Raw genomic sequence first — 115,343 nt, 5'->3', positions numbered from 1 at the left:
TCAATTGGTGTTACTGCTTCGGCTAATAACGAAGATATTACGGAAAAAGTTAGCGATTCAGTAACGCAATCAACTTATGGATTAGAACATTCTAAAAATGTTACAGTAAAAAATGATGCTGAGGTTAGCCAGGAAAAGATAAACAACTTTATTATTCAAGCCAAAAAAGTTGTTAGAGAAGAAAAAGCAAATAGTCAATCATTGAATGCATCTATTGAATCTTCTACATATGAAACTGTTGACTACTGTTATTTGGACGATACTAACCTCTTTTTTTATGAGGATTCTTCAATTAAAGATCCAGAGTTGATTATTTTACCAGTTGAAAATGGTAGAGAGGAAACACACGTTATTAAACCACAAGCAATACAAGGAGGATTTGGAGGAAGGGTATTGGTCAATAGTACGACAGGTAACTACATTGAGACTAGGGCCATTACTACATCAAGTAACTCTACTTTGCTGGCTACAAATGGAACCCCGTATATGTATACAGGGTTTACAGCAAGGGGATTGGAAGTTGATGCAGGATTGGCTTATAGTAAAGGAGATGCTCCGGGAGTTTGGCAGCCTTATCTTAAAATAGGTGGGGACGATCCACTGTCAACTTCATATCTACTTGATGGTTATAATCAGGTACAATATAAAAATGGGTATATTACTGGACAGCCAGTTCAGATGGACTTATGGAGGAACTATACTAGTGGTGTTGAACATAACGCTGTAAGATTAAAACTTGCGGGAACTGCTATATGTGCGGATCTTGGATGTTCAAGACATGGTGATACTAAGCTGACCACTATCTTTTCTAAATCAAATATTGGAGTGAACAGTGTAGTTAATTATAAGTTGTTAGCAACTATTGCTGGTTCCGGAGCAAGCGGGCAGATGAATTCTACTCTAAGTGAAATATCAATTGACGGGATAGCCAAAACACCAGTTAAAGATGAAGTAGCCAATACTCAAGTCACAATTAGTGGAAATAGTACATCTTTTAAGCTTTCAAAATAGTATATTAATATAGTTTATAGAACCGTTCTAAGGAGCGGTTTTATTTTTTTATTAAAAGCCATATTGTTTGCTTACACTCCACTACCGCTTCATTTTGACAATTCATTTCATGAATAGATATAATTTATGGGATAAAACTTGTAGGAATATTGGGAACTCCCCTAACTTTTGCTGAATAACATGAAAGTATATTTATTTTAATGAATCGAGGCTGACGAATGAGTAATCAATCGATGGACATGCTTCTCACGAAGGATATCGTGCGTGAAGGGGAGTCTATTTTGCGTACGAAGGTTGATCCGGTATGCTTGCCACTGTCTGAAGAGGATCTTCAACAGATGCAATGGATGCTGGATTATCTGAAAAATAGCCAAAATGAAGAGCTGGCTACCCGCTATGAACTGCGCCCGGGTGTGGGATTATCTGCGAACCAGGTAGGTTTGAACAAAAGAATGTGCGCTATTTATTATGAAGATGGGGACAAAACGGTAGAGTATGCGTTGTTTAATCCGAAGCTGGTCAGCCACTCCACGTCCATGATTTATTTGGAACAAGGTGAGGGGTGCTTGTCTGTAGATCGGTACGTAGCCGGATATGTACCTCGTTATGAAAAAATTCGTATTAAGGCCAATTTGCCAGACGGAACACAGGAGCTATTGACTTTCAAAGGTTATGCAGCGATTGTAGTACAGCATGAAATGGACCATTTGGACGGTATTATGTTCTATGACCGTATCAATCCGGAAGATCCGCACAAGCTGCCGCAGGGAGTGCATATCGAACCTTTTGTACGTAAATAGCTCATGATCCGTAAAGTGTGGTGACTCCGTTCGCCACATTTTTTTAATTTTGCAAAAAAATATGGATATAGAGGTTACGAAGCTTTAAACTGGAAACATGTAGCTCGTGATAGAGGATGTGAAAATACACAAAAATGTAAGCGCTTATCTTATGGGAGGGATGACATGAATCGTGGAGTACGGCTTCTGATGAATAATATGCGTATGCGGAATAAGCTGCTGTTCTCCTATGTACTGATTGTCATGATCCCGGTGCTGGTGGTAGGCGGCTGCGTTACTTTTTATTTGCGAGAGCAGGCATTGAATAGTGCAATTGCCCAGACAGTAAACAATGTGGAAAAGATCAAGAGCCAGACGGCAAATTTACTGCGTGTGCCAACGGATATTTCAAATGGGCTCATGTTCGATAAGAGGTTGAGGGAGATGGCGAACAGACGGTATCCGGGTATGGTGGAGCTGATGAATGCGTATCATCAATACAAGGATTTTAATGAGTATACTCAGCAATATAGAGAGATTGCTACCATCCGGTTCTATTCGTACAATCCGACGCTTGTCAATAATCTGGAGTTTATTCCAGTGGACTCTAACATTGAGCGGCAGCAGTGGTTCCAAACGGCTTTGAAGGGGACGGCGATTAACTGGTTTTACATTCATGATAAGGAAGATAACCCGGTTAATCGCCTGAGCCTGGTACGGCAAATTCCATTTCCCGAATACAATACCAAGGGAGTTCTGATGATATCGCTGAGTCAGACCGAGTTGAATCATATGCTGAGCAAGGAGCCCTTTGAAACATTGATTGCAGATCGTAATGGTATTGTGGTCGCAGCTACTCGTCCGCAGTCGGTGGGTCAGACGTTGGGAGATTTACATTTGGGCTTTGATGTTCAGCGTGCGGGTAAGGGAATATATGAAGCGAAAATCAACGGAAAGTCCTCCAACATCATCGTGGATGAGCTGCTGCCCGCCTCCAGTGTGAGCGGATTTACGATTATTTCAGTGTTTTCGACGGAGCATATTGTACAGGGAGCCAACCGAATTAGCTTGATTGGTGCTCTATGTGTTCTTGCGGTGCTGGTTATGGCACTGATTCTGATCACCATCATTTCCTGGCTGATTACCAAACGCCTACAGCGGTTGAGCTATGAACTGGGTAAGGTAGCCGCGGGCGATTTTCATGTGGTATCGAGTGTGGAGGGAAGGGACGAGATCGGGGATTTATCCCGCCGTTTCAACTATATGGTGAACAGTATTCGCCAACTCATGGCGCAGGTCTATGAGACGAGTGAGCATAACAACAGACTGGAATTGGCACAAAAGGATATCAAGCTAAAAATGATGGCTAGCCAAATTAATCCGCATTTTCTGTTTAATGCGTTAGAATCCATTCGAATGAAAGCACATCTGAATGGGGAAGCGGAAATTGCAACGACGGTGCGTTTGCTTGGCAGGCTGATGCGCCGGAATCTGGAGATTGGCAGTGGTAAAACGACGGTACTACAGGAGCTGGATATGGTGCGATCCTATTTACAAATTCAGCAGTTCAGATTTGGAAATCGTTTGATTTATGAAGTGAATTTGGAAGAAAGCGCGACGGACCTGTCGATTCCTCCCTTAATCATACAACCGCTGGTGGAAAATGCAGTCATTCATGGCCTGGAAAATAAGGAAGAGCCAGTTACCGTGAAGGTAGATATTGCAATAGAACGAAGAGAGCTAAAAATTAAAGTAGAAGATGATGGGATTGGCATGGAAGCTGGGCAACTGACCCGTCTGCTAGCTCGGATCAGGGGGACGGAAGAGCCGGAAGGAAGCAGTATTGGCCTGCGTAATGTACATCAACGTCTAACATTGATGTACGGCGAACGTTATGGACTGCATATTGAAAGCGCATTACAAGAAGGAACAACCGTATACTTTTCCATACCAAGGGGGGAAGAGTCGAATGTATAAAGCAATGATTGTAGATGATGAGCCTGCGATTCGTGAAGGATTGTCCTCCATTATTGACTGGGGGAATTGTGGCTTCCGTATTGTCGATACGGCAGGGAACGGACGCGAGGCTCTGGATAAGTTCGGAGAGCATCGACCGGAGCTGGTCATTGTAGATATTCGTATGCCCGGGATGAGTGGGCTGGAGGTCATACGAAGCATACGTGAAAAGAACGGAGAGCCGTTTCACTTTCTCATATTAAGCGGATATGCAGACTTTGATTATGCACGGCAAGCCATGGGCTTCGGGGTGGATGGCTACCTACTGAAGCCAGTTGATGAGGAAGAAATGACGACAGAGTTGAAACGGGTACGGCAAAACATTGAGGACGAGAAAGAAGATGGCAAATGGGGAAGTCCGCCTTCCCATGAGCGTAATTGGATCGAAGCACTATTGTTTCCGGTTCATCAAGAGCATGCTCGTAATGCTGTGGAAAGCAGCGATTCTCTTCACAGAGCATCCAAGCAAGCTGAACATCAAAGCGGTAACGGAAAACATGGACAACAGCCCGTGTTACCAGCGTTGGACTGGAGTAGCTATCAGGTTATTCTGCTCGATTTACGTATTCCTGACTGGGATCGGCAAGCTCGGCTGGCGGCAGCAAAGCAGCGGCTAACAGAATTGTGCCATGAGCAGGGCAGAGGTATCGTGTTTGAGGCTGGAATATATATGGGTCTTTTGCTTCCCGCCACGTTAAAAACGGAGAAAGATGCTGTTCAGTTACTGGCTGCTTGGCGACAGGAGCTAAAGCCGTGGGCAAAGGAAATTTATGTGGCTGCCGGTGATCCTGTAGCCATTCTTAACGACATTCCCAGGTCTTTTGAGCAGGCACTACGATTGTTAGAACGTACGTTTTTGTTCCGGGCAGAAAGAGCCATGCTTTCCGGAGACCTACACGAATTGGAGACAGTCGAGACTGAAAGGAGTGGAGCGTCTGATAGTGCCACAGATGATCCCCTACGTTATGCAGAAAAGCTGTATTATGCGCTAGATATGGCTAATAGTGAAGCTGCAACCCGTGTCATTAAGGAAATGGAAGGCCAATTTCCACGGATTTATCGCACAGAATCTGCAATCAAGGCGGCGTTCGCCCAAACATTCACACTGGCGTTGAACAAGTATGCAGCCGGACAGGATCACAGCCGAACCGTGCTAGAGGAGCACTCCAGCTTTATAATCGATGTATATGCTTATTCCACATTGGGCGAGCTGGTGGATCACTCGCTGGAGCATGTGTTGCAATGGATTGGCCAGACTGAATCTGGTGGCAAGGGCATCATCATGAAACAAATGATTGACTTTATACATAGTCATTATGATGAAAATTTGCGACTGGAGTTACTGGCAGATATGTTCAATTACAATAGTGGCTATTTGGGCAAACTGTTCAAAAGTCATACTGGCGAGGCCTTTAATGCCTACCTGGATAAGGTGAGGATTGAGCGAGCAAGAGAATTGCTTGCTCAAGGAATTAAGGTGCACCAGGTGGCGGAACGCGTAGGATATGCGAATGCAGATTATTTTCATAGTAAATTTAAAAAGTATGTTGGAATGTCACCTTCCTCCTACCGTAATCGGGTTCAAAAGAACGGAGGAACAGATGGCTGTTGATAGAATCCCTAGGTTTAACGCTATGAAGTCTCTCTTACAGATGTCGGAGGTACGACCTCCGAACGAAGAGAGGCTCTTTTTTATGGCGGATAAATGGATAGATCAATCGAAAATGTCACATTTATTATGTAGTTTAGGCCGTTTTCATCAAATCGCCATCGTTATGACACATATTTGACACGATGTTCACATTTTCGATTCTATTTCATTTAAATTTATTCTATATAATGGGGATAATCTGAAGCCGGATCATGACAACCATGGTGAAGGTAGTTGAGTGAGTCATTTTCTAAAAAGTGACCGCTGCATATGTAAGAATGTGAATACTATCACAAATGTAGAAGACTTCAGATTACAGACACTATAAATCAATGTTAAGAGAAGTGCAGGGGGAGGAGCAACATCATGGACGTATTGGATTTGGCACGGTTGCAGTTTGCAACCACAACGATTCTTCACTTTGTTTATGTGCCGATCTCCATTGGATTGTCGTTATTGGTGGCAATTATGGAGACTATGTATGTTATCAAAAAAAATGACTTGTACAAAAAAATGGCTCAATTCTGGGGAACGTTTCTGCTGATTAACTTTGCACTGGGCGTAGTCACCGGGATTTTGCAAGAATTCCAGTTCGGGATGAACTGGTCGGACTTTTCCCGTTTTGTGGGTGATGTATTCGGTACGCCGCTGGCGATTGAAGCGCTACTTGCATTTTTCCTGGAATCGACCTTTATCGGATTATGGGTATTCGGTTGGGAAAGATTGTCCAAAACGGTCCATTTAATCTGTATGTGGCTGGTATCTATCGGTACGATGTTATCGGCGTTGTGGATTCTAGCTGCTAATTCATTCATGCAGCGTCCAGTAGGATATGAGATTCAAAATGGACGTGCAGAAATGAAAGATTTTGCTGCTCTGTTAACGAATGAACAACTGTTATGGGAATTTCCGCATACGTTGTTTGCTGCTTTTGCAACGGGGGCATTTCTTATCGCGGGTATCAGTGCATGGAAGCTGATGCACAAAAAGAATATGGACTTTTTTAAACCTTCTTTTAAATTGAGCATTATTGTTGCCTTAATCAGTGCCATTGCTATTCCTTTGTTTGGTCATGGTCAGGCTCAATATTTAGTGAAAACACAACCGATGAAGATGGCTGCCAGTGAGGGCTTATGGGAGAACAGCGGTGACCCCGCTCCTTGGACAGTTATCGCGGGTATTGATCCTGAAAAGAAGGAAAATACCTTTGAAATTAAAGTTCCTTTTGCTCTGAGTTTTCTATCTTATAGTAAATTTTCCGGCTCTGTGCCTGGTATGAATGAGCTTCAAGCAGAATATGAAAAAACCTATGGTCCGGGCGATTATATCCCGCCAGTACGTACCACGTTCTGGAGCTTCCGTATTATGATTGCGGCGGGATGTGGCATGATTGCACTCGCTTTATACGGTACTTACCTGACGTTCCGTAAAAAGCTGGAAGGTTCACATCGCTGGTTCTTCCGTCTTATGATATGGGGGATATCCCTTCCATTCATTGGGAATACTGCTGGTTGGATCATGACCGAAATAGGTCGCCAACCGTGGACTGTATTTGGTTTGCTTCAAACAAAAGATTCTGTTTCGCCCACGGTTGTGGCAGGAGAAGTGCTGTTCTCGTTCATCTCATTTACCACATTGTATTTAATTTTAACAGGTGTGCTGGCATTTCTGTTTTACCGTACGGCTCGCAAAGGTCCAGATATCGAGCCACATCAGCAAACGGTAATTCATGATCCATTTGCCCAAGGGGGTGACAATAATGACGCTAAATGATTTATGGTTCTTATTGATCGCAGTGTTGTTTACCGGTTTCTTTTTTCTGGAGGGCTTTGATTTTGGCGTGGGGATGGCCACGGGATTGGTACCGCGCAATGACCAACAAAAACGTTTGATGATCAATACGATTGGTCCATTTTGGGATGCCAACGAAGTGTGGCTGATTACAGCAGCAGGTGCGATGTTTGCCGCTTTCCCGCATTTTTATGCAACTATGTTCAGCGGATATTATCTGGTATTTGTCTTTATTTTGCTAGGTTTGATTTTGCGTGGAGTTTCTTTTGAGTTCCGCGGCAAGGCTGAAGGGAAATGGTGGACAGGAACGTGGGATGCCTGCATTCTGATTGGTAGCTTTCTACCGCCGATGCTGTTCGGTATGGCTTTTGCGGCTTTGGTGAAAGGTGTACCTATTCAGCAAAACATGGATTTGAAAGCTGGATTTTCCGATGTGTTCAATGGATACACCGTATGGATTGGACTGACAGTGGTCGGAATGTGCCTAATGCATGGGCTGACGTTCATTTCTCTGCGGACGATTGGAGAAGTACGGGATCGTGCTCGCGTGATTGCGTCCAAATTTCTTCCGGTATTGGGCATTTTACTCGCTGGCATGGTGGTATGGACTTATTTTGCAACGGATTTATTTGCACGTCGCGGTCCCTTTATGTATGCTGCGGTAGCAGTGGGAATTGTCGCCTATGTGCTGACGTGGTACTTCCTGAAGCAGGGCCGCGAAGGATGGGCCTTCGGGATGACAGGTGCATTGATTTTGCTGACCTTCGTTTCGTTATTCGTTGGTTTGTTCCCAAGATTTATGGTGAGCTCGATTAACAGTGCTTTTGATTTGACGATTTATAATGCAAGCTCCAGTCATTACACACTGAAAGCCATGACGATTGTTGCAGCAACGCTTTTACCCTTTGTGCTGGCTTATCAGGCGTGGAGCTATTTTGTTTTCCATAAGCGTCTCAGTGAGAAGGATCATTTGGAATACTAATGGATAAGGCATGGTTAGAATTAAAGGGCATTCGGCCAGTAATGCTGCTACTGGCTGCCCTTTCCCTGCTCCAGGGGGCTGCTGTGATTGCACAAGCAGTCTTCTTGGCAAAGGCTGTTACGATTTTATTTGATAAAAATCCGCTGGTGATGGCTTGGCCGTCACTGGCGTTGTTTTTCGCTGCTTTTGCAATGAGGCATACGATGATCTGGCTGCAACGACGGACAGCCGGCCGTTTTGCCGAAGCTTCAGGCGCTTCCTTACGGGAGCGTCTGCTTGCACGTTTGTTCGAACGGGGGCCGGGTTTTGCAGCGCAGGAAGGCAGCGGCAAGTTGGTGACGCTAGCGCTGGACGGCATGGATCGTTTTCGCACGTATTTGGAACTGTCCATTCCTCGAATGATTGACATGATGGCTGTAACTATACTTGTGCTTGTGTATGTTTTCACATTGGATGTCATTTCAGGTGTAATTTTGACGACTACGATGCCGATTCTGGTGGGCTTCTTTATTTTGCTCGGCTTGGCAGCGCGGAAGCAGGCAGACAAGCAATGGCGTTCCTATCGTCTGTTATCTCACCATTTCACGGATTCGCTGCGTGGACTTCAGACACTAAGGTTTTTGGGGCGTAGCCAAGAGCATGGGGAATCGGTTGGGAAGGTCAGCGACCAATACCGCACGGCAACGATGCGCACGCTGCGGGTAGCGTTTCTTTCCTCATTTGCCCTCGATTTTTTTAGTATGCTATCGGTCGCTTTTGTCGCGGTAGGCTTGGGTTTGCGCCTGATTAGTGGCTCGGTAGGTTTGGAGGCAGCGCTTGCGGTGCTTATTCTGGCACCAGAATATTTTATGCCCATACGCCAGTTGGGATCAGACTATCATGCTTCACTGGATGGTAAGGAGGCTTGGGGAGCAATACGCTCCATTCTCAGTACAGAAGATAATGCGACCGAGCCGAATAAACAGGCAGCTAGCGATAAAGGATTGGACATCACGGGACAGGATAGTCTCGAGCTATCTGATGTGTGCCTCCTTAATGAAGACGGTTCGGCTCGGCTTGAACATGTGTCTGCAAATGTTGAACCGCACATGAACATGATCGGTATCGTTGGAGCTAGCGGTGCAGGTAAAACGACGCTGCTCAGTCTGCTTGGCGGCTTTGCTGATCCCACTTCGGGTGAGCTGCTCCTGAATGGATGCGGATTGGCTGGGGTTGCCAAAGCTGAATGGCAACGGCATATTGCCTATATTCCACAGCATCCATACCTGTTTAGCGCTTCTCTGGCAGATAATATCCGCTTTTATGAACCGGAGGCATCCAACCAGCAGGTAGAGTGGGCGATTGACGCGGTTGGACTGCGTGAACTGGTAGACGGTCTTCCGGGTGGATTGAATGAGCCCATTGGTGAAGCAGGTCGGACACTGAGCGGAGGGCAGGCGCAACGGATTGCATTGGCGCGGGCATTGCTCAGTAATCGTCCGGTCGTTTTATTGGATGAGCCTACGGCCCATCTGGATATTGAGACAGAATGGGAGCTAAAACAGACGATTTTATCGGTTTTGAAACATAAGAGAATGTTTCTTGCCACCCACCGGCTTCATTGGATGCCAGAAATGGACTGTGTCTGGATGATGGATCAAGGTCGCCTGGAAGAAGTAGGCTCCCATCAGCAATTGATTGCCCGTAAGGGAGCATATTACCGATTGCTGACGGGGATATCGGAAGGAGGGAACGGACGATATGAGAGTAACGGACAATAGCAGACAAGGCTGGTTTGTGACGTATCTGAGACAATATTTTTGGGCCTTTCTGGTAGCTGCTCTTTTGGGCGCGCTGGCCATTGGATGTGCGGGCGCGTTGCTCTTTACGTCCGGTCATCTGATTACCCGTTCGGCCTTAAAACCGGAAAATATATTAATGGTGTACGTTCCAATTGTGCTTGTGCGAACATTTGGCTTTAGTAAAGCGGTTATTCAGTACCTGGAGCGCTTGGTAGGGCATGATGCCGCACTGCGTCTGGTGTCCCGTATGCGGGTACGCTTATATCGGGCAGTAGAACCGCAGGCGCTGATGATTCGCAGCAAATTCCGTACAGGGGATCTATTAGGATTGCTGGCAGAGGATATTGAGCAGCTTCAAAACATCTATCTGAAGCTAGTTCTGCCTGCGCTATCGGCTTTGCTGATTTATGCAGCAGGCATCTTGGAGCTCGGACGGATGGACGGAACCTTTGCCTTGCTCATGGCGCTATATGGCGGATTTTTGCTTTTTATTGCCCCAGCTATCTCACTATGGACCTCACTCGCCAAACGGCGAATGTTCAAGCAGGAACGGAGTAAAGCCTATCAGGAGCTGACGGATGCTCTGTTCGGCATGAGTGACCTGGTGCTGAGCGGACGGACTGGGCATTTCCTGAGTACCTTTACACAACGGCACAATAGGGCTGCCGTGATGGAGAATTCACTTCGCCGGAGCGAGTGGCGTTCTCATTGGATCGCACAATGCGTTGTAGGCGGCGGGATTGTGATTATGACTGTGTGGGCCGGGGGACTGGTAGCACAGAATCGTATAGAAGCCACATGGCTGGCATCCTTTGCCCTTGTGGCTTTTCCATTGCTGGATGCCTTCGTTCGCGCTGGAGAAGCGGTGGTTCATGCACCGGAGTATCAGGATTCACTTCGACGGTTAAAGGATTCGGAGAAAGACACACCTACACCGGGAGCAGGCGGAACAGCAGACATTCTAGAGGAACAGGCTACCGCTATGCGATTGGGCCTCGGAGGAGACCTGCTGCTGAACAACGTAAGCTACCGCTATGCGGCAACGCAGGAATGGAGCGTGCGTAATATCTCCCTACACGTACCGCAGGGGGGCAAGGTTGCATTGCTTGGCCGCAGTGGTGCGGGCAAGTCCACGCTGCTGAACCTGATTCAGGGAGCATTGCAGCCTGATGAAGGTAGCGTCACTGTCGCAGGGATTCCCGTATATACAGGTGGAGCATACTCCAGTTTATTTGCGGTGCTAAACCAGCAGCCGTATTTATTCGATACAACGGTAGCGAACAATATTCGGCTGGGACGACCTGATGCTACGCTGGATGAGGTTCGTGCAGTAACAGAGCAGGTAGGGCTTGGAACTCTAATTGATTCTTTGCCGGAGGGCTACGATACCCGAATGCAGGAGACGGGGCTTCGTTTTTCCGGTGGAGAAAAACAGCGAATTGCACTGGCGCGGATTTTGCTGCAAAATCACCCGATTGTTTTGCTGGATGAGCCAACAGTGGGACTTGACCCACTGACAGAGCATGAACTCATGCAGACGATGTTTCGTGTGCTGAAAGGCAAAACATTGATCTGGATCACGCATCATCTGACAGGAATGGAGCATATGGACGAGGTGATCTTTATGGAGCAGGGCACCATTTCCATGCGGGGCAGTCATGAACAGCTTTGGCAGGAGCAGCCCCGATACCGCAACCTGTATGAGCTGGATCATCCGAGTCTATGAAATAGGAATAGAATGACCTAAGCAAACTTATAGCCCTCGACACATTTTGTGCTGGGGGCTATTGTTGTGTCTTGCTCATTTCAATGCTATAAATAATTCAATCTCATTGTCTGAACTTTCTGGATTATATTTCTCACCCCAAATTTCAAAATCGTAATCCTTCGGTTCATTTCCGGTATCTTTAATCCATTGGCCATATATGTAGTCATACGAATGATCAAGCTCCGATTCGAGCCCCTTATGTGTGAAAGTTACATACTTACTTTCATTTACAGTATGACTTATCATATTTAATGGAACCTCACCTAGTTTACTTATTTCATAACAGATTATATTTGTAAACTTATCTACCTGAGGATTAAAATCAGGCTTCATGGGATAAATTTGCATTAAAATTACATTCTCATTTTTCCTGTCCCGAATTTCATCTTTTCTTTCAATTAATGAATGATAGATGCTCTTGCCAAGACCAGACTCAAATTCATTAATATTGGCTTCGATTCTGTAACCTGCAACATGAAAAAGAGGTAATGTTATTACGTTAGTTTCCATAAAGTCTCCTCCATCCAATAAGTTTGTCAAGTTTGATTATAATGTAAACCCCAATACAATTTTAGTCATCTTTCACTATAGGATCGATTTTGTTTGGAATCCGCAAAAAAGTTATGCTTGGAAGGCATAGAGACCCCTCATATATCTAATTTTGAACTGATTTTTCTCCTAATTCGTCGGGTACCCGCTTCCAAGCCAGCAAAGTATGATAATAGTATCTAGAGATGAGGAGGAGCTTGTTATGGAATCTTCAACTGAAACCGCTTCCAACAATGGTGCTGTGATTCCTGAATCCAATCGTGGAAGACCACGCAAGGCTCGCGGCCCGAAGCCTGAACGTGGTAGAAAAGGCTTGTGGGACAGTGTGAAGCAGCAAAAGTATCTTTATTTTATGTCCATTCCTTTCGTCATATGGGTGTTTGTTTTCAGCTATCTGCCGCTCTGGGGCTGGACGATGGCGTTTCAAAATTATAAGCCAGCCAAATCCTTTACGGACCAGAAATGGGTAGGGCTGAATAACTTTATTGAGTTATTTCAGGACGAACGATTTTATCTAGTATTACGTAATACACTGGCGATGAGCCTGATGGGGATTATATTTGGTTTTGTCGTACCGATCTTTTTTGCAATTCTGTTAAACGAGTTGCGGGGAATGCTGTTCAAACGGTTTGTGCAGACGATATCCTACCTCCCGCATTTTGTATCCTGGGTAGTTGTGGCTGGATTGGTCACGAAAATGCTGTCCATTGACGGAGGCATTGTCAACGATATATTGGTAGCGCTTCATATTGTGGATGAGCCGATTCAGTTCATGGCAAAGGGGAGCTGGTTCTGGTACATTGTAACCGCTTCCGACATATGGAAAGAGACAGGTTGGAATACGATTATTTATTTAGCTGCAATCACCGGAATTGATCAAGAGCAGTATGAAGCATCGCGCGTGGATGGAGCGAGCCGCTGGAGACAGATGTGGCATATTACACTGCCGGGTATCCGCTCGACGATTGCCGTTCTGTTCATTATGGCGATTGGGCATCTGGTGAGCAATGGTTTTGAAAAGCAGTTCTTGCTTGGCAATAGTCTCGTGACGGATTATTCCGAGGTGTTGGATCTGTACGCGCTCAATTACGGGATTAATTTGGGTCGCTTCTCTTATGGGACGGCAATTGGTATTTTCAACTCACTGGTTAGCATTTTGCTGTTGTTTACGGCGAACGGTATATTCAAAAAACTGACCAAAGAAAGCATCATGTAGGGAGGGAGAAGCGAAATGACGAATAAGGCATTTAATGCTACCCGGTCTGAGAAGCTGTTTGACCTGTTCAATTATATCCTCATGGCTCTGATCGTGGTGTTGACGCTGTACCCGTTTCTGAACGTACTTGCGATTTCCCTGAACAATTCAACGGACACGGTTCGCGGTGGAATTTATATATGGCCCCGCCAATTTACGCTCGAAAATTACAAAACGATTTTCCAGTACGATGGCCTTCTTCAGGGACTGCAAATATCTATTCTTCGTACTTTGGTCGGAACAGTACTCGGATTGATTTGCGCGTCTATGCTTGCTTTTACATTGAGTCGGGTCGAGTTTCGCGCTCGTAAGTTTATTTCTACGTTTTTGGCGTTGACGATGTATTTTTCTGGCGGGATGGTGCCCGTGTTTATTTTGATGCGTGATCTGCATCTGCTGGGTTCGTTTTGGGTGTACATTTTTCCAGGCTTAATTAGCGCTTTTAACGTGTTTGTTATTCGTTCCTTTATGGATGGTTTGCCATATGCGCTACAGGAGTCTGCCAAACTCGATGGGGCGAATGATTTTACGATTTACTGGAGAATTATTTTGCCGCTGTGCAAACCAGTATTGGCAACGATTGCTCTTTTTCTGGCAGTAGGTCAGTGGAATGCTTGGTTTGATACGTATTTGTATAATGGTGGGGCGCCGCAATGGACGACGCTACAGTATGAGCTGATGAAGATACTGCAAAGTACGCAGCAAGGCGGCTCCAGTATGACGAATAGTAACGATATGGCTAAGCAAATGGCTCAAATTTCACCAGAGTCGATTAAAATGGCAATCACGATTACGGTTACGCTCCCCATCCTGATGGTATATCCGTTCCTGCAAAAATATTTTGTAGGCGGGATGACACTGGGGGCAGTGAAATCATAAAAGACAGGATTCCGGTAGTAAAATAGCAGTTATTTGCAGGAGAAGTCATCATAGGAATATAGGAGGATTTATACATGAAAAAACACTGGTCCAGATTTGCACTGATTCCCTTGCTCGCGGTGTCCCTTACCGCACTCGCAGGTTGTGGAGGAAGCGATAAAGCAGCGAAGGAAGGCACATCCAGCGGCACAGACCCGATTACGTTTAGCTTCTTCGGAGCAGATACAAGCCCACAATGGAACGGAATGAAGGATGAAATAGGCAAGGAAATCACCAAAAAAACAGGTGTAACCTTGAATGCGGAATTTGATGTCAGCGGTGGAGGTGGAGATGACCGAATTGCTTTGATGGCAGCAAGTGGAGAATACCCGGACTTGGTTTCTCCTAAAGCGAATATTAACAAGCTTGTGGATGCGGGGGCCATGATTGATCTGACAGATCTGATCAACGATCATGCACCCAATCTCAAAAAGCTATATGGACCCTATATGGATCGTTTGAAATACAGTAATAAAGATCAATCCATTTATGTCCTTCCTACGTATGCAGGTGTGGGACAGGAGAGTTTTGACGCGACGGGGGGATTTGAAATTCAGCATAAGGTGCTCAAGGAGCTAGGATATCCAAAGGTAAGAACGCTACAGGATTATGAAAACGTACTCAAAACCTATGCAGCCAAACATCCGACGATCAATGGCAAAAAAACGATCCCACTTACGTTGGATGCAGACGACTGGAGAATTATGATTACCGTAACGAATCCTGCCTTCCAGACGACTGGAGCGCCGGATGATGGTGAATATTTTATTGATCCCAAAACATTTGAAGCGAAGCTTCATTACAAACGTCCGGAAGAAAAGGAATATTTCCGTTGGTTGAACCACATGTACAATGAAGGACTGCTCGATAAAGATTCATTTGTGCAAAAAAGTGATCAATACAAATCCAAAATTGCCAGCGGCCGTGTCCTCGGTCTGATCGACCAGGAGTGGGGTTATCAGGATGCCGAAAATGCGTTAAAAGCGTCAGGTAAATCCGAATCCAGCTACGCGCATTTTCCAGTTACACTTTCGGAGGAATACAAGGATCGTTCCTTTCAGGATACGGGCTTCACGTCCGGTTATGGAGTAGGTATTACAGAGAATTGCAAGGACCCGGTGCGGGCTATTAAATTCCTTGATTATTTAGCTTCCGATGAAGGACAGGTGCTAGTGAACTGGGGGATCGAAGGCAAGCATTATGAAATTAAAGACGGCAAACGTGTCATTCCTGCTGATGTACTGGAACAAAAAACGAACAATACAACCAACTTCAATAAATCTACGGGTATAGATTTGTACACGCTCATCAGCGGACACTATGGTGACGGCGTGAAGGACCCTACAGGTAACTACTATACTGCCAAATTCCCGGAACAAATTATCGCGGCTTATTCGAAGCCGGAGAAAGAATCACTTAAAGCGTATGGCGTAAAAACGTGGAAAGATCTGTTCCCGGACAAGAAAGAATTTGATGTAAAGCCTTGGGGCGCAGCCTATAACCTGACAACAGACAATGAATCCAGCTATAACGTTACATTCAAAAAAACGACAGACATTATCCGCAAACGTATACCGGAAGCTATTTTAGCACCGGCTTCCAATTTTGATACGGTATACGACAACATGATTAAAGAACTGGATGCCGCCGGAGCTGTCCAAATGGAACAGCAATACACGCAACTGGTGAAGGACAGAGTGGAGTTATGGAGTGGCAAGGCTTCTAAATAGCTGACTGCTTTTAACGAAATTTTGAATGCCGGAATGACAGAGCGCTTGTCCTTGTGGTCCATACGGGATTAGCGCTCTGTTTCATCTTGATGGGGGAGGGTTTGATGTGACGAAAAGCGAAAGACCACAGTCCCTGCGTTTATGGTATCGCCAGCCTGCTGAGGTATGGGAGGAAGCATTGCCAGTCGGTAACGGAAGGCTGGGAGCTATGGTATTTGGCGGAATCAGAGAGGAGCATTTGCAATTAAACGAGGATACGCTCTGGTCCGGATTTCCCAGAGACGGCGTTCAGTATGATGCATTGCGATATTTGCAGCCTGTCAGAAAGCTGATTGCAGATGGAAAATACAAGGAAGCGGAACAACTGATTAATGCGAATATGCTAGGTCGCGATACGGAAGCCTATCAGCCTTTGGGAGATTTGTGGATTACGCAGGAGGGCCTAGGGGAAATTGCACATTATGAACGGGAACTGGATTTGCTGACCGGAACGGCAGCGGTCACTTTTCAGAGTGCTGGAGTCTGCTATACCCGTGAAGTTATCGCCAGTGCGCCAGATGGAGTCATGATGGTGTCACTGACTGCGAATAAGCTTGGGAAGATCCATGCATCCGTGCGCATCACTTCCCTCCATCCTTGTGAAGACGAGGTTGGAGAGGATATACATTTTGGTGATTCATCCAAATGGGATAGCGATAAGGAGGACGCTCCATCCGAGGAGCCGTCCGGGGACTTTATTACGTTGACTGGACGAGCGCCCAGTCATGTGGAATCTAATTATCACGGCGATCATCCACAGTCTGTTGTTTATGAAAATGATTTGGGGATGGCTTTTGCAGTTCAGGCGAGGGTTATTCCCGAGGGAGGAACCTTGACGAAGGGTGCTGATGGAGCACTGATCATCTCAGGCGCGGATAAAATCACGGTGTATTTGGCAGCAGCTACCGGATTTCGGGGATTTCACACTATGCCGAATAGTGATGCAACGGAGTCAGCAGAAGCATGTCAAGTCATTTTAGACGGAGCAATTTCGCTGGGAAGTGAGCAGGTGCGGCAACGCCATGAACAGGATCACCGAAAGCTGTTTGACCGCGTTGTATTAGAACTGAGAGGTGATACTTTAACCGACGACTCCGTTCTACCGACCGATCTGCGATTAGAACGTTATCAGAAAGGTCAGGACGACCCGGGGCTGGAGGTGCTGTTATTTCAGTATGGCCGCTATTTGCTCATGGGCAGCTCGCGTCCGGGGAGTCAGCCTGCCAATCTTCAGGGCATCTGGAATGACCGGGTGCAGCCGCCGTGGAACAGTAATTATACAACCAATATCAATGCTCAGATGAACTATTGGCCCGCTGAGGTATGCAATCTTGCCGAGTGCCATGAACCATTGCTGCACATGATTGGAGAAGTTGCCCGCACGGGACGGAGGGTAGCCTCCATCCATTATGGTGCTCAAGGGTGGGCAGCTCATCACAATGTAGATGTGTGGAGATACGCTGGACCTTCAGGGGGCCATGCCAGTTGGGCGTTTTGGCCGCTTGGGGGTGTATGGCTGACCGCCCATCTATGGGAGCGCTATCTGTTTACCCTGGATACAGCCTATTTGGCAGAACAAGCTTATCCACTCATGAAGGGGGCGGCAGCCTTTTGCATGGACTGGCTCGTGGAAGGCCCGGAGGGTTGGCTTGTGACATCCCCATCCACATCACCTGAAAATAAATTCAAAACGCCGGACGGCGAGGAATGCAGTATATCTATGGGCTCCACCATGGATATGACGCTGATTCGGGAGCTGTTGGGTAACTGCATTCAAGCTGCGGACCTGCTGGAATTAGACGATGAGTTCCGCAACCGCTGCGAGGAGACACGGGACAGGTTAATGCCCTATCAAATTGGCCGTCACGGTCAGTTACAGGAATGGTTTGTCGATTTTGAGGAAGCGGAGCCTGGGCATCGGCATGTCTCGCATCTATATGGGTTGTACCCCGGTCGACAAATTCACATCCGTGATACCCCGGAGCTGGCTGAGGCGGCCCGTATATCGCTGCGTCGACGGCTTGATCACGGTGGTGGGCACACCGGATGGAGCTGTGCCTGGTTGATTAACCTGTATGCTCGACTGGAAGATGGCGATGCCGCACATCGGTATGTTCGCACGTTGCTGTCGCGATCGACCTATCCTAATTTATTCGACGCTCACCCGCCTTTTCAGATCGACGGTAATTTTGGTGCGGCGGCGGGGATCGCAGAAATGCTGCTACAAAGCCGTCCGGGAGAGCTGACGTTACTGCCTGCCCTGCCAACGGCCTGGTCGGAGGGACGGGTCAGTGGATTGAAGGGACATGGCGGGATGACGGTCGGTATGGAATGGTCCGGTTCCCGGCTTGTCCGTGCTGAACTGGCCACATCCATCTCAGCAGGAAGCTGCACGATTCGCAGTGCACATCCGTTTAGCGCTGATGCCCGTCAGGCTCTGCCTGATCCTGAGCATGGAGGATTCATTTTGTCATGGATTTTTACCAAAGAGCAGGAAATAACGAACGGACATACGATTATAATTAAAGGAGAGGAAGAGACATTATGACCATTTTTCAATTTCCGCAGGACTTCATGTGGGGGACCGCGACGGCAGCCTATCAAATCGAGGGAGCTTATGAGGAGGATGGGAGAGGTTTGTCGATCTGGGATACCTTTGCCCATACGCCTGGCAAAGTATTCAACGGTGATAACGGCAATGTAGCTTGTGACAGCTATCATCGCTACGAGGAAGATATCCGCCTAATGAAGGAGCTGGGCATTCGTACATACCGTTTTTCAGTGTCCTGGCCGCGTATATTTCCCAATGGTGACGGTGAAGTCAATCAAGAAGGATTGGACTATTATCATCGCGTAGTCGATTTGTTGAACGAAAATGGGATTGAACCGTTTTGTACACTGTACCATTGGGATCTGCCTCAAGCGCTTCAGGATGCTGGAGGCTGGGAGAATCGTCGCACGATTCAAGCATTTGTCCAGTTTGCAGAAACGATGTTCCGCGAGTTTCACGGTAAAATACACCAATGGCTAACATTCAATGAACCGTGGTGCATCGCCTTTTTATCCAATATGCTGGGTGTTCATGCCCCGGGTCTGACAAATCTTCAGACAGCCATTGATGTAGGACATCATTTGCTAGTTGCGCATGGTCTTTCTGTGCGCCGCTTCCGCGAGCTGGGCACCAGTGGCCAGATCGGTATCGCTCCCAATGTCTCCTGGGCTGTTCCTTACAGCACATCTGAGGAAGATAAAGCCGCTTGTGCGCGCACCATTTCCCTGCACAGTGACTGGTTTCTTCAACCTATTTATCAAGGCTCGTATCCTCAGTTTTTGGTAGACTGGTTTGCGGAGCAGGGAGCCACCGTGCCTATTCAGGATGGGGATATGGATATTATCGGCGAGCCTATTGATATGATCGGTATCAATTACTATGCTATGTCAGTTAATCGTTTTAATCCTGAAGCCGGGTTCCTTCAATCTGAAGAAATCAATATGGGGCTACCTGTAACGGATATCGGTTGGCCAGTGGAGTCGCGTGGGCTGTACGAGGTACTGCATTATTTGCAAAAATACGGTAACCTCGATATTTATATCACAGAGAATGGGGCTTGCATCAACGATGATGTCGTGAATGGCAAGGTTCAGGATGACCGTCGGATTTCGTATATGCAGCAGCATTTGGTGCAGGTACACCGGGCTATTCATGACGGCCTTCATGTCAAAGGATATATGGCATGGTCACTTATGGACAATTTTGAGTGGGCAGAGGGATATAATATGAGATTTGGCATGATTCATGTCGATTTCCGCACACAGGTCCGCACCCCGAAGGAAAGTTACTATTGGTATCGAAATGTAGTAAGTAATAACTGGTTGGAGACCAGACGTTAAACGAAGAGATGTTTTGAAAATAAAGCAGATTTACGCCTGTCTCTGCTCCCTTTTGTTTGAATAGGAGGCCCTCTGGGGTAATAATAACCAAGATGAATGCAGGTTGTTTCAAGTATGTAGAGACAGCAGGAATAAAAAAATAAGAAGTGTGCATACTGAAAAAAATACCTGACGAGGGCGTTTTAAACCATTTTAAACCAGAGGGAGTGGAGGGTATGGCTTCGAATGTTAGGAAATCAGGATCAAATGATAACCAAATGAGCCGCACGGTATCTGTTATCGCTTGGATCGCCTGTATTGCAGGAATTATCCTTATTTTGCTTGATATAGGTAATTTAACTGATCGAAATATATATTTAATGACAGGTATTGGCTGCGTTGTTGCCGGGATTTTTATTTTTCTAGTTGGGAAATCATTTGTCATTGCACGCAAGAAGGAAGACCAGGAAAACGGCCGCAGTTAATACAATTTAAAAATGATTTAAAGCAATATATACCGAAAACAACAATGTGGGGCTTCGAGCAGTGTAGGATGATAACTGTAAGGAGTCCCCTTTTTTCTTTAATATAACTTCTTTAAGATACACAAATAACGTTTTTATTATGTCATCTTTGTATTAATAAGAAATTTTGAATTTGCAAGAGAAATTTTATTTTTAGAGATGTTTTTCACAAAAAACGGACAAATAATCGACAATTCTGTTAACAATAAAAAAAGTGGCCGCTTTTCTGCTATCTTATATAAGGGCAACATTACAGGAGTTCGTAAGTTTTGAGTAATTTATTATTTAAGGAGAGGGGAACAACATGAACAAAAAACCAAAAGCGATTATTGCGTTGGTTTTGACCGTGCTCACGGTAGCATTGCTCATTTGGACGTGTTTTTATGCTGGCGGAAAATACGTTGTTTTCGATCCAAAAGGACCTATTGGGCAAGCACAAAAAGAGCTGATCATTCTTTCAACGTCTATGGCTGCACTGCTGATTGTACCGGTCATGATTTTGACTTTTTTCATCATTTGGCGATATCGCGACGCACCGGATAACAAAGCCAAGTACCAACCTCATTGGGATGACAGCAAAAAGCTGGAGACCGTATGGTGGGCTATTCCAATCATCGTTATCTGCATTCTTGCGGTTATAACTGCGAGATATACCTACTTGCTGGAGCCTTCCAAGCCGTTGGCAAGTACACAAAAGCCAGTAACCATTCAAGTGACTTCACTGGACTGGAAATGGCTCTTTATGTACCCTGAAGAAGGTATTGCTACAGTCAATGAAATTCACATTCCTAAAGGTGTTCCAGTCCGTTTTGAACTGACTGCCGACGCCCCGATGAACTCGTTCTGGATTCCGCAATTGGGCGGTCAGATCTACACCATGTCAGGCATGGCAATGAAACTGCATTTGCAGGCCGACCACGAAGGAACATACTTTGGTTCGGGTGCAAACTTTAGCGGTGAGCATTTTGGACAAATGCGTTTTGATGTAGAGGTTCAGTCGGATGAAGAGTACAAAAACTGGGTCGCTAACATCAAGAAGCAGTCTAAGCCGCTGACGAAAGACGGCTATTTGGCGCTTGCAAAACCAGGTTTGTCCCAACCTGATGAGTATTCTTCAATTCCAGATGGCTTGTTCCAAGACATTGTAAGCAAGTATGTAGTGGATGGTGCTTCTAACCCGCATGCTGGACATGGCGGACACACATCCACAGAAGGTTCTTCCAAGTCCGATACAGAAGATGAAGCTGCAATGGACATGAGTCATATGAATATGAGCGGACACCATTAAATGATTACAGGGAAGGAGGCCCCCAATGCTTGACAAAATAAAAGAGTTTGCATCCACTTTCTTCGTTACTGGAGACCCGATGATCTATGGAGCGGACGTTTCCATCGCACTAGCAACGATCGGGATCGTGTTTGTGCTCACTTATTTCAAAAAATGGGGCTGGCTTTGGAAAAACTGGTTGACTACCGTTGACCATAAAAAAGTCGGTATTATGTATATTCTTGCGGCCATCTTGATGTTATTCCGCGGAGGCGTGGATGCATTATTGATGCGTGTTCAACTTGCTACACCGGATGTTACACTACTGCATCCTGAGCATTACAACCAGATTTTTACAACACATGGCACGATCATGATCTTGTTTATGGCGATGCCGTTGATGTTTGGTTTGTTTAACATTGCCGTACCACTTCAAATTGGTGCGCGCGACGTTGCGTTCCCTTTCCTGAACGCATTGAGCTTCTGGCTTTTCTTTATGGGAGCGATGTTGTTCAACCTGTCCTTCGTTATCGGCGGTTCGCCAGATGCAGGTTGGTTGAGTTATCCACCGCTTTCAGAAATGCAATTTAGTCCCGGCGTTGGTCAGAACTTCTATATCTGGGGTATTCAGATTTCGGGTATAGGTTCATTGGCTACAGGGATCAACTTTATTGTTACTATCATTAAAATGCGTGCACCTGGTATGACTTGGATGAAGATTCCTGTCTTTACGTGGTCCGTATTTTCATCATGTGTTATTATCATTTTCGCGTTTCCAATTCTGACGGTTACTTTAGCCTTGCTATTCCTTGACCGCTTTGGAGGAGGACACTTCTTTACGCTTGATTTCGGCGGTAACCCGATGATGTATATCAACTTGATCTGGATGTGGGGTCACCCTGAGGTATACATTGTAGTTTTGCCTGCCTTCGGTATTTATTCCGAGGTCATCAGTGTATTCTCCAAAAAGAAATTGTTTGGATACAAGTCCATGGTTTACGCCATGTTCATTATTGCGATCTTGTCCTTCTTCACCTGGGCGCATCACTTCTTCACGATGGGATCAGGCGCAGATGTTAATGCATTCTTTGCGATTTCGACGATGGTTATCGCAATACCAACAGGGGTTAAAGTATTTAACTGGCTGTTCACCATGTATCGGGGTAAGATTACATTCAAGACCCCTATGATGTGGTCAATTGCTTTTATTCCTAACTTCTTGATTGCTGGTTTGACGGGCGTCATGTTGTCTGTAGCGCCTGCTGACTTCCAGTTCCATAACAGTTACTTCCTGATCGCTCACTTTCACTCCGCTCTGATTGGTGGTGTAGTGTTCGGTTACTTGGCAGGTCTGTACTATTGGTGGCCTAAAATGTTCGGTTTCACATTGCCTGAAACGCCTGGTAAATGGGCTTTCTGGTTCTGGAACATCGGTTTCTATGTATGTTTTATTCCGCAATATTCTCTCGGTCTGATGGGTATGACGCGTCGTCTGAGCACTTATGGCTGGGATACCGGCTGGCAGCCGCTTAACCTCGTTTCGACCGTTGGGGCATTCCTGATGGGTATTGGTTTCTTGTTCCAGGTTCTTCAAATTCTTCTGGGCATCAAGAATTATCGTAAGCTGAAGGATACAACAGGCGACCCTTGGGGTGGCCATACGTTGGAATGGTCGATTCCTTCACCTGCACCGGAGTACAATTTTGCTACCATTCCACAAGTAGAAGAACGTGATGACTGGTGGGCAGAAAAAGATAAACGTGCAAAAGGTATTTTCAGAAAGCAACCGCCAATTGAAGCGATTCATATGCCGAAGAACTCGGCGATTCCATTCATTATGTCGGTATTCTTTTTCATTGCAGGTTTCGGGTTCGTATTCGGATGGTCGTTCTTCTATATTCCAGGGTTGATCGGTGTGGCAATTTGTATGATTTGCCGTTCGTTCTTCTCCTATGATGGCGACTACTATATCCCTGCGGATGAAGTAAAACGCACGGAAGCGGCAATAAGGGGGTCTGTATAATGGCACAAGCAGCAGCACACCAAAGCCATGATCATGACCACGGGCATCACGATCCGCAAGAATTGAAGATGCTTGGTTTTTGGATCTTCCTCGTAACGGACGTAATCCTGTTCAGTACCTTGTTCGCAACCTTCGTCGTCCTTCGGAACAACACAGCCGGAGGACCGGGTGGCGCAGAGCTGTTTAACATGACGGGCGTTATTATTGAAACGTTCCTCTTGCTCACGAGCAGCTTCACAAGTGGTCTGGCTGTGTTGGCCATGAACAAAGGAAGCATGAAGGGATTAATTAACTGGTTAATCGTGACGGCGATCCTGGGTCTTGGTTTTATCGGTTTTGAGGTTTACGAGTTTGTTGAGTTGGTACACGAAGGAGCCAATTTTGGAACCAGCGCGTTCTTGTCGGCATTCTTCACTTTAGTCGGAACGCATGGACTTCACGTTTCGTTAGGTCTGGTTTGGATGATTGGACTCATGTTCCAGTTGAAGAAACGCGGGCTTACACCAGAGACGAAGGGCAAAGTTTCGGCATTGAGCTTGTACTGGCACTTTTTGGACGCTGTCTGGATCTTCTTGCTGACAGTCGTCTATTTGATGGGGGTGATGTAGATGGCACAGCATCAAACAGGAGCGGGTTCGCATGGTCATGATGATTCTCACGGTTCAGTGAAATCCTATGTTATCGGGTTTATTCTGTCCATCGTACTGACCATCATTCCTCTCGGTGTGGTTATGAATCATATGTTGAGCCGCACTTCGACCATGGTTGTTATTTTAGCCGCGGCAGTGCTGCAATTTCTGGTTCAGCTTTTCTTCTTCATGCACATTCGTGAAAGCAATGGACCACGCTGGAATGTCATGACTTTGATTTTCGGGGTAGTTATCCTGTTGACCATTGTTGGTGGTTCTGTATGGATTATGGAATACAACATGGTAGCACACTAATAACAGGATTTTTGCAAAATCACTCAAGTAAAAACGAATTAGGAAAGAAGAAGCGGACTTAGAGCCGCTTCTTCTTTTTTTGTGTAGCTTATTAAAAATAAAACTGTGGCTTCTTGAACTCAAGTTTACATATGTGTAAAATGGAATTGTATAACAGTAGAGTGAAAACGATAATACTAGTGGAGAGCGGAGGAAAAATTAATGAACACAGAATTACTGTTTAAACCTTTTAAGGCAGGTAATTTATCTCTTCCCAATCGGATTGTTATGGCGCCTATGACACGGAATTTTTCTCCTCAAGGTATTCCAGGGCCTGAAGTGGCCGCGTATTATCGTCGCCGTGCGGAAAATGCAGTTGGATTGATTATTACGGAGGGCACTGCTATTAATCATCCTGCAGCTGTGGAGCACACAAGCATTCCTAATTTTTATGGAGAGGGATTAGAGGGATGGGCCAAGGTAGTTGAGGAGGTTCATGCGGTAGGTGGCAAGATTATACCGCAGCTCTGGCATGTGGGTACGGCCCGTAAAATAGGTGCAGATAATCAACCGAATCCCGAGGCATTGCCTGTCGGTCCGTCCGGTATTTCTCCCGCTGGTGAAAAGGTGGTCGAGCCATTGACGGAGGCTGAGATTGCGGATATTATCTCCGCTTATGCTCAGGCCGCTGCCGATGCCCAGCGAGTGGGGTTTGACGGTATTGAGCTTCATGGAGCACATGGCTATTTAATCGATCAATTTTTCTGGGACAAAACGAATAAGCGTACCGATCAATACGGAGGCAATTTGGTCCAGCGTACTCGGTTTGCGGTGGAGGTCATTGAGGCTTGCCGTCGTGCAGTGGGGCCGAATTTCCCAATTGTACTGCGATTCTCCCAGTGGAAGATGTATCACTATGAAGAAAAGCTGGCACAGACACCACAGGAACTTGAACAGTTTCTCACTCCATTAGTGAAGGCCGGGGTGGATATATTCCATTGCTCAAGCCGCCGTTTTTGGGAACCGGAATTTGAAGGGTCTGATCTAAACCTGGCAGCTTGGACCAAAAAGATAACAGGCAAGCCAGTGATTACTGTGGGCTCGATTGGTTTGGAGAAGGCCTTTTTGAGTGATTTGGAAAAAAATAATAATCGTCAAACCGATCAATCCAGTAGTGTAGAGGCAAGATTAGAACAACTCGTGGGGCAAGTAGAACGAGAGGAAGCTGATCTGGTTGCGGTTGGGCGTGCTTTGTTGGTTGATCCAGCGTTTGCGGTGAAGTTACGTGATCAACAAATAGAAGAAATTATTCCTTACAGTGATGAAGTATTAAAGACGTTGAATTAAGCTTTATGTCGTGTAAAGCTATAGTGTTAGGCAAGCATTGAAACTTGGAAGTTTTCTGTTACAGGGCAAGCTGTAATATAAGCTATTCGTAAACTCTACGAATTTGCTATAATAGAAGCATCAAGTCGAAATACACGGGGTGAAAAGGATGAATTCTGAAACGGAAGCTTTGGATTGCGAGCCGGCTTGTCACGGTTCAGATCAGGAAATCGAGCGCATAAAATCTTCCCTTGTCGAGGATTCCATCGCATACAAAATGTCGGAGCTGTTTAAAGCACTGGGTGACCCGACACGGATTAAGCTGATTTATGCCCTGGCACAAAAAGAATTGTGTGTTCATGATCTGACCCAGGTGTTGAACATGGGACAATCTGCGGTATCCCACCAGCTTCGCTATTTGCGCAACCTGCGTATTGTCAAACGACGCAAGGAAGGCAAGACGGTGTTTTATTCACTGGATGATAATCATGTGGAGCAGATCTTTTTGCAAACCCATCAGCACATATCACATCAATGATTTTTTGGAATAAAACAACAGTAGGGCGCCAAGTGATTGGCGCTCTTTTGGCGTTTGTCCGTTGAAGTCGATTTTTTTGTTAAAAAGGGGCTAGAGTCATTGACTTTTGACCCTGATCCTGAATATAATGGCCTTAACAAATAATATATGAACAGTTGCTCATATATAGTTAATTGGAGGCCGATGGATTATGGATGCTCTAAAAAGAACGGAACGGCATGAATGGATTTTGGAAGGTTTGGATTGCGCCAACTGTGCTCTAAAGATTGAAAATGGAGTCAGTAAAATAGAAGGGGTCCTGGATTGCTCGGTCAATTTTGTTACGAAAACGTTGACGATGACCACAAGTTCGGATCAAAAAGAAGAGGTTTTTCGCCAGACTGAACGGAAGGTTCACAGACTCGAGCCGCATGTTCGAATGGTTGTAAAAAATGCTCGTGGACGCTTGCGTGAAGACAGCCGAAGCAATGCTGGTGCAGTACAGTCAGACAGCACAGAGGATTGTGCATGCGGTCATGAGCATGATGGTGAAGGTGAAGGGCATACACACGAGGTCGGGCAACATGCGGCTCACAGCCACGCTGGTCATCATCATGGAGCACATGGCAAGCAAGCCCATACGCACGATGGACACAACCACGGCGATCATGGACACGAGCATCACAACCACCATGCAGAGCACGAACATGGTGAAGCCACCCACGCTCATTCACATTCGCATGGAGATGATGGCCACGCTGGACATACGCATGATCACGGTACGGACGGTATGCGCCGCATGATTGCGCGTTTGGCTATTGGTGCGGTCGTTGCGGCTGTTGCCTGGTGGTTACCTGTCGAAGGTGTAGGCAAGCTGGCCCTATTTTTACTGGCATATATCATCGTTGGCGGTGATGTTGTCTTGCAGGCTGCGCGCAGCCTGGTGCGTGGAATGGCCTTTGACGAATACTTCCTGATGACGCTGGCTACTGTGGGTGCATTTGCGATTGGGGAATACCCGGAAGGCGTAGCTGTCATGTTCTTTTATCAAATCGGAGAGCTGTTTCAAGGCATTGCAGTTAACCGTTCACGTAAGTCCATCAGTGATCTGATGGATATTAGACCGGACTATGCCAACCTGAAGACGGCTGAGTCCGTACGGAGAGTGTCCCCAGAAGACGTTCGCATTGGGGATTTGATTGTAATTAAGCCGGGCGAGAAGATCCCGCTGGATGGTAAAGTTATAGATGGTAAATCGCATGTGGATACCTCTGCGTTGACTGGTGAATCGGTGCCTCGTACTGTAGAGCCGGGAAGCAGTGTGTTGAGTGGATTTATCAATACGAACGGACTTCTAACGGTAGAGGTTAGCAAAGAATTTAGTGAATCCGCGGTCTCTAAAATTTTGGAATTAGTGCAAAATGCGAGTGCCAAAAAAGCGCCGACTGAAAAGTTTATCACGAAATTTTCCAGATACTATACTCCAGTAGTGGTTATTGTAGCGCTGTTGTTGGCGGTTGTTCCACCGCTTGTTGTGCCAGGTGCACAATTTGCAGATTGGGTATACCGTGCGCTTGTTTTCCTCGTTATTTCTTGTCCTTGTGCGCTGGTAGTATCCATTCCACTGGGCTTCTTTGGGGGAATCGGGGCAGCCTCCCGTTCAGGTATTCTGATCAAGGGCGGGAACTATCTTGAAGCTCTGAATCATGTGAAATACGCTGTTTTCGATAAAACGGGCACACTCACCAAAGGTGTTTTCCGTGTAACAGGGATTTATCCTGCCGGAGATTTTACAAACGAAAGCTTGCTCGAAACCGCCGCTTTGGCGGAGCTGCATTCCACACACCCTATTGCTGCGTCTTTGCGTGAATCCTACGGTAAAGAGCTCAGAGCAGAACGGGTTCAGCAATATAGTGAAATATCGGGTCACGGGATTCAGGCACAAATAGATGGTCGTCTGGTATCGGCCGGGAACGCCAAGCTGATGGAGCGGGAGCATGTGGCTTTTAACGCGGCGCAGCAAGCAGGGACGCTGGATGAAGGAACGGTCGTACATGTGGCTGTAGACGGAACGTATGCTGGGTGCATTCTGATTTCAGATGAGGTTAAGGAAGACGCAGCCCAAACGGTTGCTTCACTGAAAAAGTTGGGTGTGGTGAAAACCATCATGCTGACGGGTGACAATCGGACAGTTGCCGAGGCTGTAGGACGACAGCTGGGTTTGGATGAAGTACGGGCAGAGCTGTTACCTCAGCACAAAGCTGAAGCCATCGAGCAGTTGTCTGCAAGTAAAAAAACGAGCGACAAAATTTTGTTCGTAGGCGATGGGATTAATGATACACCCGTACTGGCACTGGCAGATGTCGGTGTAGCGATGGGCGGTTTGGGATCGGATGCTGCGATTGAGGCGGCAGATATCGTAATCATGAACGACGAGCCTTCAAGGCTAGTTACGGCGATCCATATCGCTAAGCGCACACGTCGTATCGTATGGCAAAACATTATATTTGCGCTAGGCGTCAAAGCTGTGTTTCTTACGCTGGGAGCATTCGGTATTGCTACTATGTGGGAGGCTGTATTTTCCGATGTAGGTGTAACATTGCTAGCCGTATTGAATGTGATGCGTGTATTGAAGGTTCGTTCTTACGAATAAAAATAAACACCCCTGGGTTAGCATTGGATGTATAGGCATCCTGTGAAGACCGGGGGTGTTTATTTTATAGGTTCCTTTTTCGAGTGGTCTTGTGCCAGCAGTATAGAGATTTATTTTGGGATGTAGGGTGGTTGTGCCCAGATGTATAAATGTGTGGCGTGCCTAATACGTTAAGGTAGGGGCTTTACAGGTAAGGCCCATGTAAGATTCGGTTGCTCCATAATGAGTAAGCGTTTTCTTTGTTTGGAGGGGTACTCGAATTCGTGTGTGCCAACTTGCTGACGGAAGAAAGGATGGATTAATAGCATGGAGGCTAAACTGATGCATGTATTCGCAGAGCTGTTGGGTGGCAAAAACAGCCGGGATCTCAAAGTTCCAGAGTCGGGTACGGAGGCTGCTGCACAGAGGTTGGCTATGGAGACGCTAAGGGCAGGCAGCCATGAAGTATCTGCTACGCAGGAGGAAGATCCGTTGGGCTGGCTGGTTGGTTTAGCTGAGCAGGGCGTAATCAGTCGAGCGGAGGCTTTGATGGCTGCGAATCCGGAATTACTTGGGGAAACGATGCTGAATAACAGCAACGATATTGGGCAAGCAATGGGCACACTCCTAAAATGGAGCGATGAATACAGGCGTACCTCCATACGGATTTATGCCGATGCTCCTGCAAGTTTGAGTCGCATCAGTACAGAGACAGCATCAGAAATAGGCAGTTTTGACGGTTATAGTCTTCTGCATGGTCCCTTGTCACAGGCATCTGGCCGCGTGGGGGAATTATGCTATGCCTATCTGGACGTAGCTGAGTCTGGACAGATGATTCATGCCCCTGACGGGGAGCCCGATCCCATCCTTATTCCCGGTTCTCGTGCATCTGACACGTACAAAACCTTTAACCAGGCATCTGGCCTGCCTGGATTGTGTGAGCATTTGTCCCGCCGAATTATCAGTTTGCTGGAAACAGAATATGAAGGCTTATTCGAGTCTTTGAACGGATCACCACTCACTATAGCTCTAATTGAGCAAAACAATGCAGTGGGTCTTGGAAGCCTGCAAGATATGCAGCTGGAGGCATTACTGCGTGCGGCGTTACGGAGCGTGCGGCAGGGGGGGGAACCCAAGCTGGAGATTATGGTGCGCAATCCGGCTGACGTGGACGAATTCCGGGCAACCCGAGACTGGATTGACGGCGTTGCGGAGCAGACCTTATGCGAACGTCTTCGGTGCATTCCATATCGGGTAGGCGTACTTTTGACAGTTGATCCGTCTTTGGTGCCTAACGTAAGCCAAACAGGGAACAGGCCAGCCGCACGGTCGGGGGAGTCAGCCAACCCCAATAACATGTCCGAAGTGGGCGCACGACAGATCAAGCAGGTGGCTCAAGCTGCAGATCTGGCACGCTTTGCCGATACGATCATTTTAGAAGTCATACCAACTCCATCCGATGACATTAGGGCTGAGAATCAGTTGATTCCATCCGGTGTCGATGGTCATGTGAATACTAGTGATACGATAAAATGCATAATGGAGGCTGTTCGGCGTGTAAAGCCCGAGCTTCCTTTATGGGTAGCAATAGATGAAATTAACCAGTCTCTGGAAGGGATTTCGATCTGGGAGAATGAGCTGACGGGGGTCATTTGCCCGGACACAGCAGTTCCCGCTGCACGCCTTGCGGCTGCGCGTTTGGAACTGCAACAGCCCGCAGATCGTCAGCACACTTCAGGAACTGCACACAACCATGCGTGGAAGTTTCCTTTAGCCTGAAGATAACCCGAATTCATGTAATAGAGGATTTTGCAAAAATCCAATAAGCGACTTTCAATGAACAATATATAGATCGAAATGGTCTAGTTCGTCTATATATTGCACTTTGGAGCGACTGGAATCGAATTTTGCAAATCCTGAATAGGATACTTTAAATATGGAGGATACCTGCGGTGTTTGCGCGGGTATCTTTTTTTATTTAGGCCATTACTGGTTTACAAGTGGAAAAGAAAAGGTATATAATAAAACAAAAGTTTCTCTAAACCAAAATAATTGTATAGATGCAAAAATGATTATCATTCTCATTGCCAAACATGCTGCTTCGGGCTTCCCGAAGCAGCATGTGCTATTTTAGGGCACTTAACAATGGATATCATTCTCAATGAGATGCTAGTACAAGGAACAAAATATGGAAAGGAACGTGACATGATGCAAGCTGCTCAACGATTACAAGATACATTGTCTTCCTCTAACCGAACCCTTTCAAAAAACAGTGGCAGCGGACGACCCGGTCCGAATCGCAAGCCGCAATTTCAGCTTAAAAGCATGCTGAAAAACAAGGAGATGCAAGCTGCTCTAGGTAGTGGATTGCTGATGCTAATGGCATGGGGGATTTCACATTGGTGGCAATGGCTATCGGTCATTCTGTATGTGGTGTCTTACGCCCTTGGGGGCTGGTCCAAAGCCAGAGAAGGGATCGAAACACTGATCCGAGAACATGATCTGGATGTTAATCTGCTCATGATCGCTGCCTCCCTAGGAGCTGCGGCCATTGGCTATTGGAATGAAGGAGCCATGCTGATCTTTATTTTTGCACTCAGCGGTGCGCTGGAGAGCTATACCACCGAGCGTAGTAGTAAGGATATTTCTGAGCTCATGGCGTTGAAGCCGGAAACGGCTTTGCGCTTGTCTCGCGAGGGGACGGAAACGGTCGGCATTGAGCAGCTGTTGCCAGGCGACCTGCTGCTGGTGAAGCCGGGCGAACTGATTCCGGCGGACGGGCGAATCTCCAAGGGCGTTTCGGCAGTGAATCAGGCATCTATTACCGGGGAATCTGTTCCGGTAAATAAGGTGGAAGGTGACGAAGTATATGCCGGCACCATTAATGGAGAAGGCGTGCTATATGTAGAGGTTAGTCAGTCCTCGGAGGACACTTTATTTTCAAAAATCATTCGTATGGTGGAAGAGGCTCAGACCGAAGTTCCTGATTCCCAGCGGTTTATTAAAACGTTTGAATCGGTGTACGCTCGAATTGTTGTTGCTGTCACGCTGATCGTCATTGCCGGTGCACCCATAGCATTAGGCTGGACGTGGGCAGCAGCGTTCTACAAGGCTATGGTGTTCCTCGTCGTGGCCTCACCCTGTGCGCTCGTGTCATCCATTATGCCAGTGATGCTATCGGCCATTTCCAACCGTGCCCGGCGGGGCATCCTGTTCAAAGGTGGCGCACATGTGGAGAATATGGCATTGACTTCTGTTGTTGCTTTTGACAAAACAGGCACGTTAACGATGGGGTCACCTGTCGTCACGGATTGGATTACCGCCGCAGAATACGATGCCGATGAGCTATTGCACATTGTCGCTACAATCGAAAGTTATTCTTTGCATCCGCTGGCGCGAGCGATTGTAGCCAAAGCCGAAGCTGAATTGGGACAGAGAGAGCTGCTCCCAACCGAGCAAGTGCAGGCACTCACCGGATGGGGGATGGAAGGCATCATAGGCGGGGTGAAGTGGAAAATCGGTCGTACAAATGTACTGGATGGACCTAGTCCTCTGGCAGAGCCACAGTGGATGGAGAGTCGGGCCCGGCTGGAAGCTGAGGGCAAAACCGTATCCATTATCCTCGCGGATGATCGGATTGCCGGGATGCTGGCACTACGCGACGAGCTGCGTCCGCAGGCCCAAGAGTCCGTGAAACGCCTGCAAGCGCAGGGGATCTGGGTCGTCATGCTGACCGGAGACCGCCCAGAAACGGCTGCTGTGATCGCGGAGCAGGCCGGAGTCGACGCCGTATATGCTGGCTTAATGCCGGAGGACAAAGTCAGCCATATTCGCATGCTGCGGGAGCAGTACGGGCATGTCGTCATGGTCGGCGACGGTGTGAATGACGCTCCAGCGTTGACTGCGGCAACCGTAGGACTAGGCATGGGGATGCATGGCAGCGGAGCAGCGCTAGAGGTCGCTGACGTGGTACTGATGAACGATGGAATCGAGGAGATTGCTCCGACGATAGCACTGGCGCGCAAGGCGCAGCGGGTGGTCAAACAAAATATGATCTTCGCGGTAAGTGTCATTTTGCTGCTTGTGATCAGCAACTTTGTGCAAGATATAGCCCTGCCATTTGGGGTTATTGGGCATGAAGGCAGCACATTACTTGTCATTTTGAATGGCCTGCGCTTATTGCGGTCATAGGACTAATAATTACAAGATGACAAACAGGAAGGAGCATTCATACCTGTTAAAATCCAGGGGGATGAATGCTCCTTCTTTTGCAGTGCCAGCCTATCTGTCTGAAAGGCAAGTTCATCTCATACCTCTAGTTCGCTAACGCTGTACGTCTATCTTCGTCGCGGTGTAGACCGTCGCAAGAACAAGGAAAACAATAGCCCTGCAAGCGCAATCCCTGTAGCAATGATGAAGGCATCATTAATGCCATGGATCGTCGATTCCGTAACAGCACTGCGGTACACCTGTTGTAGCGCCAACGCTGAACCACTTTCTGTTGAAACGCCCGCTGTTTGCGCGAGGGTTTGTCCCAACTGTGCTACTCCTTCGGTTAAAGGAACATTGGCGGTGGTAGCGACATTCGCATAATCCGCTACATGAATCGTGGTCCGGCTGCTCATTACAGTAATGAGCCAAGCGGTACCGATAGACCCAGCGATTTGCCGTACTGTGTTGGACATGGCTGTACCGTGGCTACCGAGATGGGCAGGTAGCTGGTTTAGCCCTTCCGTCTGGACGGACATCATCAGCAATGACATTCCGAAGCTGCGAATCGTATAGATGATCATAATATGTCCGTAGGTGGTGGCATCGGTCAGCAGACTGAATTCCCATGTCGTGACTGCCGTAATGATCAGTCCAATGATCGCCAACGGCCTCGCGCCGATACGGTCAAATACTGCCCCTGATATCGGTGACATCACACCCATCAGCAGTGCACCCGGCAACAGCAGCAGACCGGATTGCAGCGGTGTAAAGCCGCGTATATTTTGCAAATAGATCGGCAGCAGCAGCATCCCGCCGAACATTGTCATGTTGACGGTAGCCCCGACTAAGGTCGATACAGTGAAAATATCATATTTAAACACACGGAACTCCAGCATCGGTTGTATCATGTTCAGCTCACGTACGATAAACATTACAATAAACACAATCCCGGCAGCGAGTGTAAGTATTACCGTATTGCTACTCCAGCCTTTGTCTCCAGCTGAACTAAAGCCATACAGCAGAAAGCCAAAACCAAGGGTGGAAAAGATGGTTCCCAACAGGTCAAAGTTCGGTTTTGTTAGCTTGGATACATTTTTGAGCCAGCGTATGGCGAACAGAATATCAATGATCGCCAGCGGAATAACCAGCAAAAATAGCAGCCGCCAGCTGTAATGCTCCACAATCCAGCCGGATAAAGTCGGTCCAATCGCCGGGGCAAACATCATGGCGATCCCCATGGTACCCATGGCAGCGCCCCGTTTTTCCGGAGGAAACACAGTCAGGAACACGTTCATGACCACAGGCATGATGATGCCCGCTCCGCTGGCCTGGATAACGCGTCCAACCAGCATAGGCGCAAAGCCGGTACTGGCAGCACAGACGACAGACCCGGCAGTAAATAACCCCATCGCGGATATGAACAGCGCACGTGTTCCGAATGACTCAATCAGAAAAGCGGTGATTGGAATCAAAATCCCGTTGGTTAGCATATATCCGGTGGATAGCCATTGAACGGTCGTTGCAGATACATTGAAATCATTCATCAAGTGTGGAATGGCCACGTTAAGCAGCGTTTGATTCAAAATCGAAATGAAGGCGCCTAGCAGCAGCACGGACAGAATACGTCCGACGGACATTTTTTGATCCATGACAGCCTCCTACTTGTGAACTCTGATGGTCGCACTCATTCCCGGGATAATACCCAGCCCTTTATAACCTTGAATGGAAATGTTGACAGGCACGACCTGTGTCACCTTGGTATAGTTGGCAGTGGTGTTAGAAGTGGGCAGTAGTGAAAAAGTTGATGCGGTCGCCAGACCGATCTTTTCGAGTTTACCGCTCAGGGACGTATCCGGGTAAGCATCAATATATACATCTACGGTCTGTCCTACTTGAAGATCCTGTACAGCCGTTTCGTCTATATTGGCGGTAATCCATAAATTGTTTAGATCAAAAGCCTTCGCTAAAGGCGTGCCTGCCCCAACAATCGAGTTATTGACCGCAGATTGCTGCACGATGGTACCATCGGTTGGAATCGTAACGGTAATTCGGCTTCCGCCTCCTTCTATATTCCCAAGCGTGCTTCCAGCGGTGTAGGTTTTACCAACTTCAGCATTCCAGCCTGTGAGCTTGCCCGCGCTTGGAGAGGCAACGGTAACCGCTTGTCCGCTCACTTGGGCATTATCGGTTTTTATGTAGTTGGCGGATTGATTATAGTAATAGGCGGCGGCTCCACCTCCTGCCAGAATAATGATAATAACTAGCAGGTTGACTAATATGGCGCGTGAATTCATGTGTAACATGCCTCCCTAGTTCTTGGATTTTCAAAGTATGCGTCAAACGATTCATAATATTCAGATGGATTTTGGGCAAGGTTAAGAGCGCATGCGAAAAGGATGATTTTGCTGACAAAGGATGATGCGCATAATGACGACCAGAATCATGATTGTATATGACAGTGAAAATGGGCATACCGAACGTCTCGCTCGCTCCATCGCAGAAGGCGCGCGCCTTGAGCACACGGAAGTGTTGCTAAAGCATGTGAACGAGGCCGATGTGAATGAGCTAGTGAGTGTGGACGCGATCATATGGGGTTGCCCGGGCCATTTTGGTACCATTAGTAGCGGTCTGAAAATCTGGATTGATAAGCTGGGGTATCTGTGGGCACAGGGCAAGCTGGTGGATAAAATCGGCGCTGTGTTTTGCACAACCGCTACTGTTCATGGTGGATTAGAATCCACACTTCTGAATTTGATTACTCCGATGCTTCATCAAGGCATGATTGTTGTAGGACTGCCAGCTAATATTACGGAAAATGCGTTATACGGCTCCTATTACGGCGTAGGGATAACATGTCCGGTGGAGACAGACCCCAATGGACCGCCTAATCTTCCAACGGGTGATGATCTTGCACTAGGTCGCTCTTTGGGCAAACGGGTCGCTGAGATAGCCGGACGGTACCGTAGCGCTGAAAGAGAATAGGAGGCCGCCGATGACCATTGCTTTTATCGTAGTAGCTGCGGTTGCCTTTATTTTTTTGCTGGTATTTAATACGAAGATGACGCGCAAGTCCTCTCCCAAGACTCACCCCACCGAAGAGGATACACGGCAAAGAAGCAAACGTCCTTATCCTGTGCAGGTGGAACCTGAGGTGCGTGAATTGACAGATCATACGCGAGAGATGCAGCATAAAAATCTCGACGTCGAAGAACATCATGCGCAGGAACAACATAAGGTGCCTGATATCCAGACGGATAAGAAGGTAGAAAAGGATCGCGAGAACCTCAAAGATGCTTACGGAGATCAGGATTATCGTGCGGCTTTACGTGGTTTTGCTGGAAAAGACGAAGAAAAGGATGGACGTTCCCAAATATCCAATGGAGAGAAGGAGACTCACAAAAGTGAGGACGAGCAGTACCGTGAAGCACTGCGCTCCATGAACCAAAAAAAATGAGGTATCTCTATTTGAACATGCCAAAAAGGCTGCTTATCTGTCTGGATTACAGGCAGAAGGCAGCCTTTTTGTGTTGCTCGGCTATAGCCATTCGGTTAGCCCAATCATCGTAATTAAGCCGAGAATAAAAGAGAATGTGGCGATCCGCTGATTGCCATCCCCGTGACTCTCGGGAATCAGTTCCTTGTAGACGATAAACATCATGGCTCCAGCGGCAAAAGCAAGCCCATAAGGTACCAGTCCGTTCACCCAGCTGCTCAAATAAAAGCCGATCAGACTCGTTATGATTTCCACGGCTCCGGTGAGGGTAGCAATGCCCAATGCCTTGAAACGGCCGATGTTTTGATTCACAAGGAATAATGCTACGATAAAGCCTTCCGGGGCATTTTGCAGGCCGATAGAGAAGGCGATCAGATTGCCGAGATTGTGAGTCTCACTTGCATAGCTGACTCCAACGGAAAGCCCTTCTGGCAAATTGTGCAATGTAATAGCTGCGATAATGAGAAAAGATTTGGACTCCAGATGAAAGGTCTTGGAGTCCGGGTCCTCCAAATCCGCATGGGGAATGTACATTTCCATCACCAGTAATACGAGACAGCCGAGCAGGATTCCCGCAGTCAGCACGAACCAATTGGAATGCTCGATCGCTTCGGGAATGAGGTTATACACGGATGCAGAGGTCATAATTCCTGCGGCATAAGCCAACAAAACATCGCGAAGCCGATGCGTGATATTACGCATAAATAGTATGGGCACGGCGCCGAGTCCAGTGGACAGGGCAGAAATAAAGCTACCTACAAAAACGTCATTCATAATCGGGATAATCCCTCCATACCTAATTTATCTTTAAGCTTCGCTTCATGAAAACTTCATTTGACTGTTTACAGCTATTTCCGCATAATGAAATTAGGATTTAGAATCAGTCTAAGTCATAAGAACCTACAAAACAAGTGATTCGTTTTTGCAATATCCGGGTGTCCACATTTTGGGATAAGCTTTTGGTGGAATTACTTTTAGAGTATATGCAGCTGCCCAGCGCCCGGTGTCGAAAACTCGTTATATAATACTTATGATATTTTAGGAGGAACCAAGATATGTACAAGTCCATTATTATAGGTACCGGCCCTGCCGGTTTGACCGCTGCAATTTATCTGGCACGCGCTAACATGAGCCCACTGGTGATCGAAGGACCACAGCCAGGCGGACAATTAACCACGACTACGGAAGTCGAAAATTTCCCGGGTTTTCCTGAAGGAATCATGGGGCCCGATTTGATGGATAATATGCGTAAGCAAGCGGAGCGTTTTGGCGCTGAATTCCGCACAGGTTGGGTAAACAAGGTAGACACAACTGCTCGTCCATTTACATTGGATGTAGAAGGTTTGGGTGAACTGGTTACCGATACACTGATTATTTCCACAGGGGCGACTGCCAAATATTTGGGTATTCCCGGTGAACAGGATAATATCGGACGTGGCGTAAGCACTTGCGCAACATGCGACGGCTTCTTTTTCCGTGGCAAAGAAATTGTTGTCATCGGCGGTGGAGACTCTGCACTGGAGGAAGCCAATTTCCTGACTCGTTTTGCCTCCAAAGTAACGTTGGTGCATCGTCGTGAAGAAATGCGCGCCTCCAAAATTATGCAGGATCGTGCTCGTGCGAACAACAAAATTGAATGGGCGCTTAATCGTACTCCTGTAGAAGTGATCGCTGACGAGAACGGAGTCACTGGCTTGAAAGTGCTGAATAATGCAACAGGCGAAGAGGAGATCATTACAGTTAGCGGCGTATTCGTGGCGATTGGTCATCATCCGAATACAGGCTTCCTCGAGGGGCAAATTACAACGGATGCGAACGGTTATATCGTCGTAAATCCGGGGACTTCCGAAACAAACGTGCCAGGCGTATTCGCTTGTGGCGACGTACAGGATACACGCTACAGACAAGCAATTACCGCAGCAGGTAGTGGCTGCATGGCTGCTATGGACAGCGAGAAATACATCGAAAGCTTGGAGCACAGCGCACTGGCCCTGTAATGATCTTCGCAAGGTTGAATAAATATGATGTAACAAAATAAATGATGAGGTGATATTCATGGAAAAAGCAATTGTATACACATCTACAAACTGCCCGCATTGCCGTCAAGTAAAAAGCTATTTGAGTGAAAAAGGCGTGGAGTACGAAGAACGCAACATTGAAACCAATGAAGCTTTTGCTCAAGAGGTTTGGGATATGGGCATTCGTGCCGTTCCATTGACTTTGATCGGGGAAGAACGTATTTCCGGTATGAACAAAACCAAGTTTGAAAAAGTGCTGAACGCTTAATCCAACCAACAGCAGATGACGGTCCTATGATCGTTATATGGTTTAATAAGACCCTCATTGCAGTTACATGCTGCGATGGAGGTCTTTTTACTTCTTTTTAAAAAGAGAGAATTTTGTCGAAAGTATTGCATCTGTAGATAATCGGTGCTATATTTTAATTGTAAGCGCTTAAAACCCGGGTTGCTTCTATGTAACAATTCATCAATGCACCATCAATTATGACTTCTAATTAACTAAATAGCACAATATCCAATAAAGGCGTGTTACTGTTCGGCAGGCAAGACCTAGATTGGGTAGGATATTTTTCCCTACCCTTTTTAGGTCTTTTTTTGTTCCTTATTTTAAGAAGGTAGGTGTAACTCATGAATTACAAAGATATCGCACAAGCCATTTTTAACAAAGTGGGCGGGAACGATAATATTAACAGTGTTATTCATTGCTCTACTCGATTACGGATGACGCTTCGTAAGCCGGAATTGGCACAAACAGATGAAATTAAAGCTTTGGACGGAGTTATGGGAGCCGTGAATAGCGGTGGACAATATCAGGTCATTATAGGAAATGATGTAGGCTATGTCTACAATGAGCTAGTCAAATTGCTGGACCCGAATCAATCGTCTTCCGATGAAGCCGAAAAAGTGAAGATGGATCGAAGCTTTAAGGGATTGTTCAATAGTTTTGCGAGCATGATTGCAGGTATTTTCCAGCCCATTATTCCGGCCATTGCTGCATCAGGGATGTTAAAAGCACTGCTTTTGCTATGCACAGTAACCGGAATCATGAGCAAAGAAAGCCAAACGTATATGATCCTAAGTGTAATCTCGGATGCGGCATTTTATTTTCTGCCTATGCTGCTGGCTTTCTCCAGCGCGCAGAAATTCAAGACTAATCCATTCGTATCCGTACTCCTAGGGGGTGTGCTACTTCATCCGAACTTAATCAGTTTGCTAGGAGGTGAGAAAGCTGTCACATTTGCGGGCCTGCCCGTAGCATCGGTACAATACGCTACCTCCGTTATTCCTATTATTTTGACCATATGGCTCATGTCATATATTGAGAAATTTGCTGATAAAATCTCTCCCGGACCTGTGAAAATATTTCTAAAACCATTAATAGTCATTCTGATTGTCGCACCTGTTTCTCTCATTGCCTTAGGACCTCTAGGTACGTATTTGGGCTTAGGTATGTCCAACGGTGTATTCTGGATTCAGGAACGAATCGGCTGGCTTACAGTCGTATTGATGTCTATCGTGATGCCGCTAATCGTCATGTTCGGCATGCACAAAGTATTCTATCCTATTATTTTTGCTGCGCTGGCTTCACCAGGATATGAAACATTGGTACTGGTTGCCATGTTGGCTTCCAATATGGCCCAAGGCGCGGGTGCATTTGCCGTCTCGCTGAAAACGAAAGATCCCAAGTTCAAACAAATTGCTTTGTCCGCAGGTATTTCAGGGGTATTCGGCATTACGGAACCCGCTTTGTATGGCGTACATTTACGCCTGAAAAAAACACTGTTCGCCTGTATGATTGGAGCCGGGGTTGCCGGATTGTTTGCAGGTCTTATGAATTTAAAAGCTTATGCAGCTGTGGGTCCAGGTTTTGCATCACTGCCGATGTTTATCAGTGAAGATCACTCTAACCTGGTATATGCGCTTATTACGATGGCTATTTCGATCATTGTGACTTTTATTGCAGTTTATATGATCGGCTTTCAAGATACGGTTACCGAACCGGCTAAAAAAGAAGCTCGTCCCGAGCCTGCTAAAGCACAAAGTATAAGTAAAAGCTTCAAATCTAAAACCGTTATTTTCGCACCTATGGAGGGCACCGTAATTCCCTTACAACAGGTCAAAGATGAAGCATTTTCTCAGGAAGCAGTGGGTAAAGGGATGGCTATTCAACCAAGTAGCGGAAAAGTGGTCGCACCTTTTGACGGCATCGTAGCAAATGTATTCCGCACCAAGCATTCCATAGCCTTAAAATCAGTTGAAGGTGTAGAACTGCTCATTCATATCGGTTTGGATACCGTTAAGCTGAAAGGCCAGCATTTTACTGTGCATGTACAGGAAGGGGACGAAATTAAGCATGGGCAACTTCTGATTGAATTTGAACTTGAAGCTATACAAAGGGCGGGGTATGATACGATAACTCCGATTATTGTGACCAACACGGCGGACTATCTGGAAATCATGGGTCATGAAAGTTCAGAAAAGACAGGGCCGGAGAAGCCTCTAATTACTGTACTTTAACAGTGTGTTTGTTGGGGGAATCAAGCCTGGAAAGTGAGATGTCGCTGGATATGAAAGTAATTAAAGTTCTCAATACGAGTATTGTTCTTGCCAAACGTGAGGATCACAAAGAAATTATCGTGATGGGGAAAGGGATCGGCTTTAAAAGCAAACCTGGTGACTTCGTCGATGAGAACGAGATTGAAAAGATATATGTTCTTGAAAATGAAAGCATGTCTTCTGATCTGACGGCGCTAATGAAGGAAACACCCAAAGAGTATTTGATTCTGGCAGACGAAATCATATCTTATGCCAAAAATGCACTATCCAGTCACTTGAATGAGCATTTATATGTATCCCTGACAGACCATCTGTACATGGCAACCAAACGATTTAAAGAAAATATGAAGATTCAGAATCGGATGCTGTGGGAGGTCAAAAAGTTTTATCCGGAAGAGTTCGGTATTGGCTTGTATGCGCTCTCCTTGATTGAAAAGCGTATCGGTCTAGAACTGCCTGAAGAGGAAGCGGCGAATATCGCCTTTCATTTGGTTAATGCTCAACAAACCGATAACAATATGAACCAGGTTTTATTGATGACCAATACGGTCAAAGACATTTTGAACATCATTAAACTGCATTACCAAATCGAACTGGATACCCACAGCATCAACTATTCGCGTTTTCTAACGCACCTTCAATTTTTTGTTCAGAGATTACTTGAGCATAAAATGTTGGATTCTCAAGATCCAGAATTAATGAGCCAAATTGTGAACAAGTACCCTGAAGAAGAGAAGTGTGCGTTATCGATTCAACAATATATTGAAGCCAAATTCGAACTTTTGATCCCGGATGAAGAACTTATGTATCTGATCATTCACTTAAAACGAGTCATAAGTAGAAATTAAAGAGGAGGAGCTAGAGATGACAGAAATAAAAAGAACATTTCCGAAAGGCTTTTTATGGGGAGGAGCGATAGCCGCAAATCAGGTGGAGGGCGCCTGGAATGTCGATGGTAAAGGGATATCTACAGCAGATATGGCTATTTACAAAAAGAATGTGAGCAAAGCTGATTATAAAAAACACAATTCAATGACTGAGGAACATATCCAAAAGGCGATGCAGGACACGTCAGATCATGATTATCCCAAACGTCAGGGAATTGATTTTTATCACCGCTATCCCGAAGATTTAGCATTGTTTGGTGAAATGGGATTTAAAACGTTGCGAGTTTCTATTGCTTGGACGCGTATTTTCCCCAACGGAGATGAGGACAAGCCCAACGAGGCTGGACTGCAATTTTATGATCGGCTGTTTGATGAAATGCATAAAAACGGGATAGAGCCACTTGTCACCCTGTCCCATTACGAAATGCCAATGTATCTTGTAAACCATTACGGAGGCTGGACCCAACGGAAAGTTGTAGATTTCTTTATCCATTTTTGTAAGACTGTATTTAAAAGATACCAAAATAAAGTAAAGCACTGGATCACTTTTAATGAAATAGATAGTATCGTGCGCCATCCGTTTACGAGCGGTGGTATTTTACCGGAGCGCTTTGAAAATGTAGAGCTAGCGGTTTATCAGGGTCTGCATCATCAATTTATAGCTAGTGCTCTGGCCGTAAAATACTGTCACGAAATCATTCCAGATTCTAAAATCGGCTGTATGTTAACCCGGCTAACGACGTATCCGCACACCTGTAATCCGCAAGATATTCTGGCAGCGTTTAAAGATAATCAGTTCAACTATTTTTTCACGGATGTACAGGTTCGCGGAGCGTATCCCCATTATATGAAACGCTTCTTCCGTGAAAAGGAAATCGTGATTGAAAAGCTCGAGGGTGACGATGAAATTTTGAAGACGCATCCGGTGGATTTCATTTCCTTTAGTTACTATATGTCGTTGGTTGCTAGTGCGGATAGTGAAGGCATGGAAAAAGTCAGTGGGAATACGATTGGCGGCGTTAAAAATCCTTATCTGGAAACGAGTGATTGGGGCTGGCAGGTTGACCCGGTCGGCTTGAGACTTTCTCTGAGTGAGCTGTACAGCCGCTATGAAGTACCATTGTTCATTGTAGAAAATGGTTTGGGGGCATACGACAAGGTAGAGGAAGATGGTAGTATTCAGGATGATTACCGTATTGATTACTTCCGTGCACATTTTGAACAAATGCATGAAGCGATTCTAGACGGGGTTGAACTCATGGGTTACACCAGCTGGGGAGCGATCGACTTGGTCAGTTATTCCTCATCTGAAATGGAAAAAAGATACGGATTTATATATGTGGACAAAGACAATGACGGTAACGGGACACTAGAAAGAAAACGAAAAAAGAGCTTCTACTGGTATAAGGATGTTATCTCCAATAACGGGTTGTAAGAAGAGGATTTTCCAAAATCTCGAGAAAAGTGGGCGTACAGGAACTTGAGTGTTCCCGTACGCTTTTTTTCTTATAAAGATACGCGTACACGCCCGAGAAAAGGAGCTGTTGCTGCATAGGCGGCACCTAGCATCGTCGAACGGCTGCCAAGCGTGGAGAAACGAATCTGTAGTTGCCGACGGTGATAGGGCAGAGCACGTTCGTCAATCACTTCACGCATACTTTGCTCCAACCAAGGTCTGGCTTCCGCCAGTGGACCGCCGATGATAAGCATTCCGGGGTTGAGGCTGTTCACAATGTTGGTAATACCCACACCCAAATATCGCCCAATATCACTAAGGACGCTTAATGTACTCGCTTCACCTTGCTGAGCAAACGGCAGTAATTCCGCTGTATTATGTGCAGGCAGTTTCAATGTGGATGCTGCGTACGCCTTCTCCGAAGCATACAGCTCCCAGCAGCCGCGACTACCGCAAGAGCAGAGCCGTCCGTTCCAATCAATGGTCATATGACCCGTCTCCCCGGCGTACCCCCAAGCTCCTTGATACGGCTTGCCGTCAATGATAATCCCGGCCCCGATCCCGGACCCTGCACTGATGTAGACCAGATCCCGCACCAGCTGTCGGTGATCACCGTCCATACCATAGTACAACTCGCCCTGTGCGCCGACGTTGGCTTCGTTATCCACTACGACGGGCAGACCTAGCTCGGCCTCAAGCTGCCGCCGCAGCGGAACCTCTTCCCAGCCCAGATTGGGTGCGAACAAAACGGTTCCGGTTTCATCCACCATACCCGGTACCCCCAGCCCAATGCCGACGATACCATGAGGGGAGGGAGGAGTGACCTGCATGAGCTCCTGAACGAGCTTTCGAATCTGTTCCATAACAAAGGCAGGATCATGCTGGGTTAGGGAAAAGGTAAGCTCGGTTTCAATGGTACCTGCCAGATCGGTCAGAGCGCCCTTGATGTACTGTACACTCACCTCAATACCGAGTACAAAGCCTGCACGGCTGTTGAACAGTAGCATCAAAGGCTTACGCCCGCCGCTGGATTCCCCTAATCCCGTCTCATACACAAGTCCATCGGTGATGAGCTCTGCCACCAGATTGGAAACGGTGGCCTTGTTTAATCCAGTTTGACTGGATAACTGTGCCCGGGATAGCGGAGCATGAAGGCGAATACGCTCCAGCACAATGGATTTATTCAGCTTTTTGACAAGCGCCTGATCGCCAGTGACATTCATGTTAATTCACTTCCTGTTGGTGTAATTCCTGATATTATATCATAAAAACAAACTTAGTTTAAGCAATAGACAAAGTCTTTTAGCTGTGCTAGAATCGTTTTTGTAAACGTTTACTATAAAGGAGGAACTTATAATGGCTTATTTCGAACAGGTATCTAAAATTAACTTTGAGGGCAAGCAATCCGACAATCCTTTTGCGTTCAAATTTTATAATCCACAGGAAATTGTAGCGGGAAAAACGATGGAGGAGCATTTGCGTTTTAGCATGGCCTATTGGCATACACTGGTTGCAGGCGGCTCTGATCCTTTTGGTGTAGAAACAGCGGAACGTCCATGGTCCAAGTTTACCGGGCTGGATTTGGCGAAGGCACGTGTGGAAGCTGCCTTTGAGCTGCTGGATAAGCTGAATTTACCTTATTTTGCTTTCCACGATGTGGATATTGCACCAGAAGGCGCGTCATTGAAGGAATTTTACAGCAATCTGGATACCATCGTGGATCTGATTGAGGAACATATGAAAGCTACGGGGAAAAAACTGCTGTGGAATACGGCGAACATGTTTAGCCATCCACGTTATTTGCATGGAGCTGCGTCGACTTGCAATGCAGATGTATACGCACACGCAGCTGCTCAGATTAAAAAAGGGTTGGAAGTGGGCAAACGTCTGGGCGCGGATAACTATGTTTTCTGGGGAGGCCGTGAAGGCTACGAAACACTGCTGAACACGGATTTGAAGCTGGAGCAGGACAATTTGGGACGTATGTTCCATATGGCCGTAGACTATGCGCGTGAAATCGGCTTTGACGCTCAGTTCCTGATTGAGCCAAAACCGAAGGAGCCAACGAAGCATCAGTATGATTTTGATGCGGCGACGACGATTGCCTTCCTGCAAAAATATGATCTGGATCAGCATTTCAAGCTTAATCTGGAAGCTAATCATGCAACTTTGGCGGGGCATACTTTTGATCATGAAGTACGTGTAGCACGGATTAACGGCATGCTGGGATCACTGGATGCAAATCAGGGAGATTTGCTGCTGGGCTGGGATACGGACGAATTCCCGGTTGATCTGTATGATGCCACACTGACCATGTATGAAGTGCTGCAAAATGAAGGCTTGGGCCGTGGCGGTATCAACTTTGATGCCAAGGTGCGCAGAGCATCATTTGAGCCAGAAGACTTGTTCCTTGCGCACATCGCAGGTATGGATACGTATGCGAAGGGACTGAAGGTAGCCGCCAAACTGATCGAAGATCGTGTGTTTGAAAACTTTATTGAGAAGCGCTACAGCAGCTTTAAAGAAGGTATTGGAGCAGACATCGTATCCGGAAAAGCAACGCTTGCTTCTCTTGCTGAATATGCTTTGGCGAACGAAACACCACGCAAAAACGTATCCGGTCGTCAGGAATATCTGAAAGCAACATTAAATCAATACATTTTAGCTGACTAATGCCAGAACTTATAAGGGTAGTACGATAACAGGGAAGGAGGAACTCCAATGCAGGAGAAGCTAAATCAGGAGCAGGAACGCTATGTCATCGGCGTAGATTTGGGTACCAGCGCGGTCAAAACGGTGCTGGTTAACCGCAAGGGGCAGGTGTCTTATGAAACCTCCCAGTCTTATCCGCTCCATCAGCCGAAGGCGGGGTATAGCGAACAGCACCCTGAGGACTGGGTCAGTGGCACGTTAGCATCACTAAAACAGCTTGTGGAGAAGGCTGGAATCGGCGGCACAGATGCCGTGGACGGTATTAGCTTTTCGGGACAGATGCACGGGCTTGTGCTGACTGACAAGGAAGGCCAAGTGCTTCGTCCGGCTATTCTGTGGAATGACACGCGTACAACAGCACAATGCCGTCGTATTGAAGAAAAGCTCGGATCGGAGCTGCTGAACATCGCACGTAATCGCGCGCTGGAAGGCTTCACGCTGCCCAAGCTGCTGTGGGTGCAGGAGCATGAGCCAGACGTGCTGGCCCGTGCGGCACATTTTATGCTGCCCAAGGATTATGTGCGCTACTGTCTGACAGGAGAGCTGGCGACGGAGTATTCGGATGCGGCGGGCACGCTGCTGCTGGATATTGCGAACAAGCAGTGGAGCGAAGAGATCGCTGCCGCGTTTGACCTACCGTTGTCGCTGTTCCCGCCGCTAGTGGAATCCTTTGATCAGACGGGTACGCTACTGCCGGAGATTGCGGAGCAGAGCGGGCTTTCGCCTGAAACGAAGGTCTTTGCAGGTGGTGCGGACAACGCATGTGGCGCGATTGGCGCCGGCATTTTGAGCGAAGGCCGCACCCTGTGCAGCATCGGCACCTCAGGGGTTGTACTTTCTTATGAGGAACGCAAGGATATTGATGTGCAGGGGCGGGCGCATTTTTTTAATCATAGTGAGCAGGATGCTTATTATATTATGGGGGTTACGCTCGCGGCCGGATACAGCTTGACTTGGTTTAAGGATACCTTTGCACCAGGGCATTCTTTTGATGCACTGTTGGCAGATGTGAACTCTATTGAGCCGGGCAGCCAAGGGCTGCTGTTCACGCCTTATATCGTCGGCGAACGTACACCTCATCCAGATGCAACCATTCGAGGCAGCTTTATCGGGATGGATGCGGGGCATAAGCTTGCGCATTTTACACGGGCGGTACTGGAGGGAATTACGTTTTCGCTCAAGGAATCCATTGATATTCTCAGAGGAACGGGCAAAACGGTGAACGAAGTCATTTCCATCGGCGGCGGTGCGCGTAATGAGGCATGGCTGCAAATGCAGGCAGATATTTTTAATGCGGATATCATCAAGCTGGAAAGCGAGCAGGGACCTGCATTGGGGGCGGCCATGCTGGCTGCTTATGGTAGTGGCTGGTTAGAATCTCTGCAAGCGTGTGCTGAAGCTTTTCTGCGTGAAGCAGCGAGATATTCACCAAACCCGGAACATGTGGCACGGTATGAAGGCCTATACGAACTGTACCGTGAAGTTTACCTGCATACGCGAGAGCTAAGTGAGCATTTGGCAGTATATCGCTGAATACGGTGAGTTTTGAGCGTAAATGAAAAGCGGCTTCGGGTGTAAGAAACCCCCGGAGCCGCTTTTTTTTCATGTGATGATGAGTTTGAATTAAATACTTTTCTCGATTTTCGCATGATCTTCATTCATAGAACTCCCGGCACAGCCAGGACATGACTTGCTCGACGAACACCCCGCACAGGCGCCTTGACGACTTTTTCGCAAAAATCGTACCAGCACCCACGCACTATAACCGAGGATCGCCAATAAAATGATGATATTGATCATGGAATCCACTTCCTTTTATTTACTGTAGGGCCTGACTTAACCCCAACCTAATAATCTGCCACATTGATAGATCAAGACGGCGATGATATATGCGACGGTCAAAGGATAGATCACAGAAAATGCGGTCCAACGCCACGAAAGGGTTTCTTTACGAATGACCGCTACCGTAGCCAGACACGGAACATACAACAGAATGAACACCATAAAGCTAAAAGAGGCAAGCGGTGTAAAGGCCTGTCTGACTTGTAGTTCAAGTCCCTGCATATCAGGAACGTGGTAAATAATATTCATCGTTGATACGACAACTTCCTTGGCCATAAAGCCTGTGAGTAGGGAAGCACCTGCTTGCCAGGTGCCAAAACCGAGAGGGGCCAGTAATGGAGCGAACCAACCTCCAACGGTGGCAAGCAGGCTGTCATCCATTTCTGCCCCGAAGCCCTGCGGACCGAAATTGGACAAGAGCCAGATGCCAACGGAACCTGCAAGAATAATTGTTCCAGCTTTACGGACGAAGCCTTTGACCTTCTCCCATGTGCTGCGGAATAGTGTAAGAGCCTGCGGCACTCGATAGGGAGGAAGTTCCACGATGAAGAGGGAGGGCTCACCCGACAAAATGGATACTTTGGAAAAAATTTTGGCAAGTATAAGTGAAACGATGATTCCTAACACATACATCAGCATGATGATGCTTGCCGCATGTGTTGGGAAAAACACACCCGCAAACAACGCATATACCGGCAGGCGGGCCGAACACGACATAAAGGGCACCAGCAATGTTGTAATGAGACGTTCTCTGGGCTGTTCAATGGTGCGTGCCGCCATAATCGCAGGGACATTGCAGCCAAATCCGATGATAAAGGGAATGAAGCTTTTCCCGTTCAAGCCAACGGCTTGCATCAGGCGATCCATTAGTATCGTGACCCGTGCCATATACCCGGAGTCTTCGATCACTGAAATTATCAGAAATAAAATAGCAATTTGAGGCAGAAAAACAAGCACACCCCCGACTCCAGCCACGATGCCGTCCACGACTAGACTTTGCGTAAAAGCGGACGCGTTCAAGTGAACGAGTAACTCAGAAATCCAAGTGCTGAGTGTCCCTGAAAAAAATCCATCCAGCATATCTGAAAGGATCGTACCCGCCCAATCGAAGGTGAACTTGAAGGTAGCGTACATCAGCAGCAAAAAGATCGGAATCCCCAGATACCGGTGAGTTAATAGTGCATCCAGCCTATCCGTCAGGCTGTGCGGTCTGAGTTTGGAGGTGTCGAGTGCCTTGGTGCACAGATCAGCAATCCATGCTGTTCGTACAGAACGAATATGCTGAGCAGGGGTGATGGCATGGCCTTCACCGAGAAGTTCTTCCTCGCAACGGTGGATGCGCACAGTTACTTGTTCACGCTGTACCTCATTCGTCATCCATTCCATGACGACAGGATTGCCTTCCAGACATTGCAGTGCGGCCCACCGCAGTTGCGGCACAGGTGCATTTGGCAGCAAGTTGCAAATATCCGTAATGGCAGCTTCAACGGCAGGACCGTAGTCCAATTGAAAAGCATTGGATGTACGTCTTACCTCCCGAAGAGAAGCAAGCATTTGCTTACTTCCACTGCCTGTACGCGCCACCATAGGAATGATGGGAACGTTCAACTGATCGGCTAACAATTCCTTGTTTACGCGAAGACCCGTGGCATCGGCTACGTCAGTCATGTTTAAGCCAAGTACAAGCGGACGGCCATACTCCAGTAGTTGTACGGTTAGATAGAGATTACGCTGGAGCTGGGAGGCATCCACAATGTTGATCAGGGCCGTAGGAGGTTCTTCCAGCAAATATCGAGTTGCGACACCTTCATCCAGCGAAAGAGGGAGTAAAGAGTAGGCGCCCGGCAAATCCACCAATACGGCAGACTTGTCACGCAGGATTCCTGTTTTCTTTTCCACTGTGACGCCGGACCAGTTTCCTACTTCTGCATACGTACGAGTCAGCTTGTTGAATAATGAGGTTTTTCCTGTGTTGGGATTACCGAATAGAGCGATCATGTCCATGTTGGAACAACCTCCAGTTGCTTCACTTGATTTTGACGGAGGCCAACCAGCTGGCCGTTGCATTCAATGACGATAGGACCGCCCAATAAACTGATTTTCTTTAATCGTATGATGGAACCTTCGTTGATACCCATATCTGTTAAGCGACGGCGCAATGAGGGATGAAGAGGGGCAAGAGATTGCAAACGCACAGTTTGACCTAATGGTGTACGAAGGAGTGAGATACATTCTGGCATGGTGCTCAGCCTTTCTGATCTAGAATGAGAATCAATATCATTTACTTCCGATGCCAGTACCATATCATGAGGAAACCTAGATTGCTGTGATAAAACTCTCTGCGAACGACAAGTCTGCTCATTGTCCCATCTGTTATATAGGCGAGTATAATGTCACACCCTGTCTTGAACTGCTCCCTTACTCGTCTGCAACCGACAAAACTAGAGCGTTTGGGGCAACTGTTTTTATGGTAAGATATAGCTGTTTACAACTATGCTAAGAAGGGCAGGAACGCTCTGTATGAACAGAAAAATCGGGGTTAGGCTTGTAAAATGTCTGGTTGCGGGTGCAGCGCTGGCTGTGTTGCTGCCGCAGGCTGTGGAGTGGGGTAGCAATGTGTATGCGGCATCGACCAAGCCGGCTCCATCCGTATCATCGCAGCAGCTTCAGAACAAGCTTTTACAGGCAATGGCTACGCGGAGTGAAACGCTGACCTTTACATATCAAGGGCGAGTGAACGGTCTCAAGCAACAATTACAGACGGCCATCCAACAGGCCATGGAGAGCGATCCGTATGTGAATTATACGATCAAAAGCTACGCATTCAGCTATACAGGCACAACGACCTCCGCTCAGGTTACGATTCGTCTAAGCTACCGGGAGACGAAGGAACAGACAGCATATGTGGATAGCACAGTTAAAGCAGTGCTGGGGGATATTATTACGAAGGGAATGACGGATCATGAGAAGGTAAAGGCCATTCATGATTGGATCGTCGTTCGCCTGAAGTATGATGAAGCACAACAAAAGTACACAGCCTATGATGGCCTGAAAACGGGAAGCACAGTCTGTCAGGGTTATTCACTGTTGGCCTATAAAATGCTGGAACGTGCAGGCATTACGAACCGGATTGTGGAAGGAAGAGCAGGGGGCCAGCTGCATGCCTGGAATCTTGTTTTATTAGATGATCGATGGTATCACATGGATACGACATGGGATGATCCAACCCCGGATCGCGCGAATGAGGTAAGCACTTCATATTATCTGTTGACGGATACCGAAATGCGGCGGGATCACTCATGGGTTAAGCCGTATCCTCAGGCGAATACATCGTATCGGGAAACCTTATCAGCACTGGTAGCTACCGGAGGATCAAAGGCTGCTGTGTATCAAAAACTGTACAATACCCTCGAATATCCGCTGCAAGACGGCAAGGGTCTGGTTAAAACATCCGCCGACATTAAGGAACAGGTGCGTAAGATTGTAAATAAGGGAGGGACAACACTTACCTTCGCCTATCAGGGAACGGAGCGAAGTCTCAAGGAGGATTTACAATCCTTATATCAACTCGGTTTGAAATCCATTTCTTATCAAATTACGGATCTAGGAAGTACCGGCAATCTTCGTGTAACCCTGAAATGGACCTAATCATCTTGCTGTAAAAAGCTACATTAACAAAGGAGTATTCTATTTATATGCACAAGCGTTCCTTTACCTACTTGCTTGGCACGCAGACTATGTCCAATGCGGCCGACATTCTTTACATTATGGCACTTGTGTCTCTGGTTTTTCATGAAACGGACTCGATCTTCTCTTCGGTACTCGTCCCGTTGCTGCGAATGGGGGCACAGATGATCAGCGGCTTTTTAGCACCGCTCATTTTGGTCCGATTCCAGCTTCCTTTTATTTTATTCGTTTCTCAGTTCGGGCAATTGGCTTTCTTTGCTGTTCTGCTGGGCCACTTGTGGTCAGCGGGTACGGAGCCGATATGGGTGATGGTGTTTACGTTGGTGGCAGCCATGTCCTTTCTGGACGGATGGACCACGCCTGCGCGTAATGCGCTGATTCCCCGCCTTGCGTCTGGGGAAGGACTCATGCGGGCAAACAGTCTGGTATCGGTTAGCGATCAGACGGTGCAATTAGCGGGGTGGGGGCTTAGTGGTGTGCTCGTAGCCATGCTAGGCTCAGAAAAAACACTACTGGTGGCCGGCGGGCTGTATATGGTAGCAATGATCTTCACCAGTCTGATTCGAGATCCACTAGAGGGCAAAGCCCATTATTTGCTGCAACCTGGAACAAGGGTGCGAGGTGGAGATGTCTCAGTTTCCGAAACTGGTACTGAGTCCGGGCAAGGGCATCATGACTTGCCTCCTGCACGGTTGGAAGATACACTGTATGGCCCGGAATCAGAGAGCACCGCACTACCTCCCAAACGTAAAAAGGAAATACTCCGTGAAGGCTGGAGCCTCATCGGAGCCAGTCGCAGACTGAAAGCTCTTATTTTTATGGATATGATTGACCTTCTAGGGGGTTCGGTTTGGGTAGGCGCGTTCACGCTTGCTTTCGCTCAGCAGGTTTTGCACAAGAGTGAGGCATGGTGGGGATACATCAATGCAGCGTATTTTGCAGGAGCGATTGGCGGCGGCATCGTTGTCCTCGCCTGCGTCAAGCATTTGCAGCGCAGACTGCTGCCCGCCATGTTGGCGGGGATGGCAGGCTACGGGCTGCTGACAGCGTGGTATGCACTGAACACATTACCGCCACTAACGCTGCTTATCGTGTTGTTGATGGGACTACCTGCGGAAATGTCCGTCGTATCCCGCCGCACGATGATGCAAATGAGTGTGTCCGTACATGATTTGCCCAAGGTGCTGTCTGCCCAGGCCACACTGACAAGTTTGACCTTTTGTATATCGCTGCTTTTAATGGGCTGGATTGCAGATCATCTGGGCATCGTTAATTTGTACTTGTTTTCTGCAGTGCTGACGCTGATTGCTGTTATATACGGTATTTTTAGTCGTCGTGCCTTATCCATGTCTTTGTCAGCTTCATTGGAACCTTCCTCCAAATAAACAGAAAAAGCCCGTCTCCGGGCATATACAGGTGAAAATGCGGATAAACGGTCTTGGACCAGGTTTACCAGCGTGTTTTCCCTGATATGTGGAGACGGGCTTTTTTTACTGTTTTCTATTATTTATCCGAAGAAGCATCCGGACTCAAATCACATTCTTTTAATGGAACGATTTTAGTACGTTTGGTCCATTTGTAGCCGAGCCACAGCAGAAGGAACAGCGGCACACTCATGTACGTAGCGATCATCGTTTTCCAGTCAATCTCCTGTCCGGTGAAGGCATCCGCCCCTTGCCCGATAATGACAATGATACACAGAGCGAAGGCGAACAACGGCCCAAACGGGAACCAGCGGGCTTTGTATGGCAGCTCACTTAGACTGTGACCCTGTGCAGTAAAGGCACGGCGGAAACGATAATGGCTGACCGCAATCCCGACCCACGTAATAAATCCACACATTCCGGAGGCATTCAGCAGCCAGTTATAGACTACACCGTCTCCATACAGAGAGGCGAGAAAGGCCAGCATACCGACAGCGGTCGTGATCAGCAGCGCGTTCATAGGAATGCCGCGTCTATTGATATGTCCGAGAAAACGCGGGGCTTTACCTTCCCGTGCCAAAGCGTACAGTACCCGAGTTGCCGCGTACATACCCGAGTTACCTGCCGACAATACGGAAGTCAGAATAACGGCGTTCATAACAGAAGCAGCAATCGCAAGCCCTGCTTTTTCAAATACGAGCGTGAACGGGCTGACCCCGATGTCACTGATGTCTCCCCGCAGCAGATTCGGATTGGTGTACGGAATGATCAATCCAATCACGAGAATCGCCAGAATATAAAAGAACAGGATGCGCCAAAAGATTTGACGGATGGCGCGCGGCACATTTTCACGCGGATTTTCGCTCTCTCCAGCGGCTACCCCAATCAGCTCCGTTCCCTGAAAGGAAAAGCCCGCTGCCATGAATACGCCCAATACAGCAAAGAATCCGCCATGGAACGGGGCGTCTCCTACCGTGAAGTTGGCAAAGCCGATCGCAGGGCCACCCATAATGCCAAAGATCATCAGCACACCTACAGTCAAAAAGATGACGACGGTCACAATTTTAATCATGGCGAACCAGTATTCAGACTCACCGTAGCCTTTGACGGTCAACGCGTTGAGCGCGAAGATTACGGCTAGGAATAACAGGCTCCACCAGGCAGAGTGGCTTTCCGGGAACCAGTATTTGATGAGCACGGTCGCTGCTGCCAATTCGGCAGCAATCGTCACTGCCCAGTTGTACCAGAAGTTCCATCCCATGGCGAAACCAAAAGCCGGATCGACGAAGCGACCTGCATAGGTGTTAAAAGAGCCAGATTCAGGCATAAATGTAGCCAACTCACCGAGGCTGGTCATGAGGAAGTAGACCATGAGACCAACTGCTGCATAAGCCAGCAGGGCACCACCGGGTCCAGCTTCGGCAACCGCGCCTCCACTGGCGAGGAACAGACCTGTTCCGATAGAGCCGCCGAGGGCGATCATCGTCATATGGCGGGCTTTGAGACTTTTACGCAAGGTTGCGTCAGGTGTTGCTTTGTGTTGCACGTTCAAACACTCCTTCATGAAATTGTATTTCATGTCAGGGCAAGAGCCAGAAGGAGGGGGAGTATATAAATCAAAAAACCGCAGGGAATACGCCTGCGGTCTTGTCTATGCATTCCGCACCATACCTTCTTCTATAACAAGATAGCTCAACACACGTGTCTGTGTTAGGACAGCGTGTGACAGTTCTGCTCCTTTCGGTTAGCAGCCCCAGCATTCGGAGTATTTACAAAGAGTCAGCTCCGCATACTTCGGCGGGTGTACCTTTCCACTGGAATCTCAGACGGCTCTTATCGTCTCCTCCGGTGTACTGATTACATCCGCGACCTCTACCTCATCATAAAACAGGGTTGATGAGGTGTATGACATGATATTTTATTGTATAGCGAACTACAGTATATCGTACCTGTACATCTTCTGACAATCGACAATTTTTTGAAAATCACTCGTAGAATCTTAAATTAAGAGTTCCGCTTGGCCATCTGCTGCCAAACTGTTCCCGCGGCTTGTTCGCCTGATTCGATGCGCTCCAGCGCCATTTTAGCCTGTAGACTAACCTCGAATTCGGGATCATCGACGGCCTTCTCCAGCGCATCACGCGCATCCTCAGTTCCAACCTCGTATAAAAAACGTGCCGCCCGCCAGCGCACCAACTTGCTGCTATCCGACAGGGCTCCGATCATTGCGCTGGTAGCGACCGGGTCGCCGATGTCCGACAACGTGTCGCCTGCGGTGCGGCGTACTGCCGCTGAAGGATCGCGCAGTGCCTCAGCTAGCAGATCCATCGCCTCCGGTGAGCGAATATCGCCCAGATAGACGACGCCCAGCCGCCGCAGCTGCATTTTGTCGTCATGCAGCGCTTGCCGGATAAGCGGCAAATGCTCGGGCGTCGGTTCCAGCCGATCCAGCGCAGCGTAGCGTGTGCGCCAATCCTCGTGTTGCAGGGCCTGCCCCAACTCGGCATCGCTCCACTCGCGGCGTTCCTCCACGAATTCGCTGTTGTTTGCGCCGTGGGCAATCGCCTGTTGGATAATCTGCTCCAGCCGCTCTTGCGGAAAGGCAGCTTCCAGTTCCTGCTCGACCTCGCGTGCAATGTCCGGTAGTTCACCATAGCGGACGCCGTAATCACTCAGCTTGCGTTCCTTAATCAGCGTTGCACTCGCTACACGGGTAACGGCTTGCACAAAGCGGTCAGACAAGGAAATTCGTTCCTCCTGCTGCCCCGCCTTGACTCGAATTTGCATAGGAATGCCGCGAAAAAATTGCACAAAGACCTGTGCCTCGCCAAATGCTTCTCCAGAGGTTTCCTCTGGCAAATCCCAATTGGCGTCAGCGCCTTCCTCGCCTAGCCGATCCCGGACTTGACCCAAAATGGTGGACCAGTCTGCATTCCCTTTGCGGTCAAGGGCTACAAAGTCGGTCGTGTGAAACACGCTTTTGACCCCTTCAATGCCCAGCATGCGCCGGATAAATGGAGGAGCGGAACGCTCATTGTCCCGTGTATATGTTCTGCGGATACCCGCTTCCAGTCGCTCATCCAGATGCAGCATCATGGTGTTCGGACTGGGAGTTGGCTCGATAGATGTTATTTTCATAGCTCAGTACAGCCTCCTGTTCAAAAGTTCTCCATATATAGCTTATCTGTATTGTAACTCATTCTGCGAATGTCTCCAAAGAGAAGTTCGTGTTTCCGAGGAAAACACAATGACATATCTCACACTAATTCATGTGAACATGGCTGATGAATATGGAGGTTTTTTTAATAAAAACAGGATGCTATATAAGCCGAACTCGAAAAATTAACATGAAAACGGAGTGGCGGAATGGTGCTGTACAAGCGTAGCGGTGGCGATGGGAAGCACCATCCGACTGCGCAGTGGCGCTATAGGTAGCTTTTAAGTTTGGTTTATAGTTTGATGCTGTCTATGCATTCCGCTTCAGCGGATCGTTCTGGTGGTTGCGAATGAGCAGGGAGGCGATAAAGCCTAGAGACAGAACAGCTGCCAGCAGCATAAATGTAGTCGTCTGATTACCGCCATTATCCATCAAGCGAATGGAAAGCACAGGAGCTAGACTTGTACCGGCAAACAGGATGAAGGTATATAGTGAGACAGCTATAGCCCTCGCTGCGCCGCCGAGCTGGCCGACGATTGCTATGAGTGAAGGAACACTCAGGGCAATGCCGCTGACAAAGCATACACTCAACACCACGATAGTCATAAGAGAGTGTGTCATTCCCATCAGCGCCAAACTCAGAATGGAAAGAATAAGAGCTGTACGTAATATAAGGTGCACACCGTATTTCTGGGCTAACTTTCCGGCGAATGGTGAAAGGAGCATGCCGATGATACCAGCGGATCTGACATAAAGCATCTGTCGGCTATTCAGGCCAAATTCAGGGCCGCCAAGATAGCTACCCAAAACCGTATACATGCTCACAAAGGACATCAGGAGAACAAAAGCAACCGTATAGCTTAACCATAAAGGATACGAGCGCAGAACGGTCCCTAACTGACTGAAAGCTGACCAAATGCGAACACCTCGTTGAGGGGAGGGGGTTTTAGGCAGGAAAAAAAGGACGATTAGGAAGGTAATTGCATATAAAATGCCTAGCATCCGAAATACCGGATTCCACCCCATTTGCTCGCTAATGACAATACTAAATACCTGACCAGCGATACCTGCTACTAGAAAACCGGTGCTGATAAAGCCGATAGCCGTTACCCGTTTTTCGGTCGGGAACATATCGACAGCGTATGCAAGAGCAACGGGAGAAAAGGTGGCCGCAGCTAAACCCTGAAGCAAGCGCAGTGTAACTAATACAGAATATTGACTGGTTAAGCTGATGGATAACGAAATAATCGTTAATGCGAGCAGTCCGGTGACGATAACCTGCTTTCGTCCAAAGCGGTCAGACAATCCACCATAAACAAGACATCCCGCCGCAAAGCCTAAGGAAAAGATACTGCCCGGCAGGGCTGCTTCAGCAAGCGCTTTTCCAAACACTTTAGCAAAAAGAGGGACCAAAGGGATCGTCACATACAGGCTGGACATAACGGCAACCGCTGACCAGCATAGGATTACAGTCATCCATGCATAAGGGAGAGCCACATTTTCTTTCTGTATAACGGTATGATTGGTTCGTAATTTACTCATCAATTGAACACTCCTTGATCATAAAATAAGCAGCTTGTTGATACGCGCAATTAAATATATTAGATAACCTAATTATCTGTTTAAAAAAATTTATCTACCCACCCCCAATCTGCCTTCCATATGATGATGGATTTTTTCTATAATCCGCGAAAAAACGACCTGCTCCTCTGGCTCCAAAATACTCGCTAGAGAAGCACAAGAAGACCAAAATACAGGGAGCACCTGCTGTACAAGATGAGTCCCCGCTTCTGTAATGCGTACATGAATTTTGCGTCGATCTGTAGAATTATGTTCTCTGATAATCCATCCTCGTTGCTCTGTCCAGTCCAAGATTGATGTAACAGATGCACGACGGATTCCCAGACGGTCGGCAATCATAGAGGGGCTCATCTGAGCCTGAGATTGGTGTAGTGTCAACAGCAACAACAGATCTAGCTTACTCTCTGTGAGGCCGTAGGCAGATAGATCTAGATCGATCGCGTCCAGCACGTTATCACCCGTCCACAGCAAGAAGAGACCAATGCGGGCAAGTTGTCGGTCCGTTCCTGCAAGGGCAGTTTGATCCATTAACTCCAGATAAGGTTCTGGACCCAGACGGGGAAGGGGTTGCTGGACGGTGTCCCGCTTACTTTGTTTTGGTGGCATAAGTTCACCCTTTTCATATAATTAGGTTATCTAACTATATATCAATATAACGTATTGAAATGCATAAGACAATATCTAAAAAGAAATACGGCTACATTCAATACAGAAGCAGGGTTAAAACTCGGAAGAATGAACCAAACTGTGAATAGGTTACCAAAATGCGCCAATAGATAAGTGAAGGAGGCGTTCCTATGTTCCGCAAGCAGGAAAGAACGCTCATTATTGTATGTATAGTAATTGCGGCCATTATGCTATATGCCGTAATTAAAAGCATAGCTCGCTTGACTCCTTAGTTGGTAATCCAGAGTGATCCGCGATGTTTAAAATGTGAAATAAAGGAGTGAAACCCATTTGTCTTCACTGGACCCTGTATTGCTAAGCCGGATGCTGACCGGAATTACCCTGTTTGTTCATATCGTATTTGCATCCATCGGCGTTGGCGTACCCTTAATGATTGCACTAGCAGAATGGCGTGGGCTGCGAACCGGTGATCCGCATTATACACTGCTGGCCCGACGGTGGGCGCGAGGGTTTGTCATTACCGTTGCCGTGGGTGTCGTTACAGGCACCTCCATTGGTCTACAGCTCAGCTTGCTTTGGCCCACCTTTATGCGGGTGGCTGGACAAGCGATTGCGCTGCCCCTGTTTTTGGAGACGTTTGCTTTTTTCATCGAAGCTATATTCCTGGGCATCTACTTGTATACCTGGGATCGGTTTAAAAGCAAATATTTTCACCTGATGCTGCTCATCCCGGTAGCGATTGCCTCATCTGCATCAGCGGTTTTTATTACGACTGTGAACTCGTTCATGAACCAACCTCAAGGTTTTACACTCAAAAATGGAGTCATGACTGATATTCATCCCATCCAGGCCATGCTAAATCCGGCTACCCCGACTAAAGTCTCTCATGTACTGGCTTCTTCGTATACATTGAGCGCTGGGGTGCTGATGGGACTGGTGGCTTACAGCATGCTGAGGGGACGTAATCACCCTTATTTCAAAAAGGCGCTGAAGCTGACTGCTACCTGTACCATTGTGTTTGCCATCAGTACCGTGATGATTGGAGATGCATCCGGTAAATTTCTGGCCAAATATCAGCCAGAGAAGCTGGCCGCCGCCGAATGGCATTTTGATACGATGACGCACGCGCCCTTCGTATATGGCGGATATATGGATAAGAACGGTGAAATCAAGTATGCGCTGAAAGTGCCTTATGCACTTAGTGTGTTGGCCGGGAACCTGCCCAGTACGGAGGTCAAGGGCTTAAATGATTATCCCGTAGATCAGCGTCCGCCACTGTCTATCCATTATATGTTTGACCTCAAAATCACTACAGGGGTGCTGATTCTCGTCATTCCGCTGCTATATCTGATCCGCAAGCGTTTGCCAGGTCGCAAACCATACCCCAGATGGCTGCTGTTGGCGCTCATTCTGGTGGGGCCGATGGCGATGGTAGCTATTGAGCTCGGATGGATGTTTGCGGAGGTCGGTAGACAGCCGTGGATTTTACGCGGATATATGAAAGTCTCCGAAGCAGCGACCACTTCTACGAGTGTCGGGTGGATGCTGATGCTGTTTGTTATTTTGTATCTGGTGTTGTGTTTCTCGGCCATTAAGGTACTCAGCAAGCTATTCCGCAATAAGGATGCGGTAGAAGAGATAAGGCAGCTGGGCCTGGAAGGGGCTGAAGGCAAGTGAGCTATGAGATTGTAGGTATCGCCATTTTGTGGACGTTCCTGTTCGGATATTTGCTTGTGGCATCCATTGATTTTGGTGCAGGGTTTTTCAGCTTTTACAGTGTGTTAACAGGCCACCAGAACAAAATCCACAATATCATTCAACGGTATCTGTCCCCGGTGTGGGAGGTAACAAACGTATTTCTCATCTTTTTTGTGGTGGGATTAAACGGGTTCTTCCCGGATGCGGCATATTACTATGGTACGGCGTTACTCGTTCCCGGCAGTATTGCGATTGTGCTTCTTGCCATCCGAGGAGTGTATTATGCATACAATACGTATGGGCATTCCGGTAAAAATAATATCGTCTACATGGCGTTATACGGTGCGACAGGGTTGCTGATTCCGGCGGCACTATCCACGGTTCTTGCCATTTCGGAAGGCGGCATTATTGTAGAAAACAGCACAGGTGTTCATCTGCAATGGGGCCAGCTATTAAGCAACCCCTACACGTGGGCGGTTATTATTCTGGCGCTGGTGAGTGTATTGTATATCTCGGCGATGTTTTTGTCCTTTTATGCCAAAAGGGCAGGGGACAAGGTTGCTTTCGAAATCGTACGAGGGTACGCGTTGCTCTGGAGTGCTCCTACGATTTTGGCGAGTCTGCTCGCATTTTTTCAGATTAACAAACAAAATCCAGATCATTTTACCAATATGCTGAACATAGCCTGGATGTTTGTTGCATCCTTCATATGCTTTGCGGGAGCAGTTTATCTGGTATGGCAGCGGCGGCATCTGGGGGTTTCATTCATATTGGTGATGCTGCAATTTGCATTTGCCTGGTATGGCTACGGCCGCTCGCATCTCCCGTATGTTCTGTATCCCTACATTAATGTCTACGACAGCTTTACAAATTCTACGATGGCGTATGCATTGATTACGGCGTTTGTTGCGGGTCTGCTGGTGCTGATCCCTTCGCTAATCCTGATATTAAGATTGTTTCTGTTCGATGCAAAATATGTGCGCGGACATGAAGGGAAGAAAGGGTGAGTTAGAGTGGCTGCTTTCGAGCATTTTACGATTATGTACGAGTCACCTATCATTATTGTCGTGGCGATTGTGTTTTTGTTTATTTATTCGGCACGCTTTAAAAATCCACAAGACTGACAACAACAGGTGGAACAGGCCTTCCTGATTGATTCGGGAGGTCTGTTTTTGCTGTATTATCGCAGAATTTCCTTTACAGACGTGATTGAATTATACTTTACATATATCAGGATGTTGCATCATTTTATGTTCACACTCGAGTGACAATATATAGTTAAATTGAACCGCTGCGTTTTTTGGAGAACGGGTTCATCAGGGAGGGAGCTGCATCATGCCCAAAGTTCGTTTTAACAATATGGATCATGTAAATACCGATAAAACAATTAAGCAATTCAGACAATGGCGGCAGGAGCGACGCAGCAAAATAAAGGATTATACGTTCGTTGTGCCAAACCATCCTCCAGAGTTGGAGTTCCTGCATAGCAATCGGGAGATGGCGACAGCCACCTGGGTGGGACATTCCACCTTTTTCATCCAGTATCTTGGGCTGAATATCGTCACCGATCCGGTATGGGCAGAGCGTATGGCTTTTGATAAAAGGTTGGCTCCGCCCGGCATTCGTATTCAGGATGTACCACCACTGGACATCATTCTGCTGTCTCATTCACATTATGATCATTTACATTTAGAATCGTTGCGGAAATTATATCGTGCAGATACGCTGATGCTCGTACCCACGGGGTTAAAGGCGAAAATGATCCGCAAAGGTTTTCGTAACTGTCATGAGCTGCAATGGTGGGAGCATCTTACGGTAGGAGGGGTGCGATTTACGTTTGTTCCAGCCCAGCATTGGACACGACGCACGCCGTTTGATACGAACACTTCGCATTGGGGGGGATACGTTCTGCAAAATGAGCAGCAGGTGATTGGCTCTGCCACGTCCGTCACGGAACCTCATCCTCATTCGAATACAGATTCAGAGCATACACCGACGTTGTATTTTGTGGGAGACACTGGATATTTTCGTGGGTTTAAGGAGATTGGCGAACGCTTTGCCATTGACCTGACCTTTATGCCGATTGGTGCGTATGAACCGGAATGGTTCATGACCTCGCAGCATGTGACACCGGAGGAGGCATTGCAAGGGTTTGTAGATTGCGGCGCAGATCAGATGATTCCGATGCACTACGGAGCCTTCAAGCTGGCGGATGATACGCCAAGAGAGGCGCTGGATCGTCTCGAAGCGGAGCGTGAGCGTATGGGTATTGCGAAGGAACGCATTCATGTTCTGGGGCACGGAGAGACGCTGAAAATTGGACGTCGCTGCTCAACTACAATCTGAGGAATTCGACATAATCCTTATAGAAAAAGCGACTCTGCGGACAATTGATATTGTCTGCGGAGTCGCTTTTTTTGTTTTTAGGCTGTGATGCAGGATTAAACTGCTTCCGTATCACTCGCCAAAGAGGAATCGCTGTTGGCGATGGGATGACGAACGATTTTAACTTCATAGAACGTGATTTTATTTTCAATAATATAGTCCGGAATTTGACGGTGGCTATGGGATTCGCGGAATGCTTCGCTTTTCGTCCAGCCTTGGAAGTTCTCCTTTTCTTTCCAGCGTGTACTGATCGTTACTTCCTCATAATCCTTCGTGTTTTCAGTCAGCAGCACTTCCAGACCGAGAAAACCTTCCATTTTTTCAACTTTTCCTTCTTTGTTAAATCTTTCGATGAGTAGATGTGCATTGCCCGGTGTGATTTTAGATGTATTTGTAACGATAACCATATTAAATTCCTCCTGAATGATGTGGTATGGTCGGTATAATAACCGGATAGCCATTCTCAAATTTGATGGTAGCGTTCATTTCATAAATGTCGCGAAGAAAAGCAGACGTCAAAATCTCACGGGGTTCGCCGGCAACGGCGATTCGTCCCTTTTTAAGCGCAATCATATGATGACAATAGGCCGCAGCTTGCTGCAAATCATGCAGTACCATAACAATCGTCAAGCCGGACTCGTGATTGATACGCCGCAGCATATCCATAACTTCAAATTGGTGGGCGATATCCAGAAAAGTGGTCGGTTCATCGAGCAAAAGAATATCCGTTTGTTGGGCCAAGGCCATTGCAATTCGTGCTTTTTGTTGTTCACCTCCCGATAGAGTATGGAACATCCGATCTGCATAGGGCTGGATGCCCGTGATCTTCATGACATGGTCCACGATTTGCTGGTCCTGTCCGGTATGGCGTACCCTCAAGCCCTTGGCATGAGGAGATCTTCCGTAAGCGACCAGCTCGCGGACCGTCAATAACGGCAGCATATCCTTCATTTGCGGTAGCATTGTAATCGTCTGGGCAAAATCACGCCGCTTGTATTCCTGCACGGGCTTGCCGAGGACGGAAACCTGACCCTGATCCTGCTTGAGCAGCCGGGTCATGATCCGCAAAAGCGTGGACTTGCCTGAACCGTTCGGTCCGACGATCGCGGTGAGCTGACCAGCGGGCAAGGTGATATTCACATCGTCCAGCTTGAAATACCCACGTTGTATGGAGATATGCTCACCCTGAATGGCTGTCATCCAAAATTCCCCCGTTTCTTGAGCAGGATTAAGAAGAACGGTGCCCCGATGACGGCCAGCAAAATACCTACAGGCAGTTCAATCGGGTCAAACCAGGATCGCGCCACCGTATCTGCGAGAACAACCAGCGTTCCGCCGCCCACAATGGAAAGGGGAAGGAGGAAACGATAATCTTCCCCGATCAGCAGCCGTATGACATGGGGAACGACCAGTCCTACAAAGCCGATCAACCCGGCTACACTGACTGCTGTACCGGCAAGCAGGGCAGAAAGCAGGATAATGAGCATGCGTTGAAGCTCTACTCGCTGGCCCAGCAGCTGTGCTGAATCGTCGCCCAGCAGCAGTAGATTAGCAGGTTTAATCGCAAAGAAAGAGGCGATTAATCCAATGATGGCGTAAGGAGCCATGAACTCTAGATGATGCCAACTTCTTCCGTTTAATCCGCCGGATAGCCAAGGAAGAACGGCCTGTACGCGGTCGCTGTACATGACCATTACGCCGTTGGTGAGTGCGCCCAGCAGCGCGTTGATCGCAACGCCAGCGAGCACAATTTTAACAGGCGATGCCCCTCGGTCCCAAGCCAGCAGATAAATGACGATTGCGCTCAGAAAGGCTCCCAAAAAGGCGGTTATCGGAAGAAGGTAGCTAAGCTGTGGAAGCATCACCATGGTAATGACGGCGGCAAGTCCACCTCCTGCCGATACACCAATAATGCCAGGGTCAGCCAATGGATTTTTCATGACACCTTGAAGAAGTGCTCCGGAAGCTGCGAGACAAGCTCCTACCAGTAAACCTACTAATACTCTGGGTAGCCGGAGATCCATCAGGATCGTGCGATATGTAGATTCATCATTATGTAGCAAAACATGATTAATTTCTTGAAGTGGAATCGACACCGAGCCGTAGGCCAGACCGTACACAGAGACGGCCAGCAGTAGAATCGGAAGGGTAATCCAGGCGATGGTGCGTCTTCTGGCGCGCTGTAGTTTGTTCATCTCCATCACCTATTTCGCCGGATACAGCTTTTGATGCATCAAATCCAGCGCTTTAGTGACACGTGTGCCCGGATTCGTACCGAACAGGTCTGAAGGTAAAACCTCGACCTGATTGTTTTTGACTGCTCGGATTCCGTTCCAAGCTGCATTTTCCTGCATTTCTTTTATAAATGCGGCCTTAACATCTTCCGTATTGCCATGGGTCATGATGAAGATGTAGTCAGGGTCAGCCTGTATGATGCGTTCTGTGTTCAGCTGCGCATATTGTGGGAAATTTTGCAGGCCCGGAAAATCAGCGGCGATGTTGGAGCCACCTGCAGCTTCCAGAATGTTTCCACTCAGTGAATTCGGCAGTGCCGCCATATACGTAGCCGGGGCTCCGTAGACGAGCAACACCTTCGGTTTGGAGGCAGAAGCGGTTTCCTTTTGCAGCTTAGCTACTTGTTGGTCAATTCGCTGGTTCAGCTTCACGGCCTGAGCCTGCTTTTGCAGTAATTGCCCGAACAGCGTAATTTGCGACTGAATATCGTGAACTGAATTGGCTCCTGTCAGCAGCAGCTGTGAACCGACTCCTTCAATGGCTGGAATGTCTTTTTCATTCATAGGATAATTGCCTAGCACGACATCCGGTTTGAGCATCGTAATTTTCTCCAGATCGACTTCATGAGTGGAGCCTACTTGCTGAACGTTCTCAGCAGCAGGTACGATGGCAGGTCCATTGGAGTTGGGCCTGCCCACGGCAGTTCCACCCAATGCGTATATGATATCCAGATCGCCATTGCTGAGCGCAATGATATGTTGAGGGACCTTTTGAAACGCTAACGTCCGTTTAGAAAAATCAGTAACTTGAATCACCGCACTGCTTGTCGTGCCAGAAGTGGCAGATACGGATGCACTGGTTGGTTTGTGATCTGCGGTCGAGGCACCATTACTACATCCGGTAACTGCCAATAAAAGCGCTGCGGACGACCACAACACATAAGATTTCATGTTATTCCTCCTGCAATTTTGATTTAAACAATAATGATAATCATTTTCATTTATGTATAAGAGAATGATAATGAATATCACTGGGGATTGTCAATTGAAAAAAGCAAATTTTTAAATAAATTTTGAACTAAAAACAAAAGGGATATATTCGAATTATAGAAGAAGGAACTACAAATTTTTCTTAAAAAATAGCATATATCAAGGGGTTATGTACATGCAAATACATATTGACATTTTCGAAAAGTGTAAGATATATTGGTGATGGGTTTACTTTATTTTGCGAAATTCTGGAATAGAAAGGTGGGAAGACACGGCTCAAAAAGAGCTATTTTTTTTAATTATCAATTGAGAATGATAATCAATTACTTAAATTCTCGTGGGGAGGGACTGCTGTCATAATGAAGAAGGGGTATTCTGCAATTATTGCTGTGTTTCTGCTGGTGAGTGTGCTGAGCTTTTGGCCAACTTCGTCATCTGTAGTAGCCGCTGCGGCTTCTCCAAAATTGGCGGATGGTACATACACGCTCAAATACAATATCCTCAAGGCAGAAAATGATTCGGTGTCCATGGCTAATGATTATTTTGAAAAACCAGCTAAGTTGTATGTAAAAAAAGGTCAAATGACCATGCAAATTAAGCTGAATCATAGCGAATGGACAACTGGGTTTAAAGTAGATTACAAAGGCAAAATCATCGATACAAAGGTCATCCATAAGGATGCCAAAACCGATACCCGCACCGTACAATTTCCAATTACGAGTGTGAACAGCCCGCTAATCTCTAAAATTCATGTTACTGTCCCTGCGTATAACTACGATCATGACTATACGATCCGCTTCGCTTTTGATTCCAAAAGCGTCAAAAAAGTAACAGCCGTTCAGCCAGCGAAATCAACTAAATCTTCCAAGAAGTAAATTCAAGTTATCTTTATCGTTCATAAAATCAACATAAATTCAAGCATAAAAAATTGAGGAGTGTGTGTAGATATGAATATGGTAATGAATCGCTTTGAGCAATTTTCTTTTAAGAAGGTATTCGTCGCATTGATCATGACAGCGCTTGTTTTTGCCCTCGTTGCTCCATTCTCAGCTAAAGCGGCAGCAGCAGCCGACGGCACGTATAACGTAGACTATACCGTTCTGAAGGATCAAACCAATGAGACTTCTCGATTGGATAGCTACCTGACGAAGCCTGCTCAGGTTACAGTAGCTAATGGCAAAAATGTCGTTCGTCTGACTGTGAAAAGCAGCAATCTGATTACAACGTTCAAAGTAGAGCAAAATGGCGTACTGCAAGATGCGACTGTAGTAAGCACAGATACTGCTAGCAACACTCGTGTAGTGGAATTCGAAGTTGCTGATCTGAATGCAAAAGTGAATGCTTACGCTGAGATCACAATTCCAGTAATCGGCTACACAGGCAAGTACGATGTACAACTGCAGTTCGACGAAATCTAATCCAAAATAAAACGTAAAAGGAGATTAAAAACATGAACATGATTATGAATCGTATGGAAAAATTGTCTTTGAAAAAAGTAATGCTTACTGTACTGATGGCAGCGCTTGTTTTTGTGGTACTAGCTCCATTTTCTGCCAATAAAGCGAATGCGGCTTTGCCTAATGGAACGTATAACGTTGATTATACAGTGTACAAAGATGGTACCAATGAAACCTCATACATGGACTCAAACGGTTATGTCGCCAAACCCGCTACATTAATCGCTAATAATGGTCAATACAAAGTTAGAGTAGCTATTACTAAAAGTGCTTGGGTCACTGAATTCAAAACGCAACAAAACGGCCAGTATGTAAATGCGAGTGTGGTAAGTACCTCAGGTGATACAAGAATAGTAGAGTTCCCTGTAAGTAGTTTTTCCCAAAAATTGAATGTTAAGTTGCATGTAAGTGTGCCTAAAGAATACACTGGCGGCATTCCATATGATCACGATTACACTGTTCAATTTTTATTTGACGAAGATTCCATCTAATAGTGGAGTAATTATACATTGATCTTATACTCATTTGGAATTCTATTGAGCTCCAAATGAGTATATTTTAAGTAGGGGGATTAATACACTTGAAAAGGCAATTGAAAAAATACTTAATGACGTTTGCAGCTATTGTTATGCTGCTCTCAGTTGTTTTCCCATTTGCTCCGACCGTATCTGCTTCTGATGAGACAAGCTCATCAACTGAATCTGGTGTATCCGAGCCCTCTGTGACGCAAGATGTATATCCGATAGAGCCAAGTCCAGAAGAAGTGGTTCCAACAGTAGATGTGGCAAGTGCGTACACAGTAGCAGCCGCAGACTCACAGAGTTCCAGCACTGTGAAGGATACTAATGAATATTCTATTAGCTACGTTGTTAAAAGTGAAAGCAAGGTGTCAGGGGTAGTGACTTCCCCTTATAATGATATGTTCCTAAAGCCAGCTACGTTGACGGTTGAACAGAGTTCTACTGTAGGGCAGGCTACGTATCATGTTTCTTTAATTCTCGACAATCCTAATACTCCCTTTACAGATATCGAATTTAGACAAAACGGAGAAACCGTTCCTGCCCATATTTCAGATTTAGTAAAAGGGGAAAAGACGTATGAACCACGAACAGTAACATTTGATGTGTATAATTTGGAACAGAAAATTGATGTGAATTACAATTTAAATAATAGACTCAGACAAAACTGGATTGAATTTGATCCATCAACTATAGCTTTAAAAGAGGGACCCGTAACTCCCCCTACCCCTTCACCTGAGCCGGAAGTTCCCTTGAAACCGGGTGTCCTTAATTTTACAATACTGAAGGACAAATCAGAAGAAGTTTCTGTGATGGACGGTTACGCCTCAAAGCCTGCAAAGCTCGTTCAAAAAGGAGATAAATGGTATATTCAACTGACGTTTAATAACAGTAGCTGGATTCCTTCATTTCAAACAGAGCAAAACGGTAAATTTGTAGAAGCAGCAACTATTTCAGAGGTTAGTGACGCTAATCAGCGTACGGTTGAGTTTGAAGTAAGCAACTTATCCAATAAATTGAATGCTTACACTCATGTGATTGTGCCTGGTTTGGAACTGGGAGGAGTACCATACGATCATTGGTATCATGTTCAAATCAAGTTTGACACAAGTATTACACCTGACCCTAGTGCACCACCGACCTTGGCGGATGGAACGTACTCTATTAACTTTAATGCGCTGGATGCAACAAAAGATCAAGCATCGAGAATGGCGCAATATCTGGTGTCTCCAGGGACTTTGACGGTATTGAAGGGGCAAAAAGAAGTTTCCTTCACCATTAAAGACAGCACTACAGTAACGGAATTCAAAACAGAACAAAATGGAACGTTGACGGATGCGGATATTGTAAGTGAGGACAAAACAGCCAATACGCGTGTGGTGAAATTCAAGGTAGCGAATCTGGATACAGTTTTGAACGCACAAGTCCATATTCTCATGGGTACGTATAGTGCAGACCACAAAATACGCCTTAAATTTGACCAGCCAGGAACGGACAACGGTTCAACTCCAGTAACGTCAAATCTGGACTTTACGCTGTTAAAAGACGGTTCAAGTGAAAAGTCCATGATGGATGGATATACAGAAAAACCGGGTACCCTGGTTGAACGTAAGGGCAGGAAATATGTACAGTTCACTTTGAAAAAGAGCAAACAGATTGACGGCTTTAAAGTAGAACAAAACGGAGTATTGACCAATACGGCCGTAGTAAGCGAAAATCAAACGGCGAATACACGTGTTATCGAATTTGAGGTTAAAGAAGTGCCTGCCAAGCTGAACGCATGGGTAAGCATCAACTGGCCTGAGTTAAATTATGTGGAAACATATAATGTCGATCTCCAATTAGGAACGGCAACATCCCCGGTTGATCCTGGGACGCCAGGTACGCCAGGAAAAGTTTTAGCTGATGGAACGTATTCGATCCAGTTCAATGCATTGCACGCAACAAAAGATCAAAAATCGGCAATGGCGCAATATTTATTATCTCCGGCAACACTGACGGTATCAAAAGGCAAGTATGAAGCTTCCTTCACGATCAAAGACAGCGCCACAGTGACGGAGTTCAAAACAGAACAAAACGGAACGTTAACAGATGCAGATATCGTAAGCGTGGACAAGAAAGCGGACACACGTGTTGTGAAATTCAAAGTGGCCGATTTGGACGCTATTATGAATGCACAGGTACATGTGAGCACGACCTATCCAGGTGGGGTTTATGAGATGGATCATAAGCTTCGTCTTCAATTTGACCGCAGCAGCATTGCGGTAAAAGGAACAGACGGCGGCACAACTCCCGTGACTGAAAACGGCAGATACAGCATTGATTTCTCTGTACTTAAAAACGGAAGCAATGAAATATCTGTGATGGATGGCTATATGCAGAAACCAGCCACGCTGCTAAGACAGTCCGGTAAAAATGTGATTCAGATCAAAATGGACAAGAGCAGTTGGATTAAAACGTTCAAAGTAAATGGTGCAGAGGCTCAGGTTGTCGATCAATCTACCTCCGCAGATACAAGAACAGTACAATTTGAAGTGCCAAATCTCTCGGATAAAGTGACAGTGAATACGCATGTGATCGTACCTGGATTGGATTTGGGCGGCATCCCATATGATCACGTATATGATGTGCAGTATCAATTCGAGCCTGCTACCATTCGCAGCTTTGTCGAGCCTTCCTCTTCGGGTGCAGCTGATCCCATTGTTAAATTGGATTTCGACAAGCTTGCCAATGGTAAATATGCTTTGAAATTCAGTATCGTTTTGTCTGATGGTTCCACAGGAGTGGATTCTCCGGCTCAACGCTTCATCACTGACGAATCGGCGCAATTGGTCGTGGAAGGCGACAAACGGTTTGTAGGTCTGAAGCTGCAAAACAGTAATGAAGTGAAGGCGCTGCGCATTTGGGACAACGCAAGCGGGGACTACCGAGACGCAGAAGTGACACAGGAAGATGCAACAAGCAATACGAAGCACGTTCGTTTTAGCGTGAATGACTTTAAAAACAATGTAAAAGGCCAACTGGTTGTCTATGAAGCCCCTAAAGTGGCAAGTTCCACTCCGATGGTCTTTAAGACTGAGGATCGGGTAGAGAAGGTATACGATTTTGAATTTAAATTTAACACCAGTGATGTTTCTTACTACAACGAAACTAAAGCAGACGAAGTAGAGCAAGGGAAAAACAACTTAGCGGATGGAGAGTACAGTGCGAACTTCCGTGTGCTGGCGAACGGAACGGACAAGGATTCTCTAGCGGCTCCTTTTGTACAAAATCTGGCGAAATTGATTGTGAAAAATGGTAAGGTTCAGGCCCATGTAACCGTTACGGACAACCAGGCTTTGAAGCTGTTCCAAACGGATTTTGAAGGCCGTTATGCCAATCCGACGATTATGGGTTCAGACACCAAAGGTGGCACGCACACTATTGCATTCGAAGTGCCTGATTTGGATAAAAAGTTGAGTGTGTACACACAGGTATATCTGCCTGAGAAATACATTCTAAATGAGAAATTCGGCGGACAGATTCAATTTGACCGTGCATCGCTTAAAGGTGAGGGAGTCAATGCAGCTACAAACGCACCTGCTACTGAACCGACAGCAGCTTCTACGGACAAGGCAGCAGAAACGACCACACTTGTGACAGAAAAAAAACCAGTAGTTGAGCAACCGGCTCAAACGGCTTCCGAGAAGCAATACACGATTAATTACAACGTATTTAAAGACAAAACGAGTGAAGCTTCCGTTATGGACGGTTATCTCGACAAGCCAGCCACACTGATTGAAAAGGGAGACAAGCGCTATATCCAAGTGACCTTGAAAAATAGCTCTTGGATGCCAACTCTACAAGTGGAGCAAAACGGTACCCTGAAAGATGTAGAAGTGATCTCGAAATCCGGCGATACACGTGTCGTTCAATTCGAGGTAGGGGACTTGTCCCAGAAAATCAGTGCTTACACACACGTCATTGTGCCTGGCTTGGTCCTTGGTGGAGTGCCGTATGATCACTGGTATACAGTTCAGTTTCAATTTGATGAAGCAAGCCTAAAAGCGAAGTAGCCTCAGGTTGTGATAATCAATGTAGTCTGAATAACAGCAAAGTTTGTATGCGAGCAAGTCTTGGTGCCCCGGCATCAAGACTTGTCAGCATTTACATACCCGAGGAATTTGCAAAAATCCAATAAGCGACTTCTAATGAACAATATGTAGATCGAAATGGTCTAGTTCGTCTATATATTGCACCTTGGAGCGACTGGGATCGAATTTTGCAAAATCCTGATACCCGAAAAGTTGGGGCTCCTACTGTTTTTCTATATTTTGAATTGAGGTGACTGGATTTTCATGAAACGGTATATAGCATTGGCTCAAGGAAAAACATTTGGTTTGTATATGTTAATCGGCATCGTGATCTTGTTGCTGGCTGGATGTTCGGGAGGGGCACAGGCCGGGCAGAACCAGAGCGATGGTTCGAAATCAGCGGCAATATCTAATGCAACCGGAAAGTCGTCTGACGGTAAAGCTCAAGCTCCTCGTATTGTGGCGACTACGGTAGCCATTGCGGAAATCACGAATGCACTGGGCCTGGATTTGGCAGGCAAGCCGACAAGCACAAAAGTGCTGCCTGACCGTTACAAGGATGTGCCTGATGTGGGTAATCCGATGAGTCCTGATATGGAAAAAGTGATGTCATTGAAGCCGACGGACGTACTGTCGGTGACGACACTGAAATATGATCTGGAGCCTAAATTTAAAGATTTGAAAATCAATGCCGAATTTTTAAATTTTGAAAGTCTCGCGAATATGCAAAAAGAAATTCAAAAGCTGGGAGACACGTTTGGCAAAGCCGATAAGGCCAAAGAGATTAATGGAGCTTTGGATGCGAAAGTAGCCGAGATTCAACAAAAGATCAAAGGGAAGAAATCCCCTAAAGTATTGATTTTGCTGGGAGTACCGGGAAGCTATCTGGTGGCTACCGAGCATTCCTATATTGGGGATCTGGTTAAAATTGCAGGGGGAACCAATGTGGTTCAGGGCGAGAAGGTGGAGTTCATTGCCCACAATACCGAAGCCTTGCAGCAATCCAACCCCGATATCATTTTGCGCGCTGCACACGGGATGCCGGATGAAGTAGTGAAAATGTTCGATGAAGAGTTCAAAACTAACGATATCTGGAAGCATTTCAACGCTGTGAAAAATGGGCATGTCTATGATCTGCCTGAACCGTTGTTTGGCACAACAGGGAATTTAGCGGCAAACTCGGCGCTGGATGAGCTGATGAAAATGCTGTATCCTTCGAATTAAAGGAAGCTGATGACATGTCCAAAAAAGTATGGAGCCTTATTGTTGTAATTGTCTTGCTCGTTGGCGTCATGCTGTATTCAGCGATGACAGGCAGTCTCAAGGTGGATTTGAGTCAGTTGATGACCGGATTGTGGACAGGTACAGATGATCAGGTGAATGTGGTCAAGGACCTGAGACTACCGAGAATTTTCGTGTCCGTAATGGCAGGTGCAGCACTTGCAGTAGCGGGTGTTTTGCTGCAAGCCGTCATGAAAAACCCACTGGCGGATGCAGGGGTTATCGGCATTTCTTCGGGAGCGGCATTGATCTCGCTGATTGCGGTGACGGTCTTTCCTGCGCTTTATTTCTGGATGCCGTTCTTTTCATTTATTGGCGGTGCGTTAGCCTGTCTAATGGTTTATGGTTTTTCATGGAAATCTGGCTTGCATCCGATTCGTCTCATTCTGATCGGGGTGGCTGTGAACGCCATTTTTTCCGGCCTAGGTCAGTCGTTTAACTATCGAGGCAGTTATGCAGTCACTAGCATTAATCAGGTTACCACTTCAACCTTGTCTATGAAAAAATGGGTAGATGTCGAGGTTATTGTGACCTATGGCGGGATTGGGCTAATTTTAGCCATGCTCGTGTTCTCTTGGTGCAATTTCTTGTCCCTTCAAGATAAAACAGCTAAAAATCTGGGATTCAATGTAACGCGTGCACGACTTTTGATTTCTGTGATTGCAGTGCTGCTTGCAGCAACGGCTACAGCCATCGCGGGAGTGATTGCCTTTATCGGTCTGCTCGTTCCGCATTGTGCCCGCTACCTAGTTGGCTCGGATCATAAGTGGTTGATTCCATTTTCCGCCTTATGCGGCGGCTTGCTGCTGCTGCTCGCGGATACACTGGGGCGGACAGTGCTTGCTCCCAATGAAATCCCGGCTTCTATTATTATGGCCGTCATTGGCGGGCCGTTCCTGATATTCCTGATCAGAAAGGCGGATCGCACCTATGGACATTAAGGATATAACCTTCTCTTATGATCGGAAAACAGATCGTCTGCATGCTATTAATGCTGTTATTGAGTCGGGACGGATCACTACCATTATCGGTCCCAACGGATGCGGCAAATCAACGCTGCTCAGCGTGATGTCCAACAATGCTGTTCCCCGCTTGGGCCAAGTGATTCTGGACGGCAAGGAGATAGCCCACTACAAGCCCAAGGAGCTGGCCCGTCAACTGGCGGTAGTCCATCAGCAGAACGAGGCACCTTCCGACTTGACTGTAGAAAAGCTCGTAAGCTTCGGCAGGTTGCCGCATAAGAACATGTTCACAGCGAGGCGTGACGAGGATGAGGAGGCGATTGAGTGGGCAATAGCCTGCACTAACCTGAACGAACGTAGAACTCGCACATTGGATCAGCTCTCAGGAGGAGAACGGCAGCGTGTATGGATTGCAATGGCCTTGGCACAGCGGACGCCAATTTTATTTTTGGATGAGCCGACCACCTATTTGGATATGTACTACCAGCTTGAAATTTTAGAGCTCATTCGGCAGTTAAACCAGGAACATGGACTGACAATCGTGATGGTGCTGCATGATATCAATCAGGCTATTCGGTATAGCGATGTGATGATTGCCATGAAGGAAGGGCGTATTATAGCGAACGGCCCACCTACAGAGGTCGTTACATCTGAACTGATCCAGACGGTCTATGACGTGGAGGTCGTAATCAAACAGGATGATGAAGTCGGCATGTACCTCATTCCGTTAGGTGTCGGGGTTTCCTGACAATTACAAGCGCATGGAACATCAATGCCGCGACTGAATAACGCGTCTGTCCTAACGGCATCTCAACGAATTTAGAACATGAAAATGGTTCTGGTCCATGTGTTTGTCAGGCGACAATGGTGGAGACAGAAGCATTTTTTATTTTATTTATAAGATATTGGATGAGATTCAGGGGCGGTTATACTTATACTACGGTTCGAATCCGATCTTTTGTGTGTTATACTATTGCCGTCGGTAATTTTGTGTTTAGCACTTTACTAATGATAAGGATGGTATGCTTATATGATCAGTACAAGCGGCGTAACGCTTCGTTATGGTAAACGCCCACTTTTTGAAGACGTAAATATCAAATTTACTCCTGGGAACTGCTACGGCCTGATTGGGGCGAATGGCGCGGGTAAATCCACCTTTTTGAAAATTCTTTCCGGTGAAATTGAAGCCAATTCTGGCGAGGTTCACATGACACCGGGTGAACGGATGGCAGTCCTCAAGCAGAACCATTATGAATACGATGAATTCCCGGTTCTGGAAACCGTTATTATGGGCCACACGCGTCTGTATGAAATCATGAAGGAAAAGGATGCGCTGTATGCCAAAACGGAATTTACCGAAGCGGACGGTCTACGTGCCGGTGAGCTTGAAGGTGAATTTGCGGAGCTGAACGGATGGGATGCCGAGCCAGATGCAGCTTCCTTGCTGATCGGTCTTGGTATTCCCCGCGACCTGCATGACAAGAACATGTCTGAGCTGAGTGGTAATGACAAGGTACGTGTTCTCCTGGCTCAAGCGTTGTTTGGTCGTCCGAACAATTTGCTGCTCGATGAGCCTACCAACCATCTGGACCTCGAATCCATTCAATGGCTGGAAAATTTCTTGATGGACTATGAAGGCACCGTCATCGTTGTATCCCATGATCGTCACTTCCTGAACAAGGTATGTACGCATATTGCGGATATTGATTTTGGCAAAATCCAGATGTACGTCGGCAACTACGACTTCTGGTATGAGTCTAGCCAGCTTGCGCTTGCCTTGACTCGTGATGCCAACAAGAAGAAGGAAGAGAAGATCAAGGAACTGCAAGCCTTTATTCAGCGCTTTTCCGCGAATGCTTCCAAGTCCAAACAGGCTACTTCACGTAAAAAACAACTGGATAAAATTACGTTGGATGACATCCGTCCATCGAACCGTAAATATCCTTTCCTGAACTTCAAGCCTGAACGCGAAGCAGGCAAACAACTCCTGACAGTAGACCGCCTCAGTAAAACTGTTGAAGGCGAGCAAGTGCTGAATGAGTTCAGTCTGGTTGTGAACAAAGGCGATAAAATCGCGTTTGTTGGCCCGAACGGCATGCCTAAATCGACGCTCTTCCAGGTGTTGATGAACGAGATCGAAGCGGATAGCGGAGAATTCTCTTGGGGGATTACAACTAGCCAGGCTTATTTCCCGAAAGATAATTCCACCTATTTTGAAGGTGTGGATATGAATCTTGTGGAATGGCTGCGTCAATATTCCAAGGATCAGGACGAAACGTTCCTGCGCGGCTTCTTGGGACGTATGCTTTTCTCTGGAGAAGAAGCGCTTAAGAAAGCAAGTGTGCTGTCCGGGGGCGAAAAGGTTCGCTGTATGCTGGCGAAAATGATGCTGAACGGTGCCAATGTGCTGTTGCTGGAAGAACCGACCAATCACTTGGATCTGGAATCCATTACAGCGCTGAACAATGGTCTGATTGATTTTGACGGTACTATATTGTTCACATCCCATGACCACCAGTTTATTCAAACGATCGCGAATCGAATCGTGGAAATTACACCAAACGGCGTAATCGACCGTACGATGAGCTATGATGAATACTTGGAAAATGAAGAAATCACAAAATTGCGTGAACGTATGTATCCGGTAGAAATCGGCTAAAATCCAAACCGGCTAACTTCAACAACTAGATAAACGAAAGAGGAGCTCCTTAGGCCATTTAGATGGCGGGGAGACTCCTCTTTTTCGTTTTTGTGTCATGCCCATAGCTTACTTGGTTCTGGCAGTGAGGTAAGATAGACTTCGCCAGACCTTTGGTACCCTATAAAGGCTATGAGGTGGCTTATGATCCGCCTGTACGACGACGTTGGTTGTTCGGCTTCTTCGTATTTTGGCTTTTCAGTGTTTTGGCGGAACCGCCTTGAAAGCCGCCCTGCTGTGAAGCGCCGGACTGCTGTTTTTTTTGTGCCAGCTTTTCCCGAATGGCATCTGCGAGATTAACTTTACGTGGTTCATTAGCATCGCTCATGAATAAATTCCTCCTGTTGCCGCCAAATTCATGTCAATCATGCTGGATTGAATAAAAACGCGGCTGTGTCCTCATTTTATACGTTTTTAAAAGAAGGGACAAGGGCAACAATGATAACACACATCTGGGGTGGGTTGGAAGAGAAAACCTCTGTTTTTTGCGTGAAGTAAAAAATGTTTTGTATAACCTACAGGAATGGGGCCTGGCAATACTTTTTCGTTGTTACTACAGCGATGCAGAGCGGAAAGACTGTTTCTCTAGACCCACACAAAGTTCGTCTGCTATCCTGAAAATAACAGTTAACCAAAGAAAATTGATATTATTCAGGGCAGCAACGCTGCTATTTTTATTTTTGGGCCCGGTGAGATCGTTCTGCTGGGAACTATATATTTGAAGGAGTGTCCTACGTTGTGGTAAATGTCTATGAAGAGATACGAAAAGGTGAGCGTGGGGCGTGGGTGAGCATTGCTGCTTATCTCTTGTTGTCCGCCTTTAAGCTGATTAGCGGATATATATTTGCTTCTAGCGCGTTGCGGGCGGATGGCTTCAATAATGTCACCGATATTGTAGTGTCGGTTGCTGTACTGGTTGGACTGAGAATTTCCCAAAAGCCACCGGACTCTGACCATGCCTATGGACATTTTCGGGCAGAAACGATCGCGGCGCTGCTGGCGTCCTTTATTATGGCTGTCGTCGGTTTGCAGGTGCTTATTGATGGGATCGGGAGCATTTTCAAGGGCGGAAAGCAAATACCGGATATCACCTCCGCGGGTGTAGCTGTGATTTGTGCAGTGATTATGCTGGGAGTGTACCTTTACAATAACAGACTGGCACGGCAAATTAACAATAAGGCTTTGCTGGCAGCGGCCAAGGATAATCTATCGGATGCACTTGTCAGTGTTGGGGCAGCAGTTGGCATTATCGGCGCACAGTTCGGCCTACCCTGGCTGGATACTGTAGCTGCGATCGCGGTAGGATTTATCATTTGTAAAACAGCGTGGGATATTTTTAAGGATTCCACGCACAGCTTGACCGATGGATTTGATGAGCAAGAGCTGTCTGACTTACGGAGTACGATTGCCTGTATACCTGGAGTAGAGGGGATTCGGGACGTTAAGGCACGTGTACACGGCAATCATGCGCTGGTGGATGTGGTCATTGAGGTCAATCCGCAACTCAGCCTGATTGAAGGGCATCGGATCAGCGACCGGATTGAGGAACGTCTGCAAGAGGTTCATAATACGATGCATGTCCATGTCCATGTAGAACCCAAATTATAGATTATTTATTGAATATTTAGTGTTAAAAGTGACTTTAGACCTATATGAAAAAGGCGTATACGCTTCCTTTTGTGACGTTTGGATTATATCTCTCTTCCTGCTGCTTTTACTATAATGAAGGCATGTCCGGCTATATTCGTCGGAATTGGATATGCTCTTCAAATTCGTAAAAACAGCCAGGAGGTGCAACATTGAGAAGACGCGTGATGGGAATGCTCATGACGTCAGCCGCGCTGTTGGCAGCAATTCATGTGGCGCCGGGTCAGGTTGACGCAGCGGCATCAACAGCATCCACAGGACAGAAGGCGGTTATTCAGGCGGCTGTAAAGCTTAGATCCGGTCCTTCGACTACAGGGGATGTAGTCAGCTTTATGAAGCAGGGAGAGGCCGTAACGGTATTGGAGAAAACGAACAGCTATTGGTATAAGATCAAGACTTCTGATGGAGTAACCGGATACACTAGCAGCTCCGACAAGTACATAAAAGTTGGCGCTACCAGCGTCGCTGCTGCTGTCACCTCATCTGCCAGCCGTAAACCGGAAGCCGCAGAGTCAGTTAAAAATGTTTCAGCTAAAGAGGCTGTGGCCTCAGTGAATAGTTCTGCCGGTCAAACGAAAGCCACGATTCAAACGTCCGTTCGTTTGCGGGCGGAGGCATCCACTTCTTCCGAGGTTTTGGGCTATTTGAATGCAGGGGATGTCGTTACGATTACCGATCCAAGTAATGCTTATTGGTTCAAGGTTACCAATGCTGATGGTACGGTGGGCTACGTCAGCTCGTCTCCACAGTATATTCGTATTGGCGAGGGCGTTGTTGTGCAGCAGCCTGTGGCTGCTCCGGTGACAACCACTCCTGATACTACCGCAATACCTGTGACAGCATCTCCTGCGTCAACTATGAACATGTTTTCCGGTGATGCAGCGGCTGCAATAGAGCAGGTTATTAACACGGGGATGACTTATCTCGGAACTCCATATGAATATGGTTCGGATCGTAACAGTACGGCTACTTTTGATTGCTCGGCATTTACCCGTCAAATTTTCCGTCAGGCTGCAGGTATCCAGCTTCCGGCAGATTCCCGTTCACAGGGTGAGTGGATCAAGCAAAACAGTCAGCCGAATATGGACATGACTACGCTGAAGCGTGGCGATTTGCTCTTCTTTACAAATTATAATGCATCTTCTGGGGCGTACACGTCCTTGGATAATTCCTCCCAAACGATTACACACGTAGCTGTATATTTGGGAGACAACAAGCTTCTCCATACGTTTTCTGTAGCGGGTGGCGGTGTAAAAGTTACGGATTTCAGCAAGCCTTGGCAGGACCGTTTCCTGTTTGGGGGCAGCGTGATTCAATAAAAGCGCCGTTAACCGTAAAAAAGCTGCATCAAAAAAGGATGTTCCACAGCCCTGTTGACCAGGGTGGGAACATCCTTTTTTTATAAACATTAGAATATTGCTTTTGTACAGCTAGCATCCGATAACTATGAAACCCGTCTTCTTCCGGTAAAGAGTGAAATGACGAACAACACCAGAAATATCACAAATAATATTTTAGCGATTGTAGCAGCTATGGACACGACGATACCAAAAAAACCTAAGATTCCGGCGATCACAGCAAAAATTAAGAATAAAGCGGACCATTTTAGCATGTTCTGTATCCTCCTTTAATTGTATATAATGTGGCATACTCATGCCCCGATAGAGCGTGGTTGCAGATGACGGTGACTTCTATAGATTACTCGTGGCTGTGCCATCGTTATATGTTGTTTTAAACGGTGCGAGAGTCCGTGAATCATAACGTTTGGAGCGGAGAAGAAGCCAGCCTGGACGTTGTTTCGTGTCTGAATCTAAAGGGTAACTATGCAGTAATCATAAACATCATCGTGAAAGACGAAAGAGAGGTTACGCCATGTTAACACAGGTCAGCATTTTTATTATTGCTATCGCATTTGCAGTTCTCGTTATTTTCCTCATTAAAACGTTGAAAGCAGCACAAGGCTCACTGGATAAGGTGACTCAAACCTTACAGGATGTGCAAAAAACGGTAGATGAACTGAGTTATGAAGTAAAACAAACGGTTCGACATGCGAATGACATCACCGCAGATGTTGATCATAAATTGAAGCAAGTGGAGCCAGTGATGGAATCGGTTAGAAACTTGGGGGAGGTACTCAGCGAAGTGACGCTGGCTGCCAAGCAGGCTTCAACAGCGTTAATGACACGGTTTCAGAAATCGCATAGCGCTGCGAGTAATACTTCCAGAACGGATAATGCGATTAAGGCAACGACACCGAATAGACCTTTGACCGCAACGGAGCGGACGGTTCAGAGCTACAATGCGACTTATGAGGAGCCTGCGGCCAAGCCGGGTAAAAACTGGTTGGGTTATGTAGACATCGCTGCTGGGGTGTGGCAGAAAATGCGTCAGTAGCATAGTGGCTGAACCGTAAACTACAGGAAATTCATTGAAAGGGTGAGATTTATGATGAAGACGTTATTACTAGCTGCTGGTTTGCTCACTCCCTTTTCCGGACAGGATACGGTTCAGCAAACCGTTTCCCCGCAAACAGCGGGGCATATGGTTAGGACTGTGCAGACGATACCCGCTCCACATGCTGTACCAGCAGATTTTCATACCTTAAATGGCATATCTTTGGATGATACACGTGCCGATGTATTGAAAAAGCTGGGCAAGCCACTACGAGTCAAAAAGGATATGCTGCTGCTTTCTACAGAATACCAATATCCAGATGTTGTAGTTGGTATGCGTGAGGACGTCGTTTCTTATGTGCATGTAGACCCTGCTGCCGGTCGAATCAAGGTAAATGATGAGTGGCTGCCACTGCAACGGAAAACGCTGGATCAGGCGCTGGGTGGCTCGCAATTCACGGCGGAAGACGGAGAGGTCTATGTACGCGGACAACGTGCAATCAAAGTGTTTATGGATGAGACGTCTGATAAACCTAAGTATGTTGAGTTTTTTGATGAAACGGAATGGTAATTGATTTTTCCGAGGCGTGACATAACATGGAAGTTTCAAATGGATGTGTGAAGTGTAATAGTCAGAGAAGTCAATCCTTAAAGGAGCGTGAGAAACATGAATCAGACCAATCATAAATCTTATGCCAAAGTGGTAGATAACGGTGTACAAGCCGTTGAAGCAGTAAATGAGTTGCGTAACACGGGCTATCGTTATGAGGATGTGTTCGTGCTCGCTCATGATCAGGATCGGACAGATCGTATTGCCGATACAGTGGATGCCAAGGAAATCGGGATTAAGGAAGAGGGCGTTTTCGACTCATTAGCCAACTTGTTCCGTTCCCGCGGCGATGAGCTTCGCGCTAAAATTACTTCCTTGGGATTTACAGATACCGAAGCTGACTTTTATGAAAAAGAACTGGATCAGGGTAAAGTGCTGGTCATTGCTAAAAAAGCGTGATATTGCTGTTCACCATAAAAGCAGAGTGGCATTAGATTCGAAAAAGAGGATGTTGACCGCAGCACAAGTGTTTCGCGGGTCCTCCAAAAACATAGATAAGGAATGGGGTTCCAGCCTCATTCCTTATCTATGTTTTTGGAATGCCTTCTTACGGAAACACTACTTCTAATGAACAAGGGTGTTGCCGTTTAAGCAGGTATAGTATAATACATGAGTTACAGATAAGGAGAGGCCAATGAGAATTCTAATTGTTGACGATAACCCGACGAATGTCATTATTATTCGTGAAATACTGAAAAAAGAAAATTATCGGGATGTGATCTCTGCTAGCTCGGCCGCAGAAATGTTGGAGCATCTGGGAATCGGCGATCGTACCATTAGTCTTCGACCCCGTCCTTCAGATATTGATTTGGTGCTGCTGGACATGATGATGCCTGAAATGGACGGCATTGAAGCTTGCAGTATTGTGCAGGAATATGAGCATTTAAAAGATATCCCGATTATTATGGTAACGGCAGTAGGCGATTCCAAAAAATTGGCCGAAGCTCTGGATGTGGGAGCCGTCGATTATGTCACGAAGCCGATCAACAAGGTAGAGCTAATGGCGCGAATCCGGTCTGCTTTGCGACTCAAACAGGAGAAGGACTGGCATAAGGATCGGGATCAGCGAATTCAGGATGAGTTGAAGCTGGCCGCGATGGTGCAGCAGGCGGTGCTTAGTCCTGCCATTCAGGACCCGGTGCTGCAAGTGAATGCGCTCTATCAGCCTTCCTTTGAACTGGCAGGGGATTTATATTCATGGTATCCGTTAGGGGAGGGGCGATATGCCATCATTTTGCTTGATATGATGGGGCATGGCATTTCTTCCTCGCTGTTCTGCATGTTCATTGCGTCTGTACTTAAGGATACGGTGACCACATATGTGGAGCCTGAGAAAGTCATACAAGAGCTGAATCGTCGTTTTAATCAACTGGATCTGGGCAAGCAGCTGGTACAGTATTATTTTACGGCGATTTATATGGTGATTGATACCCGTTCACGGCGAATTGACTATGTAAATGCGGGACATCCTCCCGGTTTGCTGTTCAACCAGGATGGCAGCATTACCAAATTTGACCGTGCATGTAGCCCGGTTGGTTTGTTTGATAAGATTGATGCAGAAATGCACACGATTCATTATGAAGGAACTGGACATATCGCTTTGTATACGGATGGCTTGCTGGAAGCGGTGGAAGGTGAATATGAAGAGCAGTTGGAGTATCTGACTGAGTGTCTACGTAAGTATGAGGATTGGAATGAAGAAGCGATGCTGGATGCATTTTTTCGTAATGAGGCGCCACAGGATCGCGATGATGATAAGTGCCTGATCTGGATTTCATTGAAAGAGGGAGAGAGCTTGCATGAAAATCAGAAATAAACTGCTGATCGGCTTTGGATCGCTTATGGCGATCCTCCTTGTGCTGACGCTAATCAGCTATGACCGTATGGGGAGCCTGAATGAGCAGCTGAATCAGGTTTACCAGGACCGATATGTGAAGGTCCGGAAAACAACGGCTATTCGCGGTCAGGTGAATGATATGGCCAAAGTTATGGCCAACCTGATTTTGAATCCGGGCTCCTCCGTCGGCGAGGCCAAACGTGAGCTCGATGATATTTCCGCTACTGGAACGAAAGTGCTGGCAAGTCTGCAAACAAACTCAGGCACCAGTGAAGAGCAGCAGCAGGTTGATCGGGTAGCCGTCGCCTGGAATGAATTTCTAAGTTACGAACAAAGGTTAGTTTCCTTGCTGGGACAAGATCGCATTGATGAGGCTAACGCTTTCCGCAATAGTACTGGTTTGCCTGCTCAAGAGGAGGCAATGGACAGCATTAATGCCCTTGCCGTTTTTCAGGATCGGGAGATTGATAACGACATGAAGCAAGCCAATCAGGCCTATGAGGAATCTGTACAGATTACCACAATTCTGATGGCCGCCGGTCTGATCATGGGCTTACTGGTTATTTTGTGGGTGCTCCCAAGCATTGCCAAAGGTCTAAATATCGTTAGTCTCATGATTAATGGTTTTGGCAAGGGAAAGTACAGGGCCATCAGCCGAATGAGTGTTGCCTCCAAAGATGAAATCGGTGAGGTCGCTCGTGTATTTCAACAAATGGCCGGGGACTTGGAAGAAAAGCGGAAATTCGAGCATTCTGTCCTTCAAACGCAGAAGGATCAAACTTGGCTTAATGCCAATACTGCTCGGGTGACTGAGCTGTTCCGTGGCGTGAATTCACTGGAGCAGGTTGCTCAGATGTTCATTAGTGAGTTTACGCCCATCTTGGGAGGCAGCTATGGAGCCATCTATTTGCAAGGAAAAGATGTAGAAGACAACCGTTTTAAGTTATACGGCTCCTATGCAAAGGTGACTGGCGAAAATTCGATTAGGGACGTTATCCATGTGGGCGAAGGATTGCTCGGACAATGTGTTCTGGATCGTAAGCCGATCTTGATTACAGAGGCTCCTGACGGATATTTGTCCATAGGCTCTGCCTTAGGAGAAAGTAAGCCAGTGGGAATTATGATTTTCCCTATTTTGTTCGAGGATGAGTGCATCGGTGCTATAGAAATAGCGTCACTGGATCGCTTCAGTGATCTGGAAACGAAGCTATTTGCTCAATTAGTAGAGAGCTTGGGGATCATTCTGAACAATATCAAGGGACGGATGCGTGTAGAGCAATTGCTGCGCGAATCCCAGGCACTTACTGAGGAATTGCAATGCCAGTCCGAGGAGCTGCAAACTCAGCAAGAGGAACTCAAGCGCTCCAACGAAAATTTGGAGGAGCAAACAGAGGAGCTCAAGCGTTCAGAGGAATTGTTACAGCGTCAACAGGAAGAATTGGAGCATTTTAATACTGAACTGATTGCCAAAACTAGAGCGCTGGAAGAACAAGTTCGAGAAGTGGAAGAAAAGAACGATGAGATTGAACATGCACGAGCTCAGTTGGAGCAACAGGCCATGCAGCTAGGAATCACAAGCAAATACAAATCTGAGTTTTTGGCCAATATGTCTCATGAGCTGCGTACTCCGCTAAATAGCTTGCTTATTCTTTCTCAGCTCTTGTCTGAGAACAAGGAAGGCAATCTCAAGCCAAAGCAGGTGGAATATGCACAAACCATTTATATGTCAGGCGCGGACTTGTTGAAAATGATTGATGAAATTCTGGATTTATCCAAAGTGGACGCTGGAAAAATGGATATTAACCATGAAGCGGTCCATTTGAAGGAACTGGAACTGTTTGTGGAGCAGAATTTTGCTCCGGTCGCAGCCAAACGTGAGCTTCAACTGCATACCGAAATCGAAGAGAACTTGCCAGATGCCATTATCAGTGACGGTTATCGTCTCAAACAAATTTTACGTAATTTGCTGTCTAATGCCTTCAAGTTCACCACGGAAGGTTCTATTAGTTTCATTGTATCTCGGGCAAACGGAGAGCAGCTTCCTGGTCTGCTAAATCCACGAAGATCCTATCTGGCTCTATCTGTGCGTGATACGGGCATTGGGATTGCTTCCGATAAAACGGATCTGATCTTCGAAGCCTTCCAGCAGGTAGACGGTACAACCAGCCGGAAATATGGGGGGACAGGACTAGGTCTGTCGATCAGCCGCGAGCTTTCCAGATTGTTGGGCGGCGTTATTACGGTGGAATCCGAGCAGGGACAGGGCAGTTGTTTTACATTGTATTTGCCGGAACAAACACCAACGGCTGAGGATATGGAGTCTCATTCGAGAGAGGAATTTAACGGTGCGGATGTGAATTCGGATTTTGAGAGTGTCGCAGCCTCGGTAGAAACGGACCTTCCCATGATTATGCCTGCTAAACGGTTGCCATTATATCAGATGCCTTCGAAAAACAAAGCGGAGGACATTATACATCCGGGGGACGACCGAAACGAGATTACCTCGCAGGATAAAGTGCTGCTGATTATTGAGGATGATATTAATTTTGCTAATATTTTGTACGATATGGCCCGTAGCCGGGGCTTTAAAGCACTGATCGCTCTCCAAGGAGACGATGGGCTCAACATGGCTCAATCTTATTTGCCGGACGCTATTATACTAGATATTCAATTACCTGTAATGGATGGATGGTCCATTTTGGGTGAGCTAAAAGGAAATTCATCAACACGTCATATTCCAGTGCATGTTATTTCGGTCATAGATGATGTGAAGCAGGGCTTAATGATGGGCGCGATTGCCTATCTCAAAAAGCCTTCCTCGAAGGAAAGTCTGGATAAGGCATTTTCACATATAAAATCGTATACGGACCAAATGGTCAAACGTCTCCTTGTGGTTGAAGATGATGATAATCAGCGTAAATCCATTATTGAGCTGATCGATCATGATGATGTTGCCATTACGGCGGTATCGACAGGTCAGGAAGCACTGAATGAGCTGGCTACTCAGCGGTATGACTGCATGGTACTGGATCTGATGCTGAGCGACATGACTGGTTTTGAACTGCTGGATCGTATTCGAGAGAACGAGCAGCTAACTGATCTGCCGATCATTATTTATACAGGCAAAGATCTGGATAGCAAAGAAGAAACGCAACTTCGCAAATTTGCAGAGTCTATTATTATTAAGGATGTTAAATCGCCGGAACGGCTTTTGGACGAAACAACGTTGTTCTTGCATCGTGTAGAGGCGAATCTTCCTGAGGACAAACGCAAAATTTTGCAGAAGCTATACAACAAGGAAGAGCTGTTTGAAGGTAAAAAAATATTGTTGGTAGACGATGATATTCGCAATGTATTTGCTCTGTCCAGTGTGCTGGAAAGCTATCGTATGGAGGTTACCTTTGCGGAAAATGGAAGAGAAGCACTGGAACTGCTGGAACAGACACCTGATTTTGATCTGGTTCTGATGGATATGATGATGCCGGAAATGGATGGATATGAAGCGATGCGACGTATCCGGCTAATGCCACAATTCGAGAAGTTGCCTATTATTGCCCTGACAGCCAAGGCCATGAAGGATGATCGTTCCAAGTGTATTGAGGCAGGCGCTTCCGATTATGTAAAAAAACCGATTCAAACCGAACAGCTTTTATCATTAATGCGGGTGTGGTTGTATTCGTAACCCAAAAAATTGGGTAATATAAATCGACACATGATTGGAGCGGCACAGGCAAAACCTATTTAGGAATTGGAGAGAGATTATGACATCTAAGGATATGGCGGATAATGCTGCTAATGAAGTGAAATCGAATGATACTGAGCGGGAATTGATTGAGATTGAGCTGTTGCTGGAAGGTATACATCGGCTGTACGGCTACGATTTTCGTAACTACGCTCTGCCATCGATTAAGCGGCGTGTTTATTATCATGCGCAGTCCGAGAATGTAAGCACGATATCAGGACTTCAGGAGAAGGTGCTGCATGATCGCAGCGCCTTCGATAGACTGGTGCAAAGCCTTTCCATTCCGGTGACCGAGATGTTCCGTGACCCGGAGCTGTTTCTGAATTTTAGGCAGAAAATCATTCCTATTTTGCGAACGTATCCGTACATTCGAATATGGCATGCAGGTTGCTCCACAGGTGAGGAAGTATATTCTATGGCGATCTTGCTGCATGAAGAAGGCTTATATGATAAGGCCCGCATTTATGCGACGGATATGAATAACCTGTCTTTACAGCAGGCGAAGGAAGGCGTATACGGGATCGACAGAATGAAGCTGTATACCAAAAATTATTTGGAGTCCGGGGGCACGCAATCGTTCTCTGAATATTATACAGCCAAGTATGATTCAGTGATGTTTCATCCTTTTTTACGGAAAAATATTATTTTTGCGGAGCACAACTTAGCGACTGACCGGTCCTTTAACGAGTTCAATGTTATTTTTTGCCGGAATGTCATGATCTATTTTAACGACGAACTTCGCAACCACGTGCATGGGTTGTTTTATGATAGTTTGAGTCATTTTGGTGTGTTGGTGCTTGGGGCCAAGGAATCCATACATTTTACCGATTATAGTGATTCCTACGAGCCGCTGGACCGGATAGAAAAAATTTACCGGAAGATTAAATAGAGATGCTTAGGAGGATTCCATGGGGCTTCATGAACCGATTCATATATTGCTGGTAGATGACAGACCTGAGAACCTGCTCGCTCTTGAGGCGGTGCTGGAGAGTGAACAATATAATTTGGTAAAGGCCACATCCGGGGAAGAAGCGCTGCGATGTCTATTAAAAGATGAATTTGCAATCGTAGTCCTCGATGTACAGATGCCAGGTATGGATGGAATTGAGACCGCAAAGTTAATCAAGGCCAGAGAGAAAACGAAGGATATTCCGATTATCTTTATTTCAGCTAACAGCAAGGAAGCGGAGCATTTATTTGCGGGGTATTCAGCGGGCGGTATTGATTATATGGTGAAGCCGTTCATCCCTCAAATTCTCAAGTCCAAAATTGAAGGCTTCGTGCAAATGTATCTGACAAACAAGCGCTTGAAGACACAGTCCATGCTGCTTCATCAGAAGACCCAGCAGCTGGAGAAGATGAACAGCGAACTGATTGCCGCCAAGGAGGCAGCAGAGATTGCTGCCAATGCCAAAACGGAATTTCTGGCGATGATGAGCCATGAGATCCGCACACCTATGAACGGCGTCATTGGCATGATTGATTTGCTGATGGAGACGGAGTTGCAAAGCGACCAACAGGAATATGCCGATATCATCCGTCGTAGTGCAGATGCGCTGGTAGCAGTCATTAATGATATTCTGGACTTCACTAAGCTGGAGTCAGGCAAAATGGAGGTAGAGGAATATCCTTTTGATCTGGTTTCCTGTATCAAGGAAGTTTTCAGCCTATTTACGGTAGAGGTGAACCGAAAGAACTTGGAACTGGTTTATTTCCTCGATGAACAGATGCCTCCTGTGTTATTCGGAGATATGGGAAGATTGCGTCAAGTATTGATTAACCTGGTATCCAATGCCGTCAAATTTACAGACCGGGGCGGGGTGTATGTCTTCGCATCTGTCAAAGAGCAAAGCGACAATGGACTTACCGTTGAGTTTTCTGTGAAGGATACAGGCATTGGTATTGATCCCGCTAAGGTTGGAAGGCTGTTTCAGCCCTTTTCCCAACTGGATTCTTCAATGACGCGTAAATATGGTGGAACCGGGTTAGGACTCGCCATTTGTAAAACCTTAGTGAATATGATGGGCGGAGATATCCGTGTAGATACGAGCGGAGAACAGGGCGTGACGTTTCATTTTACAATGAAGCTTGGCTTTGCTCAGGAAAATGAACTGGAGGGGGAGTCCAGCCACGACTGGGAAATTCCACATCGGGAATCTCCAAGCCGTAAACCTGTACTGGTCGTAGATGATCATCCGATTAACCAGAAGCTGATGGTTAATATACTGGATAAGCTCGGTTTAGCTTCAGATGTGGCAGCAGATGGGCAACAGGCGCTTGATATGGTCATGGCGAATCAGGACTATGACTATATCTTTATGGACTTGCAGATGCCTGTGATGGACGGTCTGGAGTGTACGGGTAGAGTGCGTGAGCAATTGGCGGGAAGATCCCAACCTGCCATTATCGCCATGACGGCTAATGTGATGGAGGGTATTCAGCCTCGATGTATTGAAGCTGGGATGAACGATTATATCAGTAAGCCCGTTAAAATCAGCAGTGTAAAACAGGCGTTGCTACGGCATTCTCCGGACCATTTTCCAATGCAGCCGGGTAAAGAACAAATCAATGAAGCCTAGATGGTGGCATTTGGTAGTGTTTAAAAAGTTATACCGTGATTCAAACGATCGTATAATGGGTTAGTATGTAGGGAAATCTTTTTTCGGGAGAGTAGGCCTATGAATACAAATAAAAATGAGAAGTTTAATGCAATTACAGAAACAACCGATGGCGTAAATACCGTTTATCTGAGTGGAGAGTTGGATCTTTCGGTAGCACCTGATTTTCGTCTGGTGATGGAGCCTTTGGTGGGGGAGTCCAGCCAAGATTTGATTATTAACTTGAGAGACCTTAAATACATTGACAGCACGGGGATTGGTATCTTGTTATCCATTTTAAAAGCAAGGCATGGGATGGAGTCTCGCTTTGCTGTTCAAGAGGTACCGCCTCAAATTCAAAAGCTGTTTGATATGACCGGTATTGCCAAATTCTTTGTCCCCCAGGAGAATTCCCAATAGGAAAGGAAAGAAAAAGAAATGAATGCTCAAATTCAAAAAGTAGTTCTTAATTTGCCGGCAACTGCTGACTTTGTTGATATTGTAAGATTAAATTTATACGGTATTGCCGCGAAAATGGGATTCTCTTATGAGGATATTGAAGACATGAAAGTGGCTGTATCGGAAGCGTGTAATAACTCTGTCCTTTATGCTTATGGTCATGAGGGGGGAGTCGTGGAAGTAATATTCGAATTTGATGAAGTTTCGTTGTCCATTCGTGTCAAAGATGAAGGGGAGAGCTTTGAACGTGTGGAGGACCCGTCCCGTATCGCATCCTTGCATGACAAGGAGTTGAATGATGCGCAGATAGGCGGATTAGGCTTTTATCTCATGCAGGCGCTTATGGACGATGTCCATATCTTGAATGAGACAGGAAAAGGCACCGAAGTGGTGCTTGTAAAGCGACTGACCAGAAGTGAGGAAAGAGTATGAATGAAAAGGTAACTCCCCCGGAGTCGATGGATGAAGCCGTTGGTCTAATCTGGGAGTACCAGCAAACAAAAGATAACGAGATTGCTACCGTGCTGATCCGTAAGTATGAGCCGATGGTCAAGATGGCTGCTGGGAAGATCTCCCGTAACCGTCCGGACTTATACGAGGATTTATATCAGACCGGTCAGATGGCTTTGATACGTCTGCTTCAGCAATACGATATCAGCTTGGGTATCCCATTTGAACCATACGCTATGAAAAGTATGCTGGGACATATGAAAAATTATTTGCGCGACAAATCCTGGTACATCCAGGTTCCTCGCCGCATTAAAGAAAAGGGTGCGCTTGTTCAACATGCTATTGATGAACTGACCGTTAAATTGGAACGCTCACCCAATGTGGATGAGATTGCAACCTATTTGGATCTTACCGTGGAAGAAACGATTGAGGTGCTTGCTGGCCGTGAGTGCTATCACTATGTTTCACTGGACTCGCCTTTATCCCAGGATGAGAGTGCAGCTACGTTAGGCGAGCTCATTAGCTCGGATGCTAACGATTATGACACTGTGGAAAAACGAATGGATTTGCAGCAGGCTTTAAGCCAACTGAAGGAGCAGGAACAAAAGGTGCTTCTTCTGGCATTTCAGGACGGTCAATCTCAACGTGCGATTGCACAGACGTTGGGCGTATCGCAGATGAGCGTTTCCCGTATTCAGAAGCGGGCAACGGAAAAGCTGAAGCAGATTATGTCTAATTCCTCTATTTCATGAGTAGATGGCAGATTATATGGCTTAAAATATTTGACGTCACATCGTAAGGACACGTTATTCCGATATGGGAAGCGTGTCCTTTTTATAAAGCGAAAAAGGTTGGGAGGAAGGTTGGAATCCATGACAGCATTTGAACAGATTTCTTCCTTTCGTGGAGGATGGGAATGGTGGGACATCAGTGCTGGGAATTGGCAAGATTCGGTCATACAGCATTTGAAGGAGAAGCTCCCAGAAGCCTCAGAATGGCTGGACAAGGTAGAGGACATTCCATCCAGCTTTATATCTGTGCGCTTTCCAGATGGCAATCAGCCCTTAATGTACGGGTCGCTGATCTACTCTGTTCAGGAGGAGATCGACAGTCAGCGCAATTGCAACAAGTTTTATTTTCTGGTCCTAAATCAGAAGTTAGTGACGTTAAATCTGGATCAAAATACCCGTGAAATCATGCACACCGCGGAACGCCAAAAAATGCTGGAACAGTGTAAGGATGCAGCTGATGGCATGTTTGTATTGGCGAGAGCCGTGCTCCATTACTTTCATACAGGTATGGATAAGTTCGAGATCAACCTGAGAAGACTGGAAGAGGACATGGAGAAAAGGAATGCTCGTACGCTGATGGATTCTATATTGAATGCACGTTTCGAGCTGTTGTATTGGAGCAATATGTTCATTCCCTTTTCAGAGCTGGTGACGGCTTCTCGGGAGGCATATCTGGATAAACTGGAGGAGAATCGTTTTTTCAAGCAGTTACTTTACCGTGTTACTCGGATGGAAGGACTTTTCCTGCATTATGAAAAGGAAATCGACACATTGATCTCCATTGACGACGCCATTTCTGCATTTAGGGGGAATGAGATTACAAAGACGCTCACCATTGTCACCGCCGTATTTACACCAGCAACTGTAGTGGGCGCTATATGGGGCATGAACTTTGAAAATCTGCCTTGGATTAAAACAGGCTGGGGTTTTACCACCGTGATTATTGCCACACTGCTAAGTATGGCGGGAATGTACGGCTGGCTGATGATGAAGGGGTGGACAGGAGACTTATTGAAGGCTAACAAGCGCAACAAATTGTAGCGGCTGACTACAGCTGTTACAATTTACAAATAAAAAACGATCCATCGTAACTGGAGGCTCTTTGAGGAGTCTGTTATCGGTTACGATGGATCGTTTTTAAATGAGATAGGAACAATTACTTAGTACCTTGGCTCATTTTGATATATCCTAATAATTCGGCGATGAAATCTCCGATGACCGGAAGATTTAATTGTACCAGGAAACTGAGCAACCAAGCGAGCAAGGCGAGTATGACCACTGTACCCAGCGTAAGGCCGAGACCACGTGCAATCCCTGCGGTCAGATTGCTCATAATTCTTCTTTTAGTGCTGGAGTAGTTCTCCAGAATATCTTTGAACTCTGCTCTTTCGAGCGTATCTGCTATTTGATCTAAGCGTTTGTTAAGCCGCTTGACCTCATGGCGCAGCTCAAAAGGATGCTCATTTACATCAAAGTCTCTCTCGTGATCATGCGTTTTAACATGATTGGGAGTAGAAGAAGCCTGCTTGGATGAAACCTCATCTGGCTGATCTTGAGCCTGTAGGGGATGAAAGGTTCTTTTGTTGTTCGCGGTAAGATCATCTCCATAGGAGTTTGGCTTGCTCATTGTCATCCCAGCCTTTCTATCATTTAAAAACAGCCAGCTTCTTGCATGCTGGCTGTTCAGTGTCTAGGGCTTATTTTTTTGTCATCTGAATGTGTAACTATTAGGAATTAGCATTCAATTGTTTCTGTGTATCCTTGGCCGCCTGAGCCGTTGCATCCATAACTTCTTTATCCGCTTTGGCCGCTTCATTAGCCACATCGGCAGAAGCTTTGGTTACGCTGGAAACGATATTGTCTTTGCTCTCGGATACCGTTTTGGCTACATCTGCTGTTTTGGTGGAAACGGTTTTGGCCAAATCTGTCGCTTTGCTGCTAACTACAGATGCCACGTCCTTTGTTTTATCGGAGACAACTGTAATTTTATCAGACAGATCACTACGCAAATCACGACCCGGCTTCGGCGCGAACAGCAGGGCTGCGGCAGCACCAATCAAACCTCCAATAAATAAACCTTTTGCAAAACCTGAAGTACCTGCCATATTTTGATTGTCAATGTTACTCATGTTATATCACTCCTCTTATAGAATAAAAAATATATATAAATGTTAGGTAGCCCTTCTTAATAGCCTGGACACAAGTCCGAGCAAGAACACGAACAATGCGGTTCCGAGTATGGCTGGAATGACTGCAAAATCTCCGATGACCGGGCCCCAGTCTCCCAATAGCATGACACCTAGCCAAGCTCCTACAAATCCAGCAATCATAGAGCCCGCAATGCCGCCAGGCATTTCATGACCAGCCAGTGCATCGCCAATCAATCCGATAATAATAGCCATTACAATACTTAGTACAATTCCCCACACAAGGATCGCCTCCCTTATCCTAAGTTCACAAAACCATAACGTTTTTAATGAAGGCTGAGCTTCGATATTGCTGAGCCTTGCTTACTTCGTATATAAACGTCGTGACCCGGAGTGAAACAAAAAGCCGTCTCGGACATTTACCAGTGGGGAGTGGAAGGAAGCTTCATGCGCGCTCGCCAATAGATCACAGGAACGGTAAACACCAGCCAAATTATACCTGCAATATAGCCACCCACAATATCTGTAGGAAAGTGAACGCCTAGATATACGCGGCTTAATCCAATCAAGAGAATCAGTAGTGCACCAAGAACACACGGAAGAAAGAGCGAACGCCCACGAATCTTTCGTTCTATGGCCCAAATGGCAAATATCATTCCGAAAAATCCCATGGAAATCATCGCATGACCGCTGGGAAAACTGTAGCCCCCGGCTTCAACCAAATGTTGAAGTGATGGGCGTTCCCGTTGCAAAATTTCTTTAATGAGCGTATTCAGCACCCACATTGCCGTAAAGCTGCTTAGGATCGCAAAGGAATAAGCTTTTGAGCGAAGACTGACCCAACACAAGGTGGCAGCACCGAGGGCGATGATTAAGGACATGCGGAATGAACCGAAAGATGTAATGAATATAGCGATGGTTAGCAGTTGGTAGCGAGCAGCTGCTGTGTCTGGAAAAATGGCATCCTGTATGCGTTCATCCCAATATAGAAAAGGAGCTGTGCCAATCCATTTCACAGAGTAGGCGACGAGAAGCAACACAGCGATCATGATAATAGATGCATACAGACTACGGCGCAAATAGCTCGGTAGGAAACGGGATGATTGGGGTTCATGAGATAGCATATGTAATAAATCTCCTCCTTATGGCTGTGATAGATTCAATTTTTCGTACTATTAACTTAACTAATAATGAACTTAAGAGCAAAACCCGACGGAGACGACAGGCTGATTGAGGCATATAAGCCCGGGGTAAAGGGAACGTATCACAGCGTTTGTAATGCCAGGGCCGGAAGTGGAATAGTCATCACGAAGCAAAGCTGCTTTACGGAACTGTAATCCATGGAGGTGTTAAGGATGATTAAAATAGTGACATCGGCAGAAAGACATACCTCAAATAAAGGGTGGATTCATAGCGAGTTTAGCTTTTCGTTTGCCGATTATGAAGATCCGAGCAATGCCCATTTTGGCTGTATGCTAGCCCATAATGATAACGAGCTTGAACCGCAGCAAGGCTTCAAAAGACATCCGCATCACGATTTGGAAATCATCACCTATGTAATTGAAGGCCAATTGCATCATAGCGACAGCTTAGGACATGAGCAGGATTTGAAAAGCGGCTCGATCCAGGTTCTGAGTGCAGGCACCGGAATTGAACATGAAGAGCGAAATACTGGGGATGAAAGACCAGTTCGTTTTTTGCAAATGTGGTTTTTACCCGAGAGTCCTGGCATTCAGCCTTCTTATCAGGTGCAAAGATTCAAGCACAGTGAACGTCTAAATAGGCTTCAGCCTGTTGTGTCTGGTTCAGAAGTGGAGGGAGCGTTATCCATCGCGCAGGATATAAATCTGTATCTGAGCAGATTGGAAAAAGGACAGCAGCTTGAATATCCGCAGCAAGAGGAGCGCCGCACCCACATCTATGTAGTTAGCGGTCATGTGGAAGTTACGTGCCAGGATGGGGATTTTCAGTTAGGGCCTGGTGATGCCGCGCGAATTCAAAAAAGCTGTACATTAAAGATACGAGCTACAGGGAATGAGGATATATCTGAACTGGTGTTAGCTGATTTGCCTTGAAGCATCCTTGAGTGAAGAAGTGTATGAAAATGCGTATATGCAATCGAAAAAATAAAGCTCGTATCCCGTTGCACGTCTGCTGAGACGACCGGAGATACGAGCTTTATTTACGCTGACAGGGCTACTATCATGAAGGCTGTTGCTCATGATGATAGGATGTAATACAGCTAAGCTGGCTGTCCTACAAGCTGATTCAGGAGGACTTGCGCAATCTGCCCAGTTCAGAAACAATAGCTTCAACCTCTGAAATGCTCAGGTTAGGCTTGCTTATCACCATATCATAGACATCATGAATGTCCTCGTATTGCTCCAGCGAGAAAGCGGATGCCTGCATAGCAGCACCACTCGCCATACGGAGTTTAGTTTTAATACCCTCAATCATATACTCAATGTTGGCATGAGACGGTACAGACAAATCCATCGTTAATTTTCCATCCTTTCATAACAGGGGAAGTTGCCTGTATTGTATCATGTTTTTGTTGTAGAATGTACTGAAAGCCAGATTACCGATATACAACCGAATCAAGGAGGATGGACAAAGTTGTCTTTGTATAATCGAGCTTCCGCACCCGGTCGCTCGTCCTTAGAACATAATGTAAAGAAAATAGATCGAGATGGACTCGCGCCGTTTTTCCGAGAAATTCATCATCAGCATGCTATAGATAAGTTGACTTTTGTTTGCATCGGTACAGATCGCTCATCGGGTGATTCACTCGGGCCACTGGTAGGCACCATGCTCAAGGAGCAAGGCTTTCCGCACGTGATTGGCACAATGACGGAGCCCTGTGATGCGGATCATCTGGTTTCATACTTGGAGTGCATTCCCCAAGATCATCATGTGATCGCCATAGATGCATGTCTTGGACAGCACGGCTCAACGGGAATGTTTCTTATTGCGCGTGAACCGCTAACTCCTGCGCGATCGGTGGGGCTGTCTCTGCCGTCTGTTGGTCATTATAGTGTTGCAGCGATTGTAAATGAGCGCAGCCCCAAACCCTATTGGACACTCCAAATGACGTCGCTTCACTTGGTCATGACAATGGCTGCGCATATTGCTAATGCGGCGGCTTATGAATTTGGTTTGAAAACAGCTTCGCAAGATTTTCCAGAGGGTTACCGTTTCAGATATTGATGGTCTGCTTAATAATATACATCAGCATTGTTCTACTTAATAATATATTCAGCTCCAATAGATTATATACAGAGAAGGAAGGGTTCCATATGGAAAAGGTATTATGCGAAGGAACGACGATCTGCTATGCCGAACAGGGAAAAGGAGAACCGATCATTTTATTGCACGGTTTTTGCGGAAGTTCCTCCTATTGGGATGAGGTTGTTCCATTGCTGTCCCAAAGCTATCGTTGTATTGTTCCAGACTTGCGTGGACACGGACGCAGCGATGCTCCACTAGGAGCCTATACTATTGATCAAATGGCAGATGATGTGCTTAAACTTCAAGAACAATTGGACATCCCTCAGGCTGCCTGGTTTGGTCACTCCCTAGGAGGCTATCTAGCCCTTTCGGCAGTGCAGAGACATGCAGAGCGCCTTACAGCCTTTGGACTGATTCATTCCACAGCTTATGCAGATACGGACGAAGGTAAAGAAAAGCGGAATAAGGCTGTATCCACCATCCAAACGGAGGGGATTACAACCTTTGTAGATGGACTTGTACCGGGGCTATTTGCTCCTGATCATGTGGAGTCGATGTCCAGCCAATTACTGAAAGTCAAAGAAATTGGCTACAAAACACCACCACAAGGAGCCGTAGGAGCATCACTGGCTATGCGCGAGCGTACTGATCGTCGGGATGTATTGTCGGCTTCTGCATTGCCGGCCCTTTTAGTAGCGGGTGAGCAGGATCAGGCGGTTCCTCCAGCGCGGACGTTTACAACAGATCGGGCCGGAGTAACTCAGGTTACCCTACCGGAAGCAGGTCACATGAGCTTGTTCGAAGCACCGGAGTTATTAGCGAACGCTATCTTGACATTATTAGAGCAGAACTTGAAAAAATAGACTAAGGGAAGCCCAAAAAACCGGAACCTTCTGAGGTGATAATCAGAAGGTTCTGGTTTTTTGTGTAGTCAATTATTTTTAGGAGTGTAAGGTGTCTAATTTATGTTGCTTTTGTTAAAGGCAAACGCTGTCGGCAAACCGTCAATACTCTCCAGATTTTTCTCATAGGCATATCTTTTAAGTGCTTCTTCTCCCATCTGAATTGAGACTTCCTTCAGCTTTTCCCGTTCGCTCGTGTATGTCATGAAGGGAACCGCAAAACCACATGAATTCTGAACCATGTGAATGTCCACAACAATGATTTGTCTTGCACCGGGAAGCGGGTTGAAGAGTGGGTACAGCTCATTCCATTGCTTAGTATCAGGCAGCGCGACGGTACCAGTACCATAGAGCTTTAGTACACTGGGAGCGCCCTCAAATGCACAAAACATGATTGTTACCCGTCCATTCTCGATAATGTGAGCGCTTGTCTCGTTGCCGCTTCCCGCCAAGTCGAGATAGGCTACCCTTTGGTCCGATAGAATACGAAAGGAATCATATCCCTTGGGGGAAAGGTTAACGTGCCCTGTCTTGGATAGCGGTGCTGATCCTACAAAGAAAATGTGCTGCCGCTGTATAAACTCTTGATGTTCCGGTAATATCGAGCTAAATTGTTTACCCAAACTCCATCATCCTTTCTCACAAAAATATTCATATAAATTTTGTTTCTAAAGAAAATAATTACTATGAATTATTTTATAGAATGTTTAAATATACTGATTATTTTTTGTTTCGTATGAAACAAAAATATCACGACACTAACAAAGAAGCAATATTGATTTTAAAAAAACTCATCATTCGCTATTCACATGATCAGCTACAAAGTACTGTACCGTAGGAATTTCACTGCCATACGTGAGCATTCTGACTTCCTGATCATTGATGTTGTTAACTGAGGGTGAAGGTTATAAGTGGTATTTCTGCATGGTAGGGCATTTGGCTTTTAGACAAGGATGTCTTACAATCAGAAGGGACAGGGTTCCTGGTTGTCTAGGCATCGGAATGAAAGGAAGGGAACGGCTTGCTTAGAAAAGATTATTTGCTCAGTATGATGGAAGAATTGACATCCGCAGTAGCATCGGTGCTCGGTCTAAGGCGTGAAAATAAACACGTCGAAGCGCTAAAACAGCTAGATGACCTGCTCAACAAGCAGTTTCGTCTTCGTTCAGATTTGCTCAGACGATTGCCGCCGGAACAAATTATTGAGCTTTTCCGATTGGGCCCTGGAATTGAAGCGGATAAGCTTCAGCAGGTGGCTCGCATTTTGGAAGAAGAAGCCGTGATTTACCTGGAAACCAGCAGAACAGACGAGGGCATACGAATCTTGATGAAATCTCTTCATTTATATTTGTACAGCGATACGAATGGCGCGACTCGTGATCTGCAGGTCTTGCCTGAACGAATAGCGTGTATCGTGAAACTGGTGCGTGAATATGAGCTTCCCCCTGAAACCAGCAAACTGTTGGCTGTTCATTACGAGCGAGAAAACAGGCTGGACGAAGCCGCCGATGTCTGGTTTGGATTGGCATGGGAGCAGCCAGAGCTGCTAGCGGAAGCGGAGACGTTTTATAGTCAATTACTGGATAAGACCAATGCAGAGCTGGAGCTGGGTGGAATTTCACGCCAGGAAGTCACCGAGGGTTTGACCGAGATCACCCAATTACATGAAAGAAAGTGAGATGTACCTTTTGGATTCACTGCGCGAACTTATATACCAATTGACCACGGGAGGATCCCTCATAACAGCGACGCTGAGTCAGCTTCGCAAACGGGAGGATGCTTCTTTTACTAAAGTGCAAATCAAACCTGTAGAATTGAAAAACAAGCTGCATTACCAGTTTGCTTTTCATTATAGCAACAAAGTCATTCATGAAAATCTGACCCCTGACGAAGCTAGTGAGCGTATGACTGCCTTGTTTGAGGACACGTTCCGCCAAGGACTTTTATGCGCCAAGGATGCAGACTACCAAGTGCTGATCAGTAAAAAATATAAAGTATCCATTCTGACAAAGTCACCGAGCAAAAGTAAAGCCGACCTGTCTCATAATCGCAAAAAGCAATATGTGCTCGAAGAAGGGGAACGAATTCCTTTCCTGATTGAGCTCGGGATAATGAATGAGGATGGTAAGGTACTGGCCCGCAAGTATGATAAGTTTCGTCAAATTAACCGGTTTCTCGAAATGGTGCAGGATGTATTGCCTAGCCTTCCGGTAGGCCGCCCATTGACGATTGTGGATTTTGGCTGTGGCAAATCGTATTTGACCTTTGCGCTGTATCACTATTTGGCTGTACAGCAAAAGCGACCATTGCAGATCGTTGGTTTGGACTTGAAGGCAGATGTCATTGAAACCTGTAATGTTCTGGCTCAAAAGCTGCAATATCGACAGTTGGAGTTTCTGGTCGGTGATATCGCAGACTATAACGAACTGGAACAGGTGGATATGGTTGTTACCTTGCACGCTTGTGATACAGCAACGGATGCGGCGCTGGAAAAGGCCGTCCGCTGGGGAGCTTCCGTCATTTTGTCGGTTCCGTGTTGCCAGCATGAGCTGTTCAGCCAACTGGAAAATCCGGTATTGGAGCCGTTGCTTTCCCATGGTATTTTAAAGGAGCGTTTTTCAGCACTGGCAACGGATGGAATCCGGGCCAAACTGCTGGATATGATGGGATATCGGACACAGCTGTTGGAATTTATCGACATGGAGCATACACCTAAAAACATTCTGATTCGTGCCGTCAAAGGGCAGGCGGGAGAACAATCCGTTCTGTGGCATGAATACACAGCATTTCGGGATTTTATTCATGCTGATCCTTATTTGGAACGCGCTTGTGCGGATTTGCTTCCCGATGGAGCAGGGAAAAAGCAGACACACAGCTAGGAATATAGTAAAAGTGGAGCCACTGCGGGGTGGCTCCACTTTTTTTGTAGTTCACGGTTCATAGTTGCAGTACGCAAACATCTATCCACCATAGGCACTTCTAAAAGCGGTGCACAAAACATCGCGATCCACCTTCCACAATGCTGCGAGCTCCTCACTGACATCTTCGTCCCACCAGTCGCATAGTAGTTTGCGGTTACTATGGTTTTCCGCAATCCAGATAAGGTGTCCGACGACCTTGCGGCAATATAGCTCCTCGCCCTGCTTGACCAGATCAGGAGCAATGTGAACAGGCAGACGTTTGCAGGTTCGATACAACTCTTTGATACATGCGCGGCGAATACCACGAGCCGTGGGTAAACGGGATTGTGAATTGTCATGTTTGGGGAATTTGCCGGGAGGCATATTGACCCCCTCCTCTCTCTCACAACTTATGCGGGCAGAGGGGCCGGGGTCACTGACCTCCCTATTTGGGCGAAGTGGCGACTTGTTCTGTCGCTGTGATACACTAATGAAAATAGAGAAACAGGCAGGGAGTGGGAAGAGAAGTGGACCAAATATCTAGTATCATTAATTATTTGTTTGAGATCATTCGTAGTCTTGGGTATTTTGGTATTATGCTAGGCTTGATGGTTGAGGTCATTCCAAGCGAAATTGTCCTCGCTTATGGTGGCTTTTTGGTATCCTCGGGTCATATTAATTTTTTTGGCGCAGTCGTTTTTGGAACGATTGGCGGGGTGCTGGCCCAGTTGTTCATTTACTGGATTGGGCGCTATGGCGGCAGACCGGTATTAGATAAGTATGGGAAATACATACTTATCAAAAAAAGTCATGTCGACCATGCTGAAGCCTGGTTTAACAAATACGGCACAGGGGTCATTTTCACAGCTCGCTTTATTCCTGTTGTGCGTCATGCCATCTCAATCCCTGCCGGGTTGGCTCGAATGAACGTATGGCGCTTTACTATTTTGACAACGCTAGCGATTATACCTTGGTCTGTTTTGTTTATATATTTAGGTATGCTGCTAGGAGACAAGTGGGAGCAAATTGACGAAGTGGCAGCACCTTACATCAAACCGATTTTGCTGGTTGCCCTTGCACTCTTGATCATTTATTTTGTTATCAAGTGGATTTTGTCCAAAAACAAAAAAGGAAGTGTATAACATGAGCCGTACTAATGTATCGCAATACTTCGGAAAGGGCTTAAGCCCTGAACAGTTTATGGAGGGCATGGAAAAGAACAAAGAAGCCTTCCGCTCTGGGTACGATCAGTTTGTATGGAATCGCGAAGAGGATCGAGAGTATTTTGAAAGCTTGAACCATCGGGATGATCTGCGCGTGCTTATTTTGGCTGCCGACTGGTGTGGGGACGTGGTGCGCAATGTGCCAGTTGTGTTCCGTGCGCTGGAGAATAGCGGGATTCCGACCGAAGTATTAATCTTGGAAAACCATCAGGCGCTGATGGATGACTTCCTGACAATGGGAGGACGTGCTGTTCCGATTGTGATTTTTGCGGATACAGGAGGTCACGTACTTGGCCACTGGGGACCACGCCCTGCACATGTCCAACAAATTATGATCGGATTCAAACGTGAAAATCCAGATCGGGAAGCTGATGATTATCAAGAAAAAATCGCAGTTGCTCGTAAAGAAATGGCTGAAAAATATGGGGAGGGAACCGAGGTCCATCCTGTAATTGTTCAGGAATTACGCGAGCTGATCTCGGGATTTTAACTTATGACGTTATCTATTCGCAGCTTTAATCTCGGTCCTCTCCAAACAAATGCTTATTTGCTTCAAGGGGATGATCCGCAGCGCGCCGTTATTATTGATCCGGGGATGAATCCGGGTCCTTTGCTCAGAGCTATTGAGCCACTGACCATTGAAGCTATCCTGCTGACTCATGCCCATTTTGACCATATCGGTGGAGTAGAGGAGATTCGCAATACCAAAGGCTGCCCGGTTTATCTGCACGCCTTGGAGCAAGACTGGCTCACATCTCCTAAGCTGAATGGTTCCTTGATGTGGCCAGAGGCATCCCCTCCGATCTCGACGGAACCTGCCGAATATGATTTGGCAGAAGGTCAGCAATTGAACCTGATCGGGCACACGTTCCGGGTTTTCCATACACCGGGCCATTCACCCGGAAGTGTCAGCTTTTTGTGCGGCAAAGATCTTTTTTCCGGGGATGTGCTATTTCGTCAGGGCGTCGGACGCACGGATCTGACGGGTGGCCGGGAACGGGATCTATACGATTCTATTCAGAACAAATTGTTTCCGCTCGGAGATGACGTTACAGTCTATTCCGGTCACGGTCCCAAAACGTCCATCGGTTATGAGAAAGCTAATAATCCGTATATCCGGTAAATGTGATGAACGTTTTCAGTAGGGGCAAAATCAAAGGTGTGACAGGTTTTGCCCCATTTCGACAACAAATTATAAATTATGTATAGACAAAGGTTTTTATTTTTGTTAACATAAATTTATTAAAGTTACATACTAAACTCGCGAAGCACGCAAGCTGTGGATGAATCCCGGTTTGCGTTCTTTTTTTTGCCCATTAAGAGGATAAAGAGGCATGAGGCCGTCAGATCACAAGGGGGAGCAAGAATGAAAAGAAAACATATATTTGGGGTACAACGTGAGATTGGAGGTAGTTTCCGTGTTCCCAATATAATAGATATTGAAGATTCTGTGGTAGGTTCCGAGCCGAAGATCATGACTTGGAAAAAGGTGAAACGACGGAGCGGAATCCCTTCACAAAACTGGCATGTGAGGCTGAATGAACACAGGTTGGGACGTGGAGACGGTCGATTATGAAGATACATAGATGATATAGACAAGCTACTTTTTTTTTAGTAGACTTAGCAGATAAGTTCAGACAAACGGGGGGGGCTAACGATGCATCATTTAGGAGCTAGAATTATGATCGTCGCGGATGCTTTTGAGCAGAATCTTCCTGTGGGCGAACATGGTTATATCATTGCTTACGACCGTAATGCGGACAATGCTTTTGACTATGTCATTCGCGTACCGAAGGTGAACCGCAACTTTTTTGTACCATCCGGGGACATCGAGCTGGAAGAGAGTATTCTCAAGCTGGAAGCCGAGCGGATTGAGCGTGAAGCGCTGATAGATTACGCCCTTGCTACTCATAATGAGAAACTGTTCAAGCATGTAATGAACGGAGGTCTTGATTCGGTAGAGACTGAAGAGGAAGAAGAAACCGCGGCAGAGTTGTTGTCACAGGCTGATTTTATCAGACAAGTCAATTTGCGTGCTTGGATATAGGAGTCGGCTACTGCCGACTCTTTTTAAAAATATATAATGGGCACAATCTCAGCTCCTATAGTTTTCTCGAAAGAGCACCGAGAGGTGCTTTTTTTATATCCTTTTAGCAACATTTACCTCATTGATGTACAGTTTGCTTCTGTACCGCGTCAAAGATTGAATTGTAAAGGGTTCTATCCTATAATTAAAAACGTTATTTCGAAGTTCGGTGCAGCATTTTTTAATATCAGGATTTTGCAAAATTCAATTCCAGTCGCTCCGAAGTGCAATATATAGATGAACTAAACCATTTTGATCTATATCTTGCTCATTGGAAGCCGCCTATAGGATTTTTTGCAAAATCCTCATATACATGAGGAGGGTTTTGTATGAACATTTCCACGGAAGATGTCCGTCACGTAGCCAAGCTGTCCAGGTTGAATCTGACCGCGGCTGAGGAAGAAACGATGACAGGACAATTAAACGCCATTCTCCATTATGCGGAGAAGCTGAATGAGCTGGATACGGAGCAGGTAAAACCGACCACTCATGTGCTGCACGTCAGCAATGTCATGCGAGACGACGAAGTTCGCGAAAGTTTGACACATGAGCAAGTGATGCGCAATGCACCTGAAGAAGAAGACGGACAGTTTAAGGTTCCTGCTGTTCTGGAATAGATCTCATATTTGAAAGGAGGATGCAAATTGAGCTTGTTCAATAACACATTGCCCGAGATACATAACAAGCTGCATCAAAAGGAAATTTCCGTGAGTGATCTGGTGGGACACGCTCTGGAGACGATTGGTGCGCGGGAAGACAAGATCAGAGCTTATATTACCGTTGACGAGGAACAGGCCCGTGCATCCGCACGTCAGTTGGATGATCAGCTGATTTCCGGAGAGGAAAGAGGGCTATTGTTTGGCCTGCCGGTTGGTATTAAGGATAATATCGTGACAGAAGGGCTGCGTACAACATGTGGCAGTCAGTTTTTGAAAAATTTTGATCCCGTTTACGATGCCACAGTTGTTAGCAAGTTACGCGCAGCGCAAACCGTGACACTCGGTAAAATGAACATGGACGAATTCGCCATGGGCGGCTCTAACGAGAACTCCAGCTTTTTCCCTGCACGTAACCCTTGGGATTTAGAACGTGTTCCCGGCGGTTCCAGTGGCGGCTCAGCTGCGGCTGTTGCAGCGGGTGAGGCTTATTTCACACTCGGTTCGGATACAGGTGGTTCCATTCGCCAGCCTGCTTCTTACTGCGGTGTAGTTGGCCTGAAACCAACCTATGGTCTAGTATCCCGTTTTGGACTGGTGGCTTTTGCCTCCTCTTTAGACCAAATTGGACCCATTACTAAAAATGTTCAGGATTCAGCCTATGTCCTACAAGCCATTGCAGGTTATGACCAGAAGGACTCCACTTCTGCGAAGGTAGACATTCCTGATTATTTGAACGCTTTAACCGGGGATGTAAAAGGACTTCGTATCGCTGTGCCTAAAGAGTATCTTGGTGAGGGCGTCGATCCTCAGGTCAAGGAAAAGGTGCTGGATGCACTGAAAACGCTGGAAGGACTGGGTGCTGTTTGGGAAGAAGTGTCTCTCCCTCACACAGAATATGCGGTAGCTACATATTACCTGCTGGCTTCATCCGAAGCGTCATCCAATCTGGCCCGTTTTGACGGCGTGCGCTATGGTGTGCGTTCTGACAATCCGGACAACCTGCTTGATCTATACCATCAGTCCCGTACGCAGGGGTTTGGTCCCGAGGTGAAGCGTCGGATTATGCTGGGTACCTATGCACTCAGCTCCGGGTACTACGATGCCTATTATTTGAAAGCTCAAAAAGTGCGCACACTGATTAAACAGGATTTTGATCGTGTATTTGAACAATATGATGTGATTATCGGACCTACTGCACCGACAACTGCTTTCAAAATCGGCTCGCAAGTGGACGATCCATTAACAATGTATTTGAACGATATTTTGACGATTCCGGTAAGCTTGGCTGGTGTGCCAGCCATCAGCATTCCGTGTGGTCTTGCGGATGGAATGCCAGTCGGACTACAAATTATCGGAAAAGCCTTTGACGAGTCTTCCGTGCTACGCGTAGCTCATGCTTTTGAACAAAATACCGAATTTCACAAGCAGCGTCCGCAGCTGTAATTTGCCAAAAAGGAGGGAACCTATTCATGTCTACAACTACATCCAAATATGAGACGGTCATCGGACTTGAAGTGCACGTGGAGTTGCATACGAAGTCTAAAATATTCTGTGGATGCTCGACATCCTTCGGAGCACCACCCAACTCTCATACATGTCCGGTCTGTCTCGGTCATCCAGGGGTGCTGCCGGTATTGAACCGTCAGGCCGTTGATTATGCGATGAAAGCAGCAATGGCGCTGAATTGCACCATTGCTGATGTGAGCAAGTTTGACCGCAAGAACTATTTTTACCCCGACTCACCTAAGGCTTACCAAATCTCACAATACGATCAACCCATTGGCGAAAATGGCTGGATTGATATTGAAGTGAATGGTGAGACAAAGCGTATCGGTATTACCCGACTGCATCTGGAAGAAGACGCAGGGAAATTAACACATGTTGATGGTGGCTACGCATCTTTGGTCGATTTTAACCGGGTCGGCACACCATTGGTCGAGATCGTTTCGGAGCCGGAAATATCTTCGCCGGAAGAAGCCAAGGCCTATCTGGAAAAAATACGTGCCATTATGCAGTATTGTGACGTATCCGATGTGAAGATGGAGGAAGGATCACTTCGCTGCGACGCGAATATCAGCCTTCGTCCGCATGGACAAAAAGAGCTGGGAACTAAAGCGGAACTGAAAAACATGAACTCCTTCCGTGGCGTACAGCGCGGACTGGAATATGAACAGTTCCGCCAGGAGCAGACGCTGGACGAAGGCGGAACGATTGTACAGGAGACACGTCGTTGGGATGAAGCGCAAGGTAAAACTTTATCCATGCGTGGTAAGGAACAGGCCCATGACTATCGTTATTTCCCAGACCCGGATCTCGTTACACTGCATATAGATGAGGAATGGAAAGAACGCATTCGTGCTTCGATTCCTGAATTGCCTGACCAGCGTAAAGCACGCTACACTTCGGAATATGGATTACCTGAGTATGATGCCCAGGTGATTACGTCCTCCAAGCCATTGGCCGATTTGTTCGAGGATAGCCTTCAATTCACCAAGGATGCCAAAGCAGTATCCAACTGGATTATGGGGGATTTACTCGGTTATTTGAACAGTGCCGGTGTGGAGCTGTCGCAGGTTAAATTGACCGGACGGGGCTTGGGTGAAATGATCGGACTGCTGGAGAAGGGAACGATCAATAGCAAAATCGCTAAAACGGTCTTCAAGGAAATGCTGGAAAGTGATAAACTGCCACAGCAAATTGTTGAAGAAAAAGGACTTGTACAAATCAGTGATGAGGGTGCAATCCTGACGATTGTCGAACAAGTTGTAGCAGCTAACCCGCAATCGGTCGAAGATTACAAAGCTGGCAAGCAAAAGGCCATCGGCTTCCTAGTCGGTCAAGTGATGAAGGAGAGCAAGGGGAAGGCAAACCCTGGTCTTGCTAATAAGTTGCTGACGGAAGTGCTGAACCGCTAATGGCATAGATTTGACAGGGGCTTGTCTTTTAGGGACAGGCCCCTTTTGCATAGACGCTGAGAACGGTTGGCGCGAACAAGCTTTAGAATCCTGATGGCATTTTATAAGTTTCCTTAGGAGGGAAAACAGCATGGTTACCCTATGTTCATTGGAAGATGATGATATCGTCAGTCAGATATGGCGTCTACAGCACGTTGCCTATAGGTTGGAAGCTGAGCTGATTGGGTTTGATGAGATTCCTCCACTGATGGATACATTGGATACGCTGAAAAGCTGTGGAGAGTCTTTTTATGGGTGGCTGGAGGACGGTGAATTGCTAGGAGCACTGGCTGTGCAGTCTGAGTCGCCCGATTCGCTTACCCTTACACGTATGATGGTTCACCCGGATCATTTTCGTAAAGGCATTGCGGACTCTTTAATGAAGCATGTTTTGAGTGAATATCAAAATATCCCGTTGTTTATCGTCTCTACAGGAACCTTAAATACTCCTGCGGTGACATTATATCGAAAACATGGCTTTCGCCCCGTATCTGCGGCCGAGGTCGCCCCAGGCGTGGAATTAACCACCTACCATCTGCATAAGGTGGAATAGCATTGAGATATCATTAAATTGGCATTAAAAATGCACATAAGCCCACAAACCGCGCCCCCGGAGTGGGAAGCACGACATAACCGGGAGGAGAGACTCGAATGAATAATCCGTGGATTATAGACGATTCACATATCATTTTACGGCTTTTACTGTCCATGCTTCTCGGTGGATTCATTGGTTTTGAACGCGAACGTTCCAATCACGCAGCTGGTTTGAGGACTCATATTATGGTCAGTCTTGGTTCGACGCTGATTATGCTACTCTCCATTTACGGCTTTGCCGATTTCATTAAAGAAGTTAATGTACGCATAGATCCCGCTCGTTTGGCTACGGCTGTGATCACTGGCGTAGGCTTTTTGGGTGCAGGGACGATTATGTTCACAGGTAAATCCATTACCGGACTAACGACTGCGGCTTCCATTTGGGTCGTGGCTGCTATTGGCCTTGGGGTGGGAGCAGGCTTTTATTTCCCGTCTATAGCGGCGACAGTGCTCGTATTTTTAAATTTATGGGTGTTTAACAAAGTTGAACTTCGGTATATGCGTGGACGCAAGCGTCATCTTATTACATTGTACGGATTGTCCTCTCACGGACTGCTGGAGCAGATTTCGACTTATTTAGAGCAAGAAAAAGTGGAAATACGTAAAATAATGATTAAAGAACATGAAAATGTCCCATTTCACGAATTACACCCAGATCGGCAGAGTATGGAAGTTTCCCTAGAGGTGCTGGCCCGTCATGATTTTAATCCCGTACGTATTGCAGCTGATTTACGACAATGGGAAGATATAGCTGCTGTCTCCGTCGAGTAATAGTCTCCCTTTTTTTAACAGTTACTCTTAAATCCGATTGGGGTACTATGTAAGCATCGAAGTATTTTCAGCGGAGCCACGCATGGGATTCAAAGGGGAGGATGGCATGAACTCGGAACAACCGTTACCGTCTGGAGAGACTGGACAGCTACAAGCGTCGGAACAGCGGGAACAGCCCAGACAGGGGAAACGTCTAAAATACGCTAAATTTCGCAAAGTGATTGCTATTATCATGGCGGCATTGTTACCCGGACTGGGACATCTTTTTTTAGGACTGTTTATTAGGGGGCTTAGTTTTATTGTATTGCTCCTGCTAGATATTTTTGCGATGTTGTATGTTTCCTCTGACGGCTTGAGGATCAACATTCCATTACTTATTTTGCTTGGATTGTTCATACCCGTTTTATATTTTTATAATGTATATGATGTCTTACAGTCAGCAGATTACATGGTTCGTTATCGGCGTAAGCCAGATCGTTATGCACGAATGGATGCTAGAGGCCAGCAAAGTAGTCCTTTTTATGCATGGGAGAGAGGCTTTGCTTTTGCTGTGCTAATGGTGGCAGGCGGTGGACTTATGATTTTGTTTCGCATGAAACCTCGCTGGTTGAGTAATTTCTTTGAGGATTATGGATTCCTTACGCTGGCCATTTTATTAATGATGATCGGTTTATTCCTTTTTCTAAGGGAAGCCTTTCTGAACTTTAAGCGTAAAAAGTTGAAAGAAAGAGGGTGAAGCTGGCGTGCACCGCAAAATAAGAGTCGGGCGCTACACCTCTTCGCTTCTGTTGATGGCTGTAGGCATTTTGCTTATTGTAGATGTGTTTCAAAATACTGAATATATGCTTCAGCTCCTCGTTTGGTGGCCCGTAATCTTTGTGCTTTGGGGACTGGAGTATCTGATTTTTTTTGCCATGTACTATTGGAAAGAAGGCAAGTCTGACAACGGAAGGCGATTCAGACCTGACCTAAAGGGGATTCTGTCCGCTTTGGTAGTGGCAGCCTCGGTTTTTATCGTGACCCAGCAAAATCATTATATGTATCTGTGGAACCGGGTCAGTCTCAATCTGACGTCAGCCTCTATGGATTTTAGCCAGGCTAAAGAGAATCGGTATGATATGGGTGGTATGCTGGTACCTGTAACTATGCAGACGTCCGATTTAGTAGTTGATTCGGTTAATGGTGATGTAACACTGATCAGACGGCCTGTGTCCAATATAGAGGTACGAGGGACTCTATGGGTGGATCAAGCGCCTGCTGCCGAAGCGGACAAGATTGCTCAAGCTTCTTCACTGACTTCTACCGACGGCAAGACTATCCAGATTCGTCCGGAGGCAAAGTCGTACGGAGCATCAAGCAAACGTCAGCCTCGTGTGAACATGCTGATCACCGTGCCGGAGGACCGGCGGTTCAATGTGCAGATTAGAACCTCCAACGGGAATATTTCCTTGAATGGAGTTGATGCAATTGACAGCATTCGGCTTGAGAGCGGTAATGGAAATCTCACTGTTAATGACGCTATCGGCAATGTCAAGGGAGGCACGCTGAACGGTCAGGTTAAATTGCATCGGATTTCTGGAGATGTGGATGTGCGCACGAACCGTGGCGACATGCAAGCAGGCGATATTGAAGGAGCTGTGACACTGCACACCATGGTAGGTGATATTCAGCTCGCTCGTTCGGAAGGGGACATCACCGTAGATACTCAGAATGGTGACATGAATGTGCTGAATTCTACAGCCAAGCTGAATGCAAATTCGCTTAATGGCTCTATCAAAGTGCATAGCGAGCAGATAGGCGGAGATTGGAAAATATACAGTGCTGTCGGTGATATCGTATTGGATCTTCCGTCGAATGGAGATTTTCAGTTAGAGGGTTCAAGCAGTTATGGTAATCTTCAATCCGATTTTCCATTTAAAATAGACAGTAAAAGTATTTCAGGCCAAAACGGGACAGGCAAGTATGCGATCAACGTAGAGGGCAACAGTAATTTAACCATTAAAAAGTTACTGATGCCGTCGTTACCCGACTTGGATGATTCCGGGGGTACGACTGCGCCCGATACATCTGAAAGCTCTGCGGCTGAACCGGGAGCTTCTGAGACAGATACCTCTATAGGAATATCCGGCGACAATACGGCGCGTTGACAAGAAACTTGAGTAGACCGTACAATGTGAGTAGGTTTAGAAGTGAATTGTAAATAGATGCGTGGTAATTGATAGGATCGTAAGTAAGGGATAAGGCGGTGGACATATATGGCAGCACGCGTCCAGCATGCTTTGGAACTTCTGAAGAAGACAGGTGTACGCATAACACCCCAGCGTCATGCCATATTAAACTATTTAATGGAAACTATGGGGCACCCGACTGCAGATGAAATATATCGAGCGCTTGAGTCCAAGTTTCCAAGTATGAGTGTGGCTACGGTTTATAATAACTTAAAGATGTTTATAGAAGCGGGTATGGTACATGAGTTGACCTATGGAGATAACGCCAGTCGTTATGATGCCAATATTTCGGAGCACTATCACATCATTTGCGAAAAATGCGGAAAGATTGAAGATTTCAGTTATCCGTATTTGGCCGATGTGGAACGCCATGCCGCGTTGGAAACAGGCTTCGAGGTGCATGGACATCGTATGGAGTTACACGGAGTATGCAAAGCTTGTAGTAACAAACAAACGTAACGAAACAAGGAATAGAAGTTTTTTGTGCGGTATGTATATATTGTAATGGATTGGAAACGTGAGGAATTCCCCATAAGCGGGGATTTACCGCGTTTTTTTGTTTAAATCACTTTATTTTTGTTTTAAGTAATCTGTTGAGGTTACAAAATACGGAAATTCAAAGTTCATACAATGGAGGTTCAATATTGGCCAGAAATCATTCCAGACGCCGCCGTAAACGTTCACGATTCAAAGGAGCGGCAAGCCTGCTATTATTTGCAGCGATTATATGTGCAATTACTGTCGTATGGTTTGGCAATCCCCTTCACGAGAAACCCGATTGGCAGGGCAGTGTCCGTCCTATTTTTATGCAGGGAAAGTTGACTGGGTATGAAGCTCAGAGCTCCGGCAAGAACATGCTGATGCCGCTTAAATTGGTGCAAAGTAAAATTGATCCTACGGTTCGCTACGAGGATGACAGCCAAACCGTCATTATGGCGACGAGACAAAACCTGCTCTATATGAAGGTTTCGAAGGCACAAGGGGAACTGAATGGTAAAACATATGCGCTGAGCGCAACCCCTCAGGTAATCAGTGGAGAGGTATATATCCCGATAGAGGCTGTACGTGAAGTATACGGCGTTTCTATACACGAAGACCCTGTGACTGGTGCTGTCATCCTAATGAAGGCTGGAGAGAAGGTCAGGCTGGGGAGTGTGGAAAAGAAGGATGGCTCACAGGATGCTAGAATCGCCTTACGTAAAGAAGCCTCTAGCCTATCTTTCATTTTGACAGATATATCTCAACGGACGAAGGTGCGTATTTGGTCCAAACAGGGCGATTGGTATTTTGTTCAGTTAGACAATGGTTATGCGGGATACATTAAGTCAGACCATGTCGCTGAAGGAGAAGAGCTTGTGATCCCTTCGGTTAAGGACGATTTGTCCATCTCGGAAAAACATTGGGAGGATAGATCGGTAAACCTCGCTTGGGAAGCTGTCTATAATCGCAAGCCCGATCCTTCCAAGTTTGATCCTATGCCTGGAGTAAACGTGGTGAGCCCTACGTGGTTCAGTGTCGTCGATCATGAAGGCACTGTAGAAAGCAAGGCAGATCCTGCCTATGTCAGTTGGGCACATCGCAAGGGGATGGAGGTTTGGGGCTTGTTGAGCAACAGCTTTAATCCCGAATTAACAACTGAAGCTTTGTCCACCTTTGAACGTCGAAAGTCGATTGTAGATCAGATGATTTCACTAGCCCTAGAAAATGATCTGGACGGTATTAATATTGACTTTGAAAATGTTCATACGAAGGATGGCCCAAATGTCACCCAATTTTTGCGGGAACTTAAACCGATGGCTCGGGAACACGATTTGATACTATCCATTGATGTAACGCCTAAATCTCAAAGTGAGATGTGGTCAGCTTTTTTAGATCGAAAATCATTAGGCACCATCACAGATTACCTCATGGTAATGGCATATGATGAACATTGGGCGGCTAGTCCAAAGGCTGGTTCTGTCGCCTCGCTACCATGGACGGAAGCGTCAATTAAGCGAATTATTCAGGAAGATGAAGTGCCGCCTCAAAAAGTGGTTTTAGGTATTCCATTATATACTCGCGTGTGGTCCGAGACTCCCAAAGAAGGGAAGATTAAGGTCACCTCCAAATCACTTGGTATGGAGGCAGCAGCGGATATCATAGCCAAATTTAAGTTGAAGCCTAAGTTTAGAGCTTCCGAAGGTCAAAATTATGTTGAGTATACAGAAGATGGTGTGGTCAAAAAGATTTGGCTGGAGGATCAGGTATCTCTGGAGGCAAGAGTAGAACTTGCCAAATCGCTGAAGCTTGGAGGAATTGGTGTGTGGAATCGAACTTTTGCTGATGCAAACGCTTGGGTAACACTGAAAAAAATAAGTGAATAAGATAAAAATTTATACAATTGAAGAAGGAAGTCTCTTATTTATGTAGAAATGATCACATGTATCCAAATATCCAATTTGCGGTCATAGCCGCCTTGCAGATATGGAGGGAGAAGTGCAGCTAACCAAATTAAACCTGATGTATGATGAATTGTTGCAGGAAGATTCGATAGGTGTTATTTCGTATAGAAAGCCGGGAGAGTATTTTCACGGTTCGATGTTGTATGACTTTGATGAACTCATTCTAATTATTGGAGAAGGCACCAAGCCAGTTCGTTCTATTCAACACTTATTTATGAATGGATTAAGATGCCAAGTGTTGTATGCAACGCTCAGTTGTCTGAAGGAATGGATTATCGCTGGTGAACAAGCCAACATTATAGATTATGTGCTAGAAGGTCGTATTGTCTGGGAACGGGATGACAGGGTCCGTCTTTTAAGACAGGAAATTGTTGATTTTAACGATCCACTGCGGGAGCAGAAGCGATTTCATGAGTTCTCCCGCTTTCTGGTCAATTACGTTCATGGTAAAAGAGCGGTGCGAGAAGGGCGGATCATTGACGCTTATCAAAGTGTTCTGAAAGCATTGGATCATTGGGCATCTATTGAACTCATTGAACGGGGGATTTATCCAAAGATTCACTTATGGGTTCAGGTACGGCCTCTGGATCGAACGATTGACAAATTGTATAACGAACTCACATTAAGTACGGAAACCTTGGAACAACGGGTTGAACTAGTACTGCTTGCTTGTGAATTTTCAGTTATGTCAAAAATGGAGGAGTGCTCATCTCCGCTATTCCGTATATTAGGCAGCAGACGGGAACCTTGGTCTATAAATGAACTTATTAACCATCCTGAGCTAAAGAATCTCCAATTGGATCTTACCGTCGTGCTCCGTAAACTGGTATATCGTTCACTTATTAGAGAAACAGCTGCCGGGGATTTTAGGGAGCGTGGACAAAATCGTGAACTGCGTTACTCCCTTATTTGATGTGCAGGGGTTGATTTGTCAGGAAGAAAGGTTGTTAAACCGACTTTTCTTCCTTTTTTTGTACGTGATTTAGTATTTATAAATAGTTAAAAAATATAAATTATCAATTTAGGTTGACGAGTATATAAAATATGTGATAAGTTATAACTCGCCCCATTAAGCAGCATGAATAATTTTGAACTGTTTAAAGCAGGATAAACGTGTTGCATCAAGCAGAAAAATGAATTTTCAAAAAAAAGCTTGACGAAAAATGAGGTTATGTGTTACATTATTTAAGTCGCCGCTGAGACGCGGTGGTGAAACAAAGTAAGACAAAATGCAGATTTGATCTTTGAAAACTGAACAACGAGTGAGTAAAACGATTTTGTTCGCAAAATCAAACAAGAGATATTTTTATCTCGTCAGTTTCAAAATGAGCTTATCGCTCTTTCTATAAACCAACTTCGGTTGGTCTTTAATGGAGAGTTT

105 protein-coding genes and 1 riboswitch (1 of these 106 running past the window's edge) are annotated in these 115,343 nt (G+C 46.4%); of the genes, 80 read left to right on the top strand and 25 right to left on the bottom strand.

Features of this window, described 5'->3' with window-relative positions; genetic code table 11:
- The 8 genes from NLX82_RS21000 to cydC form a co-directional block, all read left to right on the top strand.
- Positions 1-1,011 carry the 3' portion of a YrpD family protein gene (locus NLX82_RS21000; RefSeq protein ID WP_028541814.1) on the top strand. Its footprint begins 45 nt before the window's first position, so only the last 1,011 of its 1,056 coding nucleotides appear in the window; the start codon falls outside the window, past its left edge; its stop codon occupies positions 1,009-1,011.
- Between the two features lie 218 nt (positions 1,012-1,229).
- Positions 1,230-1,811, top strand: a complete 582-nt coding sequence (gene def / locus NLX82_RS20995) for a peptide deformylase (RefSeq protein WP_028541815.1) — start codon at positions 1,230-1,232, stop codon at positions 1,809-1,811.
- Between the two features lie 165 nt (positions 1,812-1,976).
- Positions 1,977-3,767 (top strand): cache domain-containing sensor histidine kinase, encoded by a 1,791-nt coding sequence (locus NLX82_RS20990; protein ID WP_254349012.1) that lies wholly within the window; start codon positions 1,977-1,979, stop codon positions 3,765-3,767.
- Positions 3,760-5,418: a response regulator transcription factor gene (locus NLX82_RS20985; protein ID WP_053326116.1), complete on the top strand. Its 1,659-nt coding sequence runs from the start codon at positions 3,760-3,762 to the stop codon at positions 5,416-5,418. The genes NLX82_RS20990 and NLX82_RS20985 overlap by 8 nt, the downstream gene beginning before the upstream one ends.
- A 405-nt stretch (positions 5,419-5,823) precedes the next feature.
- Complete coding sequence (locus NLX82_RS20980) at positions 5,824-7,230, top strand: cytochrome ubiquinol oxidase subunit I (RefSeq protein ID WP_028541817.1); 1,407 nt, start codon at positions 5,824-5,826, stop codon at positions 7,228-7,230.
- Positions 7,217-8,230 (top strand): cytochrome d ubiquinol oxidase subunit II, encoded by a 1,014-nt coding sequence (gene cydB / locus NLX82_RS20975; protein ID WP_053326115.1) that lies wholly within the window; start codon positions 7,217-7,219, stop codon positions 8,228-8,230. The genes NLX82_RS20980 and cydB overlap by 14 nt, the downstream gene beginning before the upstream one ends.
- Positions 8,230-9,990, top strand: coding sequence for a thiol reductant ABC exporter subunit CydD (gene cydD, locus NLX82_RS20970; protein ID WP_254349011.1), 1,761 nt, complete (start codon positions 8,230-8,232; stop codon positions 9,988-9,990). Before cydB ends, cydD begins: the two co-directional genes overlap by 1 nt.
- The gene (gene cydC, locus NLX82_RS20965; protein WP_254349010.1) at positions 9,971-11,737 is read left to right on the top strand and encodes a thiol reductant ABC exporter subunit CydC; all 1,767 of its coding nucleotides are present in this window, start codon (positions 9,971-9,973) and stop codon (positions 11,735-11,737) included. Before cydD ends, cydC begins: the two co-directional genes overlap by 20 nt.
- A 75-nt stretch (positions 11,738-11,812) precedes the next feature.
- Here cydC and NLX82_RS20960 read toward each other — a convergent pair whose 3' ends face one another.
- Positions 11,813-12,289, bottom strand: a complete 477-nt coding sequence (locus NLX82_RS20960; protein ID WP_023990335.1) for a GyrI-like domain-containing protein — start codon at positions 12,287-12,289, stop codon at positions 11,813-11,815.
- A 241-nt stretch (positions 12,290-12,530) separates the two neighbouring features.
- Here NLX82_RS20960 and NLX82_RS20955 point away from each other — a divergent pair, with 241 nt between their 5' ends.
- From NLX82_RS20955 to NLX82_RS20880, 16 genes are all read left to right on the top strand, one after another.
- Complete coding sequence (locus NLX82_RS20955) at positions 12,531-13,544, top strand: ABC transporter permease (protein WP_023990334.1); 1,014 nt, start codon at positions 12,531-12,533, stop codon at positions 13,542-13,544.
- Positions 13,545-13,559: 15 nt separating this feature from the next.
- Positions 13,560-14,462 (top strand): carbohydrate ABC transporter permease, encoded by a 903-nt coding sequence (locus tag NLX82_RS20950; protein ID WP_023990333.1) that lies wholly within the window; start codon positions 13,560-13,562, stop codon positions 14,460-14,462.
- Positions 14,463-14,536: 74 nt separating this feature from the next.
- On the top strand, positions 14,537-16,231 hold the full coding sequence (locus NLX82_RS20945) for an ABC transporter substrate-binding protein (RefSeq protein ID WP_023990332.1): 1,695 nt from the start codon (positions 14,537-14,539) through the stop codon (positions 16,229-16,231).
- Positions 16,232-16,337: 106 nt separating this feature from the next.
- The gene (locus tag NLX82_RS20940; RefSeq protein ID WP_254349009.1) at positions 16,338-18,818 is read left to right on the top strand and encodes a glycoside hydrolase family 95 protein; all 2,481 of its coding nucleotides are present in this window, start codon (positions 16,338-16,340) and stop codon (positions 18,816-18,818) included.
- The gene (locus NLX82_RS20935; RefSeq protein ID WP_023990330.1) at positions 18,815-20,161 is read left to right on the top strand and encodes a GH1 family beta-glucosidase; all 1,347 of its coding nucleotides are present in this window, start codon (positions 18,815-18,817) and stop codon (positions 20,159-20,161) included. Before NLX82_RS20940 ends, NLX82_RS20935 begins: the two co-directional genes overlap by 4 nt.
- Positions 20,162-20,376: 215 nt before the next feature.
- Entirely contained in the window at positions 20,377-20,625 is a 249-nt protein-coding gene (locus NLX82_RS20930; RefSeq protein ID WP_013311984.1) for a hypothetical protein, read from the top strand.
- A 343-nt stretch (positions 20,626-20,968) separates the two neighbouring features.
- Positions 20,969-21,952 (top strand): ubiquinol oxidase subunit II, encoded by a 984-nt coding sequence (gene cyoA, locus NLX82_RS20925; protein ID WP_023990329.1) that lies wholly within the window; start codon positions 20,969-20,971, stop codon positions 21,950-21,952.
- Positions 21,953-21,977: 25 nt separating this feature from the next.
- Positions 21,978-23,954, top strand: coding sequence for a cbb3-type cytochrome c oxidase subunit I (locus NLX82_RS20920; RefSeq protein ID WP_023990328.1), 1,977 nt, complete (start codon positions 21,978-21,980; stop codon positions 23,952-23,954).
- Positions 23,954-24,562 carry a cytochrome o ubiquinol oxidase subunit III gene (gene cyoC, locus NLX82_RS20915; protein WP_023990327.1) on the top strand — a complete coding sequence of 203 codons (609 nt, stop codon included), beginning with the start codon at positions 23,954-23,956 and terminating at the stop codon, positions 24,560-24,562. Before NLX82_RS20920 ends, cyoC begins: the two co-directional genes overlap by 1 nt.
- A complete protein-coding gene (gene cyoD / locus NLX82_RS20910; RefSeq protein WP_023990326.1) occupies positions 24,563-24,898 on the top strand; it encodes a cytochrome o ubiquinol oxidase subunit IV in 336 nt (111 codons plus the stop codon).
- A gap of 201 nt (positions 24,899-25,099) precedes the next feature.
- Entirely contained in the window at positions 25,100-26,224 is a 1,125-nt protein-coding gene (locus tag NLX82_RS20905; protein ID WP_023990325.1) for an NADH:flavin oxidoreductase, read from the top strand.
- Between the two features lie 148 nt (positions 26,225-26,372).
- On the top strand, positions 26,373-26,741 hold the full coding sequence (locus NLX82_RS20900; protein WP_007432172.1) for an ArsR/SmtB family transcription factor: 369 nt from the start codon (positions 26,373-26,375) through the stop codon (positions 26,739-26,741).
- A 190-nt stretch (positions 26,742-26,931) separates the two neighbouring features.
- Positions 26,932-29,373 (top strand): heavy metal translocating P-type ATPase, encoded by a 2,442-nt coding sequence (locus NLX82_RS20895; protein WP_023990324.1) that lies wholly within the window; start codon positions 26,932-26,934, stop codon positions 29,371-29,373.
- 306 nt (positions 29,374-29,679) lie between these two features.
- Complete coding sequence (locus NLX82_RS20890) at positions 29,680-31,131, top strand: aldolase/citrate lyase/malate synthase family protein (RefSeq protein ID WP_023990323.1); 1,452 nt, start codon at positions 29,680-29,682, stop codon at positions 31,129-31,131.
- A gap of 157 nt (positions 31,132-31,288) precedes the next feature.
- On the top strand, positions 31,289-31,486 hold the full coding sequence (locus NLX82_RS20885; protein ID WP_071558240.1) for a hypothetical protein: 198 nt from the start codon (positions 31,289-31,291) through the stop codon (positions 31,484-31,486).
- 74 nt (positions 31,487-31,560) lie between these two features.
- A complete protein-coding gene (locus NLX82_RS20880) occupies positions 31,561-33,543 on the top strand; it encodes a heavy metal translocating P-type ATPase (RefSeq protein WP_302055920.1) in 1,983 nt (660 codons plus the stop codon).
- A gap of 146 nt (positions 33,544-33,689) precedes the next feature.
- On the opposite strand, the gene NLX82_RS20875 is transcribed toward NLX82_RS20880, so the two are convergent.
- Positions 33,690-35,213, bottom strand: coding sequence for a DHA2 family efflux MFS transporter permease subunit (locus NLX82_RS20875; RefSeq protein ID WP_023990320.1), 1,524 nt, complete (start codon positions 35,211-35,213; stop codon positions 33,690-33,692).
- A 9-nt stretch (positions 35,214-35,222) separates the two neighbouring features.
- Entirely contained in the window at positions 35,223-35,858 is a 636-nt protein-coding gene (locus NLX82_RS20870) for an HlyD family efflux transporter periplasmic adaptor subunit (protein WP_071558241.1), read from the bottom strand.
- Between the two features lie 133 nt (positions 35,859-35,991).
- Here NLX82_RS20870 and NLX82_RS20865 point away from each other — a divergent pair, with 133 nt between their 5' ends.
- Together NLX82_RS20865 and NLX82_RS20860 are read left to right on the top strand one after the other, a co-directional pair.
- Positions 35,992-36,546, top strand: coding sequence for an NAD(P)H-dependent oxidoreductase (locus NLX82_RS20865; RefSeq protein ID WP_076160729.1), 555 nt, complete (start codon positions 35,992-35,994; stop codon positions 36,544-36,546).
- 10 nt (positions 36,547-36,556) lie between these two features.
- Complete coding sequence (locus NLX82_RS20860; RefSeq protein WP_023990318.1) at positions 36,557-37,018, top strand: hypothetical protein; 462 nt, start codon at positions 36,557-36,559, stop codon at positions 37,016-37,018.
- Between the two features lie 81 nt (positions 37,019-37,099).
- On the opposite strand, the gene NLX82_RS20855 is transcribed toward NLX82_RS20860, so the two are convergent.
- Positions 37,100-37,831 carry a ZIP family metal transporter gene (locus NLX82_RS20855; RefSeq protein WP_053326102.1) on the bottom strand — a complete coding sequence of 244 codons (732 nt, stop codon included), beginning with the start codon at positions 37,829-37,831 and terminating at the stop codon, positions 37,100-37,102.
- 281 nt (positions 37,832-38,112) lie between these two features.
- Between NLX82_RS20855 and trxB the strand changes: the two genes are divergently transcribed.
- The 5 genes from trxB (at position 38,113) to NLX82_RS20830 (ending at position 43,956) form a co-directional block, all read left to right on the top strand.
- Positions 38,113-39,054 carry a thioredoxin-disulfide reductase gene (gene trxB, locus NLX82_RS20850; RefSeq protein WP_023990316.1) on the top strand — a complete coding sequence of 314 codons (942 nt, stop codon included), beginning with the start codon at positions 38,113-38,115 and terminating at the stop codon, positions 39,052-39,054.
- Between the two features lie 58 nt (positions 39,055-39,112).
- A complete protein-coding gene (locus tag NLX82_RS20845; protein WP_007432162.1) occupies positions 39,113-39,343 on the top strand; it encodes a glutaredoxin family protein in 231 nt (76 codons plus the stop codon).
- Positions 39,344-39,705: 362 nt separating this feature from the next.
- Entirely contained in the window at positions 39,706-41,595 is a 1,890-nt protein-coding gene (locus NLX82_RS20840) for a beta-glucoside-specific PTS transporter subunit IIABC (RefSeq protein ID WP_034095096.1), read from the top strand.
- A 50-nt stretch (positions 41,596-41,645) separates the two neighbouring features.
- Positions 41,646-42,482 (top strand): BglG family transcription antiterminator LicT, encoded by an 837-nt coding sequence (licT, locus tag NLX82_RS20835; protein WP_076160789.1) that lies wholly within the window; start codon positions 41,646-41,648, stop codon positions 42,480-42,482.
- A gap of 16 nt (positions 42,483-42,498) precedes the next feature.
- Positions 42,499-43,956: a glycoside hydrolase family 1 protein gene (locus tag NLX82_RS20830; protein WP_071558242.1), complete on the top strand. Its 1,458-nt coding sequence runs from the start codon at positions 42,499-42,501 to the stop codon at positions 43,954-43,956.
- Positions 43,957-44,027: 71 nt separating this feature from the next.
- Here NLX82_RS20830 and NLX82_RS20825 read toward each other — a convergent pair whose 3' ends face one another.
- Complete coding sequence (locus NLX82_RS20825) at positions 44,028-45,200, bottom strand: ROK family transcriptional regulator (RefSeq protein ID WP_076264987.1); 1,173 nt, start codon at positions 45,198-45,200, stop codon at positions 44,028-44,030.
- Positions 45,201-45,333: 133 nt separating this feature from the next.
- Here NLX82_RS20825 and xylA point away from each other — a divergent pair, with 133 nt between their 5' ends.
- Both xylA and xylB read left to right on the top strand, forming a co-directional pair.
- The gene (gene xylA, locus NLX82_RS20820) at positions 45,334-46,650 is read left to right on the top strand and encodes a xylose isomerase (RefSeq protein ID WP_068938249.1); all 1,317 of its coding nucleotides are present in this window, start codon (positions 45,334-45,336) and stop codon (positions 46,648-46,650) included.
- Between the two features lie 48 nt (positions 46,651-46,698).
- On the top strand, positions 46,699-48,222 hold the full coding sequence (gene xylB, locus NLX82_RS20815) for a xylulokinase (RefSeq protein WP_254349008.1): 1,524 nt from the start codon (positions 46,699-46,701) through the stop codon (positions 48,220-48,222).
- 90 nt (positions 48,223-48,312) lie between these two features.
- Here xylB and NLX82_RS20810 read toward each other — a convergent pair whose 3' ends face one another.
- From NLX82_RS20810 to NLX82_RS20800, 3 genes are read right to left on the bottom strand one after another with little or no spacing between them, the layout of a single operon-like run.
- On the bottom strand, positions 48,313-48,489 hold the full coding sequence (locus NLX82_RS20810) for a FeoB-associated Cys-rich membrane protein (protein WP_023990309.1): 177 nt from the start codon (positions 48,487-48,489) through the stop codon (positions 48,313-48,315).
- A gap of 36 nt (positions 48,490-48,525) precedes the next feature.
- Positions 48,526-50,535: a ferrous iron transport protein B gene (feoB, locus tag NLX82_RS20805; protein ID WP_075154752.1), complete on the bottom strand. Its 2,010-nt coding sequence runs from the start codon at positions 50,533-50,535 to the stop codon at positions 48,526-48,528.
- The gene (locus NLX82_RS20800; RefSeq protein WP_016820309.1) at positions 50,526-50,771 is read right to left on the bottom strand and encodes a FeoA family protein; all 246 of its coding nucleotides are present in this window, start codon (positions 50,769-50,771) and stop codon (positions 50,526-50,528) included. Before NLX82_RS20800 ends, feoB begins: the two co-directional genes overlap by 10 nt.
- A 280-nt stretch (positions 50,772-51,051) precedes the next feature.
- Between NLX82_RS20800 and NLX82_RS20795 the strand changes: the two genes are divergently transcribed.
- Together NLX82_RS20795 and NLX82_RS20790 are read left to right on the top strand one after the other, a co-directional pair.
- Positions 51,052-52,179, top strand: coding sequence for a transglutaminase domain-containing protein (locus tag NLX82_RS20795; RefSeq protein ID WP_075154750.1), 1,128 nt, complete (start codon positions 51,052-51,054; stop codon positions 52,177-52,179).
- A gap of 47 nt (positions 52,180-52,226) precedes the next feature.
- The gene (locus NLX82_RS20790) at positions 52,227-53,603 is read left to right on the top strand and encodes an MFS transporter (protein ID WP_071558246.1); all 1,377 of its coding nucleotides are present in this window, start codon (positions 52,227-52,229) and stop codon (positions 53,601-53,603) included.
- Between the two features lie 118 nt (positions 53,604-53,721).
- On the opposite strand, the gene NLX82_RS20785 is transcribed toward NLX82_RS20790, so the two are convergent.
- The 4 genes from NLX82_RS20785 to NLX82_RS20770 all read right to left on the bottom strand — a co-directional run bounded on the left by NLX82_RS20785 (position 53,722) and on the right by NLX82_RS20770 (position 58,986).
- Positions 53,722-55,188, bottom strand: a complete 1,467-nt coding sequence (locus NLX82_RS20785; protein ID WP_023990305.1) for an amino acid permease — start codon at positions 55,186-55,188, stop codon at positions 53,722-53,724.
- A 134-nt stretch (positions 55,189-55,322) separates the two neighbouring features.
- Positions 55,323-55,525, bottom strand: a riboswitch (Lysine riboswitch).
- A 121-nt stretch (positions 55,526-55,646) separates the two neighbouring features.
- Entirely contained in the window at positions 55,647-56,780 is a 1,134-nt protein-coding gene (locus NLX82_RS20780; RefSeq protein ID WP_023990304.1) for a virulence factor, read from the bottom strand.
- Positions 56,781-57,108: 328 nt separating this feature from the next.
- Positions 57,109-58,341 (bottom strand): MFS transporter, encoded by a 1,233-nt coding sequence (locus NLX82_RS20775; protein WP_254349007.1) that lies wholly within the window; start codon positions 58,339-58,341, stop codon positions 57,109-57,111.
- A gap of 90 nt (positions 58,342-58,431) precedes the next feature.
- Positions 58,432-58,986, bottom strand: a complete 555-nt coding sequence (locus NLX82_RS20770; RefSeq protein WP_023990302.1) for a MarR family winged helix-turn-helix transcriptional regulator — start codon at positions 58,984-58,986, stop codon at positions 58,432-58,434.
- A 351-nt stretch (positions 58,987-59,337) separates the two neighbouring features.
- Between NLX82_RS20770 and NLX82_RS20765 the strand changes: the two genes are divergently transcribed.
- The 4 genes from NLX82_RS20765 (at position 59,338) to NLX82_RS20755 (ending at position 63,051) form a co-directional block, all read left to right on the top strand.
- Positions 59,338-60,684 (top strand): cytochrome ubiquinol oxidase subunit I, encoded by a 1,347-nt coding sequence (locus tag NLX82_RS20765; protein ID WP_254349006.1) that lies wholly within the window; start codon positions 59,338-59,340, stop codon positions 60,682-60,684.
- Complete coding sequence (locus NLX82_RS20760; protein ID WP_023990300.1) at positions 60,681-61,712, top strand: cytochrome d ubiquinol oxidase subunit II; 1,032 nt, start codon at positions 60,681-60,683, stop codon at positions 61,710-61,712. Before NLX82_RS20765 ends, NLX82_RS20760 begins: the two co-directional genes overlap by 4 nt.
- A 6-nt stretch (positions 61,713-61,718) precedes the next feature.
- The gene (gene cydS / locus NLX82_RS27960; RefSeq protein ID WP_007432143.1) at positions 61,719-61,829 is read left to right on the top strand and encodes a cytochrome bd oxidase small subunit CydS family protein; all 111 of its coding nucleotides are present in this window, start codon (positions 61,719-61,721) and stop codon (positions 61,827-61,829) included.
- Positions 61,830-62,040: 211 nt separating this feature from the next.
- Positions 62,041-63,051, top strand: coding sequence for an MBL fold metallo-hydrolase (locus NLX82_RS20755; protein WP_075154749.1), 1,011 nt, complete (start codon positions 62,041-62,043; stop codon positions 63,049-63,051).
- Between the two features lie 95 nt (positions 63,052-63,146).
- On the opposite strand, the gene isdG is transcribed toward NLX82_RS20755, so the two are convergent.
- Genes isdG through NLX82_RS20735 form a run of 4 tightly spaced genes read right to left on the bottom strand, consistent with a single transcriptional unit; the run spans position 63,147 to position 66,275 of the window.
- On the bottom strand, positions 63,147-63,497 hold the full coding sequence (gene isdG, locus NLX82_RS20750; RefSeq protein WP_023990297.1) for a heme oxygenase: 351 nt from the start codon (positions 63,495-63,497) through the stop codon (positions 63,147-63,149).
- A 1-nt stretch (position 63,498) separates the two neighbouring features.
- Positions 63,499-64,290 (bottom strand): ABC transporter ATP-binding protein, encoded by a 792-nt coding sequence (locus NLX82_RS20745; protein WP_110455567.1) that lies wholly within the window; start codon positions 64,288-64,290, stop codon positions 63,499-63,501.
- Positions 64,287-65,285, bottom strand: a complete 999-nt coding sequence (locus NLX82_RS20740) for a FecCD family ABC transporter permease (protein WP_250245294.1) — start codon at positions 65,283-65,285, stop codon at positions 64,287-64,289. Before NLX82_RS20740 ends, NLX82_RS20745 begins: the two co-directional genes overlap by 4 nt.
- A 9-nt stretch (positions 65,286-65,294) precedes the next feature.
- Positions 65,295-66,275, bottom strand: coding sequence for an ABC transporter substrate-binding protein (locus NLX82_RS20735; protein WP_254349005.1), 981 nt, complete (start codon positions 66,273-66,275; stop codon positions 65,295-65,297).
- Positions 66,276-66,673: 398 nt separating this feature from the next.
- Between NLX82_RS20735 and isdC the strand changes: the two genes are divergently transcribed.
- The 8 genes from isdC (at position 66,674) to NLX82_RS20695 (ending at position 77,264) form a co-directional block, all read left to right on the top strand.
- Complete coding sequence (gene isdC, locus NLX82_RS20730; RefSeq protein WP_053326093.1) at positions 66,674-67,189, top strand: heme uptake protein IsdC; 516 nt, start codon at positions 66,674-66,676, stop codon at positions 67,187-67,189.
- A gap of 72 nt (positions 67,190-67,261) precedes the next feature.
- The gene (locus tag NLX82_RS20725; RefSeq protein WP_254349004.1) at positions 67,262-67,732 is read left to right on the top strand and encodes an NEAT domain-containing protein; all 471 of its coding nucleotides are present in this window, start codon (positions 67,262-67,264) and stop codon (positions 67,730-67,732) included.
- Positions 67,733-67,764: 32 nt separating this feature from the next.
- A complete protein-coding gene (locus NLX82_RS20720) occupies positions 67,765-68,262 on the top strand; it encodes an NEAT domain-containing protein (protein ID WP_023990291.1) in 498 nt (165 codons plus the stop codon).
- A gap of 89 nt (positions 68,263-68,351) precedes the next feature.
- Positions 68,352-72,344: an NEAT domain-containing protein gene (locus tag NLX82_RS20715; RefSeq protein WP_254349003.1), complete on the top strand. Its 3,993-nt coding sequence runs from the start codon at positions 68,352-68,354 to the stop codon at positions 72,342-72,344.
- A 282-nt stretch (positions 72,345-72,626) separates the two neighbouring features.
- Complete coding sequence (gene isdE / locus NLX82_RS20710; protein WP_075154742.1) at positions 72,627-73,586, top strand: heme ABC transporter substrate-binding protein IsdE; 960 nt, start codon at positions 72,627-72,629, stop codon at positions 73,584-73,586.
- A gap of 14 nt (positions 73,587-73,600) precedes the next feature.
- Entirely contained in the window at positions 73,601-74,584 is a 984-nt protein-coding gene (locus tag NLX82_RS20705) for a FecCD family ABC transporter permease (protein ID WP_028541843.1), read from the top strand.
- The gene (locus NLX82_RS20700) at positions 74,574-75,353 is read left to right on the top strand and encodes an ABC transporter ATP-binding protein (RefSeq protein ID WP_023990285.1); all 780 of its coding nucleotides are present in this window, start codon (positions 74,574-74,576) and stop codon (positions 75,351-75,353) included. The genes NLX82_RS20705 and NLX82_RS20700 overlap by 11 nt, the downstream gene beginning before the upstream one ends.
- Positions 75,354-75,635: 282 nt before the next feature.
- Positions 75,636-77,264 carry an ABC-F family ATP-binding cassette domain-containing protein gene (locus NLX82_RS20695; protein WP_023990284.1) on the top strand — a complete coding sequence of 543 codons (1,629 nt, stop codon included), beginning with the start codon at positions 75,636-75,638 and terminating at the stop codon, positions 77,262-77,264.
- A 181-nt stretch (positions 77,265-77,445) separates the two neighbouring features.
- Here NLX82_RS20695 and NLX82_RS20690 read toward each other — a convergent pair whose 3' ends face one another.
- Positions 77,446-77,631, bottom strand: coding sequence for a hypothetical protein (locus NLX82_RS20690; RefSeq protein WP_013311941.1), 186 nt, complete (start codon positions 77,629-77,631; stop codon positions 77,446-77,448).
- 410 nt (positions 77,632-78,041) lie between these two features.
- Between NLX82_RS20690 and NLX82_RS20685 the strand changes: the two genes are divergently transcribed.
- Together NLX82_RS20685 and NLX82_RS20680 are read left to right on the top strand one after the other, a co-directional pair.
- Positions 78,042-78,911, top strand: coding sequence for a cation diffusion facilitator family transporter (locus NLX82_RS20685; protein WP_028541844.1), 870 nt, complete (start codon positions 78,042-78,044; stop codon positions 78,909-78,911).
- A gap of 191 nt (positions 78,912-79,102) precedes the next feature.
- The gene (locus NLX82_RS20680) at positions 79,103-80,269 is read left to right on the top strand and encodes a C40 family peptidase (RefSeq protein ID WP_254349002.1); all 1,167 of its coding nucleotides are present in this window, start codon (positions 79,103-79,105) and stop codon (positions 80,267-80,269) included.
- 125 nt (positions 80,270-80,394) lie between these two features.
- On the opposite strand, the gene NLX82_RS20675 is transcribed toward NLX82_RS20680, so the two are convergent.
- Positions 80,395-80,562, bottom strand: coding sequence for a DUF1328 domain-containing protein (locus tag NLX82_RS20675; protein ID WP_023990280.1), 168 nt, complete (start codon positions 80,560-80,562; stop codon positions 80,395-80,397).
- Positions 80,563-80,822: 260 nt separating this feature from the next.
- Here NLX82_RS20675 and NLX82_RS20670 point away from each other — a divergent pair, with 260 nt between their 5' ends.
- The 11 genes from NLX82_RS20670 to NLX82_RS20620 all read left to right on the top strand — a co-directional run bounded on the left by NLX82_RS20670 (position 80,823) and on the right by NLX82_RS20620 (position 92,870).
- Complete coding sequence (locus tag NLX82_RS20670) at positions 80,823-81,344, top strand: DUF948 domain-containing protein (protein ID WP_013311938.1); 522 nt, start codon at positions 80,823-80,825, stop codon at positions 81,342-81,344.
- A 51-nt stretch (positions 81,345-81,395) separates the two neighbouring features.
- Positions 81,396-81,914 carry a hypothetical protein gene (locus NLX82_RS20665; RefSeq protein ID WP_034095094.1) on the top strand — a complete coding sequence of 173 codons (519 nt, stop codon included), beginning with the start codon at positions 81,396-81,398 and terminating at the stop codon, positions 81,912-81,914.
- Positions 81,915-82,010: 96 nt separating this feature from the next.
- On the top strand, positions 82,011-82,352 hold the full coding sequence (locus tag NLX82_RS20660; RefSeq protein ID WP_023990277.1) for a YflT domain-containing protein: 342 nt from the start codon (positions 82,011-82,013) through the stop codon (positions 82,350-82,352).
- 235 nt (positions 82,353-82,587) lie between these two features.
- Entirely contained in the window at positions 82,588-83,769 is a 1,182-nt protein-coding gene (locus tag NLX82_RS20655; protein ID WP_023990276.1) for a PP2C family protein-serine/threonine phosphatase, read from the top strand.
- A complete protein-coding gene (locus tag NLX82_RS20650) occupies positions 83,753-87,472 on the top strand; it encodes a response regulator (RefSeq protein WP_254349001.1) in 3,720 nt (1,239 codons plus the stop codon). The genes NLX82_RS20655 and NLX82_RS20650 overlap by 17 nt, the downstream gene beginning before the upstream one ends.
- A 79-nt stretch (positions 87,473-87,551) precedes the next feature.
- On the top strand, positions 87,552-88,421 hold the full coding sequence (locus NLX82_RS20645; RefSeq protein ID WP_023990274.1) for a CheR family methyltransferase: 870 nt from the start codon (positions 87,552-87,554) through the stop codon (positions 88,419-88,421).
- A 19-nt stretch (positions 88,422-88,440) separates the two neighbouring features.
- Positions 88,441-90,111: a response regulator gene (locus NLX82_RS20640; RefSeq protein WP_053326085.1), complete on the top strand. Its 1,671-nt coding sequence runs from the start codon at positions 88,441-88,443 to the stop codon at positions 90,109-90,111.
- A gap of 99 nt (positions 90,112-90,210) precedes the next feature.
- Positions 90,211-90,549, top strand: a complete 339-nt coding sequence (locus tag NLX82_RS20635; protein WP_023990272.1) for an STAS domain-containing protein — start codon at positions 90,211-90,213, stop codon at positions 90,547-90,549.
- 18 nt (positions 90,550-90,567) lie between these two features.
- Complete coding sequence (gene rsbW, locus NLX82_RS20630) at positions 90,568-91,020, top strand: anti-sigma B factor RsbW (protein ID WP_023990271.1); 453 nt, start codon at positions 90,568-90,570, stop codon at positions 91,018-91,020.
- Complete coding sequence (locus tag NLX82_RS20625; RefSeq protein WP_028541852.1) at positions 91,017-91,790, top strand: sigma-70 family RNA polymerase sigma factor; 774 nt, start codon at positions 91,017-91,019, stop codon at positions 91,788-91,790. Before rsbW ends, NLX82_RS20625 begins: the two co-directional genes overlap by 4 nt.
- 120 nt (positions 91,791-91,910) lie before the next feature.
- Complete coding sequence (locus NLX82_RS20620; protein ID WP_254349000.1) at positions 91,911-92,870, top strand: magnesium transporter CorA family protein; 960 nt, start codon at positions 91,911-91,913, stop codon at positions 92,868-92,870.
- Between the two features lie 115 nt (positions 92,871-92,985).
- Here NLX82_RS20620 and NLX82_RS20615 read toward each other — a convergent pair whose 3' ends face one another.
- The 4 genes from NLX82_RS20615 to NLX82_RS20600 all read right to left on the bottom strand — a co-directional run bounded on the left by NLX82_RS20615 (position 92,986) and on the right by NLX82_RS20600 (position 95,100).
- Positions 92,986-93,462, bottom strand: a complete 477-nt coding sequence (locus tag NLX82_RS20615; RefSeq protein ID WP_254348999.1) for a DUF5665 domain-containing protein — start codon at positions 93,460-93,462, stop codon at positions 92,986-92,988.
- Positions 93,463-93,556: 94 nt separating this feature from the next.
- Positions 93,557-93,958 (bottom strand): YtxH domain-containing protein, encoded by a 402-nt coding sequence (locus tag NLX82_RS20610; protein ID WP_068938232.1) that lies wholly within the window; start codon positions 93,956-93,958, stop codon positions 93,557-93,559.
- Between the two features lie 42 nt (positions 93,959-94,000).
- Positions 94,001-94,258, bottom strand: a complete 258-nt coding sequence (locus NLX82_RS20605; RefSeq protein ID WP_013311925.1) for a GlsB/YeaQ/YmgE family stress response membrane protein — start codon at positions 94,256-94,258, stop codon at positions 94,001-94,003.
- Positions 94,259-94,395: 137 nt separating this feature from the next.
- Entirely contained in the window at positions 94,396-95,100 is a 705-nt protein-coding gene (locus NLX82_RS20600) for a phosphatase PAP2 family protein (protein WP_254348998.1), read from the bottom strand.
- A gap of 231 nt (positions 95,101-95,331) precedes the next feature.
- On the opposite strand from NLX82_RS20600, the gene NLX82_RS20595 reads away from it, so the two are divergent.
- A complete protein-coding gene (locus NLX82_RS20595) occupies positions 95,332-96,051 on the top strand; it encodes a pirin family protein (RefSeq protein ID WP_254348997.1) in 720 nt (239 codons plus the stop codon).
- A 193-nt stretch (positions 96,052-96,244) separates the two neighbouring features.
- Here the strand turns inward: NLX82_RS20595 and NLX82_RS20590 are convergent, their stop codons facing one another.
- Entirely contained in the window at positions 96,245-96,472 is a 228-nt protein-coding gene (locus NLX82_RS20590) for a DUF1128 domain-containing protein (RefSeq protein WP_013373034.1), read from the bottom strand.
- A 120-nt stretch (positions 96,473-96,592) separates the two neighbouring features.
- Here NLX82_RS20590 and yyaC point away from each other — a divergent pair, with 120 nt between their 5' ends.
- Positions 96,593-97,183, top strand: coding sequence for a spore protease YyaC (yyaC, locus tag NLX82_RS20585; RefSeq protein WP_254348996.1), 591 nt, complete (start codon positions 96,593-96,595; stop codon positions 97,181-97,183).
- 89 nt (positions 97,184-97,272) lie between these two features.
- Positions 97,273-98,067, top strand: coding sequence for an alpha/beta fold hydrolase (locus tag NLX82_RS20580; protein WP_254348995.1), 795 nt, complete (start codon positions 97,273-97,275; stop codon positions 98,065-98,067).
- Between the two features lie 95 nt (positions 98,068-98,162).
- Here NLX82_RS20580 and NLX82_RS20575 read toward each other — a convergent pair whose 3' ends face one another.
- A complete protein-coding gene (locus tag NLX82_RS20575; protein ID WP_053326079.1) occupies positions 98,163-98,729 on the bottom strand; it encodes a pyridoxamine 5'-phosphate oxidase family protein in 567 nt (188 codons plus the stop codon).
- A 398-nt stretch (positions 98,730-99,127) separates the two neighbouring features.
- On the opposite strand from NLX82_RS20575, the gene NLX82_RS20570 reads away from it, so the two are divergent.
- Together NLX82_RS20570 and NLX82_RS20565 are read left to right on the top strand one after the other, a co-directional pair.
- On the top strand, positions 99,128-99,784 hold the full coding sequence (locus NLX82_RS20570; protein WP_103050297.1) for a DUF6483 family protein: 657 nt from the start codon (positions 99,128-99,130) through the stop codon (positions 99,782-99,784).
- Complete coding sequence (locus tag NLX82_RS20565; RefSeq protein WP_254348994.1) at positions 99,771-100,985, top strand: class I SAM-dependent methyltransferase; 1,215 nt, start codon at positions 99,771-99,773, stop codon at positions 100,983-100,985. The genes NLX82_RS20570 and NLX82_RS20565 overlap by 14 nt, the downstream gene beginning before the upstream one ends.
- 81 nt (positions 100,986-101,066) lie before the next feature.
- Here NLX82_RS20565 and NLX82_RS20560 read toward each other — a convergent pair whose 3' ends face one another.
- Positions 101,067-101,390, bottom strand: coding sequence for a hypothetical protein (locus NLX82_RS20560; RefSeq protein ID WP_023990260.1), 324 nt, complete (start codon positions 101,388-101,390; stop codon positions 101,067-101,069).
- Positions 101,391-101,533: 143 nt separating this feature from the next.
- Here NLX82_RS20560 and uptA point away from each other — a divergent pair, with 143 nt between their 5' ends.
- The 15 genes from uptA (at position 101,534) to NLX82_RS20485 (ending at position 114,875) form a co-directional block, all read left to right on the top strand.
- On the top strand, positions 101,534-102,148 hold the full coding sequence (gene uptA / locus NLX82_RS20555; RefSeq protein ID WP_013311915.1) for an undecaprenyl phosphate transporter UptA: 615 nt from the start codon (positions 101,534-101,536) through the stop codon (positions 102,146-102,148).
- A gap of 1 nt (position 102,149) precedes the next feature.
- Positions 102,150-102,719 (top strand): thioredoxin family protein, encoded by a 570-nt coding sequence (locus NLX82_RS20550; protein WP_013311914.1) that lies wholly within the window; start codon positions 102,150-102,152, stop codon positions 102,717-102,719.
- A 3-nt stretch (positions 102,720-102,722) separates the two neighbouring features.
- Positions 102,723-103,352, top strand: a complete 630-nt coding sequence (locus tag NLX82_RS20545) for an MBL fold metallo-hydrolase (protein ID WP_023990259.1) — start codon at positions 102,723-102,725, stop codon at positions 103,350-103,352.
- A 243-nt stretch (positions 103,353-103,595) separates the two neighbouring features.
- Positions 103,596-103,805: a hypothetical protein gene (locus NLX82_RS20540; RefSeq protein WP_023990258.1), complete on the top strand. Its 210-nt coding sequence runs from the start codon at positions 103,596-103,598 to the stop codon at positions 103,803-103,805.
- Between the two features lie 81 nt (positions 103,806-103,886).
- Positions 103,887-104,276, top strand: coding sequence for a hypothetical protein (locus tag NLX82_RS20535; RefSeq protein WP_013311911.1), 390 nt, complete (start codon positions 103,887-103,889; stop codon positions 104,274-104,276).
- 368 nt (positions 104,277-104,644) lie between these two features.
- Positions 104,645-104,932, top strand: a complete 288-nt coding sequence (gene gatC / locus NLX82_RS20530; RefSeq protein ID WP_013311910.1) for an Asp-tRNA(Asn)/Glu-tRNA(Gln) amidotransferase subunit GatC — start codon at positions 104,645-104,647, stop codon at positions 104,930-104,932.
- 27 nt (positions 104,933-104,959) lie between these two features.
- On the top strand, positions 104,960-106,417 hold the full coding sequence (gatA, locus tag NLX82_RS20525) for an Asp-tRNA(Asn)/Glu-tRNA(Gln) amidotransferase subunit GatA (RefSeq protein ID WP_023990257.1): 1,458 nt from the start codon (positions 104,960-104,962) through the stop codon (positions 106,415-106,417).
- A 26-nt stretch (positions 106,418-106,443) separates the two neighbouring features.
- Positions 106,444-107,889 carry an Asp-tRNA(Asn)/Glu-tRNA(Gln) amidotransferase subunit GatB gene (gene gatB / locus NLX82_RS20520; RefSeq protein WP_013311908.1) on the top strand — a complete coding sequence of 482 codons (1,446 nt, stop codon included), beginning with the start codon at positions 106,444-106,446 and terminating at the stop codon, positions 107,887-107,889.
- Between the two features lie 130 nt (positions 107,890-108,019).
- Positions 108,020-108,481, top strand: coding sequence for a GNAT family N-acetyltransferase (locus NLX82_RS20515; protein WP_028541861.1), 462 nt, complete (start codon positions 108,020-108,022; stop codon positions 108,479-108,481).
- A gap of 98 nt (positions 108,482-108,579) precedes the next feature.
- Positions 108,580-109,293: an MgtC/SapB family protein gene (locus tag NLX82_RS20510; protein WP_028541862.1), complete on the top strand. Its 714-nt coding sequence runs from the start codon at positions 108,580-108,582 to the stop codon at positions 109,291-109,293.
- Between the two features lie 82 nt (positions 109,294-109,375).
- Positions 109,376-110,029: a hypothetical protein gene (locus NLX82_RS20505; RefSeq protein WP_254348993.1), complete on the top strand. Its 654-nt coding sequence runs from the start codon at positions 109,376-109,378 to the stop codon at positions 110,027-110,029.
- Between the two features lie 7 nt (positions 110,030-110,036).
- Positions 110,037-111,440, top strand: a complete 1,404-nt coding sequence (locus NLX82_RS20500) for a DUF4097 family beta strand repeat-containing protein (protein ID WP_254348992.1) — start codon at positions 110,037-110,039, stop codon at positions 111,438-111,440.
- A 108-nt stretch (positions 111,441-111,548) separates the two neighbouring features.
- Positions 111,549-111,980 (top strand): Fur family transcriptional regulator, encoded by a 432-nt coding sequence (locus NLX82_RS20495; protein ID WP_013311903.1) that lies wholly within the window; start codon positions 111,549-111,551, stop codon positions 111,978-111,980.
- A 185-nt stretch (positions 111,981-112,165) separates the two neighbouring features.
- Positions 112,166-113,884 carry a glycosyl hydrolase family 18 protein gene (locus tag NLX82_RS20490; protein ID WP_254348991.1) on the top strand — a complete coding sequence of 573 codons (1,719 nt, stop codon included), beginning with the start codon at positions 112,166-112,168 and terminating at the stop codon, positions 113,882-113,884.
- Positions 113,885-113,996: 112 nt separating this feature from the next.
- A complete protein-coding gene (locus tag NLX82_RS20485) occupies positions 113,997-114,875 on the top strand; it encodes a nucleotidyltransferase-like protein (RefSeq protein ID WP_023990251.1) in 879 nt (292 codons plus the stop codon).
- The last annotated feature ends 468 nt before the right edge of the window (positions 114,876-115,343 follow it).

It is taken from the genome of Paenibacillus sp. A3M_27_13 (assembly GCF_024213315.1).
In the GTDB taxonomy this organism is placed as follows: Bacteria; Bacillota; Bacilli; order Paenibacillales; family Paenibacillaceae; genus Paenibacillus; species Paenibacillus polymyxa_B.
The sequence above is the reverse complement of the archived record's forward strand: the minus strand, read 5'-3'. Positions and strand labels throughout refer to the sequence as shown.

Excerpts from the sequence above, each read along its gene's own strand:
- isdE (WP_075154742.1), top strand. The coding sequence starts at position 72,627 with ATGAAACGGTATATAGCATTGGCTCAAGGAAAAACATTTGGTTTGTAT.
- NLX82_RS20845 (WP_007432162.1), top strand. The coding sequence starts at position 39,113 with ATGGAAAAAGCAATTGTATACACATCTACAAACTGCCCGCATTGCCGT.
- NLX82_RS20540 (WP_023990258.1), top strand. The coding sequence starts at position 103,596 with ATGAAAAGAAAACATATATTTGGGGTACAACGTGAGATTGGAGGTAGT.
- NLX82_RS20950 (WP_023990333.1), top strand. The coding sequence starts at position 13,560 with ATGACGAATAAGGCATTTAATGCTACCCGGTCTGAGAAGCTGTTTGAC.
- def (WP_028541815.1), top strand. The coding sequence starts at position 1,230 with ATGAGTAATCAATCGATGGACATGCTTCTCACGAAGGATATCGTGCGT.
- NLX82_RS20635 (WP_023990272.1), top strand. The coding sequence starts at position 90,211 with ATGAATACAAATAAAAATGAGAAGTTTAATGCAATTACAGAAACAACC.
- xylB (WP_254349008.1), top strand. The coding sequence starts at position 46,699 with ATGCAGGAGAAGCTAAATCAGGAGCAGGAACGCTATGTCATCGGCGTA.
- NLX82_RS20620 (WP_254349000.1), top strand. The coding sequence starts at position 91,911 with ATGACAGCATTTGAACAGATTTCTTCCTTTCGTGGAGGATGGGAATGG.
- NLX82_RS20695 (WP_023990284.1), top strand. The coding sequence starts at position 75,636 with ATGATCAGTACAAGCGGCGTAACGCTTCGTTATGGTAAACGCCCACTT.
- NLX82_RS20535 (WP_013311911.1), top strand. The coding sequence starts at position 103,887 with ATGCATCATTTAGGAGCTAGAATTATGATCGTCGCGGATGCTTTTGAG.
- NLX82_RS20985 (WP_053326116.1), top strand. The coding sequence starts at position 3,760 with ATGTATAAAGCAATGATTGTAGATGATGAGCCTGCGATTCGTGAAGGA.
- NLX82_RS20860 (WP_023990318.1), top strand. The coding sequence starts at position 36,557 with ATGACCATTGCTTTTATCGTAGTAGCTGCGGTTGCCTTTATTTTTTTG.
- NLX82_RS20550 (WP_013311914.1), top strand. The coding sequence starts at position 102,150 with ATGAGCCGTACTAATGTATCGCAATACTTCGGAAAGGGCTTAAGCCCT.
- cyoC (WP_023990327.1), top strand. The coding sequence starts at position 23,954 with ATGGCACAAGCAGCAGCACACCAAAGCCATGATCATGACCACGGGCAT.
- NLX82_RS20790 (WP_071558246.1), top strand. The coding sequence starts at position 52,227 with ATGCACAAGCGTTCCTTTACCTACTTGCTTGGCACGCAGACTATGTCC.
- cydB (WP_053326115.1), top strand. The coding sequence starts at position 7,217 with ATGACGCTAAATGATTTATGGTTCTTATTGATCGCAGTGTTGTTTACC.
- NLX82_RS20795 (WP_075154750.1), top strand. The coding sequence starts at position 51,052 with ATGAACAGAAAAATCGGGGTTAGGCTTGTAAAATGTCTGGTTGCGGGT.
- NLX82_RS20880 (WP_302055920.1), top strand. The coding sequence starts at position 31,561 with ATGCAAGCTGCTCAACGATTACAAGATACATTGTCTTCCTCTAACCGA.
- NLX82_RS20895 (WP_023990324.1), top strand. The coding sequence starts at position 26,932 with ATGGATGCTCTAAAAAGAACGGAACGGCATGAATGGATTTTGGAAGGT.
- cyoD (WP_023990326.1), top strand. The coding sequence starts at position 24,563 with ATGGCACAGCATCAAACAGGAGCGGGTTCGCATGGTCATGATGATTCT.
- NLX82_RS20705 (WP_028541843.1), top strand. The coding sequence starts at position 73,601 with ATGTCCAAAAAAGTATGGAGCCTTATTGTTGTAATTGTCTTGCTCGTT.
- NLX82_RS20875 (WP_023990320.1), bottom strand. The coding sequence starts at position 35,213 with ATGGATCAAAAAATGTCCGTCGGACGTATTCTGTCCGTGCTGCTGCTA.
- isdC (WP_053326093.1), top strand. The coding sequence starts at position 66,674 with ATGAAGAAGGGGTATTCTGCAATTATTGCTGTGTTTCTGCTGGTGAGT.
- NLX82_RS20825 (WP_076264987.1), bottom strand. The coding sequence starts at position 45,200 with ATGAATGTCACTGGCGATCAGGCGCTTGTCAAAAAGCTGAATAAATCC.
- gatB (WP_013311908.1), top strand. The coding sequence starts at position 106,444 with ATGTCTACAACTACATCCAAATATGAGACGGTCATCGGACTTGAAGTG.
- cydD (WP_254349011.1), top strand. The coding sequence starts at position 8,230 with ATGGATAAGGCATGGTTAGAATTAAAGGGCATTCGGCCAGTAATGCTG.
- feoB (WP_075154752.1), bottom strand. The coding sequence starts at position 50,535 with ATGGACATGATCGCTCTATTCGGTAATCCCAACACAGGAAAAACCTCA.
- trxB (WP_023990316.1), top strand. The coding sequence starts at position 38,113 with ATGTACAAGTCCATTATTATAGGTACCGGCCCTGCCGGTTTGACCGCT.
- xylA (WP_068938249.1), top strand. The coding sequence starts at position 45,334 with ATGGCTTATTTCGAACAGGTATCTAAAATTAACTTTGAGGGCAAGCAA.
- NLX82_RS20690 (WP_013311941.1), bottom strand. The coding sequence starts at position 77,631 with ATGAGCGATGCTAATGAACCACGTAAAGTTAATCTCGCAGATGCCATT.
- NLX82_RS20885 (WP_071558240.1), top strand. The coding sequence starts at position 31,289 with ATGGAGGATACCTGCGGTGTTTGCGCGGGTATCTTTTTTTATTTAGGC.
- NLX82_RS20810 (WP_023990309.1), bottom strand. The coding sequence starts at position 48,489 with ATGATCAATATCATCATTTTATTGGCGATCCTCGGTTATAGTGCGTGG.
- NLX82_RS20745 (WP_110455567.1), bottom strand. The coding sequence starts at position 64,290 with ATGACAGCCATTCAGGGTGAGCATATCTCCATACAACGTGGGTATTTC.
- NLX82_RS20565 (WP_254348994.1), top strand. The coding sequence starts at position 99,771 with ATGAAAGAAAGTGAGATGTACCTTTTGGATTCACTGCGCGAACTTATA.
- NLX82_RS20935 (WP_023990330.1), top strand. The coding sequence starts at position 18,815 with ATGACCATTTTTCAATTTCCGCAGGACTTCATGTGGGGGACCGCGACG.
- NLX82_RS20560 (WP_023990260.1), bottom strand. The coding sequence starts at position 101,390 with ATGCCTCCCGGCAAATTCCCCAAACATGACAATTCACAATCCCGTTTA.
- NLX82_RS20735 (WP_254349005.1), bottom strand. The coding sequence starts at position 66,275 with ATGAAATCTTATGTGTTGTGGTCGTCCGCAGCGCTTTTATTGGCAGTT.
- NLX82_RS20890 (WP_023990323.1), top strand. The coding sequence starts at position 29,680 with ATGGAGGCTAAACTGATGCATGTATTCGCAGAGCTGTTGGGTGGCAAA.
- NLX82_RS20720 (WP_023990291.1), top strand. The coding sequence starts at position 67,765 with ATGAACATGATTATGAATCGTATGGAAAAATTGTCTTTGAAAAAAGTA.
- cyoA (WP_023990329.1), top strand. The coding sequence starts at position 20,969 with ATGAACAAAAAACCAAAAGCGATTATTGCGTTGGTTTTGACCGTGCTC.
- cydC (WP_254349010.1), top strand. The coding sequence starts at position 9,971 with ATGAGAGTAACGGACAATAGCAGACAAGGCTGGTTTGTGACGTATCTG.
- NLX82_RS20515 (WP_028541861.1), top strand. The coding sequence starts at position 108,020 with ATGGTTACCCTATGTTCATTGGAAGATGATGATATCGTCAGTCAGATA.
- NLX82_RS20610 (WP_068938232.1), bottom strand. The coding sequence starts at position 93,958 with ATGAGTAACATTGACAATCAAAATATGGCAGGTACTTCAGGTTTTGCA.
- NLX82_RS20905 (WP_023990325.1), top strand. The coding sequence starts at position 25,100 with ATGAACACAGAATTACTGTTTAAACCTTTTAAGGCAGGTAATTTATCT.
- NLX82_RS20595 (WP_254348997.1), top strand. The coding sequence starts at position 95,332 with ATGATTAAAATAGTGACATCGGCAGAAAGACATACCTCAAATAAAGGG.
- NLX82_RS20725 (WP_254349004.1), top strand. The coding sequence starts at position 67,262 with ATGAATATGGTAATGAATCGCTTTGAGCAATTTTCTTTTAAGAAGGTA.
- NLX82_RS20665 (WP_034095094.1), top strand. The coding sequence starts at position 81,396 with ATGATGAAGACGTTATTACTAGCTGCTGGTTTGCTCACTCCCTTTTCC.
- NLX82_RS20505 (WP_254348993.1), top strand. The coding sequence starts at position 109,376 with ATGGGATTCAAAGGGGAGGATGGCATGAACTCGGAACAACCGTTACCG.
- NLX82_RS20615 (WP_254348999.1), bottom strand. The coding sequence starts at position 93,462 with ATGACAATGAGCAAGCCAAACTCCTATGGAGATGATCTTACCGCGAAC.
- NLX82_RS20960 (WP_023990335.1), bottom strand. The coding sequence starts at position 12,289 with ATGGAAACTAACGTAATAACATTACCTCTTTTTCATGTTGCAGGTTAC.
- NLX82_RS20865 (WP_076160729.1), top strand. The coding sequence starts at position 35,992 with ATGACGACCAGAATCATGATTGTATATGACAGTGAAAATGGGCATACC.
- NLX82_RS20700 (WP_023990285.1), top strand. The coding sequence starts at position 74,574 with ATGGACATTAAGGATATAACCTTCTCTTATGATCGGAAAACAGATCGT.
- NLX82_RS20660 (WP_023990277.1), top strand. The coding sequence starts at position 82,011 with ATGAATCAGACCAATCATAAATCTTATGCCAAAGTGGTAGATAACGGT.
- NLX82_RS20955 (WP_023990334.1), top strand. The coding sequence starts at position 12,531 with ATGGAATCTTCAACTGAAACCGCTTCCAACAATGGTGCTGTGATTCCT.
- rsbW (WP_023990271.1), top strand. The coding sequence starts at position 90,568 with ATGAATGCTCAAATTCAAAAAGTAGTTCTTAATTTGCCGGCAACTGCT.
- NLX82_RS20580 (WP_254348995.1), top strand. The coding sequence starts at position 97,273 with ATGGAAAAGGTATTATGCGAAGGAACGACGATCTGCTATGCCGAACAG.
- NLX82_RS20625 (WP_028541852.1), top strand. The coding sequence starts at position 91,017 with ATGAATGAAAAGGTAACTCCCCCGGAGTCGATGGATGAAGCCGTTGGT.
- NLX82_RS20900 (WP_007432172.1), top strand. The coding sequence starts at position 26,373 with ATGAATTCTGAAACGGAAGCTTTGGATTGCGAGCCGGCTTGTCACGGT.
- NLX82_RS20645 (WP_023990274.1), top strand. The coding sequence starts at position 87,552 with ATGACATCTAAGGATATGGCGGATAATGCTGCTAATGAAGTGAAATCG.
- gatC (WP_013311910.1), top strand. The coding sequence starts at position 104,645 with ATGAACATTTCCACGGAAGATGTCCGTCACGTAGCCAAGCTGTCCAGG.
- NLX82_RS20830 (WP_071558242.1), top strand. The coding sequence starts at position 42,499 with ATGACAGAAATAAAAAGAACATTTCCGAAAGGCTTTTTATGGGGAGGA.
- NLX82_RS20655 (WP_023990276.1), top strand. The coding sequence starts at position 82,588 with ATGAGAATTCTAATTGTTGACGATAACCCGACGAATGTCATTATTATT.
- NLX82_RS20980 (WP_028541817.1), top strand. The coding sequence starts at position 5,824 with ATGGACGTATTGGATTTGGCACGGTTGCAGTTTGCAACCACAACGATT.
- NLX82_RS20840 (WP_034095096.1), top strand. The coding sequence starts at position 39,706 with ATGAATTACAAAGATATCGCACAAGCCATTTTTAACAAAGTGGGCGGG.
- NLX82_RS20545 (WP_023990259.1), top strand. The coding sequence starts at position 102,723 with ATGACGTTATCTATTCGCAGCTTTAATCTCGGTCCTCTCCAAACAAAT.
- NLX82_RS20755 (WP_075154749.1), top strand. The coding sequence starts at position 62,041 with ATGCCCAAAGTTCGTTTTAACAATATGGATCATGTAAATACCGATAAA.
- NLX82_RS20675 (WP_023990280.1), bottom strand. The coding sequence starts at position 80,562 with ATGCTAAAATGGTCCGCTTTATTCTTAATTTTTGCTGTGATCGCCGGA.
- NLX82_RS20945 (WP_023990332.1), top strand. The coding sequence starts at position 14,537 with ATGAAAAAACACTGGTCCAGATTTGCACTGATTCCCTTGCTCGCGGTG.
- NLX82_RS20495 (WP_013311903.1), top strand. The coding sequence starts at position 111,549 with ATGGCAGCACGCGTCCAGCATGCTTTGGAACTTCTGAAGAAGACAGGT.
- licT (WP_076160789.1), top strand. The coding sequence starts at position 41,646 with ATGAAAGTAATTAAAGTTCTCAATACGAGTATTGTTCTTGCCAAACGT.
- NLX82_RS20855 (WP_053326102.1), bottom strand. The coding sequence starts at position 37,831 with ATGAATGACGTTTTTGTAGGTAGCTTTATTTCTGCCCTGTCCACTGGA.
- NLX82_RS20870 (WP_071558241.1), bottom strand. The coding sequence starts at position 35,858 with ATGAATTCACGCGCCATATTAGTCAACCTGCTAGTTATTATCATTATT.
- isdG (WP_023990297.1), bottom strand. The coding sequence starts at position 63,497 with ATGGTTATCGTTACAAATACATCTAAAATCACACCGGGCAATGCACAT.
- NLX82_RS20770 (WP_023990302.1), bottom strand. The coding sequence starts at position 58,986 with ATGCCACCAAAACAAAGTAAGCGGGACACCGTCCAGCAACCCCTTCCC.
- NLX82_RS20510 (WP_028541862.1), top strand. The coding sequence starts at position 108,580 with ATGAATAATCCGTGGATTATAGACGATTCACATATCATTTTACGGCTT.
- NLX82_RS20780 (WP_023990304.1), bottom strand. The coding sequence starts at position 56,780 with ATGAAAATAACATCTATCGAGCCAACTCCCAGTCCGAACACCATGATG.
- NLX82_RS20800 (WP_016820309.1), bottom strand. The coding sequence starts at position 50,771 with ATGCCAGAATGTATCTCACTCCTTCGTACACCATTAGGTCAAACTGTG.
- NLX82_RS20740 (WP_250245294.1), bottom strand. The coding sequence starts at position 65,285 with ATGAACAAACTACAGCGCGCCAGAAGACGCACCATCGCCTGGATTACC.
- NLX82_RS20990 (WP_254349012.1), top strand. The coding sequence starts at position 1,977 with ATGAATCGTGGAGTACGGCTTCTGATGAATAATATGCGTATGCGGAAT.
- NLX82_RS20775 (WP_254349007.1), bottom strand. The coding sequence starts at position 58,341 with ATGAGTAAATTACGAACCAATCATACCGTTATACAGAAAGAAAATGTG.
- NLX82_RS20640 (WP_053326085.1), top strand. The coding sequence starts at position 88,441 with ATGGGGCTTCATGAACCGATTCATATATTGCTGGTAGATGACAGACCT.
- NLX82_RS20670 (WP_013311938.1), top strand. The coding sequence starts at position 80,823 with ATGTTAACACAGGTCAGCATTTTTATTATTGCTATCGCATTTGCAGTT.
- NLX82_RS20650 (WP_254349001.1), top strand. The coding sequence starts at position 83,753 with ATGAAAATCAGAAATAAACTGCTGATCGGCTTTGGATCGCTTATGGCG.
- NLX82_RS20590 (WP_013373034.1), bottom strand. The coding sequence starts at position 96,472 with ATGGATTTGTCTGTACCGTCTCATGCCAACATTGAGTATATGATTGAG.
- NLX82_RS20930 (WP_013311984.1), top strand. The coding sequence starts at position 20,377 with ATGGCTTCGAATGTTAGGAAATCAGGATCAAATGATAACCAAATGAGC.
- NLX82_RS20600 (WP_254348998.1), bottom strand. The coding sequence starts at position 95,100 with ATGCTATCTCATGAACCCCAATCATCCCGTTTCCTACCGAGCTATTTG.
- NLX82_RS20920 (WP_023990328.1), top strand. The coding sequence starts at position 21,978 with ATGCTTGACAAAATAAAAGAGTTTGCATCCACTTTCTTCGTTACTGGA.